This window comes from Agrobacterium sp. a22-2 (assembly GCF_012276985.1).
GTDB lineage: Bacteria > Pseudomonadota > Alphaproteobacteria > Rhizobiales > Rhizobiaceae > Allorhizobium.
In genome coordinates this window covers 111,689-227,031 of sequence record NZ_JAAXMM010000007.1, presented here as the reverse complement: position 1 = coordinate 227,031, position 115,343 = coordinate 111,689, and the positions used below count along the sequence as shown (strand labels likewise).

The 115,343-nt window shown below is 60.9% G+C and carries 99 protein-coding genes and 1 pseudogene (1 of these 100 cut by a window edge); 54 read left to right on the top strand and 46 right to left on the bottom strand.

The annotated features are described in order from the left end of the window. From HFC70_RS13200 to HFC70_RS13180, 5 genes are all read right to left on the bottom strand, one after another. On the bottom strand, positions 1 to 1,694 hold the 5' portion of the coding sequence (locus tag HFC70_RS13200; protein ID WP_168473717.1) for a molybdopterin cofactor-binding domain-containing protein. Its footprint begins 616 nt before the window's first position; only the first 1,694 of its 2,310 coding nucleotides appear in the window; the start codon lies at positions 1,692 to 1,694; its stop codon lies beyond the left edge, outside the window. Between the two features lie 10 nt (positions 1,695 to 1,704). After that, entirely contained in the window at positions 1,705 to 2,169 is a 465-nt protein-coding gene (locus tag HFC70_RS13195; protein WP_168473716.1) for a (2Fe-2S)-binding protein, read from the bottom strand. Between the two features lie 237 nt (positions 2,170 to 2,406). Beyond that, the gene (locus HFC70_RS13190) at positions 2,407 to 3,909 is read right to left on the bottom strand and encodes a class I SAM-dependent methyltransferase (RefSeq protein ID WP_256368924.1); all 1,503 of its coding nucleotides are present in this window, start codon (positions 3,907 to 3,909) and stop codon (positions 2,407 to 2,409) included. Positions 3,910 to 4,170: 261 nt separating this feature from the next. Beyond that, positions 4,171 to 4,641 (bottom strand): DUF2147 domain-containing protein, encoded by a 471-nt coding sequence (locus HFC70_RS13185; RefSeq protein ID WP_168473714.1) that lies wholly within the window; start codon positions 4,639 to 4,641, stop codon positions 4,171 to 4,173. A gap of 288 nt (positions 4,642 to 4,929) precedes the next feature. Further along, positions 4,930 to 5,853 (bottom strand): AraC family transcriptional regulator N-terminal domain-containing protein, encoded by a 924-nt coding sequence (locus HFC70_RS13180; RefSeq protein WP_368669645.1) that lies wholly within the window; start codon positions 5,851 to 5,853, stop codon positions 4,930 to 4,932. A gap of 163 nt (positions 5,854 to 6,016) precedes the next feature. On the opposite strand from HFC70_RS13180, the gene HFC70_RS13175 reads away from it, so the two are divergent. Together HFC70_RS13175 and HFC70_RS13170 are read left to right on the top strand one after the other, a co-directional pair. Further along, entirely contained in the window at positions 6,017 to 7,354 is a 1,338-nt protein-coding gene (locus HFC70_RS13175; RefSeq protein WP_168473713.1) for an MFS transporter, read from the top strand. Positions 7,355 to 7,558: 204 nt separating this feature from the next. After that, positions 7,559 to 8,206: a DedA family protein gene (locus tag HFC70_RS13170; protein ID WP_168473712.1), complete on the top strand. Its 648-nt coding sequence runs from the start codon at positions 7,559 to 7,561 to the stop codon at positions 8,204 to 8,206. A gap of 46 nt (positions 8,207 to 8,252) precedes the next feature. Here the strand turns inward: HFC70_RS13170 and HFC70_RS13165 are convergent, their stop codons facing one another. After that, entirely contained in the window at positions 8,253 to 9,200 is a 948-nt protein-coding gene (locus HFC70_RS13165; protein WP_168473787.1) for a zinc-binding alcohol dehydrogenase family protein, read from the bottom strand. Positions 9,201 to 9,294: 94 nt separating this feature from the next. Here HFC70_RS13165 and HFC70_RS13160 point away from each other — a divergent pair, with 94 nt between their 5' ends. Next, the gene (locus tag HFC70_RS13160; RefSeq protein WP_168473711.1) at positions 9,295 to 10,239 is read left to right on the top strand and encodes an AraC family transcriptional regulator; all 945 of its coding nucleotides are present in this window, start codon (positions 9,295 to 9,297) and stop codon (positions 10,237 to 10,239) included. A gap of 63 nt (positions 10,240 to 10,302) precedes the next feature. On the opposite strand, the gene HFC70_RS13155 is transcribed toward HFC70_RS13160, so the two are convergent. From HFC70_RS13155 to HFC70_RS13120, 8 genes are all read right to left on the bottom strand, one after another. Next, positions 10,303 to 11,217 (bottom strand): SDR family oxidoreductase, encoded by a 915-nt coding sequence (locus tag HFC70_RS13155; RefSeq protein WP_168473710.1) that lies wholly within the window; start codon positions 11,215 to 11,217, stop codon positions 10,303 to 10,305. A 672-nt stretch (positions 11,218 to 11,889) separates the two neighbouring features. Beyond that, positions 11,890 to 13,932, bottom strand: coding sequence for a Fe(3+)-hydroxamate ABC transporter permease FhuB (gene fhuB, locus HFC70_RS13150; RefSeq protein ID WP_256368919.1), 2,043 nt, complete (start codon positions 13,930 to 13,932; stop codon positions 11,890 to 11,892). Then, positions 13,877 to 14,746 (bottom strand): ABC transporter substrate-binding protein, encoded by an 870-nt coding sequence (locus HFC70_RS13145; RefSeq protein ID WP_168473709.1) that lies wholly within the window; start codon positions 14,744 to 14,746, stop codon positions 13,877 to 13,879. The genes fhuB and HFC70_RS13145 overlap by 56 nt, the downstream gene beginning before the upstream one ends. A 44-nt stretch (positions 14,747 to 14,790) precedes the next feature. Next, on the bottom strand, positions 14,791 to 17,295 hold the full coding sequence (locus tag HFC70_RS13140) for a TonB-dependent receptor (protein WP_168473708.1): 2,505 nt from the start codon (positions 17,293 to 17,295) through the stop codon (positions 14,791 to 14,793). A 107-nt stretch (positions 17,296 to 17,402) separates the two neighbouring features. Then, positions 17,403 to 18,425 carry a FecR domain-containing protein gene (locus tag HFC70_RS13135; RefSeq protein ID WP_168473707.1) on the bottom strand — a complete coding sequence of 341 codons (1,023 nt, stop codon included), beginning with the start codon at positions 18,423 to 18,425 and terminating at the stop codon, positions 17,403 to 17,405. Between the two features lie 151 nt (positions 18,426 to 18,576). Then, positions 18,577 to 19,092: a sigma-70 family RNA polymerase sigma factor gene (locus HFC70_RS13130; protein ID WP_037072396.1), complete on the bottom strand. Its 516-nt coding sequence runs from the start codon at positions 19,090 to 19,092 to the stop codon at positions 18,577 to 18,579. Positions 19,093 to 19,692: 600 nt separating this feature from the next. Beyond that, positions 19,693 to 20,070 carry a LysR substrate-binding domain-containing protein gene (locus tag HFC70_RS13125; protein ID WP_246735760.1) on the bottom strand — a complete coding sequence of 126 codons (378 nt, stop codon included), beginning with the start codon at positions 20,068 to 20,070 and terminating at the stop codon, positions 19,693 to 19,695. Between the two features lie 436 nt (positions 20,071 to 20,506). Next, on the bottom strand, positions 20,507 to 20,887 hold the full coding sequence (locus HFC70_RS13120; RefSeq protein ID WP_168473706.1) for a tautomerase family protein: 381 nt from the start codon (positions 20,885 to 20,887) through the stop codon (positions 20,507 to 20,509). A gap of 95 nt (positions 20,888 to 20,982) precedes the next feature. On the opposite strand from HFC70_RS13120, the gene HFC70_RS13115 reads away from it, so the two are divergent. Continuing rightward, positions 20,983 to 21,840: a LysR family transcriptional regulator gene (locus HFC70_RS13115; RefSeq protein WP_168473705.1), complete on the top strand. Its 858-nt coding sequence runs from the start codon at positions 20,983 to 20,985 to the stop codon at positions 21,838 to 21,840. A gap of 131 nt (positions 21,841 to 21,971) precedes the next feature. Here HFC70_RS13115 and HFC70_RS13110 read toward each other — a convergent pair whose 3' ends face one another. Beyond that, positions 21,972 to 23,015 carry an SDR family oxidoreductase gene (locus HFC70_RS13110; RefSeq protein ID WP_168473704.1) on the bottom strand — a complete coding sequence of 348 codons (1,044 nt, stop codon included), beginning with the start codon at positions 23,013 to 23,015 and terminating at the stop codon, positions 21,972 to 21,974. A 77-nt stretch (positions 23,016 to 23,092) separates the two neighbouring features. On the opposite strand from HFC70_RS13110, the gene HFC70_RS13105 reads away from it, so the two are divergent. Beyond that, positions 23,093 to 23,518, top strand: coding sequence for a MerR family transcriptional regulator (locus HFC70_RS13105; protein ID WP_168473703.1), 426 nt, complete (start codon positions 23,093 to 23,095; stop codon positions 23,516 to 23,518). Between the two features lie 146 nt (positions 23,519 to 23,664). Here the strand turns inward: HFC70_RS13105 and HFC70_RS13100 are convergent, their stop codons facing one another. Beyond that, entirely contained in the window at positions 23,665 to 24,201 is a 537-nt protein-coding gene (locus HFC70_RS13100; protein ID WP_368669644.1) for a hypothetical protein, read from the bottom strand. Between the two features lie 40 nt (positions 24,202 to 24,241). On the opposite strand from HFC70_RS13100, the pseudogene HFC70_RS13095 reads away from it, so the two are divergent. Continuing rightward, positions 24,242 to 25,150: pseudogene (locus tag HFC70_RS13095) on the top strand (SidA/IucD/PvdA family monooxygenase); the annotation flags it as partial. Here HFC70_RS13095 and HFC70_RS13090 read toward each other — a convergent pair. The 10 genes from HFC70_RS13090 to HFC70_RS13040 form a co-directional block, all read right to left on the bottom strand. Further along, positions 25,123 to 25,836 (bottom strand): 4'-phosphopantetheinyl transferase superfamily protein, encoded by a 714-nt coding sequence (locus HFC70_RS13090; protein ID WP_168473700.1) that lies wholly within the window; start codon positions 25,834 to 25,836, stop codon positions 25,123 to 25,125. The pseudogene HFC70_RS13095 and the gene HFC70_RS13090 overlap by 28 nt on opposite strands. A 462-nt stretch (positions 25,837 to 26,298) precedes the next feature. Then, the gene (locus HFC70_RS13080) at positions 26,299 to 28,644 is read right to left on the bottom strand and encodes a polysaccharide biosynthesis tyrosine autokinase (protein WP_168473698.1); all 2,346 of its coding nucleotides are present in this window, start codon (positions 28,642 to 28,644) and stop codon (positions 26,299 to 26,301) included. Positions 28,645 to 28,735: 91 nt separating this feature from the next. Then, the gene (locus HFC70_RS13075; protein ID WP_168473697.1) at positions 28,736 to 29,641 is read right to left on the bottom strand and encodes a UTP--glucose-1-phosphate uridylyltransferase; all 906 of its coding nucleotides are present in this window, start codon (positions 29,639 to 29,641) and stop codon (positions 28,736 to 28,738) included. Between the two features lie 20 nt (positions 29,642 to 29,661). Next, on the bottom strand, positions 29,662 to 30,663 hold the full coding sequence (locus tag HFC70_RS13070) for a glycosyltransferase family 2 protein (RefSeq protein ID WP_168473696.1): 1,002 nt from the start codon (positions 30,661 to 30,663) through the stop codon (positions 29,662 to 29,664). Then, positions 30,660 to 31,607 carry a glycosyltransferase family 2 protein gene (locus HFC70_RS13065; RefSeq protein ID WP_168473695.1) on the bottom strand — a complete coding sequence of 316 codons (948 nt, stop codon included), beginning with the start codon at positions 31,605 to 31,607 and terminating at the stop codon, positions 30,660 to 30,662. The genes HFC70_RS13070 and HFC70_RS13065 overlap by 4 nt, the downstream gene beginning before the upstream one ends. Further along, a complete protein-coding gene (locus HFC70_RS13060) occupies positions 31,604 to 32,629 on the bottom strand; it encodes a glycosyltransferase family 2 protein (RefSeq protein WP_168473694.1) in 1,026 nt (341 codons plus the stop codon). The genes HFC70_RS13065 and HFC70_RS13060 overlap by 4 nt, the downstream gene beginning before the upstream one ends. Next, positions 32,619 to 33,833 carry a glycosyltransferase gene (locus HFC70_RS13055; RefSeq protein WP_168473693.1) on the bottom strand — a complete coding sequence of 405 codons (1,215 nt, stop codon included), beginning with the start codon at positions 33,831 to 33,833 and terminating at the stop codon, positions 32,619 to 32,621. The genes HFC70_RS13060 and HFC70_RS13055 overlap by 11 nt, the downstream gene beginning before the upstream one ends. A 35-nt stretch (positions 33,834 to 33,868) precedes the next feature. Continuing rightward, on the bottom strand, positions 33,869 to 34,660 hold the full coding sequence (locus tag HFC70_RS13050; RefSeq protein ID WP_168473692.1) for a glycoside hydrolase family 16 protein: 792 nt from the start codon (positions 34,658 to 34,660) through the stop codon (positions 33,869 to 33,871). Between the two features lie 6 nt (positions 34,661 to 34,666). Further along, positions 34,667 to 35,749, bottom strand: coding sequence for an acyltransferase (locus HFC70_RS13045; protein ID WP_210259255.1), 1,083 nt, complete (start codon positions 35,747 to 35,749; stop codon positions 34,667 to 34,669). A gap of 455 nt (positions 35,750 to 36,204) precedes the next feature. Next, positions 36,205 to 37,674, bottom strand: coding sequence for a lipopolysaccharide biosynthesis protein (locus HFC70_RS13040; RefSeq protein ID WP_168473691.1), 1,470 nt, complete (start codon positions 37,672 to 37,674; stop codon positions 36,205 to 36,207). A gap of 122 nt (positions 37,675 to 37,796) precedes the next feature. Here HFC70_RS13040 and HFC70_RS13035 point away from each other — a divergent pair, with 122 nt between their 5' ends. Further along, positions 37,797 to 38,756, top strand: a complete 960-nt coding sequence (locus HFC70_RS13035; RefSeq protein WP_168473690.1) for a glycosyltransferase — start codon at positions 37,797 to 37,799, stop codon at positions 38,754 to 38,756. Positions 38,757 to 38,853: 97 nt separating this feature from the next. Continuing rightward, positions 38,854 to 39,804 (top strand): polysaccharide pyruvyl transferase family protein, encoded by a 951-nt coding sequence (locus HFC70_RS13030; protein WP_168473689.1) that lies wholly within the window; start codon positions 38,854 to 38,856, stop codon positions 39,802 to 39,804. On the opposite strand, the gene HFC70_RS13025 is transcribed toward HFC70_RS13030, so the two are convergent. Beyond that, complete coding sequence (locus HFC70_RS13025) at positions 39,795 to 40,811, bottom strand: glycosyltransferase family 2 protein (RefSeq protein WP_168473688.1); 1,017 nt, start codon at positions 40,809 to 40,811, stop codon at positions 39,795 to 39,797. The genes HFC70_RS13030 and HFC70_RS13025 overlap by 10 nt on opposite strands. 131 nt (positions 40,812 to 40,942) lie before the next feature. After that, the gene (locus tag HFC70_RS13020) at positions 40,943 to 41,224 is read right to left on the bottom strand and encodes an exopolysaccharide production repressor protein (RefSeq protein WP_168473687.1); all 282 of its coding nucleotides are present in this window, start codon (positions 41,222 to 41,224) and stop codon (positions 40,943 to 40,945) included. An 802-nt stretch (positions 41,225 to 42,026) separates the two neighbouring features. Here HFC70_RS13020 and HFC70_RS13015 point away from each other — a divergent pair. From HFC70_RS13015 to HFC70_RS13000, 4 genes are all read left to right on the top strand, one after another. Beyond that, positions 42,027 to 42,704, top strand: a complete 678-nt coding sequence (locus tag HFC70_RS13015; RefSeq protein WP_168473686.1) for a sugar transferase — start codon at positions 42,027 to 42,029, stop codon at positions 42,702 to 42,704. Between the two features lie 62 nt (positions 42,705 to 42,766). Next, complete coding sequence (locus HFC70_RS13010; protein ID WP_168473685.1) at positions 42,767 to 44,038, top strand: polysaccharide biosynthesis/export family protein; 1,272 nt, start codon at positions 42,767 to 42,769, stop codon at positions 44,036 to 44,038. A gap of 7 nt (positions 44,039 to 44,045) precedes the next feature. Then, complete coding sequence (locus tag HFC70_RS13005; RefSeq protein WP_168473684.1) at positions 44,046 to 45,353, top strand: O-antigen ligase; 1,308 nt, start codon at positions 44,046 to 44,048, stop codon at positions 45,351 to 45,353. Then, entirely contained in the window at positions 45,350 to 46,351 is a 1,002-nt protein-coding gene (locus HFC70_RS13000; RefSeq protein ID WP_168473683.1) for an acyltransferase, read from the top strand. Before HFC70_RS13005 ends, HFC70_RS13000 begins: the two co-directional genes overlap by 4 nt. Before the next feature lie 54 nt (positions 46,352 to 46,405). Here HFC70_RS13000 and iolG read toward each other — a convergent pair whose 3' ends face one another. After that, on the bottom strand, positions 46,406 to 47,401 hold the full coding sequence (gene iolG, locus HFC70_RS12995; RefSeq protein WP_168473682.1) for an inositol 2-dehydrogenase: 996 nt from the start codon (positions 47,399 to 47,401) through the stop codon (positions 46,406 to 46,408). A 229-nt stretch (positions 47,402 to 47,630) separates the two neighbouring features. Here iolG and HFC70_RS12990 point away from each other — a divergent pair, with 229 nt between their 5' ends. The 7 genes from HFC70_RS12990 to HFC70_RS12960 all read left to right on the top strand — a co-directional run bounded on the left by HFC70_RS12990 (position 47,631) and on the right by HFC70_RS12960 (position 55,423). After that, positions 47,631 to 48,449 carry a MurR/RpiR family transcriptional regulator gene (locus tag HFC70_RS12990; RefSeq protein WP_168473681.1) on the top strand — a complete coding sequence of 273 codons (819 nt, stop codon included), beginning with the start codon at positions 47,631 to 47,633 and terminating at the stop codon, positions 48,447 to 48,449. 133 nt (positions 48,450 to 48,582) lie between these two features. Then, complete coding sequence (gene iolC / locus HFC70_RS12985) at positions 48,583 to 50,508, top strand: 5-dehydro-2-deoxygluconokinase (protein WP_168473784.1); 1,926 nt, start codon at positions 48,583 to 48,585, stop codon at positions 50,506 to 50,508. Next, positions 50,505 to 52,328 (top strand): 3D-(3,5/4)-trihydroxycyclohexane-1,2-dione acylhydrolase (decyclizing), encoded by a 1,824-nt coding sequence (gene iolD / locus HFC70_RS12980; protein WP_168473680.1) that lies wholly within the window; start codon positions 50,505 to 50,507, stop codon positions 52,326 to 52,328. The genes iolC and iolD overlap by 4 nt, the downstream gene beginning before the upstream one ends. Position 52,329: 1 nt before the next feature. Then, complete coding sequence (gene iolE, locus HFC70_RS12975) at positions 52,330 to 53,235, top strand: myo-inosose-2 dehydratase (protein WP_168473679.1); 906 nt, start codon at positions 52,330 to 52,332, stop codon at positions 53,233 to 53,235. Beyond that, the gene (locus HFC70_RS12970; RefSeq protein ID WP_168473678.1) at positions 53,232 to 53,444 is read left to right on the top strand and encodes a hypothetical protein; all 213 of its coding nucleotides are present in this window, start codon (positions 53,232 to 53,234) and stop codon (positions 53,442 to 53,444) included. The genes iolE and HFC70_RS12970 overlap by 4 nt, the downstream gene beginning before the upstream one ends. After that, positions 53,441 to 54,250: a 5-deoxy-glucuronate isomerase gene (gene iolB, locus HFC70_RS12965; protein WP_168473677.1), complete on the top strand. Its 810-nt coding sequence runs from the start codon at positions 53,441 to 53,443 to the stop codon at positions 54,248 to 54,250. The genes HFC70_RS12970 and iolB overlap by 4 nt, the downstream gene beginning before the upstream one ends. Before the next feature lie 54 nt (positions 54,251 to 54,304). Beyond that, positions 54,305 to 55,423, top strand: a complete 1,119-nt coding sequence (locus HFC70_RS12960; RefSeq protein ID WP_168473676.1) for a Gfo/Idh/MocA family protein — start codon at positions 54,305 to 54,307, stop codon at positions 55,421 to 55,423. Positions 55,424 to 55,460: 37 nt separating this feature from the next. On the opposite strand, the gene HFC70_RS12955 is transcribed toward HFC70_RS12960, so the two are convergent. Further along, a complete protein-coding gene (locus HFC70_RS12955) occupies positions 55,461 to 56,477 on the bottom strand; it encodes a hypothetical protein (RefSeq protein ID WP_168473675.1) in 1,017 nt (338 codons plus the stop codon). Between the two features lie 160 nt (positions 56,478 to 56,637). Here HFC70_RS12955 and HFC70_RS12950 point away from each other — a divergent pair, with 160 nt between their 5' ends. Beyond that, positions 56,638 to 58,338 (top strand): hypothetical protein, encoded by a 1,701-nt coding sequence (locus HFC70_RS12950; protein ID WP_168473674.1) that lies wholly within the window; start codon positions 56,638 to 56,640, stop codon positions 58,336 to 58,338. Between the two features lie 15 nt (positions 58,339 to 58,353). Here HFC70_RS12950 and HFC70_RS12945 read toward each other — a convergent pair whose 3' ends face one another. Then, positions 58,354 to 58,992, bottom strand: coding sequence for a response regulator transcription factor (locus HFC70_RS12945; RefSeq protein ID WP_168473673.1), 639 nt, complete (start codon positions 58,990 to 58,992; stop codon positions 58,354 to 58,356). Beyond that, complete coding sequence (locus tag HFC70_RS27270) at positions 58,989 to 60,977, bottom strand: PAS domain-containing sensor histidine kinase (RefSeq protein WP_210259253.1); 1,989 nt, start codon at positions 60,975 to 60,977, stop codon at positions 58,989 to 58,991. The genes HFC70_RS12945 and HFC70_RS27270 overlap by 4 nt, the downstream gene beginning before the upstream one ends. A 228-nt stretch (positions 60,978 to 61,205) precedes the next feature. Between HFC70_RS27270 and HFC70_RS12935 the strand changes: the two genes are divergently transcribed. The 3 genes from HFC70_RS12935 (at position 61,206) to HFC70_RS12930 (ending at position 64,360) form a co-directional block, all read left to right on the top strand. Continuing rightward, positions 61,206 to 62,198 carry a TRAP transporter substrate-binding protein gene (locus HFC70_RS12935; protein WP_168473782.1) on the top strand — a complete coding sequence of 331 codons (993 nt, stop codon included), beginning with the start codon at positions 61,206 to 61,208 and terminating at the stop codon, positions 62,196 to 62,198. 194 nt (positions 62,199 to 62,392) lie between these two features. After that, the gene (locus HFC70_RS26955; protein ID WP_246735758.1) at positions 62,393 to 63,034 is read left to right on the top strand and encodes a TRAP transporter small permease; all 642 of its coding nucleotides are present in this window, start codon (positions 62,393 to 62,395) and stop codon (positions 63,032 to 63,034) included. A 3-nt stretch (positions 63,035 to 63,037) separates the two neighbouring features. Continuing rightward, the gene (locus HFC70_RS12930) at positions 63,038 to 64,360 is read left to right on the top strand and encodes a TRAP transporter large permease (RefSeq protein WP_246735757.1); all 1,323 of its coding nucleotides are present in this window, start codon (positions 63,038 to 63,040) and stop codon (positions 64,358 to 64,360) included. Between the two features lie 6 nt (positions 64,361 to 64,366). Here HFC70_RS12930 and atzF read toward each other — a convergent pair whose 3' ends face one another. From atzF to HFC70_RS12890, 8 genes are read right to left on the bottom strand one after another with little or no spacing between them, the layout of a single operon-like run. Then, entirely contained in the window at positions 64,367 to 66,172 is a 1,806-nt protein-coding gene (gene atzF, locus HFC70_RS12925) for an allophanate hydrolase (protein ID WP_168473672.1), read from the bottom strand. A 2-nt stretch (positions 66,173 to 66,174) separates the two neighbouring features. Further along, entirely contained in the window at positions 66,175 to 66,522 is a 348-nt protein-coding gene (locus HFC70_RS12920; RefSeq protein WP_168473671.1) for a cupin domain-containing protein, read from the bottom strand. Further along, the gene (locus HFC70_RS12915; protein ID WP_168473670.1) at positions 66,515 to 67,183 is read right to left on the bottom strand and encodes a cysteine hydrolase family protein; all 669 of its coding nucleotides are present in this window, start codon (positions 67,181 to 67,183) and stop codon (positions 66,515 to 66,517) included. Before HFC70_RS12915 ends, HFC70_RS12920 begins: the two co-directional genes overlap by 8 nt. After that, on the bottom strand, positions 67,183 to 68,730 hold the full coding sequence (locus HFC70_RS12910; RefSeq protein ID WP_168473669.1) for an ABC transporter ATP-binding protein: 1,548 nt from the start codon (positions 68,728 to 68,730) through the stop codon (positions 67,183 to 67,185). Before HFC70_RS12910 ends, HFC70_RS12915 begins: the two co-directional genes overlap by 1 nt. Continuing rightward, positions 68,727 to 69,425 (bottom strand): cysteine hydrolase family protein, encoded by a 699-nt coding sequence (locus HFC70_RS12905; protein ID WP_168473781.1) that lies wholly within the window; start codon positions 69,423 to 69,425, stop codon positions 68,727 to 68,729. Before HFC70_RS12905 ends, HFC70_RS12910 begins: the two co-directional genes overlap by 4 nt. A gap of 30 nt (positions 69,426 to 69,455) precedes the next feature. Then, on the bottom strand, positions 69,456 to 70,382 hold the full coding sequence (locus tag HFC70_RS12900; RefSeq protein WP_168473668.1) for an ABC transporter permease: 927 nt from the start codon (positions 70,380 to 70,382) through the stop codon (positions 69,456 to 69,458). 13 nt (positions 70,383 to 70,395) lie between these two features. After that, positions 70,396 to 71,529: an ABC transporter permease gene (locus HFC70_RS12895; RefSeq protein ID WP_168473667.1), complete on the bottom strand. Its 1,134-nt coding sequence runs from the start codon at positions 71,527 to 71,529 to the stop codon at positions 70,396 to 70,398. 23 nt (positions 71,530 to 71,552) lie between these two features. Then, a complete protein-coding gene (locus HFC70_RS12890) occupies positions 71,553 to 72,692 on the bottom strand; it encodes a BMP family ABC transporter substrate-binding protein (RefSeq protein WP_168473666.1) in 1,140 nt (379 codons plus the stop codon). Between the two features lie 339 nt (positions 72,693 to 73,031). Between HFC70_RS12890 and HFC70_RS12885 the strand changes: the two genes are divergently transcribed. Both HFC70_RS12885 and HFC70_RS12880 read left to right on the top strand, forming a co-directional pair. Beyond that, a complete protein-coding gene (locus HFC70_RS12885; protein WP_168473665.1) occupies positions 73,032 to 73,730 on the top strand; it encodes a GntR family transcriptional regulator in 699 nt (232 codons plus the stop codon). Between the two features lie 422 nt (positions 73,731 to 74,152). Then, entirely contained in the window at positions 74,153 to 74,941 is a 789-nt protein-coding gene (locus HFC70_RS12880; protein WP_168473664.1) for an SDR family oxidoreductase, read from the top strand. A 45-nt stretch (positions 74,942 to 74,986) separates the two neighbouring features. Here the strand turns inward: HFC70_RS12880 and HFC70_RS12875 are convergent, their stop codons facing one another. From HFC70_RS12875 to HFC70_RS12865, 3 genes are read right to left on the bottom strand one after another with little or no spacing between them, the layout of a single operon-like run. Then, positions 74,987 to 76,204 carry a cyclopropane-fatty-acyl-phospholipid synthase family protein gene (locus tag HFC70_RS12875; RefSeq protein WP_168473663.1) on the bottom strand — a complete coding sequence of 406 codons (1,218 nt, stop codon included), beginning with the start codon at positions 76,202 to 76,204 and terminating at the stop codon, positions 74,987 to 74,989. After that, the gene (locus tag HFC70_RS12870) at positions 76,201 to 77,004 is read right to left on the bottom strand and encodes a DUF1365 domain-containing protein (protein ID WP_168473662.1); all 804 of its coding nucleotides are present in this window, start codon (positions 77,002 to 77,004) and stop codon (positions 76,201 to 76,203) included. Before HFC70_RS12870 ends, HFC70_RS12875 begins: the two co-directional genes overlap by 4 nt. Then, positions 77,001 to 78,362: an NAD(P)/FAD-dependent oxidoreductase gene (locus tag HFC70_RS12865; RefSeq protein WP_246735756.1), complete on the bottom strand. Its 1,362-nt coding sequence runs from the start codon at positions 78,360 to 78,362 to the stop codon at positions 77,001 to 77,003. The genes HFC70_RS12870 and HFC70_RS12865 overlap by 4 nt, the downstream gene beginning before the upstream one ends. A 253-nt stretch (positions 78,363 to 78,615) precedes the next feature. Between HFC70_RS12865 and HFC70_RS12860 the strand changes: the two genes are divergently transcribed. The 3 genes from HFC70_RS12860 to HFC70_RS12850 are packed head-to-tail and all read left to right on the top strand — an operon-like array spanning position 78,616 to position 80,295. Further along, on the top strand, positions 78,616 to 79,170 hold the full coding sequence (locus tag HFC70_RS12860; RefSeq protein ID WP_246735755.1) for a sigma-70 family RNA polymerase sigma factor: 555 nt from the start codon (positions 78,616 to 78,618) through the stop codon (positions 79,168 to 79,170). Then, positions 79,167 to 79,856: a ChrR family anti-sigma-E factor gene (locus HFC70_RS12855; protein ID WP_168473659.1), complete on the top strand. Its 690-nt coding sequence runs from the start codon at positions 79,167 to 79,169 to the stop codon at positions 79,854 to 79,856. The genes HFC70_RS12860 and HFC70_RS12855 overlap by 4 nt, the downstream gene beginning before the upstream one ends. Before the next feature lie 34 nt (positions 79,857 to 79,890). After that, on the top strand, positions 79,891 to 80,295 hold the full coding sequence (locus HFC70_RS12850) for a DUF2177 family protein (protein WP_168473658.1): 405 nt from the start codon (positions 79,891 to 79,893) through the stop codon (positions 80,293 to 80,295). 9 nt (positions 80,296 to 80,304) lie between these two features. Here the strand turns inward: HFC70_RS12850 and HFC70_RS12845 are convergent, their stop codons facing one another. Beyond that, entirely contained in the window at positions 80,305 to 81,717 is a 1,413-nt protein-coding gene (locus HFC70_RS12845; protein ID WP_168473657.1) for a short-chain fatty acyl-CoA regulator family protein, read from the bottom strand. Between the two features lie 131 nt (positions 81,718 to 81,848). Here HFC70_RS12845 and HFC70_RS12840 point away from each other — a divergent pair, with 131 nt between their 5' ends. The 14 genes from HFC70_RS12840 (at position 81,849) to HFC70_RS12775 (ending at position 97,949) form a co-directional block, all read left to right on the top strand. Beyond that, positions 81,849 to 83,381, top strand: a complete 1,533-nt coding sequence (locus tag HFC70_RS12840; protein WP_168473656.1) for an acyl-CoA carboxylase subunit beta — start codon at positions 81,849 to 81,851, stop codon at positions 83,379 to 83,381. A 109-nt stretch (positions 83,382 to 83,490) separates the two neighbouring features. Beyond that, positions 83,491 to 84,396, top strand: coding sequence for a glutathione-dependent disulfide-bond oxidoreductase (yghU, locus tag HFC70_RS12835; protein ID WP_168473655.1), 906 nt, complete (start codon positions 83,491 to 83,493; stop codon positions 84,394 to 84,396). Positions 84,397 to 84,406: 10 nt separating this feature from the next. Next, positions 84,407 to 84,784, top strand: coding sequence for a hypothetical protein (locus HFC70_RS12830; RefSeq protein WP_168473654.1), 378 nt, complete (start codon positions 84,407 to 84,409; stop codon positions 84,782 to 84,784). 39 nt (positions 84,785 to 84,823) lie between these two features. Next, positions 84,824 to 85,207 carry a hypothetical protein gene (locus tag HFC70_RS12825; RefSeq protein WP_168473653.1) on the top strand — a complete coding sequence of 128 codons (384 nt, stop codon included), beginning with the start codon at positions 84,824 to 84,826 and terminating at the stop codon, positions 85,205 to 85,207. Continuing rightward, the gene (locus tag HFC70_RS12820; RefSeq protein ID WP_168473652.1) at positions 85,204 to 87,210 is read left to right on the top strand and encodes an acetyl/propionyl/methylcrotonyl-CoA carboxylase subunit alpha; all 2,007 of its coding nucleotides are present in this window, start codon (positions 85,204 to 85,206) and stop codon (positions 87,208 to 87,210) included. The genes HFC70_RS12825 and HFC70_RS12820 overlap by 4 nt, the downstream gene beginning before the upstream one ends. Positions 87,211 to 87,276: 66 nt before the next feature. Continuing rightward, positions 87,277 to 89,415: a methylmalonyl-CoA mutase gene (scpA, locus tag HFC70_RS12815; RefSeq protein ID WP_168473651.1), complete on the top strand. Its 2,139-nt coding sequence runs from the start codon at positions 87,277 to 87,279 to the stop codon at positions 89,413 to 89,415. Between the two features lie 123 nt (positions 89,416 to 89,538). Next, entirely contained in the window at positions 89,539 to 90,321 is a 783-nt protein-coding gene (locus tag HFC70_RS12810; RefSeq protein WP_168473650.1) for a DeoR/GlpR family DNA-binding transcription regulator, read from the top strand. A 107-nt stretch (positions 90,322 to 90,428) separates the two neighbouring features. After that, the gene (locus HFC70_RS12805) at positions 90,429 to 91,940 is read left to right on the top strand and encodes a glycerol-3-phosphate dehydrogenase (protein ID WP_168473649.1); all 1,512 of its coding nucleotides are present in this window, start codon (positions 90,429 to 90,431) and stop codon (positions 91,938 to 91,940) included. A 55-nt stretch (positions 91,941 to 91,995) separates the two neighbouring features. Beyond that, complete coding sequence (locus tag HFC70_RS12800) at positions 91,996 to 93,069, top strand: ABC transporter ATP-binding protein (RefSeq protein ID WP_168473648.1); 1,074 nt, start codon at positions 91,996 to 91,998, stop codon at positions 93,067 to 93,069. 5 nt (positions 93,070 to 93,074) lie between these two features. Beyond that, positions 93,075 to 94,145, top strand: coding sequence for an ABC transporter ATP-binding protein (locus HFC70_RS12795; protein ID WP_168473647.1), 1,071 nt, complete (start codon positions 93,075 to 93,077; stop codon positions 94,143 to 94,145). 4 nt (positions 94,146 to 94,149) lie between these two features. Next, positions 94,150 to 95,037, top strand: coding sequence for a carbohydrate ABC transporter permease (locus tag HFC70_RS12790; protein ID WP_168473646.1), 888 nt, complete (start codon positions 94,150 to 94,152; stop codon positions 95,035 to 95,037). Next, on the top strand, positions 95,037 to 95,855 hold the full coding sequence (locus HFC70_RS12785; RefSeq protein ID WP_168473645.1) for a carbohydrate ABC transporter permease: 819 nt from the start codon (positions 95,037 to 95,039) through the stop codon (positions 95,853 to 95,855). Before HFC70_RS12790 ends, HFC70_RS12785 begins: the two co-directional genes overlap by 1 nt. A 12-nt stretch (positions 95,856 to 95,867) precedes the next feature. Next, on the top strand, positions 95,868 to 96,149 hold the full coding sequence (locus tag HFC70_RS12780; RefSeq protein ID WP_168473644.1) for a DUF2160 domain-containing protein: 282 nt from the start codon (positions 95,868 to 95,870) through the stop codon (positions 96,147 to 96,149). Between the two features lie 81 nt (positions 96,150 to 96,230). Beyond that, positions 96,231 to 97,949 carry an ABC transporter substrate-binding protein gene (locus HFC70_RS12775; RefSeq protein WP_168473643.1) on the top strand — a complete coding sequence of 573 codons (1,719 nt, stop codon included), beginning with the start codon at positions 96,231 to 96,233 and terminating at the stop codon, positions 97,947 to 97,949. A 74-nt stretch (positions 97,950 to 98,023) separates the two neighbouring features. Here HFC70_RS12775 and HFC70_RS12770 read toward each other — a convergent pair whose 3' ends face one another. Then, positions 98,024 to 99,187 carry a dihydrodipicolinate synthase family protein gene (locus tag HFC70_RS12770; protein ID WP_168473642.1) on the bottom strand — a complete coding sequence of 388 codons (1,164 nt, stop codon included), beginning with the start codon at positions 99,185 to 99,187 and terminating at the stop codon, positions 98,024 to 98,026. A gap of 278 nt (positions 99,188 to 99,465) precedes the next feature. Between HFC70_RS12770 and HFC70_RS12765 the strand changes: the two genes are divergently transcribed. Genes HFC70_RS12765 through HFC70_RS12745 form a run of 5 tightly spaced genes read left to right on the top strand, consistent with a single transcriptional unit; the run spans position 99,466 to position 105,498 of the window. Then, positions 99,466 to 100,536 (top strand): LacI family DNA-binding transcriptional regulator, encoded by a 1,071-nt coding sequence (locus HFC70_RS12765; protein ID WP_168473641.1) that lies wholly within the window; start codon positions 99,466 to 99,468, stop codon positions 100,534 to 100,536. Between the two features lie 58 nt (positions 100,537 to 100,594). Then, a complete protein-coding gene (locus HFC70_RS12760; protein ID WP_168473640.1) occupies positions 100,595 to 101,599 on the top strand; it encodes a Gfo/Idh/MocA family protein in 1,005 nt (334 codons plus the stop codon). Positions 101,600 to 101,604: 5 nt separating this feature from the next. After that, positions 101,605 to 103,218: an acyl CoA:acetate/3-ketoacid CoA transferase gene (locus HFC70_RS12755; RefSeq protein WP_168473639.1), complete on the top strand. Its 1,614-nt coding sequence runs from the start codon at positions 101,605 to 101,607 to the stop codon at positions 103,216 to 103,218. Next, positions 103,211 to 103,990, top strand: a complete 780-nt coding sequence (locus HFC70_RS12750; RefSeq protein ID WP_168473638.1) for an enoyl-CoA hydratase/isomerase family protein — start codon at positions 103,211 to 103,213, stop codon at positions 103,988 to 103,990. Before HFC70_RS12755 ends, HFC70_RS12750 begins: the two co-directional genes overlap by 8 nt. Beyond that, complete coding sequence (locus HFC70_RS12745) at positions 103,990 to 105,498, top strand: aldehyde dehydrogenase family protein (protein ID WP_168473637.1); 1,509 nt, start codon at positions 103,990 to 103,992, stop codon at positions 105,496 to 105,498. Before HFC70_RS12750 ends, HFC70_RS12745 begins: the two co-directional genes overlap by 1 nt. Before the next feature lie 78 nt (positions 105,499 to 105,576). Here HFC70_RS12745 and HFC70_RS12740 read toward each other — a convergent pair whose 3' ends face one another. Further along, the gene (locus HFC70_RS12740; RefSeq protein ID WP_368669635.1) at positions 105,577 to 106,686 is read right to left on the bottom strand and encodes a LacI family DNA-binding transcriptional regulator; all 1,110 of its coding nucleotides are present in this window, start codon (positions 106,684 to 106,686) and stop codon (positions 105,577 to 105,579) included. A gap of 329 nt (positions 106,687 to 107,015) precedes the next feature. Here HFC70_RS12740 and HFC70_RS12735 point away from each other — a divergent pair, with 329 nt between their 5' ends. The 7 genes from HFC70_RS12735 to HFC70_RS12705 all read left to right on the top strand — a co-directional run bounded on the left by HFC70_RS12735 (position 107,016) and on the right by HFC70_RS12705 (position 115,340). Next, positions 107,016 to 108,275, top strand: a complete 1,260-nt coding sequence (locus tag HFC70_RS12735; protein WP_168473636.1) for an ABC transporter substrate-binding protein — start codon at positions 107,016 to 107,018, stop codon at positions 108,273 to 108,275. Positions 108,276 to 108,361: 86 nt separating this feature from the next. Further along, positions 108,362 to 109,315 (top strand): carbohydrate ABC transporter permease, encoded by a 954-nt coding sequence (locus HFC70_RS12730; RefSeq protein ID WP_168473635.1) that lies wholly within the window; start codon positions 108,362 to 108,364, stop codon positions 109,313 to 109,315. Next, positions 109,312 to 110,238: a carbohydrate ABC transporter permease gene (locus tag HFC70_RS12725; protein WP_168473634.1), complete on the top strand. Its 927-nt coding sequence runs from the start codon at positions 109,312 to 109,314 to the stop codon at positions 110,236 to 110,238. The genes HFC70_RS12730 and HFC70_RS12725 overlap by 4 nt, the downstream gene beginning before the upstream one ends. A 4-nt stretch (positions 110,239 to 110,242) precedes the next feature. Beyond that, positions 110,243 to 111,358 carry an ABC transporter ATP-binding protein gene (locus tag HFC70_RS12720; protein WP_168473633.1) on the top strand — a complete coding sequence of 372 codons (1,116 nt, stop codon included), beginning with the start codon at positions 110,243 to 110,245 and terminating at the stop codon, positions 111,356 to 111,358. A 7-nt stretch (positions 111,359 to 111,365) separates the two neighbouring features. Further along, a complete protein-coding gene (locus HFC70_RS12715; RefSeq protein WP_168473632.1) occupies positions 111,366 to 112,874 on the top strand; it encodes a GMC oxidoreductase in 1,509 nt (502 codons plus the stop codon). Then, positions 112,871 to 113,638 carry a 3-ketoacyl-ACP reductase gene (locus tag HFC70_RS12710; protein WP_168473631.1) on the top strand — a complete coding sequence of 256 codons (768 nt, stop codon included), beginning with the start codon at positions 112,871 to 112,873 and terminating at the stop codon, positions 113,636 to 113,638. The genes HFC70_RS12715 and HFC70_RS12710 overlap by 4 nt, the downstream gene beginning before the upstream one ends. 46 nt (positions 113,639 to 113,684) lie before the next feature. Further along, on the top strand, positions 113,685 to 115,340 hold the full coding sequence (locus tag HFC70_RS12705; RefSeq protein ID WP_168473630.1) for a GMC family oxidoreductase: 1,656 nt from the start codon (positions 113,685 to 113,687) through the stop codon (positions 115,338 to 115,340). Positions 115,341 to 115,343: the final 3 nt, after the last annotated feature.

The window sequence follows — 115,343 nt, the reverse complement described above, 5'->3', positions numbered from 1 at the left end:
GTGAAAAACGTGTTGAACGAGAACCCGTTCGAGCGCCAGAAGCCAATCGGTATGTGGCTCGGTACGTTCTGGCTTCGCATGCGTCGGTTGGGAATGGTGTAGTGACGCTTGTCCAGTCCCTCGACCGTCAGGGCGTCGCCCTCCGGACCGGGGTTGATGGGCAAATTACGGCCGGCGATCGAATCGATGATGGACTGCGACGCAACCAGTGCATCATAAGCGATGGGCATTCCATCCGGTCCCAGAGCCGCTCTCAGCCGCGCGGCCGCATGGCTGCGGTAAAGCCCGCGTGCCATGTCCTCTTCGCGCGACCACATGACCTTGACCGGCCGACCCCGGTGGCGGGCCGCGAGAAAGCCTGCCTGGGCAACCACATCCTGGTCGCTGCGGCGGCCAAACGCACCGCCGTTCATCGTCACGTTGCAGGTGACAGTTTCGGGTTCCACACCTGCCCACCGGGCACCCTTGAGCACCCCCTGACGTATTGCGAAGGGAGATTGGGACGGCACCCAGGCTTCCGCGGATCCGTCCTGCCGGACGATCACCGTCGCATTCATCGGCTCCATGCAGGCATGGGTGACGAAAGGCACCTCGTAGCTGGCCTCGATCACCGACGCAGAGCCGCTTGCGATGACCGCGTCCACGTCGCCCTCGTTGATATGGTCGTAGGGGTCTTCGGTCTGAAGCGCCGATTGTAGTCGGGCGGCCATCTCCACACTGGTGACGGCGTCTGCTTGCGTCTTCGACCATTCGATCTCGACTAGCCATGCAGCCTGTTCGGCGCGCCACCAGGAATCGGCCACAATGGCAACCTGGCGGTTGTCGATCACCGCGACGTCCACCACGCCATGGGCAGCGCGCACCTTGGCCTCATTGACAACGCGGGCCACCTCAGCGCCAAACACCGGCGCGTGTCGGATGGCGGCGTGGAGCATATCGGGCCGGACGACATCGGCGCCGAATACCGGCTCGCCGCGGACCTTGGCGGGCAGGTCGACACGCGGCTGCGATTTGCCGATCAGCCGCCATTGGCGAGCGGGCTTCAACACGGGTTCATCAGGCGGGGGCAGAACCGCGGCCTTGCGGGCCAGTTCGCCATATGACAGGCTGCGGCCGGATGCTTCGTGCCGGACGAAACCATCCCCGGTGGTCAGTTGCGCCACGGGTACGCCCAGGCGTGACGCCCCTGCGGCAAGCAGCATGTGGCGCGCGGAAGCGCCAGCCACCCGCATCGGATGCCACATTCCCATCGTCGATCCCGACGCTCCGGTGGCGATGAAGCCGAGTTGTCCGATCACCCGCCGCCCGAGCCAGACGACAGGGCCTGACGCCTCTTCCGGCCGGACTTGAAGCATGTTGAACCAAACGGAATAGGCCGGCAACGGTTCAACGGGAAATGCCACGCTGATCCGTTCGTCGAAGGGAATGTCGAGTTCCTCGGCCACCACCATGGCAAGGCCGGTGTGAATTCCCTGTCCCATTTCGGTCTTCGGCACGTTGATGACCATCCTGCCGTCAGCATGGATGACGACGAAGGCATTGAGAACGCCGCTGTCGCCGTCGACATGGCCGCCAAGTCCGTCCACGTCGACGGTTGCGAGGTAACCGACACCGCCGACGGCTGCGACGAGGGCCGTCCCGGAGACGGCTGCGCCGGTCAGAAGAAAGGCACGTCGTGATATAAGACGGGGCATGGGAGGCTCCTCAGTTATGGGAGAGCGCCACTGCAGCGCGATGAATGGCTTTTCGAATACGCTGATAGGTGCCACAGCGACAAATATTCGTGATCGCTTCGTCGATTTGCGTGTCGCTGGGCTGTGGCACCTGTGCCAGCAAAGCGGTTGCAGCAATCAGGAAACCGGGCTGGCAATAGCCGCATTGCGGTACCTGTTCATCGATCCAGGCCTGCTGCAGGATCGACAGCGTGCCGTCCTGATCAGAAAGCCCCTCGACAGTGGTGATCGACGCCCCGTTGACGCTGCCTAGGGAAACAGAACAGGAAGGCGTCGACTCGCCGTCGATCAGCACCCGGCATGCGCCGCACTGGGCGATCCCGCATCCGTATTTGGGTCCAAGCAGCCCGGCATCTTCCCTGAGCGCCCACAAGAGTGGCTTGTCGTCCTCGGCGGCAATGTCCATGCGAAGGCCGTTGACTGTGAGAAGTGTCATGTCGATCTCCTGGCTGGTTTTTTGCAGACGGGCGCGGCTTGCTGAACGAAACCCGATTGCTCGATATGGCCTGATCGTACCTTGCCGGGATGCGTGGTCACCATGCCCATACGCGCAGAAAATCTGCCTGATCCTCCGGGTTTATTTGGGTTTAGGATCCCGCGGATCTTGGCCGCCGGCAACAAGGCGCCGGCCGGACCCTTGAGCTGCTATGTAGCCGCATCTTCCGAGAACAGGTCATGCCCTGCTCGACTGGTCACGATCGATGACCTCTAGGGCTTCGAGCAAGGGGCGTTCGTAGCTAAGAAACCTGTTGGCCGCCGCCAGAACCTCCTTCAGGTTTTCCGACCTGGACTCTATTCTTTTGCCATCCCTGACAACCCGTTCACCAGACGCTTCGAGGAACTGCCACACCCGATCAGCCATGACCTCCGGGTTAGTTTCCCCTTCGCTGCAGGCGATGACGAACAACTGCGCCATGTGAGGCAGGGTAATCCCGCCGCCGGTGACCGGCGACACCATGTATCGCAGATTGGAACTGATACGCGCTCGCTGGAGGATATAGGCGTTCAGAGCCCGGCATTGCTCCATCACCCGCGCGGAAGGCACCTGAGCGGGACTTGCGAAACCGGCACCGGTGAGTACGGTCAACATGCTGATCACGTCCTGCTGGTTGAGTGACCGCATGCTCTTGTGCTCGTAAATCTCCTTGGCAGTTTTCGGCCGGTATCCGTGGTCGGACATCGCCTCGATGATCCGGTCGTACTTCTCCGTCGGCAATTCGACCTCTCCCCTGCCGCAGGCGATTTTCTTCGGAATGTCGATCAGCGACCTTGAGAGGACGAAAAGCTGGGCGTTCCAGGCATCACGATGTTCCACGCTGGAGAGAAGGCGCGCGCCTTTGACGAAAACGTCGGTGCGGAAACGTCTGCTGATCATGTAGTCGCGAACGGTTTCGCGCATGACGGGATGGCCGACCCGCGCGATCAGTTTGATCGCGGCGTCTTCCATCTGGAAATAATCGATGCCATCGAGCAGACGCGCCGAGCCTACATAGGTGAGCTTGGCATCATCAAGGGAATGGACCATGTCGGCAAAGTGCTCGAGGTGCCAGTCGGCATTCAAGTATTCATGGGCAAGATAACTGCGGCCCTGCTGCGCCATGGCCTTCACATGATGACGGACAGCCGGGTTCTCGCGAAAATAGGCGGACCCGGCACCGGCGATCTCTTCAATGCTCTGCAGCGCTCCATCGATCATCTCGTTCGGATTTGCCATCTTCGCTGTCCCGTAATCCCGATAGAGGGACATGAGCTTGCGGATCGGAATGGCCGGGGCCCAGCCGGGCAGGCAATTGTAGCTGATGTAGGCGACGCCGCCGGGGCGCAGCTTGCGCCGGATGATGTCGGTGATGGTCGCGCGGTTTTTCTGGGAAATCCAGCTCCAGATGCCATGCAATGCAATGACGTCGAAGTCCGGCAAATCGTCTCTCGTCGCAAATTCCTCAAAAGAATCGTCGAAAAGATGGATGTTGGCGCCTGAGGCTTCGGCAAATTTGCGGGCTTCCACCGTCTGGGAAGGATTGAAATCCGTGCCCCAATACGCACCTGTCGATGCCGCGGCGTGCATGTTGATCGACACGCCTTGCCCGAAACCAAGTTCCAGATAGGAGGGTTCGTCGGGTATCTGCGCTTCGACGGCGTTGCAGAGGCATGCGAGCCGCAAGGTCGCGGGGCTCATTTCGGTATAGTATCCGTGGGTGTAGTTGAGATCGGTAAAGTAGCCATTGGACCATGTCATTGGCGTGTTTCCCTATGGTTCGCCCGTCGGCAGGATGGAGCCGGTGGATCGCTCCGGGGAGGAGACCACTGCCGCCATGCAATCGTTTTGCCGCCCGGGCACTTGCGCGCAGTGCCGGGCGGCGATCACGGTCCTGCAAGTTGTGTGCGCCGACCGGTACCGTCATTGCGGCGGGCGGTGTTGCGCGGCAGACTGTTGCGATCAGGGCACGCGCCGCAGCATGGTGGCGCGGCCAAGCGCAGGCGTTCCCATATAGGCCCGCAATTCCATCACCCCATCCGTTAAAGTGGCGCGGGCGGATACGGTCCGACCGGTCGCGGCACTGTAGAGGCGACCACCTTCCCAGCGGCCATTGGCGGAATTCCATTGCAGACCGCTGATGAAAACGATGCCCGCAAGGGAACGGTCTCGGAGCGTCGGATCCGGATTAAGGGTGTCCTTCTTGAACGTCCTGCCGTCAGCCTCGAGCAGCGGCTGCGCGAAAATGACCCGCGCCGCATAGGTTTCTCCGGCGTCGAACATCTCGAACTTGAAGGCCCCGTCATCGGATGCCCATATACCGATGATATCGTCGGGCGAAGACGCCTGTGCGAAGACGGAGACGATCGACAGGGTGGTCAGACCGGCAAGAACAGCCAGCGCCAGAACGGCGTCTTTCAGCAATTTCGGCATATTGTTAGTTTCCTTCTGATGGCGACGCTGGGACAAGCCCGTTGATCCATGGTCGCCTGACCGCACCCCACGTCTCGATCAAGTCGACGAGACCACGGAAAGGCCGGCTACCGGATGTCGCTTGGGAAACTATCTCTCGCCCCAGTGTATGCGAATGCCAATTCGCCTGAAAATACTGCCTGATCCTGCGCGGTTTCAAGCCAATGTCTTGGTTTCGGTGAGGATCATGGGACACCGGTCGAAGATTCGCCGCCGGCCAGATGGCCCCGGCGGCGAATATATGGCCTGTCATGCGCTGCGAACCTTGCGGCTCGCGTATTGGCTATACATGCGCTGATGGTTCAAGGCATCGCGCTTAGGCGCGACGCCGAACATCCGAGTATATTCGCGGCTGAATTGCGATGGGCTCTGATAGCCGACCTGATAGGCCGCATCTTCGACACCTGCGGCATCTGCAACCATCAGGCGTCTTGCCTCCAGAAGACGCAGTTGCTTCTGAAACTGAAGCGGCGTCACTGAGGTGAGTGCCTTGAAGTGCTGGTGGAACGACGAGGCGCTCATGCCTGCCACTTCCGCCATCTGGTCGACACGCAACGATTGCGCGTAATTGGCACGGAGAAAATAGATGGCCTTACCGACGCGCATGAAATTGGATTCCGGCAGCGCCAGTTGGCAGAGTTCGCCACCGTTGGGACTGGTCAGGAGCCAGTAGCAGAGCTCCCGCATGATCGACGGAAAGAGGATGGGGATCGCCTTGGGTGTCTGCGACATGCGGATGAGGCGCAGGATGCATTCCGCCAGCGGTTCGTCAACATTGCCGACAAAGGCACAGCCGGCTTGTTCTTGGGACGGGACCGGCGGCGTCTCCAGCTGCTCCAGAACCTCCCGGAGCATGCCGACGTCGAGGTCGATGGTGATGCCGAGATAAGGTGAATCCGGGCTGGCTTCGACGACCCGGCCGCTGGCGGGCATCTCCATGCTGACGACAAGGCATTGCATGGCGCCGTACCGAAGGAGGTCTTCGCCGAACATGATCTCCTTTGCGCCCTTGAGCACCACGCACATCGACGGTTTGTAGAGTTGGCGCATTGGCATGCGCTGCTCGTACGCCCTTATGATGTGCACGGTGCCCATCTGGGTTGGAAACAAGCCCTCTCCGCCACCCTGGGCGTCGAGATATGCATTGACCTCGGCAAGAAGCGCTGACGACACACGACCCTCCAGATGGCTGCCGGGCCAACGCAACAGTTGGCCCCTGACCGGAGTCGTATCGTCCAATGTAGTAATAGGCAAGTTTCTTGGGGTAATGGGCATTTTGTTCATGGTGAACTCCCTCTAGCTTCGACGTGCAAGCAAAACCAGGGGCCGGATCAGCATGACAGAAACGGTTCATCCGTCAACAGATAATGAAAAAGTGATGGAAAATGATGTAAACGTGAATAATCATGAGTTTTCTGACAGTACAGTTGAATGCATCGGCGGATGGCGCGTTCCAGCACTATTGGTTATTCTGTTTCTGGTCAGCGCTGTCTCGCAGATAGACAGAATACTTCCTTTCATCATGGCGGAATCGATCAAGGAAGAGCTATCTCTCAGTGATACGCAGGTAGGTTTGCTAACAGGCGCTGCCTTCGCAGTGTGTTACTCGCTTTTTTCGCTGCCGCTCGCGCGTCTTGCCGATCGTGGTTCTCCCCGTTTCGTGTTGGTTTTGTGCATCCTCGGTTGGAGCACGATGACGGCTCTCGGAGGGATGGCGGCGAGTTTTGTGGCTTTAGCGGGGACGCGGTTCGGCGTCGCCCTTGGGGAAGCCGGTGGCACGCCGGCCGGCCATGCGATCATTGCGCGAAAGATAAGGCTTGAACGCCGCGGTCTTGCGATCGGTCTCTTTGCCATGGGTATTCCGCTTGGCACTATGGTGGGCTTTGCAGCCGGCGGTGCCGTTATCGATACGCTCGGCTGGCGGGTCGCGCTGGTGGGTGCCGGCGCCATCAGCGCGGCGATCGGCCTGCTGGCCTTTGTCGTAGTGGGCGCAACCCCGCCGCTTCGATCCACCGGCACAGCCAGCGAACCATTCTTTCGTGCCAGCCTGAAACTTCTTTCGTCGGCCACCTTTCGATGGCTGTTTATCGGGGCGATCGCCGGAAGTTTTGCAGCAGCGCCGTTTTATGTGTTTACAGCCCCTTTTCTCATTCGCACCCACGGGCTGAGTACCGGTGAGGCCGGACTGGCGTTTGGCCTCCTGCAGGGATTGATGGGCATTGCCGGAACACTCCTTGGTGGACGTATGTTCGACCGCGCCGTGCGCTCAGGTTCCGGGCGCCTGCTCGGCCCGCCGGGCATCATCTTTCTGCTCGCCAGCCTCACCACCACGGCGGCACTGTTTGCGCCGATCGGCTGGATGTCGATCGCGCTGCTGGTGCCAAGCATGTTTTCCTTTGCATTCATGCTGCCATGGGGGTTTGGTACTGCCCATCTCGTCGCTGGCAGGGGCAGGGAGGCTATGGCATCCAGCCTCGTCATGGTGGGGTCCGGTCTGCTCGGTCCTGCACTGGGGCCGCTCCTGGTCGGCTTGATCAGCGACGCGGCGACAATTGCGCAATTCGCCAACCCTCTTTCGGTCGGGCTGCTGGTCGTGCCGGCCGCCAGCATGGTTACCGGCGTGGCCATGCTGATCGGCAATCGCCGCATGGCGCTTGCGCCACGCCCCAACTGAATTGTCCGGCGCAGCTGACCGATGCGCTCACACCCTATCGGATCGGAGACGTTTCCCCACGCTCCTTGCCGATCCGACGGAGGTCGCTTCACCCCTCAAAGAGCGATCTCCAGGCCACCGAGGATGAATGCTCCCCCGGCTCAGCGACCTCGGTGGCCGCCAATACTCAACGAAGGTCCGCCCGGACAGGAAGAGGTACAGACCATGGGACTGGATCCCGTTGCCGAAATCATCGTTTGGGTCAGCGGATTCGGCCTGCTGGGCCTGTTCGTCGCTGCCCTGTCCGAGCGTTTGATCCCCATTCTGCCGTCGCACGGACTTTATCTGGCCATCGGTGTTGGAGCGGCGGAAGGCGCATGGTCACTTGCGGGCGCATGGCTGGTAACCTCCGTCGGCAGCGCAGTCGGACTGGCTGCAACCTTCTGCATCGTCACGTCCCTCGGATACCAACGGATGATGCGCCTTCTGCGGCGCATCAGTCAGCTTTTGAGGATCGCGCCTGCCAGAACCGACAATTGTCTTGCCACATTGAGCCAACACCGCATCGCACTGGCCTTCTCGTTCCAGCTCGTGCCTACCTTACGGCTGGTCGCGCCAGCCTTGGGCGCCCTTATGCGGGATCGACCCTATGGGTTTCTGACGGCATCGATGGCCGGCATAGCAGTTTGGAATGGCCTCTTTCTGGCGATCGGCTATTACGTGTCAGAAGCAGCCGTCGCGACCAACACGACGTTTCTTGCCCTGCTTGTTCTGGGGTTCATGCTGATCGCCGAGGCGGTCATCGTCTGGTTCACCCGGCTTTTGCGTCAACACCGAAAGTTCACCACGGTCATCGGCGCTTCTGGGAGTTAGGAGTGCCTGTGGTGATAGGCAGATGAGCCACTGTCATGCTATCTTGCTATTCCGTCGGGGCCAGCACGTAACGGATGGCAGGATTGCCGTTCCATGCCTCGGCGATCGAAGACAAAGGCATGGTCTCCAACGGCGTATCGAGTCCGGCTGCGGGCGCTGCAGCCAGAAGTTCACCAGCGCCCGCCATGAGGTCCGCGACCGCGACACTACCAATGCCGCTGCCCATCAGTTCCAGGCCGGTGCTTCGCAGCATGTCGCCGCGTATGGAAATCTCGTCGCCGGCCATCGTTCCGAGTTGAACGAAGCGCAGGCGTGGCTCGCCCGATCGCGAACCGCGGTCTCTTGTCGCTGCCTTCAGGACGCGTGCCGCCGGTTCACCCCAGACAAAGTCGAGAACCACATCCACGCCCTGGTCAAACTCTGCGCGAAGCATCGCATCGGCCTGGTCGTCGAGCGTGATTTTCACCTCTGCATCGAGGCCTTGCAGTCTCGCCTTGTCGCGCCCAACAGCTATGATTGTCTTTGCACCGAGAAATCGCGAGGTTTGAACCGCCATGCTACCGGAAGCGCCGGTGGCGCCGAGGACCATCACGGTTTCTCCCCGGACCAGCCGGGCGCGGCGGGACAAGGCGACCCATGACGCCAATCCACCGGTAACGATCGCAGCCGCTTTGTCGCTGGCGAGACCATGCGGCACCGGCACGGTCATGGCCCTCTGGACCAGCGATTGTTCAGCCAGCGAACCGAAGGGTGATTTCGGAAAGAGAAAATAGACCCTCTGCCCCTCCGGAGTGATGCCGACACCGTCTACACCAGGCACGAAACCGGCAGCCATGCTGCTCGAATAATGTCTGCCCGACGCCAGCGCCCTGACAATGGGACTGATCGCCGCCGCCTGGACCGTCACGACCGTTTCGCCGTCTCCAGCCTCGGGCGCTCGAAAGTCTTGAAACAACGGCGTTTCACCAAATGCATTGACGACTGCAGCTTTCATAGTCTGATCCTTTCTCGAACGATGATTTCTTCTAGCGCAGCCCATTTGCACTCACTATACTGCAGAAGGTCATATTCATTCGTGAGCGTATCAAATGACGTTCGATCCACTGTCGGAAGTGCTTTCCGTGCTCGTGCCTCGCAGCTACATCACCGCCGGGTTTGATGCGGGTGGTTCCTGGGCGCTGACCCTCGACGACCTGGCTGGGCGGATCAAATGTTACGTCGTGATGAAGGGCCGCTGCTGGCTTTGGGTTGCCGGCATCGACCGCGCCTTGCAGTTGGGGGAGGGTGACTGCTTCGTGCTTGCAAGCGGGCGAACCGCCGTGATTGCCAGTGATCTGGACACCGAGCCCAGACTGGCCAGCGAGGTGCTGGATCCCAACCGCAGTGGCGAGGTAGTGGTCCACAATGGCGGCGGCGATGTCTTCCTGGTGGGAAGCCGATTTGACCTGGCGGGTCCGCATGCCGGCATGATGTTGCAGGCTTTGCCTCCACTGATCAGGATCGACACTGTTCGCGAAAGTGCAACCATGAAGCTTTTCATCGACATGATGATGGATGAATTGCGGGAGGCGAGGCCGGGTTCGTCACAGATCGCGCAGAACCTGTCGCATATGATGCTGGCACAGGCCTTGCGGCTCTACCTGTCTTCTTCCGCACAGACGGAAATCGGCTGGATTGCCGCGCTTGCAGACCCGCGATTGAACGCTGCCATCGCCGCCATGCATTCGCAGCCTTCTCATGCGTGGACACTCGATGACCTTGCCGCACGCGCTGCAATGTCGCGATCAAGCTTTGCGCGGCATTTCCGGTCCCGGGTCGGCGAGACGCCTCTGGCGCACCTCACCCGTTGGCGCATGATACTGGCCTGCCAGAAACTGGCGACCGGACACGAGACGGTAGGCCAGATTGCCCTGGCGTCCGGCTATACGTCGGAGTATTCGTTCAACACGGCTTTCAGGCGGATCATCGGCCAGTCGCCCGGCCGTTACCGACATACCGAAAAACAAGCTGCCACGAGCGCCTATTCGGCCTGATGTTTGTTCTGCAACCTGGACCATGCGCATGCCACTAAGGTATTTGCGCCGGCCGGATGTGTGTCAGGGAAATGTGACGTCGGTCAGTTGCTCAGAGATGTCCCAGAGACGCGCCGCAGCCTGTTTGTCCAACGCGTTGAGGGGCGGCTTTTCAAGTGTGGGATATCCGCGTGTGCCGCCGAGTCGGTCTGGCCCGTAATACTGGCCACCACCAGCTGACGGATCGGTTGCGGCAAAAAGTGTTGGCAAAGCGCCCTTCCAGACAGGCTGGAAGAGGAACGGAAACCAGCGGCGCATCTTGGCTGCGGTGCTGTTCTGTCCGGCTCCGTTTGCCAGCAGATCGGTACGGGATATCCCGGGATGTGCTGCCATGCTTTCGATGCCCCAGCCTTTGGCCTTGCTGCGACGGTCAAGTTCCAGGGCAAACATGACGCAGGCCAGCTTGGATTGGCTATAAACAGGCATCGCGCGATATTTGTCTTTTGCCTGCAGGTCCCCGAAGTCGATTTTTCCGCCGCGTGCCGCAACGCTTCCCAAGGTCACGACACGCGGGTTACGACCGTTCATCAGCATCGGCAGCAAGCACCCGGTCAGGGCGAAATGACCGAGATAATTGGTACCGAACTGCAGCTCAAAGCCGTCTGCGGTTTCGCGACGCTGAGGCGGTGTCATGACACCCGCATTATTGATCAGGATGTCGAGGCTCTCTTGGTTCTGCTGAAATTCAGCGACGAATTCCGCAATCGACGCGAGGTTGGCGAGATCGACCTTGCCGTAGCGCACTTGCGCTCCTGGAACGCTCTCTCGAATGGCTGCGACCGCTTTATTGCCCTTTTCGGGATTGCGACCGGCCAGAACAACTCTGGCTCCGGCGCGGGCCAGGGCCATTGCGTCTTCATAGCCCAACCCGCCAGTTCCCGTAACGAGCGCAGTGCGGCCATGTTGTGGCGGCATGTTTTTTGAAGTCCATTTGGCCATGGAATTTGTTTTCTCTACTGGTTGGTTGTAATTGCGGGACGTGCGTGTGATCCGCCAAGGGCTTCTTCTCGACCGGCATTACGGGCGAAGGATTGCATTGGCCACAGCAGCGCGCAGCGGTTTTCCTGTTCGCCAGAATTCTCAAGCAACAGCCGATATCGACGGATGCTCAACTACACCGCTTTGTCTCAACCGTGTTTCACATTATAGACGGTGTTTAACGCCGTATCTTTTTCCAAGCGCGGTCCCCTCAAAGCCCGACGTGTCATTTCGAAGCTGGAGACAGATTGAATTTGAAGACGAAGTCCTGTGCAGTGACATCGGCTATTCTCAGTCGTCCACTTCTAACTTTCAAGCATCAGGATGCCCGAACTGTGGCCGAGCTGCTATATCCAAAGCGCTGAAAAACCTGCCTGATCTTCCGATTTGAGCGGAGACTTCGGTGACTTCAAATAGGAACGAGTTGCACAGGACAAATGTGGAGTCGGTTATCACAGGTGTGTCGTGCCCGTCCTGTAACCGGCTATCAGAATATACTCCAATCACATGATTTCCATGATCGAATCTTACGCCGAAAAATGGCTGACGAAGCAGAAGCTTAGCGAGAAAAGCTGGTGGCGCAGAGATTCGATTCCCGTCAAAGCGAGAGCTCATTCGGCGACAGGCCAACGGTCATTGCGATTGGTTCCACATCAGCCAGAAAAAGTAAGGCGTACCGACGAGTGCAGCCAGCGTGCCAGCGGGTATCTCATACGGAAACAGGAGATTTCGGCCGAGCCAGTCAGCTGAAACCATGACGAATGCTCCGAGAATCGCCGACATAGCGAGTTGAGAAAGTACGGTTCTGCCGCCGGTCATCCTAGCGAGATGAGGAGCTATCAAACCGACGAAACTCAAAGGCCCGATGGTCAGTACTGCTGTTCCGGTAAGCAGCGATGCAATGAGCAGCAGCGTCAGGCGGCTTGCACCAACATTGACCCCGATCTGGCGCGCCGTCACGTTTCCCAAAGGCAATATCACAAGCCAGCGTAGGGTAAGAGGGAGGATCGCTGCCACGCCAAGCGCGACGCTTGCCAGGGCGAGGACATCGAATGTCGTGACCGAATAGGTTGAGCCGGCAAGCCATGACAGCAGGCCGGTGACTCTCGGATCGAATCGTACGGTGATGGCTGACAACAGCGCGCCAAATACAGTCCCAAGGGCTACACCAGTCAGCAACATCCGCTCCGGAGACGCCGATGCGTTTCTGGCGAGCGCGAAGCTCAGGGCCAGGGTCAGGAAGGCTCCGCCGCTGGCTGCAGACACTTTCAGCGCATGGCCCGAAGCTGGATCAAACAGAAATAGCAAGGCCACTCCCAAGCCAGCGCCAGAACTTATCCCGAGAATTTCCGGACTGGCCATCGCATTTCCGGTGATCCTCTGGATGATAGCGCCCGCCACGGCGAGCATCGCTCCTGCAATTGCGGAGGTAGCGACACGAGGCCAGCGCCATTCAAAGGCGACATTTCCATCGGAAACGCCCTGCCAGACCCAGCCATCAAGGCTCTGCGCGGATAAAAGCGACGCCCATATTAGAATGACCAGCAGCACGGCCCATAAGGCGAATACAATGCACGGAGTGTTGGTGACGTTGCGCTTTGCAAGGGAGGCGCCAGCGTCGCCAAGGTTTGCGCCACGGAGTCGCGGCAGCATCCAGAGCAGGAGGGCGCCACCGAATATGGCCGTCAAGACACCGGTCGGCAGCTCGTTGCCTAACAGTGGATTGATCTGTGTGATCTGATCGGCGAGCCAGAGAAGAATGCTTCCCAGGAGGGGCGTTGCGACCATCCGTTGCCTGAATGTCCTGACGCCTGCGAGCCGCGCAATCGCCGGCGCCGCTATGCCAACAAACCCGATCACGCCCACCGCAGCGATGGTGACGGAAGCCAGCACGACCGCAATTAGCAATCCGGTTAACCGAACCGCGCCCACCGGCACGCCCAGACTGCGGCCGCCATGCTCTTCCAGTGCAAGCAATTCCAGCGGACGGATCAACAGAACGGCCAGTAAAGCGCATATCAACACCGCAGGTGCCATGTAGGCTGACGCGTCCCAACCGAGATTAAGCAGCGAGCCAGTATTCCAGAGAAAGACGCTCCGTAGTTCTTCGTGGAAGAACAGGGCCAGCAGGGAATTAATCCCGCCACAGAACAGACCGACGACAAGGCCTGCCAGGATCAGCCGCAGCGGTGAGGCGAGGTTGCGCGATGCCAGCGCAAGCGTCAGGCACATAGCCGCAGCCGCGCCTACGCACGCAACCGGCACAGGCGGCAAGGCCAACGAAGGAACGAGCAAGGCCGAGGCTTTCAGGGCGAGTGCCGCACCCGCCGATACGCCGGTTGTCGACGGCTCGGCCAGTGGATTGCGCAGGACCTGTTGGAATATCAGGCCGGAGAGCGACAAGGATGCGCCGGCCAGTAGGCTTGCGGCTATGCGCGGAAGGGTGATGAAATGCACGATCATCTGGCCAGGAATTTCGAAATCCGGCGCTAGTAGCGCTTGCCACCACGCCGACAGAGGGATGTCCAGCCAAATGTGATAGAGGCTCAGAAGGGCGGCCAAGGCTCCGGGAATGCATAACAATACAAGGGAAAGGATAGAACGCCTTTTGCGTCGCGTTTCAGTTTGCGGAGAGATGATGTCGTCCCTCCAATGCCTGCGTGAGGAGCCGGGCAATTCTATCCGCTTCGGGGAGTCCGCCGAACAGCCAGCTGCGGGGTAGGACGACGAGTTGCCGGCGTCGAACGAAGCCGAAACTGTTCCAGAGCGGATTGTTGCTTAACGGCGCAGGCACCGGGCCGAAATGGATGATGATCGTGTCGTCCAGCGCGCCCAGATCTCGCATTGTTACCGGCAGCCAGCCCCAGGTGTCGCCGCTCTCCTGCACGGCATTTCTCAACCCCAGATGCTCTTGGACATTGTGGACGAGGCTGGCAGTACCAAGCGTCCAGAAGTCGCGCGGCGTCGCCGCCCATAGCTCCATTACTCTTTTGCCTTCTAATGGCTTTAGACGGGAGCGGTAGGCATCCATGTGATCTTCGAAGCCGGCCATATAATCTGCTGCGCGTTGCGTGACATCGGCGATCTCCGCGATCTGCAAGAATGATTGCCGCGCACGACCAAGAGGCGCCGGTGTGCCGGTATAGATCGATAGCTCCGTCAACGACGCGATCCGCGCGAGCTGATCGGTATCGGTTGGCCACTCCTGCGAATGAATGATCCGTTGAGGTTGGACCCTGGCCAGAAGCTCAAGGTTTGGTTGGTGCAATGTACCAATGTCGAAGACGGAGGCTGGAAGGCGGGGCTCCTCGACATACTGTTCGTAGCGCCAGCGCTCCGCCATGCCGAACGTCTCGATGCCAAGCGCCAGAAGCGACTGCGCGTGGGCGAAATCCAGCACGACAAGGGGATGGGAGGGCGCTGCTCGCGCAGTGCGCCCTCGAAAGCCGGGCATGAGGCTCAAACCGGTAGCGATACCGGTTTGCAGCACATGTCGACGAGTCGGTCGAAGGACCGTTGGCCCCGCCTTCATACTCAGAAATCCACAGTCGCCGACAGCTTGAACGTGCGGGGCGTGCCCGTCGTTGCCCAGCCACCGTCTACCCCGGCCCAGTAGTTTTTGTCGAACACGTTCTCCACCGACGCGCGCAAGACGAGCGGATTGCCGAATGACTCCGTCTTATACTGAGCGCCGATATCGAACCTGGTCCAACTTGACAGTTTCTGGGTGTTAGCCTGATCGATGAATTGGGAACTGGTCGATATCATTCGGCCGGACAGCGTCAGGCCTTCCGCGAACTGCGGATCCCACTCGATGCCCAGATTGGATTGCCAGCGGGGTACGCCGATAGCGGTATTTCCGTCATAGAGGCCATCATCCGTCTTGGTCAGCGTGCCTTGCGTATAGGCAACGCCGCCCAGCAGGCGCAGATTTTCTGCGGCCTCGCCGAAAACGTTGAGCTCGACGCCGCGGTTCCGTTGCTCTCCATTGACGCTGAACACCGAGTTGCCGAAGGCATCGGTGGTGATGCTGCTGCCCGGCTTGGCAATCTGAAAGACACTGGCGGTCGCGGTGAACGTCCCGAAATCATATTTGAACCCGGCTTCGTATTGCTGCGTCAGGATGGGAGGGAAGATCTGGCCCGCGTTCGATGTCCCGGCCCAGGCCGTCGGTCCCTGCTGGAGACCCTCGATATAGTTGGCATAGATGGACAGGTTGTCTAGCGGCTTCACGACCAAGCCGAAGGCTGGCGTCAGCGCGTGCTTGTCATATGCCTGAGACGTGCTGCCATCCGGATCGAACACATCGACGCCGATCTGTTGGTAGCGCACGCCTGCAGTCAATAGCACATGATCGTCCAGGAATGACATTGTGTCAGCAAGCGTCACAGCCGGAGCTTTGACGTCCCAATATCTCGGCGGATTGTCGCTGAAGCCGGCGGTGGAGGGGCGGGCGACGGTCGGCGCGTCGTATATGTTCGTATCGAAAGATGTGAAGCCGTAATAGTTGCTTTGCTGATCGAGAGCCTGGAAAAGATACGAGGCGTTCAGATTGACGTTATGGCCGATTGGCCCCGTGTCGAATTCTCCTCTGATCCCGACTTGAGTAGAAGCCGAATGGCCTTCGATCGGGCTGAAATATGCCGTCGCCGTCGCATTGCCCAAGGTGTCGTTGACGAAGATGTCGGTGGAAAGAGATTGCTGGGAAAAGTCTCGGTAGCCGGCGCCGCCATAGATGGTCCATGACGAATTCAGGTCATATTCGAATTTTCCAAGCACATAGGCACTCTTGGTGTTGGAATATTCCCAATCCTGATAGATCTGCTTGCTTAGATCAGGTGCAGCAGGATTGCGTATGTCGGAAGAAAATCCGAAGCCGGCAGCGCCGGTCGGTACATCCGTTTGCTGATCGACATAGCCAGCGTCGAGACTGGCCCTGAAGTCATCGCCACGATAGTCCAGTGCGATGGTGCCGACGCCGAGCTGAGCGGATTGCCCGTCGATTGCGGTATTGCCGCCTCGAAAGATGCCGTTGGCCCGGACGCCCCATTCCTCGTTTTCGCCGAACCGTCGGCCGAAATCGAGATGGGTTCCGAACTGGCTGTCCGACGCGTAGCTTGTCGTGACGCGTGTAACGGGCTCATCCGTGGCCCTTTTCGGGACGACGTTTATCGATCCTCCAAGAGAACCATACTGGGTATATCCGTTCAGAAGGGCATTCGGCCCCTTGAGGATTTCGACGCTTTCCATGGTTTCGACTGGAATGATGCGGTCGGGTGCAATGCCGCCGTAGCCGTCGATCAGGACGCTATATGTGCCAACTGAAAAGCCGCGAATGTAGAAACTGTCACCGACACCGGCGGACGATCCCATGCCACTTGTATAGACACGGACGGAGGGATCATTGGCCACCACATCGGCGATGGTAACAGCCTGCTGATCCTGGATCGTCTTCGAGGTGTAGCTGGCCACATTGAAGGGTGCATCCATGATGCTTGTATTGCCCAGCATGCCGAGCTTTGCACCCGATGCGACCTGGCCGCCTGCATAGCTGGGCGGGGCTTCCCAGGAATCGATACCGTCGCCCGCGACGGTAATTGTTTGCAGGACGGTTGAGCCGTCAGTCGTGATCGCGCTGTCGGTGACAGGCGCCGTTACCAGGGCAGCCGTCGATGGGCCGGAGATCCGGGCACCGACGCCGGTGCCGGTCAACAGAACTTGCAGTGCTTGGACTGGCGTCATCGAGCCGTTGACCGACGACGACTGCTTTCCGGCAACCGCTTGTGAGGCAAAGCCGACTTCCCAGCCGCTTGCGCGGATGAATGCGTTGATCGCCGACGAAAGGGGCTGCGCCGGGATATTGAAGCTGACTGCCTGTCCGGTGATCTGCTGCTGCGCTTTCGCGACCGTGGGAAGAATGAGACTTACACCACCAAGAACACTCGATGTGACAAGCAGGGCTGTCAGATGGCGCCTGCCGCAAAGCGGCCCGTTCCTGCCAGTTTCATCCCTTGCTTTAGCCCGCGCAATCAGCCCCATGGTAGTCCCTCTTAATCCTGATCCAAGGGCCGACACGCATTATGCTTTTTCGGCCCATACACACCTGACAATCGGGCTGGGTAAATCTCACAAAAAAAGTTGATTATTTAACGAAGGATTATAATCCCGCCTGGAAGCCGTGTCACAGTCGCGCCCGCAGCGGTGGCCAGCGAGTGGATGACCCGCTCGGGATTATCGAGGCGGTAGCTACCATTGACCCTCATGCTTGAGAGTCTGGCATTCGCCACCAGTATTGACTGGCCGTAGTATCTTTCGACTTCATCCAGAACCTGACCGAACGGTTGGTCCGTGAAGACGAGCCGTCCCTGAAGCCATGCAAGAGAGGTCGAGGTGTCTGACTTCCTGACAATAGACAGATTATTGGAGGAGGCAGTGATGCTTTCCCCCGGTTCGAGCGATGCCACATCTTTGCGGTTCTGAAGAAGCGAAACATCGATATGGCCCCTTTCCAACACCACTGTGTCTTCCGCATTGTCGGTGCGGACTGAAAACGCCGTGCCTTTGACTTCCACTTCCGAGAAACTGGCCGCCACCGTAAACGGCCGGGCCGCGTCATGGACCACATCGAAATATGCTTCGCCCCTAAGAAGGGTCACCGAACGCTTCGCCCCCTGGAAATTCACCGACACCGCCGATGCGGTGTTCAGGATCATCCGTGATCCGTCGGGCAGCGACACCTCTTCATGCGGACCCGTGGGCGTCGCATAGTCAGCCCGCCAGCGCAGCATGACGGCCGGATATTGCTGAATGCCTATGGCCAGAAGCACTGCCGCCGCTGCCGCCGTCGCGATCCGGGGCCACAGTCTCCGCCTTGGTCCGGGATGGCGAAGAACGACAGCCTCGCGCAAAGCAATTGCGTGTTCGGATCGGGCCGCGATCTCGTTGGCCACCATGTCCATTTCGGGAAGTTCCCATGTGCCGACGGCGAGCTCGAAGGCTTGCGAATGTGAAGGATCAGCCCGGAGCCAGTCGTCTAACCTAGCGCGAAGGTTGGCATCGTCAGGCGAGTCTTGCAGCGTGAATAGCCAGTTCAGTGCAGCGTCCATTGCTGGATCCGGATGCACGAATTGCTGCTCTTCATTCTCGCGCCTATGCGTGTCGCGTTCCACTCAGCCCATCCCTATCCGGCAGTCGCCAGATCGGGCCGCCTTATACCTGAGACACTTCACAAACCGGAATCTCCCAAAAATCCTCTTCGCCGGAGGCGATATGGCAGCGCTACCCGTTCCCATTGGTAAGCAGCCGGGTAATGAGACGAATTCAGCCACGGTCGATCTTTTCCAGGGCGTCGAGGCAATGGGCATGGGCGAGCTTCAGATCATTGAAAACCGTATTGGGTGACACGCCGAGGTGTTCGGCGATCCGCGGATACGACCATTTCTCAATGCGGCTCAGCGTCCAGACAGTCTGTGCACGCTGCGGCAGTTTCGCAATCGCTTCAGTGAGGAGTTCCAGCCGTTGGCGATGAATCAAATCGGCTTCCTGAGACGGCAATGGCGAAGCGATATTCTCGACATCGGTGTCGTACAGGTCGTTGCGTTCCACGCTGCCGCGCATGTCCTGGTGCCGCTTGTGGTTGATAGCGAGATTGCGGGCCGTTTGATAGAGGAACGCCTCGATGTGCTCGATCGGGCCGTTTTCGATCGCCTTTCTGGCGCGGACATATGTCTCCTGCGCTACATCCTCTGCCGTTTGTGGATCGCGAACGATCCGCATGACGCTCCAGATGAGCGATCTGCGTTTGCTCAAAAAGATGTCGGTCAGCCTTGCAGTCACTTCACTGGCCCGTGAACACGAGCCAACGGCAGGATGTCCGCAACTGCAACCACGTAGCCCGGAGAACACGTCGGCGCCGATATTTTGGATGTCTTGCGGCGGTCGTTTCCCAAAGAAGCGCGTCCATTCGGTTGCGGATTAACAATGCTGACAAAAGATCGAATTTGTATAACAGACGAGATTTTAGATGAAACTGCAAGAAATTAGAACGAATACGCCGTGCGGACGCCTAATTTTCATGCTGGAACAGATCCTATTCAATCCGGGACATATCCGACAGCCTTGAATGGTTGCGTATCCCGCTGGTGTGAATCAGGGATCAAGTTGCTCACCTCGTCCTACTAGGGGTCGATCCTTTCTGCCGGGCCTCGCGATGTGCCTCGTTGCCATGGATTTCGAGCCAGACTGAAGACGCCGCCTGCGGCCAGATGGCGCCACTCTGCGGTGCGTGATGTGGATTGATGACGCTGATCTCTGCCGATTTCCTTTCAGAATCAAAGTTGTGACTTTGACGATCGCCGCTTTGGATTTTTCTGTCACCGGAAATATGGGATGGGGGTTCGATTCCCATCAAGGCGAGCGTTGAGCAGCACTGCCTATTCATCTGCTGTACGTGCTCATCTGCGACTTAATGTTTTTCGCGAGCCGTGCGGCCGCAGTCTCCAGTACACCTTTCGAGCGGACGACCAGGCGAAGAGATGGGATAGGGAAATAGCGCTCGACGAGCGGCAGCCATATCAACGCTCCGCGCTCTGTCTCCGCACTGATGTCTAAGGGGTTCAGGAAGGTGATGGCGCTGCCACTCATCGCGAACTGTTTGATAACCTCGATCGAATCGGTCTCCACCGTCGGCTGCAAGGGCAATTCGGCAGAGGCGAAGGCATGATCCATGACGCTGCGGATTGCCATCGTGTCGGTCCCCGTCACGATCGGATACTGGATGCAGTCCGACAGGCGAAGAGCGGACTTCCGCGTCAACGGATGGTCCGGTGTTGAGTTTCAGCAGGATTTGACCCATTTTTTCATTTCGCGTTAGCCCACCAGATTCGATGTAGTAAGTTGTCGGCAAACAACTTTATTCGGCCAGAGTGGATCACCGCGAAATGGAAAAATGGTTCAAACTGACACGAAAATTAACAATAAGCGTCTGCTCGACCGTTAAAAGAACTCCAATGGGCTGACCAACGTCGACTCTCTTGAGTTCTGGTTAATCTGCTGAATGGCTTTGAAGGGTCGTACCGTTCCGTCCTTCACCTGCTGGACGCCGATATACCCGAAAGGCCTGGCATAGCTCGTCCCATGCCAGACGGTCTCCGGGGACCAGCCTGACACAGCCCCCAGACATCGATGGCATCGCCGCCGTCACGTTGAACGAGACGGAGCCGTCCAGCACAACCAAAACAGGCCTTTTGCCTCAAGCGTATTGCGCAAGGCCATTGCCGAGCGACCAGTTCTCTTTTGCCACTTCGACGATGTTGACGAACACATCCTGGGGCCGAATGCCGGGATTCTCTCCGAGCAACTCCATAATCCGCCGGAACAACAGCTTCTTCTGCTCTACGGTGCGGGTGTTGTTCGCGGTGATCTGGACGTAGACCAGGTCATCGCTCCGACCGACCCCAAGATAGGACGGGCTGTAGCGGAAATTTCCAGCATCATGCTCCGTAATTATCATGAATTGATCGTCTTCGGGCACCTCGAACGTTTCATGCATAGCGCGATATAGGCCGTCGAAGATTGCCTGGCGGTACGTCTCCGGCTTTCCAGCGCGCAGCGAGATATGAACAAGCGGCATCGTAGTTCCTTTCCATTTTTTCTCCGCTTGACAGTAGCTGGGGAAGAGTCATTTTGGCATGACATGGAATTGGATATCTAAGATCAAGATTGTAAATGATGGACCAGCCTCTTGACCTTGATGCGGTCCGAACCTTCGTGCATATCGCCGAACTCGCGAGCTTCACACGCGCCGCGGAGGCGATGGGGACGACGCAAGGAGCGGTCAGCCTGAAGCTGAAGCGTCTCGAAGAGAGGCTCAAGTGCCGCCTCTTCGAGCGAACGCCGCGTTATGTGCAACTCTCGGCGCGCGGCGCCACCTTTCTCGATCTCGCCCGTGAACTGTTGGAGGCGCACGACCGCGCGCTCGCCTCGCTGACGCCGGGGCGTCAACGCATCGCCATCGGTATCAGCGACCATGTGGCGGGACCTGAGCTTCCTGCCTTGATCGCGCGGATGAACGCACAGGACCCGCAGTTGGCGATCGAAATCCGCATCGGCTCATCGGATGATCTGCTTCAGAGCTTCGATCGACGGGAACTCGACACGGTGATCGTCCGCTTGCACACGAAGCGTGACGACGGCGAGCTCCTCACTGAAGAACAGTTTAGCTGGTTCGCGGCGCCAAGCTGGCAGCAGCGGGCGGATGAACCTTTGCCAATTGCCACCATGGCCGAGCCCTGTGGGGTACGGGCATTGGCCGGGCAGCTTCTCGACGCGGCAGGCGTGCGATGGACGGAGATTTTCGTCGGCGGCGGTGTGACGGCGGTGGCGGCAGCCGTCACGGCCGGATTGGGTGTCGCGGCATTGTCGCCGCGCATGGTGCCGTTTGGCGCTGTCGATGTCGGCCCCAGGCTCGGGCTTCCTGCCTTGCCGCGTCTCCCCGTCCTCCTGCATACCAGGATCAAGGACGGACGACCGCGCGACGCGCTCGCGGCACTTTCGGCCGCCTTCAGGAATGCGGTCCGAGGCTGACGAGCCCATCACAAACTGAAGGGAGTTGGGCACCGACCTCTTCTTTCGAGAACCGGTACACGGACGCGGCCGACGAGGTTGGCTGCGCCTTTCTCCGATATAGAGCGCGTTCATGCTGCATTGTGGCTCTTTCAGCTCAGCAAGAAGCCGTGCGCGCGGAACCAATGAACTTCATCGCGTAGCGTTTCGGTAACCGACCGGAACTCCAGACCTAACTCTCGTTTGCTCTTGGTAGGATTGTACCGAGAACGATCGTTCTCCGCCGCAACCGTGCGCGCCATGGCCCAACTCAACAGCACCGGCTTGCGGGTTATCCGCGCGTAGAGCTCATTGCCGGCGCCGATCAGGTGGAGAAAGATCAGCGGAATGCGGCGAGTTGGTGCCTTGACCCCAGTCGCCAGCGCGATCAGCGGCAACAGTTCGGCCATAGTCATATGTCGGCCGGCGGCCAAGTAGCGTTCGCCGCGCCGTCCCTTATAGTTAGCGAGGATCATCGCCCGTGCGACATCTCGGGCATCGACTACTGAGAAGGAACCTGGCGGAACGCCGGGCAGACGTTTGAGCGCTACATCCAGAACGGTCTGACCCGCTGATGTCGGCCCAATGTCGCCCGGTCCGTGCATCCAGCCGGGAAGTACCATCGTCGCCCAGAAGTCGGGATGAGAATCGAGAAAGCCTAGCACGACGCGGTCCGATAGAATCTTGCTGCGATAATAGTCGTCGGCGTCCCGCTCATCCCGTAACATGGTCTCGTCGATGAGCTGCCCTGGGGCTCCGCGCAGCACTGCGATCGAACTGGTGTGGATGAAGCGTCGCACGCCGGCTTTCCACGCGTGATCCAGCAGGGCGCGGGTGCCCTCGACATTGGCCGCATAGAGCGCGTCCCAATGCCGCCCTCCTTTGTAAGAATCCCGGAAATAGGCCGCTGTATGGAAGACCACGTCGACACCCTGAAGCGCATCCGCGAAACCTGGCACATCGAGCATGTCGCCGGTAACGATCTCCAGATCGAGTCCGGCAAACTGCTGGGCCGCCTTTTCAGGTGAGCGAACCAGCGCCCGCACCCGCCAGCCGTCGGCGATCAGTTCGCGCACCAGATTATTGCCGAGAAGTCCGGTTCCCCCGGTGACGAAGGCAAGGAGCGAAGGGAAAGTGCTATTCGAATCGTTCGTCATGAAACTGCTCCACAGTTGAAGGAGCATGGCCTATAAGGCTGGACCAAGGTCCATGGTCAAGAGCTTTAGGAGCAAAAATGCTGATAGGGGAATTTGCCCAGCGGACTGGGCTCAGCCAAGACACCGTTCGCTTCTATGTGCGCAATGGTCTGCTCACGCCGCAAGTCGGTGCAAAGGGCGGCCGCAATCCTTATCAGATGTTCACCGAACGCGATGCCTCGACGGCTCGGATGATCCGCTTTGCGCAATCTCTAGGCATGTCCCTTAAGGAGATCGCGGAGATTGCCACGGAACTGCAGCGCGAGGGCCTTTCGCAGGCGCGTGAAGTTGAGATCATGGAAGATCAACTCGTCAAACTCGTGCAGAAGGCGGCCGAACTGGCCGAATTGACCGATTATCTGCGTGCAAAGCGTGATTGGGTCGCGCGCGGTAAGCCGGGTGATGAACCGCGGTTTACGGACGAAACACTTTGCCTGGCTTCACCGGTGACGGGCTTGAGATGATATGCCGCAATCTGCGGCGTTTGCGCCGTCACCGCGTAAATATCGCACCATGGCGTAAAATCGGCGGGGCTGGAGGGCCGCGCCCGACGATGATGAGCACTTCGTCTACGCTATAGCACTCTAATGTCGCATGCATTCGCCGCAGATTACCACATGTCCGGGACATCCGCGCGATTTGCAGGATCAGCCCAGTAAAGCGACGGCAGGCAGCGTGAAAGATAGCCAAATTCGCTATGACAATGTTGGAGAAGTCCAAGGCCGATTTCGTCGGCAACACTTCTTCCATCCACCGGAGCAAGCAGGAAACAGCTCCGCAGCACGGCACCGAATGGTGTATCGCGCACGACATGCGCCATAGCCCCTTGTTGCGGATCACCAGCTGAATCGAGTGCGACATGATCGCCAAAACCGATTCTTGCGACAACTGCGAGCGAGGCGTTGCCTGATTGGCGAGCGGCGGTATAGGCGCCAGGCGAGAAAGCCTCCTCCGGATCATGGAAACGGATCACGGCCGCGACGGGAGGAATATTTCCCAACGCTTCTACTGCACGGATGGTCGCTCCGACGTAGCTTTGTCCCTTCTGCCACTGCGGGCTCCAGCCGCAGTGCTCGACATGATCGGTCGGGTGCCACAACAGCAGATGTTGAGTGGTGTCAAATTCCTTGAACCACCAGTCGAGCATCCTGCCCTTGCAGTTTGGAAGCTCGGTGCGAACCTCGACACGCAACATCGTCATCGGAACCGGCACGTCGCCCTTCGTGCCGGCCTGGGCCGAACCCTTTCTCGGCGCCAACTGCTTCCACAATGCCGAGGCCGCGTTCCGGCTTGGCGATCTCAAGGCCCGGCGTATCGTCGTGGTCGGTGGCGGACAGAGTGGCGGCGAGGTCGTGGAAGCGCTGCTCAACGGCCCGCATGCGATCGACGACCTCACTTGGATCAGCCGCCGGCACAATTTCGAGCCAATCAACGACACGCCGTTTTCAAACCAGGTTTTCTCACCCGAATATGTGCGGGCCTATCTGGGACTCAATCAGGAGCAGAAGCAGGAAGCCTTCAAGACCTCAATCCTGACCAGCGACGGGTTGTCGTTGTCGACCATTCATTCGGTCTACCGGCGCCTCTATGCCTTGCGCTATCTCGACGACAGCCCGATCAACGCCAGGCTGATGCCGAGCCGGGATGTCATCCAGATGGAAGCGGATGGCGGCTCGTACCGGCTGATCGTGCGCAACCGCTTCGATGGAGGCATCGAGATGCTGCATGGCGATGCCGTCATCCTGGCGACGGGCTATCGTTTCCGGTTGCCGGATTGCCTCGCCGCACTGACCGACAAGATCCTCGTCGATGCGCAGGGCCTGCCGCTGCTGAACGACGACTATACCCTGAAATGGGCAGGACCGGCCTCGAGCCGCATATTCGCCCAGAATGCCGGCCGCCATTCGCACGGGATCGCCGATTCCCAGCTGAGCCTGATGGCCTGGCGCAGCGCCAGCATCGTCAATAGCCTGTTGGGGCTGCGGCATTTCGACATCGAGCCCGACAATGTACAACTGGAGTGGAGTTCAACGCCGAACCCGTCATCCGACCTGCGCGGGCGGTTTTCCTACCCCGCGAGCGTTTCGGCTTCGTGAAACTCGCAGATCCGGATGACGGGCGTTCCGTGATCCGAATGAGCGGCCAGCGCCAAAAGGTGCTGGTCGATGCCGTCATGAAGGACGTGGATCCAACCCCGATCGCTTTTGCCTTGATGCGTGATGACAGGCCTATTCGCCTGCCAGGTAACCTCCACCTGCCTCGGATCCTCCAGGAGCCCGACGCCGATCGCCTTTAGGTAGCTCTCTTTCAATGTCCAATGGGCCAACAAGACGCGCGCGGCCTCGCCGGGCGGCAATTGGCGGATATGGTTGATCACGCTGTCGGTGCAAAAGGCCTGGGCGGCCTCGGGTTCAAGGTCGCTGTCGATGGCTTCGCAGTCTATTCCGACCAGATCGCAATGCTGACCGATGGCAAGGGCCACCACTCCCGCAACATTGGTGATGTTGAAGGCGAAGGTGTCATGATCGGAAAGATAGGGCTTCCCTTTTTCGCTGATCGAAACCGCAATGGCTTGCGGCGCCAGATTCATGCGCACGGCCAAACTTTGGCGCAGGAGGTATCGTCCCGCCAAAAAGCCGGCGCGGACATGCGTATCAACACAGGCCTCCGCCCGTTCCCGCTCTTCCGGCGAAAGGATCAGGCTCCACCGTTCGCATGCGGCCTTGTCATTACGAGGGAACTGCCACCAGATGATGTCGACGGATATGCATGCGGGCTCCATTGCCGCTTTTGATGTCAGTTCGTCTGTGGACTGTGGAGATATGGGCTGCCTCGCTGGGTGTGAGGGCGGATCGTCACTGCCGTTTTGGACCCGGCCGGCTCCAGGGTCAACCTGACAAAGGTCCGCTATTGCAGCGCTTAAGTCCGCTTCGCATATCGATGGCTGTTCTTGTCAGCGCCCTCTATTCTCTTGCTACTCACCACTCAAGGAGCGGCTTGAGGAACGGGTCTGACAGCAAGGCTTCCTTATCGATGCCGTGATGAGCGATAGCCCCCTTTGCTCACGGCGTGCTTCCTATTCCCGTCATCCTCAACGAGACACCGTATTTCAGCAAGGAGCCCCGCACCGGCGAATGGCAGGGTTTTGTGCTCGACATGGCGAACGATGACGAGGCTGGCATGTCTTTGGTTCTAATAACCACGTTTTGATGCGCTGCAGTTTTTCCGCCAGCGTCACCTGTTCTCATGGGGCGACGGCAGTCTGTTCGACATAATATTTGGCATAGTTGTGCCGCATGGTCTCCGAGCCGCCGAAGTCGCCGTAGCGCCCAAGCTCCGTCATGTCGGTCTTGTTGAGAATGACACCCAGGATCTTGGAGCTGATCTGCGTTTCCGCATCGAGAATGTCGGAGACCAGCCGGGTCGGCGTCTTGCCCCATTCCACCACGAAGATGAAACCGTCGGCATGGGGCGAGAAGGCCTTGGCATCGACGACCGGGCCAAGCGGCGCCAGATCGACGATGACATAGTCGAAGGACTGGCGGACGTTGTCGATCAGCGTGGTCATGCCGGGCGAGGCTAGAAGCTCGTTGGTGTGATGCAGGTGCTTGGAAGACGCCCGCGCTGCGACCGGCAGGATATGCAGCTTGGTTTCCTGGTCGATCTTCACGGCATTGGTCCAGGGAACCTCGCCCAGCACGACTTCGACCAGACCGATCTTTGGGCTCGGCTTGAGCAAGCGGCTAAGGCTCGGATTGCGCAGGTCGCCGTCGATCAGCAGCGTCCTCTTGCCGCTTGCGGCGAGAAGCACGGCGAAATTGGCGGCCACCGTCGATTTGCCTTCGCCAGGAATCGACGAAACGACGCCAATGACCCGGCTGGTGCGGCCCTGCAGAATGATGTCGGTGGCAAGCTTGGTGTTGCGCAATGTCTCGGTAAAGGCCGAGCGTGGCGCATCGAGCACCGTCCGCATCACTCGGTTGAGCGCATCGCGATCGGGTTTGGGCTCAAGCGCCGCCCGGTTCTTGAGGAAGGGCAGTGGAGGAAGCGAATAGACTTTCTTCGGTTTGGTGCCGATCAGCGGCAGATATCCGAGCGATTTCTGGCCGAGAACGTTGCGGACATCGCTTTCCAGCCGGAAAAATCGTTCCTGCATCTCCTGAAAGAAGCCCAGAACCCCGCCGAGCATCAGGCCCAGCACGGCAGAAAGCGCCAGAACCATGGTTCTCTTCGGTGCGGACGGTGAAACGGGTACCCCTGCTTCCGAGATGACACGCGCCTTGGCGATCGGGAAGGATTGTTGCTGGGTCGCCAGTTCGTAGCGGCTAAGATAGGATTCATAGAGCGTTTTCAACGCTGTGGCCTTCTGCTCCAGCTCGCTCAACCGTACCAGCGAACGGTTCGCCTCGGAATTGCGGCCGGCAACGCCGTCAATGCTGTCGCGCAAGGACTGTTCGCGCGACCGCGCCACCTCGAATTCATTGCTGTAGCTGGCCGTCAACTGTTCCAGTTCGCGAAAGATCCGGCCGGCGACATCGGTCTTTTCGGCCCGCAGCGCAACCGCCTGCGGGTGGTCGGCGCCGAAATTCTGGGTGATCTCCTGCTCGCGCTTCTCGATGGTGAGATAGCGGCCGCGCAACTCCTGGATGACGGAATTATCCGTTTGCTGCGAAGAGACGACGGCGTTCTTGACCGCGCCCTCTGGCCCCTGGTCGGTGATCGACTTGAATTGGCGGTAGCGGGCGCCGGCCGTTGCGGCATCGGCCTGGGCGATGATCAGCTGGCTATTGAGATCGGCCAATTGCTGCTCGGACATCAACTGGCCGCGCGCCGAAGTGAGGCCGTTTTCGGTCTTGAAGCGCTCGACGTCGAGGGAGGCGGCCTGGGCACGCTGGCCGAGATCCGAAAGCCGTTCCTGCAACCAGACCGAGGCCTTTTCGGTCGCATCGAAATTGGCGTTCAACTCATCGGTAAGAAAGGCTTCGGCATAGGCATTGGTGACTTTCGCCGCCAATTGCGGGTCGGGCGATCGGTAGGAGAGCGCTACGACCGCGCTGCGCGACACACGCTCGACCGTGATCGATTGCTGGATAAGTGCCGCCGCCTTCTGGCGCTTGCCGCTCAGGATGGCCGCTTCCGAGGCAGGCGTCGACATGTCGAACAGCCCGACCATCGACTTCAGCCAGGATTTTGCCGTGGCGACCGGCGATTGCGGCGGATTGAGGATCATATCGTTTTCGGCAAGGTCTGCTTCGTCCACCACCCGCAGCGCCATCTTGCCGGATTTCAGGATTTCCACGGCGCTCGATATCTGCGTGTCGGCCTGTTGCCGGCTCTGGGCCGAAGCCTGTTCCTCCTCGGCATAGCGCGACAGGTTCTCGTCGAGCAGGATCTGGGTCTGCGAGGTGTAGATCGGCGTGGCAAAGACCAGATAGGCGATGCCCAGCATGATGAAAAGGGCGACCGAAAGCATGACGATACGGGCGCGCCGCAGCACGGCGGCGGCCAACCGGTCCAGATCGATGAAGGAATCGGAATTGTCCTTCTCTCGCTGCAACAGACTGTTCAATGGCAGACTTCTTTCGTTCATGATTGCCGCTCTATCTCTATAATGTGTTCCTGTCCGGGCATGGTTGCCCGGACAGGTCTTGCCGCCGATCGCTAAGGCTGGTCGACGCGCCTCAGGCGGCCCGGATCCTGCCCTCGTGCGACAGGACGAGTTCCTTCACCGAAGCGAGAACCGTGCCGCCGATGTCGTCGCGGGCGAGCGCGAAGGCGACATTGGCTTCGATGAAGCCCTGCTTGGAGCCGCAATCGAAGGTGCGCCCGTCATAGGGGTGGGCATAGAACGGCTGCTGCGACGACAGGGTCAGCATCGCATCGGTCAGCTGGATTTCATTGCCAGCGCCCCTCTGCTGGCGGGCAAGGATCGAGAAGATATCCGGCTGGAGGATATAACGTCCGTTCAGGTAGAAATTGGACGGCGCCTCTCCAGCCGGCGGCTTCTCGACCATATGGGTGACGGAAAAGCCATGCGGTACGGCCGACCCCTTGCCGACAATGCCGTATTTTGAGGTTTCCTCGGGTGCGCATTGCTCGACGCCGAGCACATTGCCGCCGACCGTGCCGTAGAGATCCATCAGACCGGCCATGCAGCCGCGGGCGCCGAACGAGATCATGTCGGGCAGCAGAAGGGCGAATGGTTCGTCGCCGATCAGGTCGCGGGCGCACCAGACCGCATGGCCAAGACCGAGCGGCGCCTGCTGGCGGGTGAAGCTCACCGAACCGGCCGTCGGCAGCATGGCCTCCAGTTCCGAAATCTGTGCCGTCTTACCGGACCGGGACAGCGAGGAAATCAGTTCGGGGGCATCGTCGAAATGATCTTCGATGGAGTGCTTGTTGCGGCTGGTCACGAAGATGATCTGCTCGATGCCGGCCTGGCGTGCTTCGTCGACGGCATATTGCACGACCGGCCGATCGACGATGGTCAACATTTCTTTCGGCATGGCCTTGGTGGCGGGAAGAAAACGGGTCCCGTTTCCTGCCACGGGAATGACGGCTTTCCTGACGGTCCTGTTAGGGTCCATGGCACTGTCCTTTGCGAGTGTTAGGGCCTTTGCCCGGGAGTGGAGGAGGGCGCCGCCTTGGCGGAGCGGTTGGCGCCGAGGAGCGGCGCAATCATGCGCTGCAACCGGACGGTGATCGGCATGCGAAGATGCCAGAGGGCGGAAGGGTGGGCGATGGCGACGCCAACGGCGCCGGCAAAAGAGCGTTGTTTGAGAAAGTCGATAAGAGCCACGAAGGCGCTCGCCGTCTTTAGGCTGCGCGTGCGCCGGCGCTGGGCCGCCATAGCCGGCCCGTCGAGCCGGTATGTCTCAAGAAAAATCTTATCCGAAGCGAGCATCGCCTCGACATGGTGCTGTTTCAGCACGCGCGAGATCGAACCTTCACGGATGTGATAGGTATAACCGGCAACCGGCTCGATGGCACAGATGCCGCCAACGGCAAGCGCCGAGGCAAGCAGAAGATAGTCCTCGCCGATCCGCAGGCTCTCGTCGAACCTGAGATCGTGTGCCTCCAGAAACGACCGCTCGAAGACCGGCTTCATATAGCCGAAATTGTGCCCCGATCGAAAGAGGATGTTCGATTCGATGAAGGCCGGAAGGCGAAGGATTGGTTGGTCAACGAGCTGCCGCTCGTCGAACATCCGTCGGCAGTGCCCATCGCCCGAAACCACGTCGAGATTGTCGACGACGATCTGCGCGCCTGTCGTCTTGGCACGGGCGAGCATGCGGGCGAGACGGTCTGACTTGATGGTGTCGTCCGCATCCAGCACGGCAATCCAGCGGCCCCGCGCCTGCGACAGGCCGGCATTGCGGGCGCCGCCCGGGCCCCGATTGTTCTCGAGAGCGACAAGGCGAATGCGCGGATCCGCCTCGGCCATCGAGAGAACGGTTGCGGTCGTGTCGTCCGACGAGCAGTCGTCGATGACGATCACCTCAAGCGTCACGCCCTCCTGCCGCAAGGCGCTTTCGACAGCGCGTACGATGGTGTCGGCGGAATTATAGGCGGCAATGACGAAGGTGACGTCTGGAACCGTTTCGGTCATGGCGTCGTCGCTCCGAGCACGCCATATTGCGGAATTTCGCGAAAGCCGAGAATACCGGCCACAGCACCGATATGCAGCGCGGCGCGAAGCGCATAGCGGGTTCGCTGCACCGGCAGAGCGATGCTGGCGAGGCTGGCGAGCGCGCAGACCGCGCATTTCGAAGCGGCGATCGCCGCGTGGCGCAGCCGCGCCATCATGCCGGCATTCTCGGATAGCAGCCGCCCATGGGTCTGCCCCATGCGGTAACGGCGCTTGGCAAGCCAGGAAAGCGTCGCCCGGTTTGCCGGCACAGGTTCGTGCACCAACGCCTCAGGCGCATAGGCGATCATGCCGCCCGAGCGATGCACATGGGTGAAGAATTCCGTATCCTCGCCACCGCTCTTGCCAAGCGCCAGATTGAACCTTCGCCCCCGCAGAGCCGGCGCGGACAGGTCGAGAAGCGTATTGCAAGTATAGCCGGTCCGGATTTCGCCACCGACCCAGACGGGCAGGGTGGAATGAAAGTCGCCGCGGCGCATCCAGCCGGGCGCACTTGTCTGGTAACCAGCCCTGACCGGTCCGAGAACGGCCGCGGCACCGGTCGATCGGGCACATGTCAGCAGGTTCGACAGCCAATATTCGGAGGCCGTTTCGTCATCGTCGATGAAGGCGAGATAATCGGCCGTGCTGGCATCGAGACAGGCGTTGCGCGCCACGGAAATATTGCCGGCCGGGCAATGCACATAGGCAATCTCGAACGGCACCGTCGGCCGCAGCGTGTTGACCAGCGGCTCGGCTGTCGGTGTGACATCATTGTCGGCGACAATGATGCGAACCGTGGCCCCGTCGGGAACGGATATCATCGCCAGCGACAGAATGGTCTGTTCAAGCTCGGCACGTCGGAAAGTGCAGACGCCGATATCGATGCGCAAGGCGGAAGCGGGGGAGGAGTCGTTCTCGCTCATGGCATCAACTCCTGGCTCTGCGGATAGGCAGCGACCCGGCGTCCGCGAACATCCAGAAGCTCGCGCCAGAACCCGGCCGACCAGGCAAAATGCATGACCATGGCCGACACCGCCGCAAGCGGCCCATAAGGGTCGCCCTTTCCAAGCGCCAGCCAGACGCCATAGGACAGGCAAGCCACAGCCCACAATCCGACCGGAACGATGGCCAGCCAGCTGAAAACGGCAAGGAGCGCACCGACGGCCACCGGCGCGACGGCCAGCGGGATCATCTGGCGAATGCTCGGCAGGGCGCGGTGCTTGAGAAAATTGCGCGCCCGCCCGCGGCCATAGCCGAAATATTGCCGGAACAGGGGCAAAACGCTGGAGCGCGGATAGTAGATCATGCTTGTTTTGTCCGTCATCCAGATGCGATAACCGGCCTTGTTGAGGCGATAATCGCATTCTGCATCTTCGTTGTGATTGAAATTCTCGTCATAACCGCCGATGGCGCGGAAGGCAGCAATGCGCATCAGGGCGTGGTGACCGTGGTCGGTCCAATGGCTGGGAGCTCCGGTACGATGCTTGGAGCCGCCATTGCCGAGCTTCGAATTCTGCGCCAGCGCCGTGGCCTTCTGAAATGTGCCAAGGCCGATCGTCCGCATGCCGACCACCACCGAATCCGCGTCGGTCTCAAGCGCTTCGCGCACCAGGTTCTGGCAATAGTCGTCGGGATAGTCGCCATGCGCGTCGATCCTGATCAGATAGTCGCAATCGGTGCCGAAGGTCGCGACAGCGAGATTGACCGCCGCGCTCTGGATTCGTTTGGGGTTATCGAGCAGCGTGACCTTGTCGTTGGCCTCGGCAATCCGGCCGACGATCTGGCGGGTGGCGTCTCGGCTTCCGCCATCGGCCACCACGATGCGGGCATCGAGATCGTTAAGCGCCCCGCTCAGCCGGTCGATCACACCCTCGATATGCTTTTCCTCGTTGAGGCAGGGAATGACGATCAGGCAGCGCACGGATTTCAAGCTATCATCCTTCATGAACATCCACCTTCTGGGCAACGGGTTGGGAAAGAACGGGCACCGGCTGAACGGTACGCGGCAAAGCGGCAATCTGGGCAATGTCGCGAACCAGGGCCTGGCAATCGGCGCGGTCGCAGATCCAGACTTTCGGATCCTGCGCCACAATGGCGTTGAAAGCCGTGAGATAACGGTCCGCCGTCATGGTCTGGAACAGATCAGCAAGATGCTCGAGATTGGCCTCTGCAAGACGAAAACCGATCATCTTGCGCTCGACGAAGCGGGCAGTCTCTGTGCCGGAAAGCGCAATCGGCACGGCGCCATAGCGGCAGCCTTCATAGAGCCGGTTTGGCAGAAGCCAGCTCGAATTGAGCCCTTCCTCGAAGAAGTCGATGGCCCAGGAAAACTGAACCGCGCCATAGATACGTGCCAGGTCCTCAGGGTTCTTGTAGGGTCCGTGGTAGGTCATGAAAGGCTCATTGCGCACGAAGCCGTCGAAATCGTCGAATTCCGAATAGGCCGGCCGGCCCCGGAGCTCGATTTCCACTTGGCCCGCCATGGCACGGGAAAAATCCGAGAGGAGCTTGAGGGATTTCGAGCAGCGCAGAGCGCCGAACCAGCCGATCCGCCAGGGCTCCCCATCCTGCGGCAAACGTGCCACGGGCGAAATCGGCGCGTCGTGGTCCGAGAGTTCGAGAACCTTGTTCTCAAGCAGCATGATCGGCGCGGTGAGGCCGGAGAGCGGCTTGAAGTAGTTGTCCACGAAGGCAGGTGAACTGGTGATCAGGGCGCGGACATCGCGGCCCAGATAGGCTTCCGCACCTCGAATAGCCTTGCCGGCCATGTCCTTGCGCAACAGCAGGCGATGGATGTCGAGGCATTCATAGACAACAGGCACTTTCGCCCCGAACAATGTTGCGGCGCGATTGGCGACCGCCAGCATTTCCAGATTGCGGGCAATAATCACATCAGGTCGACGAAGGCCGCCAAGCCGACCGCCAAGACCAAAGCAGGCCTTGGCAACGGCCGCTATCCGTTGTCCGAACTGTCCGTCCGCCGTCGTGCCAAGCTCGATCGGGGCGATTCCCTCGACGGACGCCAGCACGTTATCGTCCCGGCGGAACCCGGCCAGCGATACGTCCGCACCGCCTTCGCGCAGCATCAGCACGCGGCGCCGGACGGCCGGGTCTGCCAGATCGTGGGCCAGATAGAGGATATGAAGCATCAAAATATCCGTGTCCGTGGGGTGTCGGTCAAACGTCAGTTCAACGTGCAGGCTATGGATTCGGGAAACTGGCAGGAGTCGCCGGCGGCGGTGAAGGCAACGCGGTCGACTTGCATCGTGGTTGGGCCGGTTACCGAAAATTTGCCCATCCAGTCGCTCAGCGTATCCGTGCCCCAGAGGCTCAGGAATATCTTCTGCGCATTGACGGGGAGCTTGGTGGCATCCGTCACCTCGTGAACCATCCGGCCGTTGAGATAGTAGCGCAACCGGTCCTTTTCCCAGATGAAGGCATAGTCGTTGAAGGCGCTGTTGGCGCCGCCAGGAACATCGACCAGCTTCTCGTTGCCGCCCTTGGCCGAGATATACTGGTTGAGCTGGACCTTGCCTGGATCCTTGCCGAGCACTTCAAAATCGATCTCGTCATGCGGTTTTTTGTCGGTCGGGCCGATAAAGGTGAAGAAAGCCGAATTGAGCCCGGACCCGTCCGCCGTCTTCATCCGCACTTCGTAAGTGCCGTAACCGTAACGTTTGCGGGTCTGGATTTCGCCGCAGGTGAACTCGCGTTCGCCCGACTGCCGTTTTTCGAAGGTCAGGTTGAGGATGCCATCCTCCACCTTCACCTGCCGTTTCGACCAGGTGCAATTCTGGTGGGCGCCATTGTTCCAGCCGTCGGAGACATACCAGGATTTGGTGTCGAGCCTGTCGAACGTCTCGACGAAGGACGTGCCGGTTACGTCCTCCTGGGCAAGGGCCATGGTGGCGGTCCCGGCTGCGCAGATGCTGAGGATAGCGAGGCGGCGGAGTCGTTTTGTGAAATTCGATCGCATCGTCTGTTACCTTTCCTGTGGCGTGTAGTTTGCCTGTTTGCCTGGGGCTTCGCGGCGAGGCGGGACTTTTCCCGATTTCGACCGGCTGCCGGTCAGGAGGCCATAAAGCTGGGGCATGGTGCGCTTCACGACAGCGTTGGAGAGAACGGTGGCGATCAGCACAAGGACCGGAGCCGTAATGTAGAACAGTGGATAGAAGTCGAGACCAGAACGGTTCCACACCATCCACGCCACCACCAGCAGGGGATAATGGGCGCAGAAGATCCAGAAGCTCAGGCCGCCGCCCTTGGACAAAGCCTTTGCAAAGCGCGAGCCGGTCAGCAGGGCCGACAGGCACCAGGCGCCGAGAATCCCGGTCAGGGCAGCGAGGCTTCGTGCGGTTTCCAGCCAGACTGGAAATTCCGGGCCGTATTGGTAGAGCGCCGTGGCAAGGGCCACGGATATGGCCAGAACGATCGTGAATACCAGACCTGCTTGACTGTCGAAGCGCTTGATATCCACCTTGTGAAGGGCGGCGTAAATCCCGATGCTGAAGCCGAAAAGAATGGACTTCTTGAGGAAAATTCCATTCGGGACAGGTAGCACGGCGTAGGCCAGAAGCACGGCGAGCGTCAGACCCGGAAAGCGCATGACCAGGAACCCGAGCGCCGGCGAGAGCAACAGGCAAAGGAGGAGATCGCGTAGGAAGTAGAGCGGCACGTTGATCGGCCAGGCTTCCAGCGCAAAGGCGTGGCTGGCGAGATCTCGCCACGAGGCGCCGACAACGTCAGGGACATAGCCGAAACCTATTCCGTTGCGCTGGCCAAGATAGACAAGCAGCAGGAAGGACAGGTTCCAGATCAGGAATGGCACCAGCACGGTCATCGCCTTGCTTCGCGTTGTCCTTGCATAGTCGAAGCCATCAAGGCCGCGACGAAACAGCAAAAAGCCCGAGATTGCGCTGAGGCATGGCACGCCGACCCGGAACAGGCTGTCGCCAAGAAAGATCCGCAGCCAATCGAACATGCCATAGGTGCCCAGGAAAGGGCTGGTCTGCGGATCGTAGGGAACGTGCACGAACACAATCCCCGAGATGAGCAGGAGGCGCATCAAATTGATCCGCGAAGAAACGTCCGCGTCCACATTCACGATGTCAGTCACCCCTATCGGGCCGTTCCCCCCGGACGGCCGTTTCAACCAGAGCAGACTTGAGCCCGCATCAATAAGCTAGGGCATTGAACGTCAGAAAATATGGCAGTGCAGCAAAAAACTTCACCCCGTTTGGTTGCGGTGCACCCAAATGGTGTCGAAAACCAGAGCTGCGATGAAGTGTTCGTTTGTCGGCGAAAGGCTTGAAAACGACGCCGTGACAAGCCGTTGCGGAGATTTCGTATGTGCTTAAATACGCGGCAGGAGGCAATTGGGATCTGCGCAAACTCGTTTCGAAATTCCCTAGGACTAAGTGTCCGAAGATGGGCTGAATGTGCCGTTTCAGGCAAAAAGTGTGCAGGATTGAGGCAGGCGGGCCGGTTGCGGCGCGTCTAAATCGATTTGCACGAACCGCGTCAGACCGGGGAAGCGGACCTCCGGTTGCGCACCATTTCCTTCAGTTTTTTGAGAAGCGGCCGTTCGGTCAGGACGACCAGAACAGCATAGAGGGTGCCGCCAGCCAAGGCGCCGGCGATCAGCTGCAGGACCGGATTGGGCACCAGATGTCCATAGTGATCCAGAGCCAGACGGACTGCGACCGCCATCGCAAGCGCCGTGAACATCGGCCGGGTGGTAATGAAAAATCCTTTGAAAAAGGCGGTCCCGTCGGCCCGGAATACCACCCAGCTATAGCCGCACAGCACCAAGGCATTGATGACGCAGAGTGCGATCATCGCATCCACCAGCGTGCCGGTTGCCGCTGCATAGGCCACGGCCGCGGTCGTCACAACGGCCCGGATGACGGCCCACCAGAACAGCGTTCCGCCATGACCTACCCCCTTGAGGTAGGGAATATAGGTGCTGCATGGCGTCAATATCCCCTTCGATAGCGCCAGGAGGCTGAGCACCGGCCACGCATAGGCCCATTGCTTGCCGAATAGCACCAGCATGGCCGGCTCGGCGATCGCCCAGAGGCCGAACATCATCGGTGCCAGCAGCACGGTGGTCACCTGGGTGCTCAGCATCAAGGCCTGCGATCGACGGTCCCGGTCATGCATCATGGTGCTGAAGGCCGGGAACAGGACACCCATCACCGCGGACAGCACGACCTGGTTCGGAATGCTGGAGAACCGGTTTGCCGCGGAATAGGCACCGGCGTCGGCCAGCCCGAGATAGCGCGATATGACGACCATCGGTGACTGGAAGGTGATGAAATTGGCGATCTCCGAGCCCATCATGCCGAGGCTGAACCGGCCGAGCGCCAGCACTCGGCGCGGATGGAAGACGAAGCGGGGCGCATATCGCGATACGGCGTAAAGCCCGAAAAGCCGGATGAGGGCGGAGGAAAAGAGCTGCGCCAGAAGAGCATAGACGCCGAAGCCGAAGATCGCCAGCAGCACGGCGAGGATGGCCCCGAGCGTTTCGGAAATCATGCTCCACAAGGCATCCTTGCTGAACTGCATGCGGCGGGCGAGTAGCGCATAGGCCACATCGCCGCAAAGCTGTAGCGGAATGAGGAAACTCATGATTTCAAGAAGATAAGCTGCCTCCTTGGCCCCGAGCAGGGTGGCGATTGGATCAGAATAGACATAGAGGCCGGCCGCCATCAGGCAGGAGATCACCAGATTTGCCCAGAAAACCGAATGTATGGTTTCCATTTCCTCCTCGTGCTGGATGATCAGCGCCGAGGCAAAGCCGGCCCCGCCGATCATGGCCAGAAACTGCACAACAGCCAGTGCCACGGCGACCGCCCCGAACTCGTCCGGCGACAGGATGCGCGCCAAAATCGGCACCGTGACAAATTTAAGCCCGAATGTGCCTGTCTTGGATAAGACACTCCAGCCGACATTGCGCGTGACCGATTTGGCGTTGACGACTGGGGGCATGGCAACATCCTATGGGGAGTGGGAGAGGGAAGACAACGAAAAGACTTGAGCCGGATAAAGGCCGCAGCCTGATGGGAGGAAGACCACTAGACCTCTTTTAGAAAAACCGCAGGGGCGAAAAGATGGCGAAGCTGACAGTTATCATTCCTTACTACCAGAAGGAGGCGGGCATTCTCCGGCGTGCGCTGGGATCCGTCTTCGCACAGACCTTCACTGATTTTAATGTCATCATTGTCGATGACCAGTCGCCGTATCCGATCTCTGACGAATTGGCGCCGCTTTCTCCGGAGCAAAGAACGCGCATAAAAGTCATCAGTCAACCGAATGCCGGACCGGGCGGGGCTCGCAACACCGGCCTTGATCACGTCCCGGCGGACACGGAATTCGTGGCCTTCCTGGATTCCGACGATCTGTGGACCGCCGATCACTTGAAAAATGCCTATGAAAGCATGAGCCAGTTCGGTGCCGATTGCTATTGGGCCTCCATCACCGGTGGAGACGCCTTCTACTACCATTTCGGCATCGCCCACCTGGAAAAGACCGAACGGGTGGTGCGTCTCGCCGAGAGCCCGCTTGTCGTCGAGCTGCCGGAACTCTCAAGCGTCATGCTGAAGAACTGGAGCTTCCTGCACCTGTCCTGCATGGTGATCGGCCCCAGCCTTTTCCGGACTATCCGGTTTGAGGCTGAACTTCGTCTGGCGGCCGAGGACGTGCTGTTCTTCTGCGATTGTGTACTCGGAGCCAAGCGGGTCATCCTGTGCGATGCGGCCGGTGCCGAACGCGGCGAGGGGATCAACATTTTCCACAGCATCGATTCCGACTCGCCGCAATTCCTCAGGCAGCAATTCAACACGTGGGTGGCGCTCGACACGATCGAGGGACGCTTCTCGCGCCGGCCGGCTGAAATCGCCTCCATCCGGGGCTACAAGCAGACGGCAAGGCGCCAGGCGCTATGGAGCCAGGCGCGGCTGCTCAAGCGGCGCAAGCTGCCACAGTTCGATCTTCTCGCCCGCTGGTTCTGGCGCGACCCGCGCATCCTGCAAAGCGCCATGGCACTGGCCGTGGGCAAACTGTCGAGATGAATTCGGCTATGCCGGCACGCGCGTCCTGGGGCCGTGGTCGGGCATCGCTTCGCACTCCTGTCAGCCTCTTCTCTTTCGTCTTCCAAAGGAGACAGTCATGAAACCCTATTACTGGGAATCCGAGCACGGAAACTTCGGCGACGATCTCAATCTCTGGCTTTGGGATTTTCTTCTGCCCGGTTTTCGCGACGCCAGCCCCGATACCCTGCTGGTCGGTGTTGGCACGGTGCTCAACCGTGCCCTTCTGCCGAAGGGCGGCCACAAGCTGGTTCTGGGCAGCGGTTTCGGCTACGGCGCCTTGCCCGATATGAGCGATCCATCCGAATGGGACATTCGCTCCGTGCGCGGGCCGCTGACAGCCGAAAAGGTGGGCATTCCCCCCGAGAAAGGCATCATCGATCCCGCCGTCATGGTCGCCGATATGCCGGAATTCAAAGACCTGCCGAAGAAGTACAAGAAGAGCTTCGTGCCTCACTGGGAGTCGGCGATTGCCGGCATGTGGCCGGCGGTCTGCAGCCTGGTCGGCCTGAACTACATCGATCCGCGCGGCGAGGCCAAGGACGTGATCCGCGCCATTGCCCAGTCCGAGCTGATCGTCGCCGAATCCATGCATGGCGCCATTCTCGCCGACGCTTTCCGCGTACCGTGGGTAGCGGTCACCACGTCGCACAGCATCAACAGCTTCAAATGGAGCGATTGGGCACAGACCGTCGGTGTCAGCTACAAGCCTCGTCAGGTTCCCATTTCAAGCCGCGCCGAAGCGGTCGTGAAGGGAGCGCGGTTCTGGGGCGTGGATTTCGAGACCGGTGCGCCACCGCCGGAGGATCCGAACAGCAAGAAGATCGACGGTGATGTTCTGGTGCAGTCGCACAAGCCCCGCCAGACGCCTTTGCGCATGGTTGCAAAGCAGGCGCTGGCAGCGCCATCCGCCCTTGCCCTCTGGCAGGCAAGCCGCGCCGCGCCGCAGTTGAGCACTGACACGGTGTTGCAGGCGCGCAAGGATCGCTTCCTGGAGGTCATCGAAGGCGTGCGCCGGGACTATTGCTGATCCGGTTCCGGGATCGCCGGCAAAAGATAGCGAAAGGCAGGGGTGCCGGCATCGGCCGGTGCCGTTGCCTGTCGTGGCCGGAAACGCTCCGTCTTGTCGGCGAGAATGCCGCCGACGATAGCCGGAATCGCTCCTGGCCGGGCCATCATGTAGCCCAGTGCGGCGCCAGGTCCGCGCGCCTTCTTCAGATCGAGAAAATGGCGTAGCTCGTACCGCCCGCGAATATGCCGCTCGTGTCGATGGATCAGCGCGGCCGCGTCTGCGGGAAAGGTCGGATCCGCAAGCATCGCCCTGTCGGCCTCGAACAGCCGTTTCAGATCGTCGGTCCGGTGGCTGCCGCTCAAGGAATCGTGTCGCACCACTGCGCCATATCCGCAACCGTGAACGATCTTGTAGCGTGCGCCGCGTGCCAGCGCCCGCGCATAGAGATCGTAGTCCTCGCCGAGCCGGAGACTGTCCTGGTAGCGCAGGCCGTGGGCATCGAGAAAGCTGCGCCGCATGACCGGCTTTAGAAAGCCGATTTCTCCCCGCTGCTTGCCGCGCTGCGAAATATTGCCTTCGATGAAACCTTTGAGATCGAGAAGCCGTGCCTGCGACTGAAAGCGCGGGACTGCCCTAGACGCCTGGGCGGCGCCGGCCTCGTCGACGAAGACGATATTGTCGGCGATGAAATCCCAGTCGGTTTCACGAAAAAGCCGCTGGAAGCGGCCGGGCAGGAAAAAGTCGTCTGCATCGAGCACCGCCAGCAGGGACGCTCGGGAATGAGCGATGGCATGGTTGCGGGCTGCCGCAGGGCCTTGGTTTTCGGAAAATCGGATAATCTTGAGCCGCCCGCTGCCGTCATCTGCCGCCTCGGCTGCCGCCGCCGTTGTATCCGTCGATCCGTCGTCTAGAACGACGATCTCTGTCGTTTCCGGCTCTGCCAGCGCCGATGCGACGGCGCGGCCGATGGTGGCCGAGGCGTTCTTGGCGGCGATGATCACGCATACGTCCGAAGTTGCCGGCATTCCCTGCTCCTCTGTCCACTTGCGTCAGGCACCCATGACAGCATGGGCCTTTGCTTTCAGCAAGGATGGGAGCCGATCATGTCGCAAAAGCGGCGAGTGACAAGAAAGCCCGGGCACGCAACCGTGCGAGTTTAGAGGTTGGAATGACCTGTCTTGTTGAGGCTCGACACAGTCGGATTTGCTAACTGCTTGTCATCGTTCAGGCTTTTGGATGCGCCTGGGATCGGCTTGCGGTCTCGCGCCGCCCGCCAGACAAGGTAGAGCGTGGCCGCGAAATATCCGACTTGGAGCAAAATGGCGCATATAATGGTTTGTATGAATGTGCCAAATAGAGAACCACTCAAAGCATAAGTGGCCAACGCGAAGACAATCAACGCGCCGATCATGCTGGCAAAAACACGAGGTGCATACATAGCGCTACCTCTTGCCCAAATATTTGGTGAATTTCCTCATCTTGAACACTGCCTCTCCTCTAGGCCACAAGAGATATATTGAATTGGGCCCTGGATTTCAATGATTAAGCGAGGGCACAAGCGGCTGTGGCATATTTCTTTTTGCCAATAGCATGCCGCTTCTTTCGGTTCGGTTACATCGAAGGCTCAAATTGCCGCTCGTTGAGAGCAAAATATTAACCATAAGAGAAAGGTCGAATCGGAGCGTTGTGGGAATCACGTTTCACGGGCCTGCCTGTTTTGGCCTCAATTCGGACCACAACCGGGTGAAATGAGGCAGAATACTGCGCGGCGCCACGGCGAAGGGTTTCCGAAGAGCCTTCTCAGCCCGTCCTATTATCACGAATTGTTACAAGATTAGAGATTTAGAATGGAAAAATGTGCAGTGCAATATAATGATGCGGCGCAAAAATTTTCCCGCGGCAGTCGCCGTCGCCCCTATAGATTGCGATCGGTCAAGAAACTAAACGATTAGATTTATAAATAACCATACCGATTTCAGCAAATTTGCCTAGCAATGTTTCGTGATGTCAGAAAATTTGGGTAATTCATTGCTAATATGAGAATGAAATTCATTTTAGATTGGGCCGAGAGGAAAAATATTCTTAATATTCATACATTCAAAACGGACTATTTTTTAACCGCTGCAGACGGGCCTTTAAAAGACTGTTGCGAAGGACAAATTCTTACCACAGGCTTGCTCTTGGATAGGGCTCCGTCCTCCGGGACCCGACCAATCGCCAACGTAAATGGAGTCATCTCTATGAAGTCCGCGACTCGATCGGCAAGCACGCCGTTGTTTAGCACGCTTAATGCCGGCTCCCCGCCGGTGGGAGGGATATCCAAAAGGGGTTTCGACATTCTGGCTGCCAGTCTGGCACTGGTTTTTTTTAGCCCCTTGTTTCTGCTTCTCATGGCCCTCGTCAAATTCTCCGACGGCGGCAAGGTCTTCTATGGTCATCGCCGTATCGGGCATAACGGGCAGAGTTTCCATTGCCTGAAATTCCGCACGATGCGACAGGATGGTGATCGCCTTCTGCAGGACTATTTCCAGCAGAATCCTGCCGCCTACGAGGAGTGGCGGCAGACACGCAAGCTTCAGGACGATCCCCGCATCACCCTGGTGGGTGGCGTCTTGCGCAAGCTCAGCCTTGATGAGCTGCCACAGCTCATCAATATCATCCGGGGAGAGATGAGCGTCGTCGGGCCTCGCCCGGTGGTGGAAGATGAGCTCGAAATGTACGAGGCGGCCGCCGTCTTCTACCTGCAGACCAGACCCGGCTTGACCGGCCTCTGGCAGGTGAGCGGCCGCAACGATGTGTCCTATGCGTCCCGCGTGGCCATGGACACCCATTACGTGAAGAACTGGTCCCTGGTCAGCGATTTTCTCATCGTCGCCCGGACCGTTCCAGCTGTCTGCCTGTCTCGCGGCAGCTACTGAAAACGAATCCCATCCGCATATCCATGCGGTTGGGACCCTCGAACAGAACACGAGGCATTCCTATGCAGAAATCCGCATTGACCGGGGCAAACCCGGCCTTCAGTCGTTTCCCATGGTCCAGAGGGACGCTACTCGGGCTGTCTTTGCTTGTCTGCCTGGTGTCTCCGGTGACGGCGGAAGACTATCATCTGGGTGTTATGGACAAGGTCCGGGTGCGTGTGTCCGAATGGCAGACCGCCGAGGGCACGGTTCGCGACTGGACAGCGGTCAGCGGCGATTATGCGGTGGGCGCTTCCGGCACTCTGTCCCTGCCCTTCATCGGCGAGCTTTCAGCCTCCGGCAAGACCACGGCGGAAATGGCCGCCGACATCGGCGAGAAAATGCAGCAGCTTTTCGGCCTGCGCGACCGGCCGTCCGCCTCCGTGGAGGTTGCCGAATATCGGCCGGTCTATATTGCCGGCGAGGTGCAGACCCCCGGTGAATATCCCTATGCCCCCGGCATGACGGTCCTGAAGGCCATCAGTCTCGGCGGTGGATTGCGGCGCGCCGAGATGGGCCAGCGCTTCGCCCGCGATATGATCCAGTCGGAAGGCGATTCGTCCTTGCTGATCGCCGATCGAAACCGCTTGCTCGTGCGCCGCGCCCGCCTGATGGCGGAGATGTCCGGCAAGGGTACTATCGAACTGCCGGCAGCCCTCAAAGATGTGCCAGAGGCTGAAGAAATTCTGGAAAGCGAGCGGGCCCTCATGGTGTCGCGCGACAAGAAGCTCAAGCTGCAACTGACGGCGCTGAGCGATCTGAAAACGCTGCTGCAGAACGAGATCGTGTCACTCAATAAAAAATCCGAAACCCAGAACCGGCAACTTGGTCTGGTCGAAGTGGATCGGCAGAAGATCTATAACCTGACGGAAAAGGGCCTGACCGTCAGCTCCCGGAAACTGGAAATCGAGAGGCAGGTCACCGACCTGCAGGCAACCCTGCTCGATATAGACACCTCCAAGTTGCGAGCCCGGCAGGATGTCAGCGAAGCGGATCAAGATGAGATCACGCTTCGAAACGACTGGGATGCACAATTGGCGCAGGAGTTGCAGAATACCGAGAGCGAACTCGACAAGATCGCCCTGAAGCTCGGCACCAGCCGCGACCTGATGGCCGAAGCCCTGATGCAGTCCACGGAAGCGGCCGCCTTGAAGGCCGATGCGTCGGCCGCCGCCATCACCTACACGATCGTGCGGGACAAGGACGGCAAGATTTCCGAAATACCGGCCGACGAAAACACCAGGATCGTACCCGGCGACGTGATCAAGGTGAATGCCGCCATCGCTATGCGATGAGGTCTTGATGCGGATCGCCAAATCCAGCCTGATCGAACCGGGTGAAAACCAGCTCTATGGCACGATCGCCATCGCGCTGTCGGTGTTCATCTTCGCCTATTCGACCCGCTTCGGTCAGGTATCGATCCTGGCTTATTACGGCCTGTGGTTCCCCTTGGCCCTCGTCAATTATCGCGCCGTTCTGGGCAACTATACCCGATATGTCTGGATTCTCGGCTTTGCGATCTTTTGCGGACTGTCGATCTTTTGGTCGGCCGCCCCCTCCGTCACCACGCGCACGGCCATCCAGTACATGACCCATGTGGTATGCGCGCTGATCGCCATGCGCACCATCGACATCCGCACCCTGACCCGCGGTGCGATTGCCGGCATAGGCCTTGTGCTCACCTACTCGCTGTTGTTCGGGGTCTATCACTTCGATCCGATCGACGGCGGTTTCAGCTTCGTCGGTGCCTTCGCCTCGAAAAACCAGCTCGGCTTCTATGCCTCGCTTGGCATCTATTTCGCCTTTGCGGCGGCTTTCGTTCTTGGCGAGCGGCCCCTCTGGCTGGCACCTTGCGGAGTGGTCGGTCTTCTCGCTGCCTATTGTCTCTTTGCATCGCAATCGGCGACATCCGTTCTGACCGTCGCGGTCGTCATCGCCATATCCCTCGGGCTGCGTGTGCTACAGATGCTGTCGCCCGACAAGCGCAAGATCCTCTTTCTGGCCGGCACGGTGTTTGCCATCGTGGCGGGTGTGGGCCTCATCTATGGCGGTGGCATCGATCTGGTGCTCGGCGCCTTCGGCAAGGATTCGACGCTGACCGGGCGCACCTATCTCTGGCAACAGGGCATCGAGGCGGCCGGCGCCAATCCGTATTTCGGCGTCGGTTACCAGGCCTACTGGGTCCAGGGCTTTTCGGAACCTGAGCGGCTATGGGAAGAGTTTTTCATCGGCTCGCGCTCCGGTTTCCATTTTCACAACACCTTCATCGAGGCTGCGGTCGAGACCGGGCTGATCGGGCTTTTCCTGCTGTGCCTGGTCCTCGTCGTTGCCTTGCTCGGCCATCTTGGTCGTCTGTTGAGTCATGCGCGCGATCCCGACGCCGCAGTTCTGTTCGGTGTCGCCATGCTTCTGGTGATCCGGGCCTTTGTCGAAATCGACACGATGACGCCCTATCATGTCGGCTCGTTCCTTCTCTATTTCACCGCCGGCAAACTGACGCTCCGCCAGCCGATCAAGACGACGGAATACATCCCCGTCTTGCCGATAGCCGGTCCCCCGCAGGATTTCGCAGCCTATGACTCACTGGCTCGGATGAAGGGCACGTCATGAGAACCCTCTACGGTATCCAATATCTGCGTGCCGCAGCCGCCTTTGCCGTGGTGCTGTTCCACGCCGCGGAAAAGTCCGGCTATCATTTTGCGATCGGTGCGGCCGGCGTCGATATCTTCTTCGTCATCAGCGGCTTCATCATGTGGGTGATCTGCGATCGCAGGCCGGTTACGCCGGTTCAGTTTCTGGCCGAGCGCGCCCGCCGTATTGTGCCGATCTACTGGCTGGCCACCGCGGCCATGGTCGCCGGCGCGATCGTCGGGCTGTTTCCAAACCTGAAATTGACCGCGACCCATGTGCTGGGGTCGCTGTTTTTCCTGCCGGTCCGCTCGCCCAGCAATGGCGAGATCTGGCCGGTTCTGGTGCAGGGCTGGACGCTCAATTACGAGATGTTCTTCTACCTCGTCTTTGCCTTGGGGCTTCTGCTGCCGAAGGCCCCGCGGCTGGCCGCCATTGCGGTTCTTTTTGTGAGCCTTACCGTATTCGGCATGGCCGCGTCGCCGGACAATGCCTTTGTCTTCACCTATACAAGGCCGATCATCCTGGAATTCGTTGCCGGCATGATTCTGGGGCAAGCCTGGCTAAGCGGCAGGGTACCGGGCGTGCTCGGTGGAGCGGCATTGATCGCGGCAGGCCTGGCCGGCTTTGCGATCATCCAGATCGGCGGGTTTGGCTTCGATGCCTGGACCTGCGGTCCGCTGGCCGTGGCCATGGTGCTGGGCATCCTGGCGCTGGAGGCGAAAGATCTCATCGTCAAATGGCCGGTGCCGGCCTTCCTCGGCAATGCCTCCTATTCCATCTATCTCTGGCACACCTTTGCCATATCCGTCGTCGCCAAGCTTGGCCTGGCATTGGGGCTCCCTGGTCCGCTCATTCTCGTGTCGTCGGTTCTGGCCGGGATCGCGATCGGCTCTCTGGCCTATCTCATGATCGAGCGCCCGCTGGTGCAATGGTTTCAGGGCCCGCGAAAACACCCGGTGTCCGAGAAAATCGCATGAAAAAAAGGCGGCGCACCGGCAAGCGCGCCGCTTTGATGGAGAAAGCGGTCCGGCCTACGCCTTGACGGAAACCGCGATATTCTCGCGGGCGGCTTTCAGCGCCGCATCGGCCAGCGTCAGGGCGATCAGCCCGTCTTCGGCAGAGGGCGAAGGTGCCGAGCCGGTCTCGACGCAGTCGATGAAGGCCGAGATTTCGGCAGCATAGGCGGCGGTATAACGGGTCATGAAGAAATCATGCAGCGGCGGGCGTGTATAACCGTCCTTGTTGGCGATCTCGATCGACACCGGCCGCTGGTTTTCCGCCGAAACAGAGCCGAGCGATCCGTGCACTTCGATGCGCTGGTCGTAGCCATAGGTGGCGCGACGGGAGTTGGAGATCACGCATTGCCGGCCGCTGGCGGTGGTCAACATCAGGCTGGCGCTGTCGTAGTCGCCGAGTTCGCCGATCTTCGGATCGACCAGCACGGCGCCGACCGCCATCACCGTGACGATCTCCTCGCCGAGCAGGAAGCGTGCCATGTCGAAATCATGAATGGTCATGTCGCGGAAAATGCCGCCCGAGACCTTGATATACTCCGGCGGCGGCGCGCCGGGATCGCGGCTGGTGATCGTCACCATCTCGACCTTGCCGATCTTGCCATCGTCGATCGCCTTGCGGACCGCCCGGAAATGTGGATCGAAGCGACGGTTGAAGCCGAGCATCACCCTGGCGCCGGTCTTGCGAACCGTTTCCAGGCAGGCTCTGGCACGGGCAACATCGAGGTCGATCGGCTTCTCGCAGAAGATCGCCTTGCCCGCCCTGGCAAAACGCTCGATCAGGTCGGCATGGGTATTGGTCGGCGTGCAGATGATGACGGCATCGATCTCGGGGTCTGCCTCGATCTCGTCGATCGTCTTCACCGCGCAGCCCGTGGCGGCCGCGATGGCATTGGCAGCCTCCGCAAAGGCATCCGCCACGGCCACAAGCCTGGCCCGCTTGTCTTCGGCAATCGCCTTTGCATGGACCTTGCCGATGCGGCCGGCTCCCAGAAGCGCCAGTTTCGTTACCATGTCATTCTCCTCCCTGGCCGCCCTCCATCCGGATTGACGGCGCTTGAAAACCACGCACACATGCGCTCCATTCCGATGCGCCGTCCTTCGCCTTCGAAGGCCAGGCAGCACACCAGAAAATCGCAGCGGCTGCTCCTCGCGCCGCCGAAATCTTCGTTTGGAATATACGTTCCATTTTGCTAGATTGCGATATTGTTTATGTCAAGTGCCCAGGGCCAGAAGGACAGATATGGCAGAGACCGACAGCCCCGCCACCCTCAAGGCATTCGAAGAACGGCTTCTGGAAGTGTCGGAAAACCTGCCGAAACGGCTGCGGCAATGTGCCGATTACGTTGCCGCCAATAAGGATCGCATTGCCGTATCGACGGTGGCGGAGATGGCCGACGGGGCCGGCGTGCAGCCTTCCGCTTTCATGCGCTTCTGCCAGATCCTCGGCTTTTCCGGCTTTTCGGAGATGCAGCGCCTGTTCCGCGAATCCTATGTCGGTGGCTGGCCGGACTATACGACGCGCCTGCATCACCTGCGGGAAAAGGCGGAAGGCAGTCCGTCCGCGCTGCTCGCCGAATTCGTCGAGGCCGGCCGCACTTCCCTGGAAGGCCTGCTCAAGACTATCGATCCGCCGGTGCTGGAACAGGCGGTGCAAATGCTGTCCGGGGCCCAGATGATCCATATCATCGGCCTGCGGCGCTCTTTCCCGGTCGCCAGCTACATGGCCTATGCCTTTGAAAAGATGAATGTCCCGGCCATGTTGCACAGCGCGGTCGGCAAACTCGAAAACCATCATGCGATCCGGCCGGGGGACGTGCTTCTGGCCATCACCTTCTCGCCCTATTCGAGCGAGACGATCGATCTGGTGGAAACCGTATCGGCGCGTGGCATTCCCGTGGTCGCCGTCACCGATACGATCGTCAGCCCGATGCGCAAGTTCGGCGCGATCACGCTGTCTGTGTCCGAGGTCGATTTCGGCGCCTTCCGGTCGCTGTCGGCCACCCTCTGTCTGGCGATTGCCCTGTCGGTGGCGGTGGGAACGGCCCGTCAAGAAGATTGAATATTTGTATTGAAAGAGGGAAAAATAGAATTTATAGTCCATATTCAGAACGTGTAGAACGGCCAGCGGGAGAGGTGGGCCGTTTATGACAAGGTGATTGCGCGCCAAGAACGCCGTCGCCGCCAGGGAGGACATCTTGACGCAACTCGATCTGATCACGATCGGCCGATCATCCGTGGACCTGTACGGGGCCCAGGTAGGCGGGCGTCTGGAGGACATGGCCTCCTTCAACAAATACATTGGCGGTTCCCCGACGAATATCGCGGCCGGCACGGCGCGACTGGGCCTCAAATCGGCGCTCATCACCCGGGTCGGCAACGAGCACATGGGTCGCTTCATCCGCGAACAGCTGATGCGCGAAGGTGTCGACGTGCGCGGCGTGGTCACCGACAACGAGCGTTTGACCGCCCTGGTGCTGCTCGGCATCCGCGACCAGAGCCAGTTTCCGCTGATCTTCTATCGGGAAAACTGCGCCGACATGGCGCTGTGTGAAGACGACATCGATCCGGATTTCGTGGCGGAGGCCCGCTGCATCTGCGTCACCGGCACCCATCTGTCCCATCCGCGCACCGAAGCCGCCGTCCTGAAGGCCCTCAGGCTGGCCCGGGCCAACGGTGCCCGCACGGCGCTCGACATCGACTACCGTCCCAACCTCTGGGGCCTGGCCGGCCATGGCGATGGCGAAAGCCGCTTCATCGAATCGCAGCAGGTGACGGCAAAGCTGCAATCGACCCTGCACTGGTTCGATCTGATCGTCGGCACGGAAGAGGAATTCCATATTGCCGGCGGTTCGACCAACACCATCGAGGCGCTGAAAGCGGTGCGCGGCGTGTCGGCCGCAACGCTGGTCTGCAAACGCGGCCCCATGGGCGCCGTGGTGTTCGAAGGCGATATTCCGGCGAGCCTCGACGACGGCCAGACCGGTCAGGGTTTCCCCATCGAGGTTTTCAACGTGCTCGGTGCCGGCGACGGCTTCATGTCCGGCTTGCTCAAGGGCTGGCTGACGGGAGAGGACTGGCCGACCAGTCTGAAATTTGCCAATGCCTGCGGCGCCTTTGCCGTCTCCCGCCACGGCTGCACGCCCGCTTATCCGAGCTGGGAGGAGCTGCAATATTTCTTCCGCACCGGCATTCGCGACAAGGCGCTCCGCAAGGACAAGGCGCTCGAACAGGTGCACTGGTCGACCAACCGCACCGGTGAATGGCCCGAAATGCGCGTCTTTGCCTTCGATCATCGCATGCAGCTGGAAGCCATGGCCGAGGAGGCCGGAGCCGATCTCAGCCGTATTGATGAGTTCAAGGGGCTTTGCCTGAAGGCTGCCCTTCAGGTCTCAGCCAATCGCCCCGGCTACGGTATCCTCTGTGATGGCCGGCTGGGACGCGATACGTTGTACAAGGCGACCGGCACCGGTTTGTGGATCGGCCGTCCCGTCGAATGGCCAGGCTCGCGGCCGCTGGTGCTGGAGCCGGAGATCGGCCCTGATTTCGGCGGCCTGAGCGAATGGCCGGTCGACAATGTCGTCAAGGTGCTCTGTTTCTATCATCCGGACGATGACGCAGCGATGCGGGCCGATCAGGAGGCGACGGTGAGCCGGCTCTATGCCGCGGCCCGGCGCAACCGGCTGGAAATGCTGCTGGAAGTCATCCCCTCCAAGGTTGGACCGACCGACGACGATACGGTGGCAAAAATCATCGAGCGTTTCTACGAGATCGGCATCTATCCCGATTGGTGGAAACTCGAGCCGATGAAGACCGAGGCCTCCTGGGCCAATGCCTGTGCGGCGATTTCCAGGAACGATCCCTATACGCGCGGCATCGTTGTCCTGGGCCTCGATGCGCCGGCGGTCGAGCTGGAAGAGAGCTTTGCAACGGCGGCCCGCTTCGATCTGGTCAAGGGGTTCGCGGTGGGCCGCACCATTTTCGGCGAGGCCGCCCGGCGCTGGCTGTCCGGGGACATCTCCGACGATCAGGCAATCGCCGACATGGCCCGAAAATATCAGGATCTGTGCACCGTCTGGGATCGTGCCCGCAATGGTGCCGCACAAGGAACAGACGCATGAAAACGGTGCGATTGACGGCCGCGCAGGCCATGATGCGCTATCTGATGAACCAGTTCAACGAAGAGGGCGAAACCTTCATCGCCGGCATGTGGGCCATCTTCGGCCACGGCAATGTCGCCGGCATCGGCGAAGCGCTGCATGGCGTGCGGGGCGAGTTCCAGACCTATCGTGGCCAGAACGAACAGTCGATGGCCCATGCGGCGATCGCCTATACCAAGCAGCTCGGCCGCAAGCGCGCCATGGCGGTGACCTCGTCCATCGGCCCCGGTGCTGCCAACATGATCACCGCGGCGGCCCTTGCCCATGTCAACCGCTTGCCCGTGCTGCTTGTGCCGGGCGACGTCTTTGCCGATCGCGGCCCGGACCCGGTCCTGCAGCAGATCGAGGATTTTAACGACGGCGTGATGACGGTCAACGACTGCTTCCGCCCGGTCAGCCGCTATTTCGATCGCATCATGCGGCCGGAACATCTGTTGACCGCACTGCCGCGGGCCTTCCGTGTGATGACCGATCCGGCCGATTGCGGTCCGGTGACGCTGGCCTTCTGCCAGGACGTCCAGGCAGAGGCCTATGACTACCCGGAGAGCTTCTTTGCCCGAAAGATCTGGTACCGCCGCCAGCCTCGCCCGGATGAGCGCGAACTGGCCGCGGCCGTCGAGGCGCTGAAGGCTGCCAGAAATCCGGTGATCGTCGCCGGCGGCGGCGTGCATTTCGCCGGCGCCTGCGACACGCTGAAGGCCTTCGTCGAAAAACACGATATTCCGGTGGTCGAAACCCAGGCCGGCAAATCGGCGCTTGCCTGGGATCACCAGGCCAATTTCGGCCCGGTCGGGGTGACGGGTGCGTCGAGCGCCAATGCCGTCTGCGAAAACGCCGATCTGGTGATCGGCGTCGGCACGCGGTTCCAGGATTTCACCACCGGCTCCTGGTCGCTGTTCCGTAACCCCGAGCGCCGCATCCTGGCGCTCAACGTTCAATCCTATGACAGTGCCAAGCATGAGGCGATCCCGCTTGTCTGCGATGCCAAGGTGGGCCTTGAGCTCATGAGTGCGGCGCTCGGGGAGCATCGATTCACCCCGGCGGATGCCAGCCTCAAGGCGGGCTGGTTCGAAAAGGCCGATGCCGTCACCGCCCCACCGAAGGACGGCAACAGCCTGCCGACCGACATGCAGGTCATCGGCGCGGTGCAACGCGCCTCGCGCGACAACACCGTCGTCATGTGTGCGGCCGGCACCATGCCCGGCGAATTGCACCAGCTCTGGAAGGCCAAGCTGCCGCTGTCCTATCACATGGAATACGGCTTTTCCTGCATGGGTTACGAGGTCGCCGGCGGTCTCGGCATCAAGATGGCGGAACCGCATCGCGACGTCATCGTCATGGTCGGCGACGGCTCCTATATGATGATGAACTCGGAACTGGCGACCGCAGTCGCCATGGGTCTCAAGATCACCGTCGTCATCACCGACAACCGCGGCTACGGCTGCATCAACCGGCTGCAGATGGAAACGGGCGGCGCCGAGTTCAACAATCTCTACGCCCATACCAATCTCGATGGCCCGCCGCCGATCGATTTTGCCGCGCACGCCGCGTCGATGGGCGCCAGCACCACGAAGGTCGGCTCGATCGCCGAGCTCGAAAAGGCACTTGAGGCCGCCCGCGAGGCCATCGTCACCACCGTTGTCGTCATCGATACCGATCCCTATCCGGTTCCCGATGCCGGCGGCTACTGGTGGGATGTGGTGGTGCCGCAGGTTTCGGCACGCAGCCAAGTCAACGAAGCCCGTACGCGATACGAGGCGGCACGCAAGGAAAGACGCTAGCATGATCCTCTACGGTACGAACCCCATCGCCTGGTCCAATGACGACGACCGCACGCTCGGCGCCCATATCAGCCTTGAGCAATGCCTGGACGAGACCGCCAGGATCGGTTTCGACGGCATCGAGAAGGGCCATAAGTTTCCGACAGATCCCGCCGGCCTCAAGGCCGTGCTCGAGCCGCGCGGCTTGCGGTTCGTCTCCGGCTGGCATTCGCTCAACCTGCTGACCCAGTCGATCGAGGACGAAAAGGCCGCCATGCAGCCGGCGCTGGACCTTCTGAAGGCCATGGGCTGCAAGGTCATCATCGTCTGCGAAACCTCCAATGCCATCCACGGCAATGACGACATGGCCGTCAACGACCGGCCGCGCCTTGCCGATGACCAATGGGCAAGCTTCGGCGCCGGCGTCGAGGCCCTTGCCGAATTCTCGGCGTCCCAGGGCATCTCGCTGGTCTATCACCACCACATGGGCACGGTCGTCGAGAGCGAAGATGAGATCGACAAGTTGATGGCCCATACCGGACCGCATGCCAAGCTGCTGCTCGACACCGGCCATTGCCTGTTCGGTGGCGGCAATCCGGAGCGCGCCGCGCGCAACCACATGGGCCGCGTCGGCCATATCCATGCCAAGAACATCCGCCCGGCGATTGCCGCTGAAGTTCGCGGCGAGGGCCTGTCCTTCCTCGAAGGCGTGCGCCGCGGTGTCTTTACCGTGCCCGGCGACACCGAGGGTGGCGTCGATTTTCCGTCCGTGCTTAAAGTTGCCGCCGAACACGGTTATCAGGGTTGGCTGGTGATCGAGGCCGAGCAGGATCCGGATGTGCGCAATCCGTTCGACTATCAGAGTCTCGGCCTGAAATCCCTCAAGGCGATGGCGCGCGCCGCAGGACTGGACAAGACAGGGCCATGAAATTCTTCGATCCGGACCACCCCTTCCTGCGGCCACTCTGGCGCCGCATCGTCATCGTCGTGGCGACGTTGGCCTGGGCAGGGGTCGAGTTCATGAATGGCGCGATCGGCTGGGGCTTCGTGTTCCTGGCCGCCGCCCTTTACTGCGGCCTGCACTTCTTCGTGGTGTCCCGGCCGAAGCAGGACGATACGGGAGGCCCAGACGAATGACGGAACTGTTGAGAAAGCCGACGGCCACAAGCGGCAAGGTGCACGACATCACGCCGCAGAGTGCCGGCTGGGGTTATGTCGGCTTCGGTCTTTACCGGCTGAAGGCCGGCGAAACGGCGGCGGAAGCGACCGGCGAGACCGAAGTCATTCTCGTGCTTGTCGAGGGTAAGGCCGAGATATCAGGTGGGGACAAGAGTTTCGGCGAACTCGGCGACCGCATGAACGTCTTCGAGCGCAAGCCGCCGCATTGCGTCTATATCCCCGCCGGTGCCGACTGGGCGGCAACCGCCACTACCGACTGTACGCTCGCCGTCTGCACCGCACCCGCCATGCCCGGTCGTGAAGCCGCGATCATCGGGCCGGTCGGCATTGCACTCACCGAACGTGGCAAGGGCGCCAATACGCGTTACATCTTCCCGATCGCCATGGAAGAGCGCGACGTCGCCGACAGCCTGCTGGTGACCGAAGTGTTCACGCCCTCGGGCAATTGGTCGTCCTATCCGCCCCATCGCCATGACGAGGATAACTTCCCCGACATGACTTATCTCGAGGAAAGCTATTATCACCGGCTCAATCCCGACCAGGGTTTCGGCTTCCAGCGCGTCTTTACCGAAGACGGATCGCTGGACGAGACCATGGCGGTGTCGAGCGGCGATGTCGTGCTGGTGCCCAAGGGTCATCATCCCTGCGGCGCGCCTTATGGCTATGACATGTATTACCTGAACGTCATGGCGGGACCCTTGCGCAAATGGCGGTTCCAGAACCATCCGGATCACGACTGGATTTTCAAACGCGACAATCCCTAAGGCCGATGGCGGTCCGGGACGGGATTTAAGGATAGAAAGCTCTGGGAGGGGTTTATGGCAGGTTTGGGCATCGGGCTGATCGGCACCGGTTATATGGGCAAGTGCCATGCGCTGGCATGGAATTCGGTCGCCAGCGTCTTTGGTGATGTGGAGCGGCCGCGGTTGATCACGCTGGCCGAGGTCAATGCCGATCTGGCGGCGACGAAAGCGCAGGAGCTTGGTTTCTCGACCTCGACGGGCCACTGGCAGGACCTGCTGGAGAATCCGGCTATCGACGTGATCTCCGTGACCACGCCCAATGCTTTTCATGCCGAGATGGCCATTGCCGCCCTTGAGGCCGGCAAGCATGTCTGGTGCGAAAAGCCGATGGCACCGGCGCTCGCCGACGCGGTCCGCATGCGCGATGCTACCGCGGGCACCGGCAAGGTGGCGGCCATGGGCTACAACTATATCCAGAACCCGATGATCCGCCGCATCAAGCAGCTGATCGATGACGGCGCGATTGGCGCGGTCAATCATGTCCGCGTCGAGATGGACGAGGATTTCATGGCTGATCCTTCGCAGCTCTTCTACTGGAAGAGCGAGGCATCTTCCGGCTATGGCGCACTCGACGATTTCGCCGTACATCCTCTGTCGCTGCTGTTCACGCTGTTCGGACATGTCGACGCGGTGGTGGCCGACATGGGAAAACCGTATGCGACCCGCCCTTCGAAGGATGGCGGCACGCGCGAGGTCGAGAACCACGATATCGCCAGCGTCCTGATGCGGCTGGAAGGCAACATATCGGCCGTGCTGATGGCCAATCGGTCCGCCTGGGGCCGCAAGGGTCGCATCGCCCTGCAGATCTTCGGCTCCGCCGGCTCCATCCTGTTCGACCAGGAGCGCATGAATGAATTCGAGATCTATCGCACAGGCGAGGCCGGCAGCGAGCAGGGCTTTGCCAGAGTGCTGGCAGCACCGGCGCACAGGCCCTATGACCACTTCATCCCGGCCCCCGGCCATGGCTTGGGCTTCAACGACCTGAAGATCATCGAGTGCCGCGAGCTGATCAGCGCGATCAACGGTGACAAAGCCCATCTGATCGATTTCGAGCAGGGCCTGCGCATCGAACGCAGCGTCCATGCCATGGCCCGCTCCTTCGCCGAACAGCGCTGGGTCGAAGTTTCCGTCTGACGATCTTTGCGGGTGGGAAGCGCGCCACCCTCATAGCTTAGTTCGAAGCGGCCTGGCGGAACCGGACATATCGGTCGCCAAGCCCCGGCGACAGTCGCTCGACCAACGCAAGGCATTGTTCGAAGACAGCCGAAAGATCTGCCGTTCGACCGATGGCCTCGGCAATCCCCGGAACGTCAGCATCATATGCCTGGGGTTCCGCCTTGACCTTGCGCAGGAATGTGGCGAGGGCAATTCGGGCATTCATGGCCTTGGCATTGTGGCGCATCGGCATCGTGAGCGGCAGGAATTGTGCTTCCAGGAAACAATCGACATCAAGGAAGCGCAGCAGGGCGGTGTAGTGTTCGGCCTCGTCGCGAAGGCCGACCTGACGATACAGCAGGGCTTTGGTATCCGCCAACCTCTGTGTCGTCGCCCAGCGACCCAGATCGTATCGGTAGACCGTGGCGGGATCGTACAGGACCCGACCGCCGGCGATCAGGGAAAAGCTGAGGGACCAGTCGCAGTATCCGCCCCGCGTCGGATGATGGTCCACGAAAAGCCGAAAAAGTTCGCGAAACGGCTCGGTCCGGTAAAGGCTGTAATAGATCGAATTGTTGCCTTTGGTCTTTTCGTTATACTCCAGCAGCCGCTCCCCGGCATCCACCGACGAGATGGCGAACCGCTCCGTCTGGATGACGCCTTTTTCAATCGTCCAGATATGCGTCCGTGGGCGCAACGCGATGACGTCTGCAGGAAGCTCGGAAAGGTCGGTTCGCGGCTCTCCGTCGAGCAGGTAGATCTCGTCATCGTCTCCCATCGGCATCAGAAACGGTGTCTCCACCTGCGCCAGGGCCGTCATGTGATTGAGCAGGGCATCGTCGTTCGGCGGAACCACATAGGTCATCCGCGCCGAGCAATGTTCGAAATGCCGGCGCTTTTCCGGATCGCCGGAATTGTCTGAGAGGATGAACCGGCAATCCGCCTTTTCCGCATAGCGAAGCGCACTTTCTATGGCGCTGCGCGACGCTTTGAAATTGCGGTTGCTGGGCATGAAAATGGACAGTTGCGTCATGGAATTCCGTTCTGCCGAGAGGGCCTTGTCGCATCCGATAGCGCGGCGCGATTGACCCGAGCTTGCGTGTTTGCGTTAATCTATCCAGCCCTGAACCAGTCTCTCCGTCTAACGACGAAGAAATGGCCTTCAATTCATGTGTCTCAGGACGACAATCCGCATGGCAAGACCCATCGACAAAGTGCTTCTGAGCTACAGGGCCGAGCGATATGACGACGCCTTGGCCGCCTTGCTGCCGCTGCTCAGAACATCGAAACCCGTGCTGGAGATGATGCTGCTGGCGGCGCAATGCTACAGCAAGACCAAGCAGAATGCCGAGGCCGCGAAGTGGTATCTCAAGGCGGCCGAAGTGCCGGGGCCCAAGCAGGCTATGCTGCGAGCGCTTGCCGCCGAACTGCTGCAGCAGCTGGACGAATCGCTGGCGGCGCTCACCGCGGCAAGACAGGCGGCAAAGTCGGTCGAATTCGATCGTGAAGCCGAAGCATCCTTCCGGCGCTGCCTGCACAAGTCCCTGAGCCTCGACGAGACGCTCATGGAGAATCAGCGGTTCCTCGATCTGCTGCGAGCCGGCGACGAGCGTTATTTTTCGGTCGAGCAACCCTTCAACAACATTTCCTGGTGTGCGGACGAAAGCCTGAACGCGCGCATGACCTATGTGCACAATGCCAGCGCCTTCACCGCAGACACCAAGCAGGCACGGCGGACATATCCCCACGCTTTCGCCAATAAGATCCGCATCGGCTATCTCTCGTCGGATTTCAGCGATCAGCACGCGACCATGCGCCTGTTCCAGAGCGTGATCCTTGGCCATGATCGGCAGAGGTTCGAGGTGACCCTGTTCTGCAATACCAACGAAGAGATGATCAGGAACGATCGCGGCCTGCGGCAAACCTATCCCAATCTCGTGCAGATCGGTCATCTCGAGGACCAGGAGGCGGCAAAGCTGATCCGCAGCCATGGGGTTGATATCCTGGTCGACCTGAAGGGCCACACGAAAGGCGCACGCATCGGCGTGATCAATATCGGCGGCGCGCCGATCCAGGTCGCCTATCTCGGCTATCCCGGTTCCGGCACCGGCATCGACTGCGATTATGTCATCGGCGACCGGATCGTCCTGCCGGCCGAAAGCAGGCCGTTCTATCACGAAAAATTCTGCCTTCTGCCGGACAGCTACCAGGCCAACGACAATATTCATCGGTCGCGCCCACAAGCAGCCAGCCGCGCGTCACTCGGCCTTCCCCAGGATCGCCCGATCCTCGCCGCCTTCAACGTGACGCGCAAGATCACGCCGCAGACGGCCACGCTTTGGGCCGAAATCCTGCGTAGGGCGCCGAGAAGCCTGCTGTGGATCCTGTGCTCGGATCGTTTTGCCCGGGACAATTTCCTGAAATGGATATCCGAAGAGGGCATTGCCCGCGAACGGGTGATCTTTGCCGACCGCGCCGACTATGCCGAGCACATTGCCCGTCTCCCGGCGGCCGATATCGGCCTGGACACCTTTCCCTATAACGGCCATACGACGACCTCGGACCAGCTTTGGGCCGGCCTGCCGGTGCCGACCTACAAGGGCAGCCATTTCGCATCGCGTGTGACCGAGAGCCTTCTCACCGCTGCCGGCATTACGGAACTGGTTGCGGAGGATGCAAGGTCCTATGTCGATCTGTGCGTGTCCCTCATAGAGGACCGGCCGCGTCTTCAAGCCGTCCGGGAGAAATTGGGCGCCCAGCGTGCCACCTGCCCGCTGTTCGACACGATGCGCTTCACACGCCACCTGGAAACGGCATTCCAGATCATGGTCGAGCGTGAGCGCGCCGGTCTTGCCCCCGACCATTTTGCGGTGCCGCCCTTGCCGGACAGCTGATCGCGAAGCGCTCGCTCAGCCCGGCAGTTCGATACCGTGCGAGGCAAGAGTCGCCGCCAGTTCCACCGCGTTGCGCGCCTGCATCTTCGACAGCACGCGGGCGCGATGCACCTCGACCGTGCGCATCGAGATCGAAAGCGCATCGGCAATCTGCTTGTTGAGAAGCCCTGCCATCAAAAGCCGCAGCACGTCCACTTCGCGGGCCGACAGCAATTGCAGCCGGCTTTCAAAGACCGCTCGTTCACGATCTTCCGACATTAGCCCGAAATGGCTCTTCAGGCAGTCGACCACCGTATCGACCAGCAGGTTGTCGTTGAACGGTTTTTCTATGAAGTCGGCAGCACCCGTCTTCAGCGCCTCCACCGCAACCGGCACATCGCCGTGTCCGGTGAGAAAAATAACCGGTGCCTTGCTGCCGACAGCTTTGAGCCGGCTAAAGGTTTCCAGGCCTGACAAGCCTCCCATGCGCATGTCGAGAATGATGCAGCCGAAGCTTTCCAAGGGAAGGGCGGCGAGCAGGTCTTCTCCGCTCTCAAAGGACACGGCCCGCATCTGTCGGGACATGAATAGGAAGGACAGCGAATCGCGGATGGCCGGATCGTCATCGACCAGGTAGACGACGGCATCCTTCAGGAAGGGCAGGGTGTTGATCATTGCGCGGCCACCTCCTGTTCCACCGGCACGGGCAGCAGGATGGAGAAAATGGTGCCGCCGCCGGGATTGGGTCGGTGGGTCAGCCGACCGTGATGCAGTTCGATGATGGTGCGGCAGATATTGAGCCCCATGCCCATGCCGTCGGCCTTGCTGGTGACGAAGGGCTCGAACAGCCGGCCGGCCACCGTCGGTGCAATGCCGGGTCCGCGGTCGCGGATTTCGATCACCTGGTTGGCCCCGCTTTCGCTCAGCTCCACCTCGAGCTTGATGCGTCGCGTCGAAAGGCCGGCCATGGCCTCCATGCCATTGCGCATCAGGTTGATCATCACCTGTTCCATGAGAATGCGGTCGGCGCGAACCGGCGAGAGGCCCTTCTGCGCGACGATGGTGATGACGGCATTGTGGTTGCGGGCATCCGCCTGCAGGAAGGAGGCGGTATCGTCGATGACCGAGGCCAGGCAGATATCCTCGAAATTCGGATCGCGCTTGCGCACGAAGTCCTGGATGCGCCGGATGATCTGCCCGGCCCGCGCCGTCTGCAGGGACAGCTTCTCGATGGCAGGGATCACCGCCTCCTTGGTCGTATCGGGCGCGCGCAGCAGATTGAGCGATCCCGCCGCATAGCTGGCAACGGCTGCCAGCGGCTGGTTCAGCTCATGGGCCAGGGAAGAGGCCATTTCGCCCAGCGTCACCAGCCGGCCGGTGCGCTGCAGGTTTTCGGCCTGCACCCTTGCCAGTTCGGCCGCCTTCTTCTGGTCCGATATGTCGATGATCGACCCCATCCAGCCGCGATGCTGGCCATTCGCGTCGATCAGCGGCGCCTCGAAGACCTGCACTTCCAGTTCCTGCCCGTCCTTACGGCGGAAGCAGGTCTCGAAACTCTGGATCCGGAGGCCGCCGCGTTTCAGTGCGTCGTGCCGGGCCAGCGTCTCGTTGATCCGGTCCTCCCGCCAATACGGCATCGGGGGTCGGTGTCCGGTCAATTCTTCCGAGGTAAACCCGGTCATCTGGCAAAAGGCATTGTTGACATAGAGGATCGTGCCGTCGTGATCGCGCGCCCTGAGGCCGACGGTCAGGCTTTCTTCCATCGCCCGCCGAAATGCCATTTCGGAGCGCAGGCGCATTTCCGCCGATCGGCGTTTCCGCGTGTTGCCATAGAGCACGATGAGCGAGAACACGGCGAACAGCGCGAGGCCAAGGATGGCCGAGATCAGCAGGTTGTTGGAGAAATTGCCGCTGATGCGATAGGGCGAGATCGCCAGCCAGGCCCCTGCCAGGGGTGGGTCGAAGCTGATCTTGTGGGTGAGGTCAGCACCGGCAGGTTCGACGCGCGCCTTTTCGGTCAGGACCTTGTTGTCGAGATCGACAAGCTGAACGGCATATTTTTCGGTGATCCACCAGGGGATCTGCCGGGCGATCAGGGATTTGATCGAGACGGTGGCCGAAATTCGTCCGCCGCCATCGTCTATTGCCATGGAAATGTCGGCGCGAAGGTCGCCGCCGGCCTCGTAGAGCGGACCATAGATCGGCCGGGCCGTGGCTGTCTGGGGCCGTGCTCCGGTCGCGGGTTGAGGAGCGGACGACATCGCCTCGACGCTTTCCGGCACGGAAAACACAGCATTTCCTCCGGCATCAAACACGGCGATCCGCAGCACTTCCGGATTGTTCTGCAGATGGATTCGAGCCCGGTCCTTCAACTGCTGCAGGCTGATCTGGTGATGGCCGTGGTCGAGCGCCAGCCGGGCAACCGCATCCTCGTCGATCGACAGCTGGAAGCGCAAGGTCTGCTCGACCCACAGCGCGTCGGAAATCAGCGTGGTGCGGATGCGCTCGCCCTCATTTCGGTCGAGCACCCAGAGCAGCACGGTAATCATGGCCGTCAGCACGACAATCGCTACCAGCGGAATGACCTGGAGAAGGTCATATCGGCGCGCGCCGCTGGTGAGCGGCTCCGAATTATCTGGCCCTTGAGCATCAATGTTCACGACTGAATCTTGCGCCTCCTTCGCAAATTCAAAGAGACCACCCTTGTGTCTCGCACGAAACGCAACTCCCGACACCTATGGCAGGAATGTGGAAATCCACAATAGCGCCATATTTTACGAAAGCCTATGACGCTTGCCAGTCCCGGGTGGTGGAGAAGCGGAGCTTATCGTCCGTTGTGGCCCGGTCGACAACTGGAGGAGAAAACCATGTTCACTCGTCGCACACTCATGCGCACGGCAGCAGCCCTCGCCGTTTCGACGTCATTCCTGGCCTCGGCCGCAAGCGCTGCCGATCCGATCATCATCAAGTTCAGCCATGTCGTGGCGCCTGATACGCCGAAGGGCAAGGGCGCCGACAAGTTCAAGGAACTTGCGGAGAAATACACAAGCGGCGCCGTCAAGATCGAAGTCTACCCGAATTCGCAGCTCTACAAGGACAAGGAAGAACTGGAAGCCCTGCAGCTCGGCGCCGTGCAGATGCTGGCCCCGTCGCTGGCCAAGTTCGGCCCGCTGGGCTTGAAGGATTTCGAAGTCTTCGACCTTCCCTATATTTTCCCTGACTACGATGGCCTGCACAAGATCACCTATGGGCCGATCGGCAAGGAACTGCTCGACAAGCTCGGTGAAAAGGGCATCCAGGGGCTGGCCTTCTGGGACAATGGCTTCAAGATCATGAGCGCCAACAGCCCGTTGCATACCTCGGATGATTTCCTGGGCCTGAAAATGCGCATCCAGTCGTCCAAGGTTCTCGAGGCAGAAATGAACGCACTCGGCGCCGTGCCGCAGGTCCTGGCCTTCTCCGAAGTTTACCAGGCCCTGCAGACCGGCGTTGTCGACGGCACGGAAAACCCGCCGTCCAACATGTATACCCAGAAAATGCATGAGGTGCAGAAGCACGCCACGATCTCCAACCACGGCTATCTTGGCTATGCGGTCATCGTGAACAAGAAATTCTGGGACGAACTGCCGGCCGATGTACGCGGCAATCTCGAAAAGGCGATGACCGAAGCGACTGAATACGCCAACGGCATTGCCAAGCAAGAAAACGAGAAGGCGCTCGAGGCCATGAAGGCAGCCGGCAAGACCGAGTTCCACGAGATGACCGCTGACGAGCGGGAGTCCTGGCGCAAGGCCCTGTTGCCCGTCCATGACGAAATGGGCGAACGCATCGGTGCCGAACTCGTCAAGCGCGTTCAGCAGGAAACCGGTGCCGTCAACTAAGGCGCTCTGATCCGGGTGCTGCGTCCAAAGGGGTGCAGCACACCCATCGGATGTCTGGCGTTTTCGCTGTGCGGAGACGCATCGCCGACCCGAATGCCGGGCCTGGAGCCCCCGCCTTTTCAAAACAGCACCGTGCCGTCGTTCGCCTCCATGCGTGGCGACGCCCAACCGTCACAATTAAGGGATTGTCTCCCATGCTTCGAATTCTAGACAGGCTCGAAGAGGTCCTGATCGCCTCGCTGATCGCAGCGGCAACCTTGATCATCTTTGCCGCCGTTGCCCACCGCTATACGCTTGGCATCTTCGCCGACATGGTGAACTTCTCGCGTGCCCACGAACTGACCTGGCTGATGGGATTTTCGCGGACGCTCTATTTCGGATTGCGATCGGTCAATCTGGTCTGGGCGCAGGAACTCTGCATCATCCTCTTCGTGTGGATGGCGAAATTCGGCGCGGCCTATGGCGTTCGCACCGGCATCCATGTCGGCATCGACGTGATCATCAACATGCTGGAGCCCAAAAGCCGGGCCAGAATGGTTCTGTTCGGCCTGCTGGCCGGCGCGCTGTTTACCGGCATCATCGCTTCGCTCGGCGGCAATTTCGTCTTCCACATGTACCATACCTCGGCCATTTCGCCGGATCTCGAACTGCCGATGTGGCTCGTATACCTGGCCATTCCGCTCGGTTCGGGTCTGATGTGCTTCCGCTTCCTGCAGGTCGCCTGGAGTTTCTGGCACACTGGCGAATTGCCTCATCACGATCACGGCCATGTCGATGGCGTGGATGAAGAGGCCGAGGCCATTATCGCCAGCCCGCTGACTGCGAAGGATCACTGAGCCATGACCGCGACCCTTATCTTTGGCGGGTTGATCGCCCTGATGCTCACCGGCATGCCGATCTCGATCGCACTCGGCCTGACCGTTTTGACCTTTTTGTTCACCATGACCGCGGTGCCGATCGATACCGTGGCGTTGAAACTCTTCACCGGCATCGAGAAATTCGAGATCATGGCGATCCCGTTCTTCATTCTGGCCGGCAACTTCCTGACCCATGGCGGCGTCGCCCGACGGATGATCAATTTTGCCACGTCCATGGTCGGCCATTGGCATGGTGGCCTCGGTCTGGCCGGCGTTATCGCCTGCGCCCTGTTCGCCGCCGTTTCCGGCTCCTCTCCGGCAACCGTCGTTGCCATCGGTGCCGTCATCCTGCCGGCCATGCAGCGCCAGGGTTTCCCCAAGCAGTTCGGTGCGGGCGTCATCACCACGTCGGGAGCGCTCGGCATCCTGATCCCGCCGTCGATCGTCATGGTCATGTATTCGGTCGCCACGTCAGGCATGCAGGCAACCGGGCCCGACGGCCAGATCGTATCCTCCGCCTCGGTTGGCGAACTGTTCATGGCCGGCGTTATCCCCGGGCTGATCCTCGCCTCGCTGCTGGCGGCCACCACCTGGTGGCGCGCCTACAAGTTCGGCTATCCGCGCCTTGCCCGGGCCAACTGGGTCCAGCGCTGGCAGGCCTTCCGCAAGGCGGCCTGGGGCCTGCTGCTGATCATCATCGTCATCGGCGGCATTTATTCGGGCCTCTTCACGCCGACCGAAGCGGCCGCCATGAGCGCGGTCTATGCCTTCATCATCGCCGTCTTTGTCTACAAGGACCTGAAGTTCTCGGATCTGCCGCGCGTGCTGCTGCAATCGGCCAATATGTCGGCCATGCTGCTCTACATCATCACCAATGCCGTGCTGTTCTCGTTCCTGATGACCCATGAGAACATTCCGCAGGCATTAGGCGAATGGATGGTCAGTTCCGGCCTGAACTGGTGGATGTTCCTGATTGCCGTCAACATCCTGCTGCTGGCCGCCGGCAATTTCATGGAACCCTCCTCGATCGTGCTGATCATGGCGCCGATCCTCTTTCCCGTGGCTGTCCGTCTCGGTATCGATCCGGTCCACTTCGGCATCATGATCGTCGTCAATATGGAGGTCGGCATGTGCCATCCGCCCGTCGGCCTCAATCTCTATGTGGCCTCGGGCATTACCAAGATGGGTATCACAGAGCTGACGGTGGCCGTCATGCCCTGGCTATTGACCATGCTCGCCTTCCTGGTAGCCGTCACCTACATCCCGGAAATCTCGCTCTTCCTGCCGCGAATGCTGGGCATGTAATGGCCATCAGGCGGCAAGACTCTGCATATAGGCCCGCCAGCCGCCATAGTCGGTAATATCCTTCGCGCCGTCGAGCGCGAAGGGCTCGACCAGAAACCCCTTGGCGCTGGTTCCGTCACAAAGCAGGACGGTGCCGATGCCAAGCGGTGATGGAATGGCGGCGACGAAGCGGCCAAAAGCTTCCGCCGTCAATTGCCAGATTTCGACATCGATTGCCTCTCCACCCTTGTCGGACCGCACTAGGCCCGGCTTGGGCGGCACCTGTCCGGCCAGCGCAAAAAGCCGATAGGCCTCGGCCGTCTTGGTGGCCCGCCGGAACCGGGCATCAAGGTCGCGCAACTGGACATTCAGCGGCATGCCGGAGAGATGGGCGCCGACAACCACGAGATCGACAAGCGCTTCGCCGGCAGGGGCCGCAACGGGACCGCGGACCGGCGGCTGTGGCCAGCCGGTAGCGCCCAGCGATAGTCGGCTTACGGCATGCAGATCGTCGGCCAGCGAGGCGACCAGTCCGTCCTTGCCGGAGGGTGCCAGTAGCGTGACGCTTGCCGGCAACCCGTCGATGCGCGTTCCGGTCGGCACAGCCATGCCGCACATATCAAGCAGATTGACGAAATTGGTATAGGTGCCGAGCCGGGAATTCTCGCGGATCGGTTCGGCATCGAGATCGGATAGCGTGTAGTGGCGCGGCGCGGTGGGCACGCAGATCAGATCGACCGAGGCAATTAGCGGTGCCAGCTTCGATTTCAGGGCCTGCAGCGCATAAAGGCCGGAAAAGGCGTCGGCCGCGGTCAGTGATTTCGCCCCGCCATAGATCTTGCGCGTCACGGGATGGAAGCTGGCCTCGTGCGCGTCGAAGAAGTCCTTCACCGCGACGTAACGCTCGGCCACCCAGGCACCTTCGTAGAGAAGATTTGCCGTGGCGTAGAAATCGGCAAACGGCAGTTCGACGAGCCGATGTCCCATCGCCTTTAAGGTGTTGAGCGCATCGTCATAAGCCTGCTCCATGGCCGCATCGCCAAAGAACTGCCGGTCGGCTTTTTCAGGCACGCCGATGGTCATCACCGGCGGCGCGGCGCCGTAGCCGACAGGCGGAATGGCTTTTGAATAGGCGTCCTGCGGGTCCGGCCTTGCCACGATCTCGAACACCCGCCAGGCATCGTCCACCGTCAGTGCAAAGATCGAGACGCAATCGAGCGTGCGGCAGGCCGGGATGACGCCGGTGGTCGACAGGGCGCCGACGCTTGGTTTCAACCCGACGATATTGTTGAGGCCGGCCGGAACGCGCCCCGATCCGGCCGTATCCGTGCCGAGCGCAAAGCTGACGATCCCTTGTGCCGTGGCGACCGCCGAGCCGGAACTCGAGCCGCCGGGCACCAGCGAGGCGTCGATGGCGTTGCGGGGTACCGCATGCGGCGTGCGCACGCCGACAAGGCCCGTGGCGAACTGGTCGAGATTGGTCTTGCCGATGACAAGCGCTCCCGCGGCCTTCAGGAGCGCGACGACGGTCGCATCCGCGGATGGCAGATAGCCGTAGTCCGGGCAGGCCGCGGTGGTGGGCATGCCGGCGACGTCGATATTGTCCTTGACGGCAAAGGGTATGCCCCAGAGCGGTTGCGCCACGGGATCGAAGGCGCCAAGCGCTGCGGCCTGGACCAGCAGATCGGACTTTTCCGCCAGATGCAGGAAAATGCCGGGATCGTTCACCGCGGCGATGCGGGCAAAGACCGTCTCGATCATCGTCTTGACTGTCCATCCCGTTTCATAGGCCGCATGCAGCGAAGCGATGTCGAAAGCCTGTCCGTCAGTCATCATCAGTGTCCCTCGAGAATTGTCACCGGCCGGTCCCACTGGATCAGCACGACGCAGCCGGTGTCGCTCCAGACGGAGTGTTCGGTGCCGATCGCATTGACCACCAGCGAGCCGACCCCATAGTCGCCCGTCTCGTCCGACTGGGTGCCGTGCAGCACGACGATGGTCTCCAGCCCTTCGTGGCGATGGCGCGGAACGCCAGCGCCGGCCTCGTATTTCAAAAGCGCCACGCCCGGCTGGTCGTCGATAAACGGCTTGATCCAGTGGATCGTCACGCCGTCGCGAAAGGGGCCGAAGTCCAGATCCTTCCAGCCGCCGCCGGTGAGGTTTTCGCGGGTCGTCTCAGGCATGCGGCAATCCTTCCAGCAGGTCGTCGAGATGGGCGGTCCAGCCGACAATGCCGCCCTGCGCCCGGATCATCGCGATGGCCGCGGTCTTGAACTCGGGAAAATAGCTCTCCGTCGCCTCTTCGATCAGCAGGCATTCATAGCCTCGATCATTGGCCTCGCGCATCGTCGTCTGCACGCAGACCTCGGTGGTCACGCCGGCAAACACCAGTTGGCTGATGCCGCGCTCTTTCAGAATCTCACCAAGCGGCGTGGCATAGAAGGCGCCCTTGCCGGGTTTCTCGATGACGATCTCGCCTTCGATAGGCGCCAGTTCGGCCAGAATGGCGGTGCCGGGCTCCCCGGCAATGAGGATGCGCCCCATTGGCCCCTGGTCGCCGATCCTGAGGCTCGGATTGCCGCGATCGCGTTTGGCCGGCGGCAGATCGGAGAGATCCGGCCGATGGCATTCCATCGTGTGGATCACCGGTAGTCCGGCCTTGCGAAAGCCGTCGATCAGCCTCTTCACGTCAGGCACGATCTTGGTCACCCGGCTCACGTCATTGCCAAGGCTGGCGCCAAAACCGCCCTCCTCGGCAAAATCGCGTTGCATGTCGATGACGACGAGCGCCACCGCATCCGGTTTCAGGGGGAAAGCAAAGGGGAGTGCTGCAATCTCCACCATCAGTGATGCCCCGCCATATGGGCACCGATCACAGCGATATCGGCTTCGCGCGCCGGTGTGTCGTAAACCAGTTTGCCGTCCGACATCACCATGATCCTGTCCGACATTTCCATCAACTCGTCGAGGTCCTCCGAGATCAGCAGCACCGCCGTGCCGGCATTGCGCGCCTTCATGATCCGGGCGCGGATTTCCGCAACAGCGGAGAAATCCAATCCGAAGCAGGGATTGGAGACGATCAGCAGATCGACATCACCGGTCAGTTCACGGGCCAGCACGGCGCGCTGCACATTGCCGCCCGAGAGAGCTGCGATCGGCGAGGCCGGCGAGGCGGTCTTCACCTTGAAATCGGCAATCAGCGCCTGGCCCCGTTTGCGCATGCTGCGCCCGTCGAGCCACAGGGCATCGCTTCCCGAGGGCTTGATGTCGAAGGTGCGAAAGGCAAGGTTCTCGGTCACCGTCATTTTCGGCGCGCAGGCATTGGCAAGCGGCTCTTCGGGAATGAAGCGTACATTGTTGTCGCGCGTCTCGGCCCGCGTCGCGCCATAGCGTTTGCCCTTGACGATGACTTCGCCGGCTTCCAGCGGCCGCTGTCCGGCCAGCATTTCCGCCAGTTCCTTCTGGCCATTGCCGGAAATGCCGGCAATGCCAACGATTTCGCCGGAATGTACCACCAGTCCGTCGACATCGATCGATTTCAGGCCCGATCGGTCGGCAGCTCTCGCATTCTCGACCGCAAGCACGCGGGCAGCCCCCTCGGAAACCGGTAGCCGGGTATCGAGTTCGGCCAGCTTGACGTCGCCGATCATCATCGCCGCCATCTCCTTTGTGGTCAGATCCGCCACCTTGCCGCCGCCCATGTATTTGCCGCGTCGCAACACCGAGACGGCATCAGCAAACTTGGTGACCTCATGGAACTTGTGGCTGATCATCAGGACGGTGAGTTCGCCGCTCTGCGTCAGGCCGCGCACCAGGCCCAGCATGTCGTCGGCTTCGGCCGGCGTCAGTACGGATGTCGGCTCATCAAGGACCAGAAAGCGTCGCCCGAGATAGAGCTGCTTGATGATTTCCAGCTTCTGCTTTTCGCCGGCCGCCAAGTCGTTGACCGGTCGATCGAGCGGAATGTCGAAGGGCATGGTCTCCATGAAGGCAGCAAGCGCCTTTCGCTCCCTGGCCCAGTTGATGACGGCGGGCACGTCGGTGCGGCTGATCACCAGGTTCTCCGCCCCCGTCAGCGACGGCACCAGCGTGAAATGCTGATAGACCATGCCGAGCCCATGGGTGGCCGCGTCGCGCGGCGAGGCGATCGCCACTTCGCGGTCGTCCACCTGCAATTGGCCGGATGTCTGACGGTAGAAGCCCATGATGCATTTGACCAGTGTTGACTTGCCAGCGCCGTTTTCGCCGAGCAGGGCATGGAACGACCCGGCCGGCACCTTGATCGAGACATTGTCGAGCGCGGTGAACGAGCCGAAGCGCATGGTCATGCCGACCGTCTCGATGCCGACGGCGGGAATGGTCTTTGCCTGAGGAATATCGCCGATGATCATGGCAGCTGCCTCACGAGCGTCGCGGAATTGGAGACCGAGCCGAACACGCCGCCCTGCATCTTGACCATCTTGATTGCCGCCAGGTGATTGCCGTAGTCGGTCGCGCCGCAGCAGTCTTCGAGCAGCAGGCATTCGAAGCCACGGTCATTGGCCTCGCGCATGGTCGTCGACACGCAGACATCGGTGGTGATGCCGGTCAGGATGATGTTCTCGATGCGCTTCTGGTTGAGGATCAGCTCAAGATCTGTGGCGCAGAACGACCCCTTCCCCGGTTTGTCGATGATCGTTTCGCCGGCAATCGGATAGAGATCCTCGATGATGTCCCAGCCCGGCTCGCCACGCACGAGAATGCGGCCGCAGGGTCCGGCATCGCCGATACCGGCACCGATACGCTGCGAGCGCCAGCGCTTGTTGGCCGGCAGGTCGGCCAGATCAGGCCTGTGTCCCTCGCGGGTGTGGATGATGTGATAGCCCTTAGCGCGCATCGCCGTGAGCACCGCCTTGATCGGTTCGATAGGCGCCTGCACCAGCGACAGGTCGTAACCCATATGGTCGACATAACCGCCCTTACCGCAGAAATCGGTCTGCATGTCGATGATGATCAGCGCCGTATTGTCCGGCCGCAGCTTGCCGTTATAGGGCCAGTTGTATGGATCGGCGTCGATGGTGTGGAGCGTCTGTCCGCTCTCGGCCATGGGTGCGAGACTGTTCATCGGGCAAGGCTCCTATTTCGTCAGGGACAGAGCGCCGGGGGCACCGGCAAGCGAACGGGTGGGCGACGAGGTGGCGATCATGATGACCAGCGTCATCACGTAAGGGGCTGCGTAGAAGAGGTAATAACCTTCCGAGACGCCGACTGATTGCAGGGCCGGCCCCAGCGCGCCGGCGCCGCCGAACAGCAGGGCGGCCAGAAAACAGCCGATCGGGTTCCAGCGGGCAAAGATCACCAGCGCCACGGCCATCAGGCCCTGGCCCGACGAGATGCCTTCGTTCCAGGAGCCGGGATAAAACAGCGAGAGATAGGCGCCGCCGACCGCCGCAAGCGCCCCGCCGACCGCCGTGGCGATCAGACGTATGGTGTCCGGGTTGAGGCCCATGGCGCGGGCAGCATCCGAACTATCGCCGACCACCCGCAGGATGAGGCCGATGCGCGTGTTCTTCAGCGCCCACCAGAGGAAGACCGCCAGCAGTCCGCCGATGATGAACAGGACGTTGATGTTGAGGGCTGCTTGCACCTGCGGCAGCGACGACCAGCCGCCGAACGACAGCGACGGCAGTTTCGGTGCCGAGGGCTGGATGAACGGCTTGCCGAGGAAGAAGGCAAGGCCGAGCCCGAATTGCATCATGGCAATGCCGATGGCGATATCGTTGACCTTGGGGAACTTGCAGATGAAACCGTGGATCAGGCCGAACACGGCGCCGGCCGCCATGGCCGCCAGAACGCCGAGCCAGGGGGACTGGGTCATCACCGCCACCCCATAGGCCGCCATCGCCCCGAATACCAGCGTACCTTCCAGGCCAAGATTGATGCGGCCCGAACGCTCGGTGATCGCCTCGCCGAGACTGACGAAGATGAAGGGCGTGGACACCCGGATGGCGCCGGCAAACACTGCCAGCGGTACGCCCCAGAAACCGATGCTCGTGTCTTCCATCGTGGTCTCCCTTTCAGAGATTGGGTCTTTTCCAGAGGTCGGGATTGAATATCTTGAACCGCCCGAACAGCGTTTCGCAGGTGAGGATCACGACGAAGAGCGTGCCTTGCAGAACGAGGACCGTGGCGTCAGGCAGGCCCATGCGCCGCTGGATCAGCCCGCCCGATGCATCGATGCCGCCGAGCAGAATAGCGACCGGAATGATGGCGAGCGGATTGTGACGGGCCAGAAAGGCAACCAGGATGCCGGTATAGCCGTAACCCGCGGCAAGCGAGGCATTGGCGGAGCCCTGCACGGCAGCCACCTCGATCATGCCGGCAAGGCCTGCAAAACCACCGGCCAGTGCGGTGAAGCCGACGATCAGCCGGCCGACCGGCAGGCCCTGGATTTGCGCGGCGCGTACATTGCCGCCGGCAATGCGCGCCGCAAAACCAAAACTGGTGGCCTCGATCAGCACCCAGGAGAGAATGCAGGCCACCACGCCGATCGCCAGCCCCCAGTTGACGTCCATGCCGGGAATATTGCCGAGCATGTAGTCCGGCGGCAATGGGGCGGTTGAAGGCTTGTTGAGGCTGGCCGGGTCGCGAAGCGGGCCTTCGATCAGATGGTTCATCAGCGCGATGGCGATATAGGCAAGCAGCAGCGAGGCGATGGTCTCGTTGACGCCGCGATAGTGGCGCAGCAGACCGGAAAGTCCGATCCATATCCCGCCGACGATCATTCCGGCCATGCCCATCGCCAGCCAGACGAGGGCAGCCGGCAAGGTTCCGACCAGGGGCAGGGCGACGGCGGCTCCCGTCAGACCGCCCAGCACCACCGCCCCCTCTGCGCCGATCACCACCAGGCCAAGCCGGGCCGGCAGGGCAACGCAAAGGGCGGTAAGCAACAGCGGCGCGGCACGGCTCAACGTGTTCTGGATGGAAAACCAGCTGCCGAAGCCACCGGCATACATCAGCTGGAACAGCTGCAGCGGCGATTTGCCGACCGCGGCGATGAACACCGAGAACAGCGCCAGGCCGATGACGATCGCAAACAGCGCGATCGCCACCGGTTCGGCCCGCCGCGCCAGCCATTCCAGAAGGGGCCGGATGGCTCCGGCCCGATCCGCCATCGGAGGCAGTATGGGCATGTTTGCTTCGATGGTCATAGTCCCGCCGCTCCCTTAAAGGTTCAAGAGGTTGATCCGACAACGCCCTCGACGAGATAGCCCATGCTTTCGAGTTCGATTGCGTCCTCGACCAGGTCGGCCGTCACCACGACTGCGCCCTTGTTGTCCTTCATGCCGCTCTTGAAGACCGAGAAGCCGCCCTTCATCATCTCGGCTTGCGTCGCCTCGAACTTGGTACGGGCCTCGGTCGAGACGGCCGGACCGAGCGGGCTCATCTTGACGAAGCCGTCCTTCAGTCCGCCGCGCACGAAATTCCCGAGCGCTTCGCCGGCCTGCGCCTTCTTGACGAAATCGCTGTAGACGTTGCCCCAGGCCCATTCGGCGCCGGTCAGATATTTCTCTGGGGCGAGCGGGCTCTGGTTGGCGTGATAGCCGCAGATGAAGGCGCCGCGCCCGGCGGCGGTCTCCACCACGACCTTCGGGCTGTCGACATGGCAGGTGATGACATCGGCACCCTGGTCGATCAGCGCATTGGTGGCTTCGGCCTCCTTGACGGCCAGCGACCATTCGCCGGTGAAGATCACCTGGCAGGTGATGGCTGGATCGACGGAGCGGGCGCCGAGCAGGAAGGAATTGATGTTCTGCAGCACCTGCGGGATCGGCTTGGCGGCCACGAAGCCAATTTTCTTGCTCTTGCTGGCATAGCCGGCAGCAATGCCGTTCAGGAACTGGCCCTGGCCGATATAGCCGAAATAGGAGCCGGTATTGGCCGGGTGCGTGCCTTCCTTCCACATGCCGCCGCAGTGGCGGAACTGCACGTCGGGATACTTCTTGGCCATATCCAGCATATGGGGGTCGAAATAGCCGAACGAGGTCGGGAAGATCAGCGATGCGCCATCGAGATTGATCATTGATTCCATGGTCTTCTGCACATCGACCGTCTCCGGCACGTTCTCTTCCTCGACGACCGTCACGCCCTCGAGAGTTTTCAGAACCGCCGCGCCTTCGGCATGCGCCTGGTTGTAGCCGTAGTCGTCCTTTGGTCCGACATAGATGAAGCCGACGGTAAGCGCTGCCTGCGCTGCGGCCGGAGAAACGAGGAGGCCCGGCGCCAGGCCGGCAATCGCAGCGCCTGCCGCCGTGGAGGCAAGAAAGCAGCGGCGGGAAAGGTTTTGGTTGGACAGGGAAAGGAGTTTGGTCATCGGAATGCTCCTTGGCGGCGGCACCGGGCCGGTTTCAACTGGGTACAGAAAAAAGTGTATGCAATACGCATGCCACTCTTTAATCAACTGAAAAATATGAGTTAAATGAATTCTCGTTCTCTGCTGTGAGAAAGTGCATGCAGTTTTATAAGCCATTTGATGAAAATAAATGCAAAGAGCAGTTTTTAGGCCTTAGAGAGTACCAAGCGCGGTCTTCCTCCGAAGAATCGATGTTCCCAGCTGTAAATCTGTGAATCTTTTCAGCTCATTGTCAGGCCGATTTGACTTGTGGTGATGGGAAATGCATCTGTATGCAAGTTGCAAACCCATGAGTCGCGTGTGAAGCAGGTAAGAAAAAGAGAGATCGTCCGGGCCGGCACGACAGTCGAGCAGATGGTCCGTGCCATTGCCGATATGATCGTCACCGGCGCCATGCAGCCCGGCGACAGGCTGGACGAAATCTCGCTGGCCGGCCGTTTCGAAGTGTCGCGCACGCCGGTACGCGAAGCCCTGCGCCAGCTCTGCACAATGGGCCTGGTCGACCGCGAACCCAATCGCAGCGCCGTCGTTACCAATGTCACGGGGCGTTATCTCTCCTCGATGTTCGAGGCGATGGCCGAGCTTGAAGGCATCTGCGCACGGCTTTCGGCGGAGCGGATGACCGTGGATGAGCGCCATGCGCTGGAGCGCATGCATCGCGAGTCCATGCGCCTCGTCCATGCGGGGTCCGAGGAAGACTACGCCGCCCATAATATGGAATTCCACACCCGGCTCTATCGCGGCGCCCATAATGACCATATCTTCGAGCTGGTGACGCAGACGAGGTCAAGGCTGGCGCCGTTCCGCCGCGCTCAGTTTCGCATCGCCGGCCGTTTGGCGAAATCCTATGCCGAGCATGACGGCATCGTCATCGCCATCCTGCGCGGCGATATCCAGGCGGCCGGTCAGGCGGCTTACGCCCATGTCTCGATCGTCAGTGAGGCAAGCGCCACCTTCGTGCGCCCAGACGTGCCGGCTCCAAGCACAAAGGCCGGCTGAAGCCCTCCGGCAATCTTGATGCGTTTCAGCGCTTGCCTGCCGTTGGTCCGCGCACCAGCGGCAAGACAGATCCGGCGACCGATGATGCCTAGCCGGACGTCGTCCGCGTTATAGCGTTACGCAGCCGAAGCGCCTTTGGCCGCGGCAATGCCACGAGGGCGATACAAAATGTCGGGAGACGATATGTCGTCATTCTGGCTCCTCTGATGATCCGGTGACGGGTATTGATGCGTATTGCTGAAACGATACGCATGCCGTGCCATTCCGGATGCCGCAGCGATATCGTCTTGGGTATTCTCACCAACAAGGGAGCAGGCCGTGCAAGCATCTCAAGACATGACGTCACTGGGCGATAGCTATGGCACCCTTGTCATCGGCGCCTCCGGCGGCACGGCGCAGAACACCGCGGTGGTGACTAGATCATGAATGCCGAGCACGAAACGAAATCCCCGCTGGATAGGACCGGCAAGCTTGCCTGGATCACCGGTGCCAGCTCTGGTATCGGCCGGGCGCTGGCTCTAAGGCTGGTTCGCGACGGCTGGCGGGTCGCCGCCAGCGCCCGTAACGTCGAGGCGCTTGACGATCTGGTGCGCGAAGCGCCCGACAGGATTGCAAGCTATCCGCTTGATATCACCGACCCGGAGGCCGTGAAGGCTTTAACACAGGCCATCACTACTGTGATGGGGCCGATCGATCTGGCGGTCTTGTGTGCGGGCACCTATGCGCGCGACAGCGCCAGCCATTTCGATAGCCGGCAATTGGCCGGCATGGTCGAGCTCAATATCATGGGCACTGCCTATTGCCTGGAAGCGATGATCGGCAACATGGTGGGTCGCGGTTCCGGTCATATTGCCGTGGTCTCGTCGGTGTCGGGCTATGTCGGCCTGCCGGGTGCCGCGCACTATGGCGCGACCAAGGCGGCGCTGATCAACATGTGCGAGGCGCTCTATCCGGAACTGGAGGCCAAGGGCGTTCGCCTCAGCCTGGTCAATCCCGGCTTTGTGGAAACGCCGCTGACGGCCAGGAACGATTTTCCGATGCCGTTCCTGATCACCGCGGACGAGGCTGCCGATCACATTGCCCGTGGCCTTGCCTCCGGGCGGTTCGAAATCGCCTTCCCCTGGAAAATGGTGCTGTCGCTGAAGATCCTGCGGCTCCTGCCGCATCGCCTGCGTTTTGCGCTGACCCGGCGCATGCTGCGCAAGGACTGATGGTCCTAAAAGAGAGGCGGGACATATTGCCCGCCCCTTGAACCCCTATGCCTTGGCAAGTTCGAACTGCACCACATCCAGCCGCCCGCTGCGGAAGCCGGCCGCGCAATAGTGCAGGTAATAGCGCCACATACGGAAGAAGCGTTCGTCAAAGCCGAGCGGTGCGATCTTTGCCCAGTTGGCGATGAAGGCGCGGTCCCAGGCAAGCAGCGTGCGCTCGTAGTCCAGCCCGAAGCGGAAGGCCGATGTCACGCCGACGCCGCCGGCCGCAGCCGCCTTCTCGAACCCCGAGACAGACGGCAGCATGCCGCCGGGGAAGATATAGGTCTGGATGAAATCGGCATTGCGACGATAATGGTCGAACCGGTTGTCATCGATGGTGATGACCTGAACCATCGCCCGGCCCTTCGGCTCAAGCAGCCTATGAACCCGATCGAAATAGACCGGCCAGTTTTCCTCGCCCACCGCCTCGAACATCTCGATCGACACGATCTTGGAAAAATGCCCCTGGCAGTCGCGATAGTCCTCCAGCCTTATATCTGCCTTGTCGGCGAGCCCAGCCTTCTGCAGCCGGTCGCGGGCATAAGTCGCCTGCTCCCTGGAGAGCGTCAGCCCGGTGACGCGGCAGCCGGTGGTGCGGATCGCATAATCGGCAAACCCACCCCAGCCGCAGCCGATTTCCAGCACATGGTCGTTCGGGCCGATATTCAGAGCCTCGACGATCCGGGCATATTTGGCATTCTGTGCATCGGCCAGCGGCTGGCCGTCATGGGCATAGATGGCCGATGAATAGGTCATCGTCTCGTCCAGCCAATGCCAATAGAACTGGTTGCCGAGGTCGTAGTGAAAGGCAATGTTGCGCCGGCTGCCCGCCTTGGAATTGCGCCGCAGCTTGTGGCGTAGCAGTGCAAAGCGGCCCAGCAGCGCCGACGGCGCCATCAGCGAGCGCCAATGGGTTTCATTGGTGAGGACCAGTTGCAGGAAAGCACTGACATCGGGACTGTCCCAATCGCCGTCCATATAGGAACGCGCGAAACCAAGGCTGCCGCCCGTCACCATGCGGCGCACCGGTCGGGCATTGTTGAGCCGCAGCACGGCCGTCGGCCCGGCATGTCTGCCCTGGACCGTGTGCTCGCGGCCACCGGGAAAGACGATGGTCAACCGGCCATGGCAGAGGCGCTCCGCCCAGCGGCACATCAGCCTTTGCCAGAGCGGTGCGGCGCCCGCGATCAACGGCGAGGTCTGTTGTTCGGCATGGCTCATGTCGGCGTACTCCCGCTTTCAGTTCTCGGGGCAATGATGGAACTGGCAATGCGCTGGCTTGCTGCCTTGTGCCGGTAGAGCGGCACGCCCTTGAGCCAGAGGCGCAGGGCTTCCCAGTGAATGGCGCCCATGACCTTGAGGGTCATCAGCGGATAGGTGACAAGCGCTTTGAGCAACTGGCGGTCGGTCAGTTCACGTCTTTTGCCGGCAAAGGACGCATAGAGCAGCGGCCCTTCGCCATCGGCCTCGTTGATGCTGACCTGCACATGCTCGCCCGGCGGCGCGATCTTGAACTGGTAGCTGCAGTCCATCGGGATGAAGGGTGAGACATACATTTGCTTGGCGCAGCCGTGCTTGATGCTGCCATCGGCTTCGGCCGTGGCCGGGATGACATAGGTGTGCCGCTCGCCAAATGTATTGCAGACCTCATAGAGGATCGCTCGCAAGGCTCTGTCCGGCCCGTGGCAGAAATAGACCGTCAGCGGATTGAACACATAGCCGAAGATGCGTGGATAGCAGAGCACCTCGACCTGCAGTCCCTCGACACTGAGTCCGGCTTCCTGCAGGTGTCCGGCCACCCAGTCTTTCAGGTGTCCCGTCTCGCCCAGCCCGTGGTCGCTGTCGCGAAAGCCGAAAATCCCCCAGCGGTTATGGGAAAGCAGGCGCAGCGAGCCGTCGAGCGCCGGCAATTCATCGAGGTCGAGCAGCAGGCAGAAGACGCTATAGCGCAGCGTGTGCTGCCGCGGCTTGTGCCGGGCATGCACGACCTCTCCCATGTAAAGTGCCGAGTTCCGGGTCATTCTGCTGCCATCAGGTTGGGAAAGCGCGGCCCGAGATGAATACGTGCGGACTCATCCTTGACGGACCACGGCCGGCGAATGCCCGCCAGGCCTTCAGCCGCCGCAAGACCCGATTGCAGCCCGTCCTCGTGGAAGCCGGCGCCGAAATGCGCGCCGCAGAACCAGGTATTGTGCCGGCCCTGCAATTGCCAGAGCTGCTTCTGCGCTGCCATGGCCTTCTGGTCGAACAACGGATGGGCATAGTGAAACGTCCGGTGGATTTTGGTCGGATTGATGTCCCGCGACGGGTTGAGGGTGACGAACAGCGACATAGAGGAATCGATATTCTGAAGCTGGTTCATCCAGTAGGTGACGCAGAGCGGGCTCTGGCCGGACTGCTGATGCGCAGCGATATAGTTCCAACTGGCCCAGACCTGCCTGCGCTTCGGCATCAGGCGGATGTCGGAATGCAGCACGGCCGTATTGGGCGTGTAATCGAAGGCGCCCAAAAGCGCGCGTTCGCGCTGGTCCGCATCGCTCAGTAGTGCGAGAGCCTGATTGGCGTGGGTGGCGATGACGACGTCGCTATACAGATCGCTATGGCCATGGGTGTCGGTCACGGTCACGCGACCGCCGATGCGCGTGACGCTGGCAATCGGCGTGTTCCTGCGGACCGTGCCTTTGAAATCGGCCAGCAGCCGGCTGACATATTCGCGGCTCCCACCCCTGACGGTGCGCCATTGCGGGCGGTCTTTCAACACCACAAGACCGTGGTTGACGAAGAAGCGGATGAAGGCATGCAGCGGATAGCCGCGCATGTCGTCAGCCGAGGACGACCAGATCGCCGCCCCCATCGGCATCAGGTGGTCCTCGACAAAGGCCCGGCTGTAGCGGTTGGTCTCGAGATAATCGCCGATCGTTGCGGTTTCCAGATCTTTGCGCTCCAGAAGCCCAGGTGCTTGCTTGTAGAAGCGCAGGATATCCGACACCATGCGCCAGAAACGTGGGCGAAAGGCATTGCTGCGCTGGCCGAGCAGTCCGGACAGGCCGCAGCCCGAATATTCGAACCTTCCGTCATCAAGAGAGGCCGCGAAAGACATATTCGAGTCGTCGGTCGGCACGCCAAGATGTTTAAACAGCGCCACCAGATTGGGATAGTTGCGATCGTTGTAGACGATGAAACCCGTATCCACCGATATCACATCCAAACCAAAGCGAATGTCGACTGTATTGGCATGGCCACCCAGTCGGTCATCGGCCTCATAGAGCGTGACGTCGCAATGCCTGGACAGCAGCCAGGCGGCTGACAGGCCGGAAATCCCGGAGCCGATCACGGCCACTTTCCGTGCGCCTCTCGGGGCGAAGATGTCGTTGTCCAAGCCTGTTCTCCCCACGCACTTTTCGCTGTTGCTGGAGCTGAATACGCATCTTCCGGAGAAGCGGATTACTGGGTTGTTCATTTTTGATTGGGCCATGATCCAGCTTGCGCCGCGCCGCGTAATAGCCAGCATGACAATGACCATTTCCCTCCCGGCAGTTGAATGCCACAATGTATACAAAGCGATGGCCCAGGCTTCGACCCGGTCGCCAGGCAAGAATGCGGGCTGTCGAACCCGTTCGAACGGAATGGTCATGGATTTGGAAACAGAGGATATGTCCGCGCTGCTGGCCGCGGTCGGTCGCGACAGGAGCGTCGAGGCGTTTGAGAAATTGTTCCGCCATTACGGCCCGAGGGTGCGCTCCTATATGGCGCGGCAATCGCGCGACGGGCAGGCGGCAGAGGAATTGATGCAGGAAACCATGATGATGGTGTGGAACAAGGCCGCCTTGTTCGATCCGCAGCGCGGCAATGTCTCGGCCTGGATCTTCACGATTGCGCGAAACCTCAGGGTATCCGCCTATCGCAAGGATCGCCGGCCCGATTTCGATCCGAACGATCCGGCTTTCGTGCCGGATGACGAGCCGGCTGCCGACGTGCAGCTCGAAGACCGTCAGGAGGCCGAGCGCCTGCACCGCGCCATGCTGAGCCTGCCGCAGGAACAGCTTGATCTGTTGAAGCGCGCCTTTTTCAACGATGCCTCCCATAGCGCCATCGCCAAGGAACTCGACATTCCGCTCGGAACGGTGAAGTCGCGCATCCGCATGGCCTTTGCCAAGCTTCGTTCGGCTCTGGAGGATCACTCATGACGATCAACCATCACGTCAGCGACGAACTGCTGCTCGATTATGCCGCCGGCTCTTTGGCGGAAGGCTGGAGCCTTGCGGTTGCCACCCATCTGGCGCTTTGCCCGGCCTGCCGCCGGCGTTTGAAGGGCATGGAGGCGGCAGCCGGCATGCTGCTGGAAACCCTGCCCGCCGAAGTGGATACGGTTGCCGGCACCGATGCCGCATCCTGGGAGCAGATGAAGATCCGGATGCAGGGCGACGATAGGGATGTTGCAATTTCTGCGACCACCGCCAAGCCGAATCCGGCTACCGCCCCGCAAGCGCCGATGCTGCCGGAACCGCTGCGGTCCTATCTCGGCGGCGATGGGGCGAACTTGAAATGGCGACCCCTCGGCCGTGGCGCGTACCATATCCCGATCCGCACCCGGGATGGCGAGACCAGCGTGCGTCTGCTGCGCATTCCGGCCGGCAAGCCGGTGCCCGAGCATAGCCATGGCGGGCGCGAATTGACGCTGGTTCTGGCCGGCAGTTTCCGCGACGAAGAGGGCGAATTCCATCGCGGCGATATCGAGGAGGCCGATGAAACCCTGATGCACCAGCCGGTCGCCAACGAGGGCGAGGATTGCATCTGCCTGGCAGTCACCGATGCGCCGTTGAAATTCCGCAGCTGGCTGCTGCGGCTCGTGCAGCCCGTTCTCGGGATATGAGATCCGGCCGGCCTCAACAGCAGGAGCGACATCCGTGACGACCTATATCCTCGCCTATATCTCGACGGCTATCGTCTTCTTCGGGCTCGATTTCATCTGGCTGTCGCGGGTTGCCACAGGTTTCTACAAGTCGCGGATCGGCGATCTGATGCTGGCCCAGCCGAATCTTGTGGCGGCCGGGCTGTTCTATTTCTTCTACATTGCCGGCATCGTCTATTTCGCGGTGGCGCCGGCGTTGAGCGGCGGAAACTGGGTGAGTGCGCTGGTTTCCGGTGCCATTCTCGGCTTCATCGCCTATGGCACCTATGACATGACCAACCTATCGACCTTGAAGAACTGGTCGCTGTCGGTGAGCGTGGTCGATATGGCCTGGGGAACGGTGCTGACCGGTCTTGCCGCGACCGCCGGCTATCTCGTGACGTCGCGGCTGATGGCGTGACCTCAAGGGTCAGCCGAGGCGATAAGGCGTCGTCTCGCGCAGATCCTGGTTGATCAGCAGCCGGCGCTTGAACGGTGGCACGGCGCGGCTGGCACAATCCTCCCGCTCGCAGATGCGACAGGAAATGCCGATTGGATCGAAAGCCGGCTTGCTGGTGATATCGAGGTCGTCGGCATAGACGAAGTTTTCCGCATAGGTGATCTCGCAGCCGAACGACAGCGCGAAGCGCGGCTGCGCCGCCTTGAAGCCGCCCCAGCCCTTGCTCACCAGCGTCGCCAGACAGAGATAGCGCACACCATCGGGCGTTTCGGCCAATTGCCGGATGATGCGGCCCGGTGCCTCGAAAGCCTCGTGGGCATTCCACAGCGGACAGGCCGCCCCGAAACGGGCAAACTGCAGCTTGGCGGCGCTGTGCCGCTTGGTGATGTTGCCGGCCCGGTCGAGCCGCGCGAAGAAGATCGGTATGCCCTTCATCCCTGGTCGCTGCAAAGTGCTCAGGCGATGACAGATCTGCTCGAGCGAGGTTCCGAAGCGCACGGCGAGAAGCTCGATATCGTGGCGCAATTCGCGCGCTGCCGTCAGGAAACGGCGATAGGGCAGAAGCAGCGCGCCGGCGAAATAGTTCTGCAGCCCGATCCGACAGATATCGGCGGCTTCCTCGCTGCGCAGATTGGCGCTGCGCAAAACGGTTTCGATGACATCGGCCGCATGCAGTTGGGCGATCTGCACGGCGATCTGGAAGTTGCGGGTGGCCGGCGGCGCATAAGGGTTCAGCCGCAGGATGCGCGCCTTGGCATCGAAACGGCGGATCACGCCATCGCCGATCTCGGCGCGAGCGCAGCGCACCCCGTGCCGGTCTTCCAGATACCGCACCAGCAGCCCATGACTGTCGTCGTCGCCAAGCCCGAGGCTGGTTGCCAGGGCTTCGGCGGACAGGTCCAGCTCATGGATGTAATTATCGACGAAGTGGAAAAAATCCCGCACCTCTTCATAGGGCGTGACCTCGACCGGGCCGACCGGATTGCCGATCCGATCGTCATAGCTCGCCAATTGCTCGCTATTGCGCCGATAGGCCTGGTGGCAGGTGATCAGCGCATGGGCAAACCCCGGCGCATTCTGGGTCACCAGCTTCAACTCCTGCAGATTGGGCGAATAGGTCTCGAACAGCGGATCCGAAAGCGCTTCGGTCAGCGCCGACAGTAGCCGATCGTTCTGCCCTGACGACAGTGCTCCTATGTCGATCTGGAATTTTTCCGCCAGCGCCAGCAACACGGCGGCCGAAACCGGCCGCTGGTTATTCTCGATCTGGTTCAGGTAGCTGGTCGAAATGCCGATCTTCTCGGCAAACTGCGCCTGCGTCGCAAGGCTTGCCACCCGCAACTCGCGCACTTTTCGTCCGATGAAGAGTTTTCCGATTGCCATTCGCAAGTTCGCAATTTTCTATTTGCAAATTCATAATTCCACAAACGCACCCGTTCAATCATTTTCTTTGCAAGCAGCCCGGTTTAAAGGCAACGTCGGTCCCCAAAAGGACAAGACAGGCGGGAGGTTCCATGCGGACGATTCTAGATCAGCTCGAGACACGTCGGGCCGAAGCGCATCTGGGCGGCGGCGAAAAGCGCATCGCGGCCCAGCACGCCAAGGGCAAGCTGACGGCGCGCGAACGCATCGACGTGCTGCTGGATGAAGGCTCGTTTGAAGAATACGACATGTATGTCACCCATCGTGCCGTCGATTTCGGTATGGCCGAGCAGAAGATCGCCGGCGATGGCGTCGTCACTGGCTGGGGCACCATCAATGGCCGCCAGGTCTATGTCTTTTCTCAGGATTTCACCGTTCTCGGCGGCTCGCTGTCGGAAACCCACGCCCAGAAGATCTGCAAGATCATGGACATGGCGATGAAGAACGGTGCTCCGGTCATTGGCCTCAACGATTCGGGCGGCGCGCGCATCCAGGAAGGCGTCGCTTCGCTCGCCGGCTATGCCGACGTCTTCAAGCGCAATGTCGATGCCTCCGGCGTCGTGCCGCAGATCTCCGTGATCATGGGCCCTTGCGCTGGCGGCGCCGTCTATTCGCCCGCCATGACCGACTTCATCTTCATGGTGCGCGATTCATCCTATATGTTCGTGACCGGTCCCGACGTGGTGAAGACCGTCACCAACGAGATCGTCACGGCCGAAGAGCTTGGCGGTGCCGGAACCCATACGAAAAAGTCGTCCGTGGCCGATGGCGCCTATGAAAACGACGTGGAAACCCTGGAACAGGTCCGCCTGCTGTTCGATTTCCTGCCCCTGAACAACCGCGAAAAGCCGCCGGTGCGCCCGTTCCACGACGATCCGGCCCGCGTCGAGGCCCGTCTTGACACGCTGATCCCCGACAGTTCCAACAAGCCCTATGATATGAAGGAACTGATCCTGGCGCTGGCCGACGAGGGCGATTTCTTCGAGATACAGGAGGCCTTTGCCCGCAACATCATCACCGGTTTTATTCGCATGGAAGGCCAGACGGTCGGTGTCGTCGCCAACCAGCCCATGGTGCTGGCCGGCTGCCTCGACATCGACAGTTCACGTAAAGCTGCCCGTTTCGTGCGCTTCTGCGATGCCTTCAACATCCCCATCCTGACGCTGGTCGACGTGCCGGGCTTCCTGCCGGGCACCGCTCAGGAATATGGCGGCGTCATCAAGCATGGCGCGAAACTGCTGTTTGCCTACAGCCAGGCCACCGTGCCCATGGTCACGCTGATCACGCGGAAAGCCTATGGCGGCGCCTATGACGTCATGGCGTCGAAACATATCGGCGCCGATATCAACTATGCCTGGCCGACCGCCGAAATCGCCGTGATGGGGGCCAAGGGCGCCACCGAAATCCTCTATCGCTCGGAACTGGGCGACCCGGACAAGATCGCGGCGCGGACGAAAGAATACGAGGTCAACTTCGCCAACCCGTTTAAGGCCGCCGAACGCGGCTTCATCGACGAGGTGATCATGCCGCACTCGTCGCGGCGACGCATCGCGCGGGCCTTTGCGTCGCTCCGCAACAAGCAGGTGGCAACGCACTGGAAGAAGCACGACACGATCCCGTTGTGATCATAAACACGTGATGGTGAGGGGCGGAAATGCGGACGATGTCTTCCTATATCCTGGTGGCTGTGCTTGATCACTCAGGCACGTTTACCGAACAAAGGACAAGAATTTCATGACCGACAAATCCCCCGAGAATAATTTCCCGGCCGGCTATGTGCCGCCTGAGGTCTGGACATGGGAACAGGGCAATGGTGGCCAATTCGCCAGCATCAACCGTCCCACGGCAGGCGCTCAGACGACCAAGGAACTGCCTGTCGGCAAGCACCCGTTGCAGCTCTATTCGCTGGCAACGCCGAATGGCCAGAAGGTCACGATCATGCTGGAGGAATTGTTGGCCGCGGGTCACACCGGCGCCGAATACGACGCCTGGCTGATCAAGATCGGCGATGGCGACCAGTTCGGCTCCGGATTCGTCGAGGTCAATCCGAATTCCAAGATCCCGGCGCTGATGGACCATTCCACGCCCGAACCGACCCGCGTCTTCGAATCGGGGTCGATCCTTGTCTATCTGGCCGAAAAATTCGACGCCTTCCTGCCGAAAGACCTGAAAGCTCGCACGGAAACCATGAACTGGCTGTTTTGGCAGATGGGCTCGGCCCCCTTCGTCGGCGGTGGCTTTGGCCATTTCTACGCCTATGCGCCGATCCATATCAAATACGCGATCGACCGCTACGCCATGGAAGCCAAGCGCCAGATGGATGTGCTGGACCGGCATCTGGCCGACAACCAGTTCATGGCCGGCAAGGATTATACGATCGCCGATATGGCGATCTGGCCCTGGTACGGCAAGCTGGCCCTGAACCAGTCCTATCCCAATGCCGGTATTTTTCTGGATACCAAGACCTACAAGAACGTCGTGCGCTGGGCGAACGAGCTGGCGGAACGGCCAGCCCTCATTCGCGGCTGCATAGTCAACCGCACATCCGGCGAGTTGTCCGGCCAGTTGCACGAGCGTCACGACGCCTCCGACTTCGATACGAAGACGCAGGACAAGATTGCCCAGCAAGCCAAGGCTTGAGGAGACTATGATGGCCAAATATCCCGAGATGACGAAACACAGGGGCTTTCCCTCCGGCCTGCCGGGCCATGGCCATCATTTCACCATCCGCCGGGCAAACGAAAAAGGGGCGACGCCGCTGAAAGCCCTGCAGCGGCTCGCCCGTCCCAACACCATCGAGCAGAAGGTCGACGCCGCCTTCCTGCATGCGCTCTGGCACCATTTCGGCGCGGAGCCTTTTGAGCGCGGCAATCTCGATGCCGGGCGGCTGAACCTGCTGTTCGGCCGCGAGGTGGTGCCGGCCGAAAACCCGTTCGATCCGACCTCCTATGAAGCTCTGCTGAAGATCGACGAGCGGGTCGGGCGCAAGAACTTTCCCGAAGCCTTCGAAGACGTGATGGAAATCTGACATGAGGCTCGACAAGAACCGCAAGCGGGGTCGCAGCTGATGGCCAAGGAACCGCTGATGCCCAAGCACCAGGGCTTCCCGGCAGGATTGCTCGGAACCCAGTGGCAATTCACCATTCGCCGGGCCAATTCCAAGGTCACGCCTTTGACCGCCTGGCCGCGCCAGCGGACCATGGACAAAACGGTGGCCCTTGCCGACATCGAGTTCGTGCAGGCCCTTTGGCGCCATTTCGGGACGGAGCCGTTCCAGCGCGGCAATCTGGACGGCGAACGCCTGTGCCGGCTGTTCGGCCGGGAAGTGCTGCCGGCCGAACGGGCCTTCGATCCGACCTCGTATTTTGCCCTGCTGAAACTCAATGCCAGCCTGGCGCGCAAGAATTTCCCGCAAGCCTTCGAAGACACAACGGAAGTCAAAAGACCATGATCTCCAAAATCCTCATCGCCAACCGTGGCGAAATTGCCTGCCGCGTCATCAAAACGGCGAAGAAGATGGGCATCAAGACGGTCGCCGTCTATTCCGATGCGGATGCGCAGGCGCTGCATGTGAAAATGGCGGATGAGGCCGTGCATATCGGTCCGGCGCCGTCGAATCAGTCCTATATCGTCATCGACAGGATCATGGACGCGATCAGGCAGACCGGCGCCGATGCTGTGCATCCGGGTTACGGCTTCCTGTCGGAAAATGCCGCGTTCGCCGAGGCGCTCGAAAAGGCCGGCGTCATTTTCATCGGCCCGCCGGTCGGCGCCATCAAGGCCATGGGAGACAAGATCACCTCGAAGAAGCTGGCGGCAGAGGCCGGCGTCTCCACCGTGCCGGGCCATATGGGCCTGATTGCGGATGCCGACGAGGCGGTCAAGATTTCCAATGGCATCGGCTATCCCGTGATGATCAAGGCCTCGGCCGGCGGCGGCGGCAAGGGCATGCGCATTGCCTGGAACGAGGCTCAAGCGCGCGAAGGTTTCCAGTCCTCCAAGAACGAAGCGAAGAACTCGTTCGGCGACGACCGCATCTTTATCGAGAAGTTCGTGACAGAGCCGCGCCATATCGAGATCCAGGTGCTGGGCGACAAGCACGGCACCGTGCTCTATCTCGGCGAACGCGAATGCTCGATCCAGCGCCGCAACCAGAAGGTCATCGAGGAAGCGCCGTCGCCTTTCCTCGATGAAGCGACGCGCCGCGCCATGGGCGAGCAGGCCGTGGCCCTGTCCAAGGCGGTTGGCTATCATTCGGCCGGCACGGTCGAATTCATCGTCGACGGCAACCGCAATTTCTACTTCCTGGAAATGAACACCCGCCTGCAGGTCGAACATCCCGTCACCGAACTGATTACCGGTCTCGATCTCGTCGAGCAGATGATCCGGGTGGCCGGCGGCGAGAAACTGTCCTTTGGTCAGGAGGACGTGAAGCTCAATGGCTGGGCGATGGAAAGCCGGCTTTATGCCGAGGACCCCTTCCGCAACTTCCTGCCGTCGATCGGCCGGCTGACGCGCTACCATCCGCCGCTTGAAGGCAAGCAGGACGACGGCACGATCGTGCGCAACGATACCGGCGTCTTCGAGGGCGGCGAGATCTCGATGTATTACGACCCGATGATCGCCAAGCTTTGCACCTGGGGTAAGGATCGCCTGACCGCCATCGACGCCATGAGCGCGGCACTCGACAATTTCGAGGTCGAGGGCATCGGCCACAACCTGCCCTTCCTCTCGGCCGTCATGCAGCATCCGCGCTTCCGCTCCGGCAAGATCACCACCGCCTTCATCGCCGAGGAATTTGCCGGCGGCTTTACCGGCGTGGCGCCGAGCGAGACCGATGCACGCAAGCTTGCAGCCATTGCCGCCGTCGTCAATCAGACGCTGCAGGATCGCGCCGTACTGATCTCCGGCACGATCGACAATCACCGCCGCAAGGTCGGCCATGACTGGTCGGTGGCGCTCGGTGGCTTCGAGTTTCCCGTAACGGTCTCGACCGGGATCGACGGCGTTTCTATCGGCTTTGCAGATGGCAAAAAGCTCTCCGTGACCGGCGGTTGGGCGCCGGGACAGTTGCACACGATTTTCCATGTCGGCGGCGAGGCGATGGGCGTCAAGATCAACCAGATCGGCGCGGCCGTCCGCCTGCGCTGGCGCGGCATGGAGGTGGTAGCCCGCATCCGCTCCAAGCGCGTTGCCGAACTGGCGCGGCTGATGCCGGAGAAACTGCCCCCCGACACGTCGAAAATGCTGCTCTGCCCGATGCCGGGGGTCATCACTTCGGTGGCGGTCACGCAAGGCGAGCAGGTTGAAGCCGGCCAGGCGTTGGCAACCGTCGAGGCCATGAAGATGGAGAATATCCTGAAGGCAGAAAAGCGCGGCGTGGTGAAGAGGGTGGCGGTAAAGGCCGGACAGTCGCTCGCGGTGGACGAGCTGATCATGGAATTCGAAGGCTAGTTTTTGGGGTGAAACATCCCTGTCGCCGGGGGTGTCGCACGGACACGGATAGGGGGAGGTCATCGAATGACCAAGAAGACGATTTCGGACTGGGAATCCCTGGCAACAAAAGAAATCAAGGCCGCGCCGGAGACGCTGACCTGGCACACGCCGGAAGGCATCGATGTCAAGCCGCTCTATACGGCCGAGGACCTAGCCGGTATCGATCACCTCGATTCGCTGCCCGGATTTGCGCCTTATGTGCGTGGCCCGCGCGCCACCATGTATGCCGGCCGGCCCTGGACGATCCGCCAATATGCGGGCTTCTCGACGGCAGAAGAGAGCAACGCCTTCTACCGGCGCAATCTGGCGGCCGGTCAGAAGGGCCTGTCGGTCGCCTTCGATCTGGCCACCCATCGCGGCTATGACAGCGATCACCCGCGCGTCGTCGGCGATGTCGGCAAGGCGGGCGTGGCGATCGACAGCGTCGAGGACATGAAGATCCTGTTCGACAGCATTCCGCTGAAGGACATGTCGGTGTCGATGACCATGAACGGCGCGGTCATTCCGATCCTGGCCAGCTTCATCGTCGCCGGCGAGGAGCAAGGCTGTTCGCGCGCGGAACTCTCCGGCACCATCCAGAACGACATCCTCAAGGAGTTCATGGTCCGCAATACCTATATCTATCCGCCGGAACCCTCGATGCGCATCATTGCCGATATCATCGAGTATACGGCTCGTGAGATGCCGAAGTTCAATTCCATCTCGATTTCCGGCTACCACATGCAGGAAGCGGGCTCGACTTTGGTGCAGGAACTGGCCTTCACCCTGGCCGATGGCCGCGAATATGTGCGGGCAGCACTCGCCAAGGGGCTCAATGTCGACGAGTTCGCCGGTCGGCTGTCGTTCTTCTTCGCCATCGGCATGAATTTCTTCATGGAAGCCGCCAAGCTGCGCGCCGCGCGCCTGCTCTGGTCGCGCATCATGGCGGAGTTCGAGCCGAAAAAGGCCTCGTCCTTGATGCTACGCACCCATTGCCAGACCTCGGGCGTGTCGCTGCAGGAGCAGGATCCCTATAACAACGTCATCCGCACGGCCTACGAGGCCCTGTCGGCCGCACTCGGCGGCACCCAGTCGCTGCACACCAATGCTCTGGACGAGGCGATCGCGCTGCCCACCGAATTCTCGGCCCGCATCGCCCGCAACACCCAGCTGATCCTGCAGCACGAGACCGGCGTCACCAAGGTCGTCGATCCCTTGGCAGGCTCCTACTATGTCGAAAGCCTGACCAGTGAACTCGCCGAAAAGGCCTGGGCCCTGATCGAGGAAGTCGAGGCCATGGGCGGCATGACCAAGGCGGTGGCGACAGGCCTGCCGAAGCGCATGATCGAGGAGGCGGCGACCCGCCGCCAGGCCGCCGTCGACCGTGGCGAGGAGGTCATCGTCGGCGTCAACAAGTATCGGCTGGAAAACGAAGAGCCGATCGACATCCTGCAGATCGATAATACGGCGGTGCGCCTGGCGCAGGTCAAGCGCATTGAGCAGACCAAGCGGCAGCGGGATGCGAAAAAGGTCGAGGAAACCCTGGCAAGGCTCGCTGACATCGCCCGGTCCGGTGCCGGAAACCTGCTGGAAGCAGCCGTCGAGGCGGCCCGCGCCCGCGCCACCGTGGGCGAGATTTCCGATGCCATGCGCGCCGTCTTCGGCGATCATGCGGCGGTCCCGGAAGTGGTCAGCGATGTCTATGGCGCGGCTTACGAGGGCGATCCGGAATATCGCACGATCGTCACCCGGCTCGCCGATTTCGCCAAGGTGCTTGGTGCAAAGCCGAAGATCATGGTCGCCAAACTCGGTCAGGATGGCCACGACCGCGGTGCCAAGATCATTGCCTCGGCCTTCGGCGATATCGGCTTTGAAGTGCTGGCCGGCCCGCTGTTCCAGACGCCGGAAGAGGCGGCCGATCTGGCTATCAAGAGCAAGGTGCATGTGGTCGGCATGTCGTCGCTGGCCGCCGGCCATCGCACGCTGGCGCCGCAACTGGTTGCCGCCCTGAAAGAAAGGGGTGCGGAAGACATCATCGTCGTGGTCGGCGGAGTCATCCCGCGCCAGGATTACCAGTATCTGATCGACAACGGTGTCGCCGCAGTGTTCGGGCCTGGCACCAATGTGCTGGAAGCGGCCCGCGCCGTCACCGATTTGATGCAGGGCCGCCTGCGCAACGCCTGATTTTTTCGAGGTCGGGAGGCAGGGCGGCGCGTTTCACCGCGTCGATTGCTGCTACTTCATCGGCCGTTGCGCCGCTTTCGTTTTTCTCTATGATGAAGAAAAAACGAAAGCGGGGAGGTGCGAATGTTTTTGACAGGCCGCCAGACGGAAATACTCGACATTGCAAAAGCGGAAGGCCGGGTGCTCGTCGAGGAACTGGCGATCCGCTTTGCGGTCACGCCGCAGACCATCCGCAAGGACTTGAACGACCTTTGCGAATCCCATGCGCTGACCCGCATCCATGGCGGGGCGATCTTCCCCAGCGGCGCCGAAAACGTCCGTTACGAGGCGCGGCGCTCGATCGCCGCCCCCGAAAAGCAGGCGATCGGCAAAGCGGCGGCCGATCTCATCCCCAACAATGCCTCGCTCTTCATCAATATCGGCACGACGACGGAAGCTGTCGGCGAGGCTCTGCTCGATCATCGCGAACTGATGGTCATCACTAACAATATCAATGTTGCCAATCGCTTGCGCGTCTTTCCCTCGATGGAAGTGGTCATCGCCGGCGGCGTGGTGCGCGGCTCGGACGGCGGTGTCGTCGGCGAGGCGGCGGTCGATTTCATCCGCCAGTTCAAGGTCGACTATGCAGTGATCGGTGTTTCGGCGATCGATCAGGATGGCGCACTTCTGGACTACGACTATCGCGAAGTGAAGGTCGCCCAAGCCATCATGGCCAATGCCCGCCATGTCATCCTGGTGGCTGATTCCAGCAAATTCGAACGCGCCGCACCGGTGCGAATCGGTCACCTTTCGCAGGTTCACACCTTCATCACCGACCGCTGCGACAGTGCGGCCATCCGCGCCATCTGTCGGGACAATGATGTCCGGCTGCTGGAAACGGCACCGAAATCCGGCGATATCGAATAAAGAAGGATTGATTTACGCTTTCGTTTGACATTCGTTTAAATTTCGTTTTAGCTATCATGGGTTTCGCAAATGCAATAAAATGCTGCAATGCGAAAAGGGAGAGACGGGTGTCCGATCAGCAGGTCTACGATATCTTTGTGATTGGCGGCGGCATCAACGGCTGCGGCATCGCTCGTGACGCCGTTGGCCGCGGCTATTCCGTGGCGCTAGCCGAGATGAACGATTTCGCGTCGGGTACCTCTTCAGGCGCCACCAAGCTGATCCACGGAGGCCTGCGTTATCTCGAGTATTTTGAATTCCGGCTGGTGCGCGAAGCTCTGATGGAGCGCGAAGTGCTGTGGGCCATGGCGCCGCACATTATCTGGCCGATGCGTTTCGTGCTGCCATTTCAAAAGGGCGGTGTGCGTCCGGCCTGGCTGATCCGGCTCGGCCTGTTCCTTTATGATCACCTGGGCGGCCGCAAGCTGCTGCCGGCGACCAAGACGCTTGATCTGCGCCATGATCCGGCAGGCAAGCCGTTGAAGCCGCTCTTCGCCAAGGCCTTTGAGTATTCGGATGGCTGGGTGGACGATGCGCGCATGGTCGTCCTCAACGCCCGCGATGCGGCTGACCGTGGTGCCCAGATCATGAGCCGCGCCAAGGTCGTGTCCGCCAAGCGCGATGCCGATCTCTGGACGATAGAGGTCGACGATCGCCGCAGCGGCGCGCGCCGTACCGTCAAGGCCCGGATGATCGTCAACGCCGGCGGTCCCTGGGTGGATAAGGTACTGGCCAATGCGGTTGGCAAGAACGACGTTCACAATGTCCGCCTGGTACAGGGCAGCCATATCGTCATTCGCAAGAAGTTCGAGGGACCTCGCGCCTTCTTCTTCCAGAATCCGGACAACCGCATCATCTTCGCCATTCCTTACGAGACGGATTTTACCCTGATCGGCACCACCGACCAGGACTATCAGGGCGATCCGAAGGACGTGAAGATCAGCGACCGGGAGATCGACTATCTCTGCAGCGCGGCCAGCGAATATTTTGCCGAGCCGGTTCTACCGTCCGACATTGCCTGGACCTACTCGGCCGTTCGCCCGCTCTACGATGACGGCGCCTCCATGGCCCAGGAGGCAACGCGCGATTATGTGCTGAAGCTGGAGGCGCCGGAGGGCGCCGCACCTCTGCTCAACGTGTTCGGCGGCAAGCTGACCACCTATCGCCGGCTCGCCGAATCGGCGCTGGAAAAGATCGGCGAGGCAATCGGTGAAAAAGGCAAGCGCTGGACAGGCGCCAGCCATCTGCCGGGCGGCGATTTTGCCGTGACCGGTTACGAGGACGAAGTCGCAAGATTGAAAGCCCGCTATGTTTTCCTGACCGATCGCCATGCCCGCCGGCTGGTACGCAACTACGGCACCTGCGCCTTCGACATGCTGGGCGGGGCTGCCCGGACCGAGGATCTCGGCCGCCATTTCGGCGGAACATTGTATGATATCGAAATTCGCTGGCTGATGTCGCGCGAATGGGCGCTGAGTGCAGAGGATGTACTCTGGCGCCGGACCAAACAAGGCCTGTTCCTGTCGCTTGATGAAGCGGCAGCACTGGAGAGCTACATGCTGGAAGCCGCAGCCGCTTAACAAGCAGGCTGCCGCTGGCAAGATTAGACCCGAGGGTGGGAGGCCCGAGGACTCGATGCTGGAATTGCGTAACATATCGAAGATGGCGGGCGGGGAAACCCACATTCACCCGACCGATCTCGTGCTTGAGCGAGGCACGCTGAATGTCCTGCTGGGCCCGACACTGTCTGGCAAGACCTCGCTGATGCGGCTGATGGCCGGGCTCGACAAGCCCGCCAGCGGCTCGATCCATTTCGACGGCAAGGATGTGACCGGCCTGCGCGTGCAGGATCGCAGCATCGCCATGGTCTACCAGCAGTTCATCAATTATCCCGGACTGACGGTCTACGAGAATATCGCCTCGCCGATGCGCCTCAAGAAAGCAGACAAGGCCACCATCGACCGCGAGGTGCGCAAGGCGGCCGAACTTCTCAAGCTGACGCCCTATCTCGACCGCACGCCGCTCAATCTCTCCGGCGGCCAGCAGCAGCGCACGGCGCTGGCGCGTGCCATCGTCAAGAATGCCAGCCTCGTGCTGCTCGACGAGCCGCTGGCCAATCTCGATTACAAGCTGCGCGAAGAACTGCGCCTGGAACTGCCGAAGATCTTTGCCGAATCCGGCGCGATCTTCGTCTATGCGACCACCGAGCCTTCGGAAGCGCTGCTGCTGGGCGGCAATACCGCCACCCTCAGCGAAGGGCGCATCACGCAGTTCGGACCGACCATCGAGGTCTATCGCAAGCCCGCACATCTGGTCACGGCCCGCACCTTTGCCGATCCGCCGCTGAATACGATCGACGTCACCAAGGCGGGATCGCAATTCCTGGTGGCCGGCGAGCCGTCGCTTGTCGTGCCGGCCCATTTGCAAGCCGTTGCCGACGGACCGTTGACCGTCGCCTTCCATCCGCACCATCTGTCACTGGCGTCCGAGCATGCGACGGCCCAGCGCCTGTCGGCCCGCTCGCTGATCTCGGAGATTTCCGGATCGGAAAGTTATGTGCATCTCGATTATGCCGGTGCCCGCTGGGTGATGCTCGCTCATGGTATTCACGATATCGAGCCCGACCGCATGGTCGATGTCTATCTCGATACCCGCCATCTCATGGCATTCGATCCGTCCGGCCGGGCGCTGACCGGGGCAGGGGAGTAAAGATCATGGCGCGCATTTCTCTCGATCATATCCGCCATGCCTATAGTCCGAAGGCCGCTGCCGCCGGCAGCTATGCGCTCAAGGAAGTGCATCACGAATGGGCCGATGGCGGCGCCTATGCGCTGCTAGGACCGTCCGGCTGCGGCAAGACCACGCTGCTCAACATCATTTCCGGTCTCATCCATCCGTCCGAAGGACGGATCCTGTTCGATGGCGCCGATGTCACGCAGCTGTCGACCGAAGCGCGCAACATCGCCCAGGTTTTCCAGTTCCCGGTCGTCTACGACACCATGTCGGTCTATGACAACCTGGCCTTTCCCTTGCGCAATCGCCGCGTTCCGGAGGCCGATGTCGATCGCCGCGTCCGCGAAATCCTTAAGATGATCGATCTCGAAGCCTGGGCCAAGCGCAAGGCGCAGGGGCTGACGGCCGATCAGAAGCAGAAGATTTCGCTTGGCCGCGGGCTGGTGCGCTCCGACGTCAACGCCATCCTGTTCGACGAGCCGTTGACGGTCATCGATCCCCACATGAAATGGGTGCTGCGCACGCAGCTCAAGCAATTGCACCGCCAGTTCGGCTTCACCATGGTCTATGTCACCCATGACCAGACGGAAGCCCTGACCTTCGCCGACAAGGTCGTGGTGATGTATGACGGCCAGATCGTGCAGATCGGCACGCCGGCCGAGCTGTTCGAGCGGCCCAAGCACACATTCGTCGGCTATTTCATCGGCTCGCCGGGCATGAACCTCATGCCGGTCGCAATCAGCGGCACTGTGGCCCGGATCGGCGACCAGCAGATTACGCTGTCCGGTGCGCCGGTCGTTGCCGCTGGCGCCAAGACAGAATTCGGCATTCGCCCGGAATTCGTACGGCTCGGCCGCGAGGGTATGCCGGTAACGATCGACAAGGTTGAGGATATCGGCCGGCAGAAGATCATCCGTGCCTCGTTTGCCGGTTACCCGATGGCGATCGTTGCCCGCGAGGATGACGAGATCCCGGCCGATCCGCGCCTGAGTTTCGATCCGTCAGCCGTCAGCATCTATGCCGACAGCTGGCGCGTGGACATGGGGAGCTGAACCGATGGAGAAGACCTGGAACAACAAGGCCTGGTTTCTGGTGCTGCCCGTGCTGGTGCTGGTCGCCTTCTCTGCTGTCATTCCGCTGATGACGGTGGTGAACTATTCGGTGCAGGACACCTTCGGCAACAACGAATTCTTCTGGGCCGGCACCGACTGGTATGTCGAAATGCTGTCCTCCGACCGGTTCTGGAACGCGCTGACCCGCAACCTGATCTTCTCGCTGGTTATCCTGGCAATCGAGATCCCGCTTGGCATCTTCATTGCGCTCAACATGCCAAAAACCGGGCTCGGCGTGCCGGTCTGCCTGGTGCTGATGGCCCTGCCGCTGCTGATCCCCTGGAACGTCGTCGGCACCATCTGGCAGGTCTTCGGCCGCGTCGACATCGGCTTTCTCGGCCATTACCTCACAGTTCTTGGCATCGACTACAACTATACGCAGGATCCGGTCGATGCCTGGGTCACGGTCATCGTCATGGATGTCTGGCACTGGACCAGCCTTGTCGTGCTGCTCTGCTATGCCGGCCTCGTGTCGATCCCGGATGCCTATTACCAGGCCGCCAAGATCGACGGCGCCTCGCGGTTCTCCGTGTTCCGCTATATCCAGCTGCCGAAGATGAAGCGCGTGCTGCTGATCGCCGTGCTGCTGCGCTTTATGGACAGTTTTATGATCTATACCGAGCCCTTCGTCGTCACCGGCGGCGGCCCGGGCAATTCCACCACCTTCCTGTCGATCGACCTGGTCAAGATGGCGGTCGGACAGTTCGATCTGGGTCCGGCGGCCGCCATGTCGATCATCTACTTCCTGATCATCCTGGCCCTGTCATGGATCTTCTACACCGTCATGACCAGCAGCGACGCTGCCGATAGCAATGCAGCGAGGAAAGACTGATGAACACCCGTTCCCAAGGCTTTTCTTATGCCTTTCTGATCCCGACAATCTACATCGCCCTGCTGCTGCTGCCGATCTACTGGCTGGTCAACATGAGCTTCAAGGAGAATGCCGAAATCCTCGGCGCCTTCTCGCTCTGGCCGCAGAACCCGACGCTGCGGAATTACGCGGTGATCTTCTCCGATCCGTCCTGGTACAACGGCTATATCAACTCGATCATCTATGTCGTGATGAACATGGTGATCTCGGTTTCGGCGGCGCTGCCGGCGGCTTACGCTTTCTCGCGCTACCGCTTTCTTGGCGACAAGCACCTGTTCTTCTGGCTGCTGACCAACCGCATGGCACCGCCGGCCGTCTTTGCGCTGCCGTTCTTCCAGCTCTATTCGGCCTTCGGGCTGATCGATACCCATATCGCGGTCGCCATCGCCCATTGCCTGTTCAATGTGCCGCTGGCGGTGTGGATCCTCGAAGGTTTCATGTCGGGCGTGCCGAAGGAGATCGACGAGACAGCCTATATCGATGGCTATTCGTTCCCGCGCTTCTTCGTGAAGATCTTCATTCCGCTGATCGCCAGTGGCATCGGGGTCGCCGCCTTCTTCTGCTTCATGTTTTCCTGGGTGGAACTGCTGATCGCCCGCACGCTGACGACCACGGATGCCAAGCCGATCGCCGCCACCATGACCCGCACGGTTTCGGCCTCCGGCATGGATTGGGGCGTGCTGGCCGCTGCCGGTGTGTTGACCATCATTCCAGGCGCCCTCGTCATCTATTTCGTCCGCAATTACATCGCCAAGGGCTTTGCCCTGGGCCGCGTCTAAGGGAGGACCGTCATGAATTTTTCCTGGATGGCCTGGACACTACCGACGGCCCTGTTCTTCGTCACCATCCTCGCTCTGCTGATCGGCATGGCGGTTTGGGAATATATGTCGCCCGGCGGAAATCCGCGGGTTGGCATCCTGCGCTTTGAGACGACCCGCGGCGACCGGCTCTTCGTGTCGCTGCTCGGCTCGGCCTTCATTCATCTCGCATGGTTGGGCCTGGGAGGCCCCAGCCTGTGGTGGGCTCTGGCCCTGTCGGTGGTCTACGCGATCGGCGTTTTCCGCTTCGTCTAGGGCAAGCCAAGACGGGTGGCCGGAAATCAGCGGCCGTCCGGACTGTTTGAAATGCAATCGCAAACCTTTGGGAGGATTATCATGCGAAGGCAACTTCTGACGACAACAGCAGGCATTCTGCTGGCATTCACCGGTGTAGCCTATGCCGGCATGGATGAAGCCAAGACTTTCCTCGACACGGAAATCGGCGATCTTTCGTCGCTGTCGCGTGCCGAGCAGGAAAAGGAAATGCAGTGGTTCATCGATGCGGCCAAGCCTTTTGCCGGCATGGACATCAAGGTGGTCTCGGAAACCATCACCACGCACGAATATGAGTCGAAGACGCTTGCCAAGGCCTTCACCGACATCACCGGCATCAAGATCACCCATGACCTGATCGGCGAAGGCGATGTGGTCGAAAAGCTGCAGACGCAGATGCAGTCCGGCGAGAACATCTACGATGCCTTCGTCAACGACAGCGACCTGATCGGCACCCATTGGCGCTACCAGCAGGTGCGCAACCTGACCGACTGGATGGCCAACGAAGGCAAGGACGTCACCAATCCCGGCCTGGACCTTGCCGATTTCGTCGGTACCAAGTTCACCACGGCACCGGACGGCAAGCTCTATCAGCTTCCCGACCAGCAGTTCGCCAACCTCTACTGGTTCCGGTATGACTGGTTCAACGACGAGAAGAACAAGGCGGACTTCAAGGCAAAATACGGCTACGACCTCGGCGTTCCGGTCAACTGGTCGGCCTATGAGGATATCGCGGAGTTCTTCACTGGCCGCGAGATCGACGGCAAGAAAGTCTATGGTCACATGGACTACGGCAAGAAGGACCCCTCGCTTGGCTGGCGCTTCACTGATGCCTGGCTGTCGATGGCCGGCAATGGCGACAAGGGCCTGCCGAACGGTCTGCCGGTCGACGAATGGGGCATCAAGGTCAACGAAAAGTCGCAGCCGGTCGGCTCCTGCGTCGCCCGCGGCGGCGACACCAATGGCCCGGCCTCGGTCTATGCCATCCAGAAATATCTCGATTGGCTGAAGGCTTACGCTCCGCCGGAAGCGCAGGGCATGACCTTCTCCGAAAGCGGCCCCGTGCCGGCGCAGGGACAGATCGCCCAGCAGATGTTCTGGTACACCGCCTTTACCGCTGACGCGGTCAAGAAGGGTCTGCCTGTCGTCAACGAGGATGGCACGCCGAAATGGCGCATGGCGCCAAGCCCGCATGGCGTCTACTGGAAGGACGGCATGAAGCTCGGCTATCAGGACGTCGGGTCCTGGACGCTGATGAAGTCGACACCGGACGATCGCGCCAAGGCCGCCTGGCTTTACGCGCAGTTCGTCACCTCGAAGACCGTGGACGTGAAGAAGAGCCATGTCGGCCTGACGCTCATCCGGGAATCCTCGATCCGGCACGAAAGCTTCACCAAGCGGGCGCCGGAACTGGGCGGTCTGATCGAGTTCTACCGCTCGCCGGCCCGCGTGCAATGGTCGCCGACCGGCACCAACGTTCCTGACTATCCGAAGCTGGCTCAGCTGTGGTGGCAGGCGATCGGCGATGCATCCTCCGGGGCAAAATCAGCCCAGGAAGCCATGGATTCGCTGTGCGCCGAACAGGAAAAGGTGCTGCAGCGCCTGGAACGCGCTGGCGTGCAGGGCGATATCGGCCCGAAACTCGCCGAAGAACACGATCTGGCCTACTGGAATGCCGAAGCCGTCAAGGCCGGCAATCTGGCGCCGCAGTTGAAGGTCGAGAACGAGAAGGAAAAGCCGGTCACGATCAATTACGACGAGCTCGTCAAGAGCTGGCAGTAATAGGTCCTGCCGGATAAAAAGAAGGCGCCCGGGCAATCCCGGGCGCCTTTTCAATAGGGAGCGAAAGGCTGAGTTCAGCCGGTATAGACCGAAGTCAGGCCGCGCATGCGACCGATCGCCAGGTCTGGATTGTCCAGCACATTGGCCTGGTCGGCCAGCCGGAACACATCGGCATAATGCAGGATGCCGCGCGCCGATTGCACGCCGGCCGGCATGGTGAAATGGTCCTGATGGCCGTTCAACCAGGCCAGGAACACCACCCCCGCCTTGTAATATTGTGTCGGCGCCTCGAAGATCTTGCGCGACAGCGGCACGGTCGGGGCAATCACCGAACGGAACAGATCGCTATTGCCCTCGGCAAGAGCGGCCAGCGCTTTTGATGCCTGCGGTCCCACTGCATCGAATATGCCGAGCAGGGCGTGGCTGTAGCCGTCGCCGTGATCTTCGATCAGCTCCGCATAGTTGAAATCGTCGCCGGTATAGCAGGCAACGCCGTCCGGCAGGCGCTTGCGCAGCGCCAGTTCCTTGGCATTGTCGAGCAGCGATATCTTGATGCCCTCCACCTTGTCGGCATTGTCCGTGATGATCGCCAGAACGGAGTCAAGCGCCGGCTCGAACGTCCCGGCACCCCAATAGCCCGCCAGCTGCGAATCGAACATGTCGCCCAGCCAGTGCAGGATCACCTTGTCCTTGGCCTGGGACAGGATGCGCTTGTAGACGGTGAAATAGTCCTTCGGCGAGGTGGCGACGCGGGCCAGCGCCCGACTTGCCATCATGATGGCGCGGCCGCCGTGTTTCTCGACGAATTCAAGCTGCGTCTCATAGGCGCGGATCACGTCGTCGAGCGAGCGGACGTCGCCTAACACCAGATGGTCTGTGCCGGCCCCGCAGGCAAGGTCCGCTCCGGGCACGTCGCGGGCATCGGCCAGCGACCGGCGGATCAGCTCCTGGGCACCCGCCCAGTCCAGCCCCATGCCGCGCTGCGCCGTGTCCATCGCCTCGGCGATGCGGAAACCCAGGCTCCAGAGATGATGCCGGAAGGCGATTGTGCGTTCCCAGTCGATGGCCGGTCGGTTCCACGGATCGCTGTCGCGCAAGGGATCGGACACCACATGGGCGGCCGCATAGGCGATGCGGTTGAAGGTTGGCGGCGACGACGGTCGCGCCGTGGGCGTGCCCACGAGCTTATAATCCTCGATCGTTCCATCCGCTTTCGGCAAGGTGATGCTGGCACTCATTCTGATATCCTCCTCCCAGATGGAGGAATGGCATAATTTAGATCGTTCCAAATTTCAAGAGGCGAGCACGGGGATGAACCGCAGGGCGCGGTCCTGATGACAGAATTCGTATGGTTCGCGAAATTGACGCAGAATAATGCAAAATATCAAGCTATTGTGCGGCGCACATGAGATCGTTCAGTTCGCTTCGACGGAGTTTCTCAAAAACACAACCATCTCTCGCTTGACAAATTTGGATCGATCCAATTAAAACGATCGCAATAACAAACCGGGAGGCGATGATGGGAGAGAGGGTAACGGTCGTCGATATCGCGCATGCCGCCGGCGTGTCGAAGTCGACCGTGTCGCTCGTCCTGCAGGGCAGTCCGCTCGTCAATGAGGTCACCCGCGCCAAGGTGGCCGCCGTCATTCGCGATCTCGGCTATGTCTACAATCGAGGCGCCGCCAATCTGCGCCAGGCCAATGCCAAGTCGAAGATTATCGGCGTTGTCGTCAACGACCTGACCAACAGCTTCTTCGCCGAATTGGCTGTCGGCATCGACATGACCGTCCAGGCCGCCGGCTATGTGCAGTTCCTGGCCAATTCCGCCGAGAGTGTCGAGCGCCAGCGCGAGGTCATCGCCTCGATGCGCGAGCATGGCATATCCGGCCTGATCATCTCGCCGGCTCGCGGCACGGATGCTGCCGATCTGAAGCCGTTGGTCGCATCCGGCATTCCGGTGGTCGCCGTGGTGCGCAATGTGCCGGGCGCCAAGGTCTCGTCGCTGCTCTCCGACAATCATGCCGGCGCGCGGGCGGCGGTCGAGCATCTGATCGGCCTTGGCCACAAGCGCATCGCCTTTCTCGGGGGCTTTCCCGATACCACGGTGTTCGGGGAACGGCTGGGCGGCTACCGCGAAGCGCTGGTGGCGGCAGGAGCCGATACGGGCGACGACCTGGTGATTGCCTCGGCGCCATCGCGGGCCGGCGGCGTGGCGGCCATCGGCCGTTGCACCCAGCTCGCCAATCGCCCGACCGCGGCACTCTGCTTCAACGACGCGGTGGCCTTCGGCGTGTGCGACGGCCTGCGCGCGGCCGGCCTGGAGCCCGGCCGGGATTTCGGCGTGATCGGCTTCGACGACGTGATCGAGGCGAAGACGGCGGTGCCGGCATTGACCACGGTGTCGATCGATCCGCAGGGCATGGGCCGTCGGGCGGCGCAGTTGCTGTTGAAGCAGATCAGTGCCGGCAAGGCCGAGGCGGAAGCCGTGGTTTCCTCGGCCCATCTGGTGGTGCGGCGCAGCTGCGGAGCCGGCCGGAGTGGTGCCGACGACACGGCAATGCAGGGACGTTTTGCCATCGCCGAATAGGCGCTGGAGGACTGAACAGACGATCTGCCGAATGGCAGCTTCTTTGGGAGGAGAAGGCATGACACGCTGGGGCCTGATCGGCGCAAGCACCATTGCGAAGGAATGGGTGATCGGAGCGATCCGCGCCACGGGCGGCGAGGTCGTATCGGTGATGAGCACCAGCGCCGAGCGTGGCGCGGCCTATGCCCGTGAAAACCGCATTGCCCGGTCCTTTACCTCCGGTGCCGAACTGCTTGCCGATCCCGACATCGACGCCGTCTATATCTCGACCACCAACGAACTGCATTGCGAGCAGGCCATTGCCGCGGCCCGGGCTGGCAAGCACGTCTTGTGCGAAAAGCCTCTGGCGCTGACGCTTTCCGACGCTCATGCCATGATCAAGGCTGCACAGGACGCCGGTGTGGTCTTGGGCACAAACCATCATCTGCGCAATGCCGCCAGTCACCGCGCCATGCGCGATGTGATTGCCGAAGGCAAAATTGGCAAGCCGCTGGCGGCCCGCGTTTTCCACGCGGTCTCTCTTCCACCCCATCTGCAGGGCTGGCGGCTCGAACGGCCGGATGCCGGCGGCGGCGTCATTCTCGACATCACCGTCCACGATGCCGATACGCTGCGCTTCGTGCTGGGTGACAATCCGGTCGAGGTCACCGCCTTTTCTCAGTCGGCTGGCATGGGCCGATCGGGTCTGGAAGATGGCGTAATGGGTGTCATCCGTTTTCAGTCGGGCCTGATCGCCCAGTTCCACGATGCCTTTACGGTGAAATACGCCGAAACCGGTTTCGAGGTGCATGGCAGCGAAGGATCACTGATCGCCCGCAATGTCATGACCCAGAAGCCGATCGGCAGCGTCACGCTGCGCAATGGCGAGGGCGAACGAGACGTGCCGCTGCAGGCAACCAACCTTTACGAGACGGCATTGAAGAATTTTCATGCGGCCATCGCCGGAACGGGCCACGTCTCGGCCAGCGGCGAGGACGGCGTCTGGTCGCTGGCGACCGGCCTGGCCGCCGCGCAGTCCGCAGCCACCGGCAGGGCCGTCACCATAGAAACGGGATTGCGGTGATACCCATGAGCAAGCACATCTCCTTTTCCGAAGCGGCAGGCCTGATCCCCGACGGGGCGATCGTCTCGGTATCCTCGTCGAGCGGCCTTGGCTGCCCGGACCTGATGCTGAAATCGCTCGGCGAGCATTTCGAGGCGACCGGTCATCCGTGCGACCTGACGACGCTGCACCCGATTGCCGCCGGCGACATGAGCGGCATCAAGGGCATCGACCATATTGCCCGCAAGGGCCTGCTCAAGAAGATCCTCGGCGGCTCCTATCCGTCGGGCCCTTCGACATCCGAGCCACCGCTGATCTGGCAGATGATCGGTAATGAGGAAATCCCGGCCTACAACATTCCCTCGGGCATCCTGTTCGACATGCATCGCGAAGCGGCGGCCAAGCGTCCGGGCGTCATCACCAAGGTCGGCCTCGACACCTTCGTCGATCCGGACCGTGAGGGCTGCGCGATGAATGAGGCAGCGCGCCGTGAGCGGGTTGTCGAAAAGATCCGCTTCCGTGGCGAAGACTGGCTGTTCTTCCCCGCCATCGTGCCAGATGTCGCGATCATCCGCGCCACCACCGCCGACGAGCGCGGCAATCTCACCTATGAGCACGAAGGCGCTTATCTTGGTGGCCTCGACCAAGCGCTCGCCGCCCGCAACAATGGCGGCATCGTCATTGCGCAGGTCAAGCGCATCACCAAGGATGGCTCGCTGAAGCCCCACGACGTGCGGGTTCCTGGCATGCTGGTCGATTACATCGTCGTCGACCCGGATCAGAAGCAGACCACTCAGACGCTTTACGATCCGGCGATTTCCGGCGAGATTTTTCGGCCGCTCGACAGTTTCACCCTGCCGGACTTCAACATCCAGAAGGTCATTGCGCGGCGCGTGGCGCAAGAGCTGGAGGCGGGAAGCTGCGTCAATCTCGGCTTCGGCATTTCGGCCAATGTGCCGCGGATCTTGCTGGAGGAGGGCCTGCACGGCGCCGTCACCTGGGTCATCGAACAGGGCGCCGTCGGCGGCGTGCCGCTGCTCGACTTTGCCTTCGGCTGCGCGTCGAATGCCGATGCCTATATGCCGTCGCCCTATCAGTTCACCTATTTTCAGGGCGGCGGTTTCGATGCCTCGCTGCTGTCCTTCCTGGAAATCGACCGCGAGGGCTCTGTCAATGTCTCCAAACTCTCCTTCCGCCCGCATGTGACGGCCGGCGCTGGTGGTTTCGTCGATATCACTGCGCGCGCCAGGAAAATCGTCTTTTCCGGCATGTTCAATGCCGGCGCGAAACTTTCCGTCGAAGGTGGACGGCTGGTCATCGACAAGGAGGGCAAGCTGAAGAAGCTGGTCAAATCAGTCGAACATGTCACCTTCTCCGGCAAGCGCGCCGTCGCCCAGGGCCAGGATATCACCTATGTCACCGAACGCTGCGTGATGAAGCTGACGCCGGACGGCATCGTGCTCACCGAAATCGCGCCGGGCGTCGATCTGCAGGCCCATATCCTCGACCAGTCCGAGTTTCCGCTGATCGTGTCGCCCGACCTGAAAACCATGGATGCCGCGCTGTTTGCCGAGCCGCCGATCGGTCTGATCCTGCCGGAGAGGCCGCGCCGCGTGCTGAAAGGGGCTTCCAATGGCTGAGCCCCGGATCCGCATCTCGATCGACGGCCCGGTCGCCACCCTCGCGATCGCCCGGCCGGACAAGCTGAATGCGCTCGATATCGACATGCTGAAGGAACTGGCCGCGGCCTGCGACACCGTCGAGACCACTGTCGGCGTACGCGTCATGATCCTGACCGGCGAGGGCAAGGCCTTTTCCGCCGGCGGCGATATCAGGGCCTGGGGCGGCATGGACGCGCCGGAGTTCGGCCATCAATGGGTGCGGTTCGGCCATCGGGTCTTCGAGCGGCTGGCATCCCTGCGTATGTCGGTGATCGCCGCCGTCAACGGCCATGCGCTGGGCGGGGGCCTGGAACTGGCCGCCTGCGCCGATATCCGTATTGCCGAGGCGCATGTGAAGATCGGCCTGCCGGAAACCTCGCTGGGCATGGTGCCGGGCTGGTCCGGCACGCAGCGCCTTGTCAAGCGCTTCGGCGCGCAGATCGTGCGGCGCATGGTGCTGGGAGGCGAGATGTTCACGGCCGAAGAGGCGCGTCTGCAGGGTTTGGTCGATCATGTGGTCGAGACCGGATCCTCGATGGCGGCGGCGCGCGCCTATGCCGACCGGATCTCCCTTCGTGGCCCGGCGGCAATCGAAATTTCAAAACTCATGCTGGCGGTGTCCAGCGGCGAAGACAATGGCACGGCGGTCGAGGCTCTGGGCTCGATCCTGGTTGCCAAGACCGGGGACCTGAAGGAAGGCGTCGCTGCCTTTTCCGCCAAGCGCCCGGCAGATTTCAAGGGAGAATGGTAATGGCTGTGCTGGTGGCGCCGAAAGCGCTTGAGAATCTTGGCGTCCGCGACTTCCACATGCTGATCGATGGTGCCTGGGTGTCCGGCGAAGGCGGCCGCACCCTGGAGCGTGTCGCCCCGAGCCACGGCATCACCGTCAGCCGTTATGCCCAGGCCAGCGCTGCCGATGCCGAGCGCGCTATCACGGCGGCCCGGCATGCCTTCGATGAAGGTCACTGGCCACGCATGACGGCGTCCGAGCGCTCCCATATCCTCCTGAAAGCCGCCAGCCTCATCGAAACGCGGCTGGAGGAGATCGCCTATCTCGACGCCATCGAGGCCGGCAAGCCGCTCAGCCAGGTGCGCGGCGAAATTGCCGGCGCCGTGGATATCTGGCGCTATGCCGCAGCCCTTGCCCGCGACCTGCATGGCGAGAGTTACAACACGCTCGGCGATGGTACTCTGGGCGTCGTGCTGCGCGAGGCGATAGGCGTGGTATCGATCATCACGCCCTGGAATTTCCCGTTTCTGATCGTCGCCCAGAAACTGCCGTTTGCGCTGGCCGCCGGCTGCACTTGCGTCGTCAAACCCTCGGAGCTGACCTCCGGCTCGACCCTGCTGCTCGGCGAAATCCTGATGGAGGCCGGCGTCCCGGCCGGTGTCGTCAATATCATCGTCGGCACCGGTCCCGAAGTCGGCAGTGTCATGACCACCCATCGCGACGTCGACATGGTGTCCTTTACCGGCTCGACGGGCGTTGGCCGGCTGACCATGGCCAATGCTGCTCAGACTTTGAAGAAGGTATCGCTCGAGCTTGGCGGCAAGAACCCGCAGATCGTCTTTCCGGATGCCAATCTGGACGAATTCGTCGATGCTGCCGTATTCGGTGCTTATTTCAATGCCGGCGAGTGCTGCAATGCAGGGTCGCGCCTGATCCTGCACAGAAGCATAGCCGACGATGTGGTGCGCCGCATCGCCGATCTGTCGCGCGGCGTGAAGGTCGGCGACCCGCTTGATCCTTTGACCCAGGTCGGCGCGATCATCACGCCGCAGCACCTGGAAAAGATCGAAGGCTATGTATCGGGCGCGGCCAATGCGGGCGCCAGCGTCGCCTTCGGTGGCGAGGCGATCAGGTTTGGCGCCGGGCAGTTCATGGCGCCGACCATCCTGTCCGGCGTCACGCCTGAAATGGCGGTGGCCCGCGAGGAAGTGTTCGGCCCAGTTCTCTCCGTCCTGACCTTCGAGACGCGGGAGGAGGCGATCCGTATTGTCAATGATATCGATTATGGCCTGTCGGCCGGTGTCTGGAGCCGCGATTTTGACACTTGCCTGACGGTGGGGCGAAAGGTGCGGGCCGGGACCATCTGGATGAACACCTTCATGGATGGAGCATCCGAGCTTCCCTTTGGCGGCTACAAGCAATCCGGCCAGGGACGCGAACTCGGCCGGCATGCCGTGGAGGACTATACCGAAACCAAGACCCTCAACATGCATATCGGCGCACGCACCGGCTGGTGGATGCCGCGCTGAGACGACACGCAACGCAAAGGAAAATTGAGGACGATGATAGCGATAGCGAAGCGGGCATGGGCGAGCAAGCGGGGCGTTTCAGCGCGCCTTACCGCTCGTGTGCTTTTGTCCATTCCGCGCTGCCGGTCCGGGATCGGTGTTGACGATCGGCGGACCCGGGAACAGCAGCAATTGCAGCTGTGCGATGTCGGTCTCGCCGCCGATTGCGTGCAGCAGGATGCGGCCCATCTGCTCGCCGGTCTCCGTCAGGTCCTCGTAGATCGTCTCGACCCGTGGCTGGATGGCGGAGAGCAGGTGCGAGGTCTGCTTGGCGACGATGTCGTATTCGACACCAAGCGACAGCCCGCAGTCGCTCATGCCGGTGATCGTCGCCAGCGAACAGACCTCGCCGCCGCACATGAAGCCGTCCGGTGGATCGTCTTCCGTCTGCCGCTCGCGCACCCGGTCGCGGATAGCGCCGGCCGGACTGTCGAGATCGATGCCGGAAAGGATCTCATAGGCACATCCCGCCTCCCGCACCGCCGTCATGAAGCCGTGCAGCAGGTGGCCGGAAAAGGTGAAGCCCGCCGGGCCGCTGATCAGCGCCGGCTTACGCCGGCCCTTGGCGATCAGCCGGCGCGTCGCCTCATAGGCGAAGGTGAAGTTGTCGTAGTCGACGAAGGGATGCGCCACCGACAGTTCGGTACGGCCGTGGGTGACGAAGGGAAAACCCTTCTCCAGAAGCAGGCTGACACGCGGATCGAAGGGCTCGGTACGCGACAGGATCAACCCGTCGGCCATGCCGTTGCGGATGATGTAGTTGACCGCATCGACGCTACCGCCGTCGAAGAAATTCGGCATGACGATCAGATGGTAGGCGGTGCCCTGCATGGCGCGCGCAAGGCCGGCCATCACCGAGGTGCCGTAGCCGAGGATTTCCTCATGCGGTTCCAGCAACACGGCGATGACATTGGTGCGGCCGGTCTTCAGCCGCTGGGCGGCGCGATCCGGCGAATAGCCGATCTCGGCGGCAACCTCCTGCACGCGCTTGCGGGTCTCGGCGGATATCTGCGGCGCGTTGCCCAGCGCCCGCGACACGGTGGTCACTGCCAGCCCCGTCAGCTCGGCGATCGTGCGCAGCGTCGGCTTGCCGGACTTTGGCCGGCCGGACTTGTCGCCGGTTTTCGGGGAGGGGGGAATTTTCGGCACGCGTCTGTTCTTCCTATTGCGGCATGGAGGTCGCACATTACCGTTGCTTCCACCAGCAGGCAATCTTGCGCTGCAAACGATATAAATACGGTGTTTTGCAGCGCGATGAAACAGTGAAAGTCTAGAATAGTCATATAATACAATATCTTATGTATCTGTTGCGACCGCGAAATTCAGTTCAAATGCACCGCTTGACGCGGGCATTTATAACGTTTTAAATCCACGCAACGGCAGATGCCGTTGTCTATCGCCGGCCGGGAGGGCTGGCGGACAGGACGGACGGGCGGGAGGAGCTTCCGCTTCGACAACTTGCAAACGGGAGGAAGACTATGCGCAAGTTTTTGACGACGACAGCAGTGGCTGCCTTGATGGCGGCAGGGTGCGGTGGTGCTTTTGCCGCCGACGTTAAAGAAGTCCAGATGCTCCATTGGTGGACATCCGGTGGTGAGGCCGCCGCTCTCAACGTGCTGAAGGGTGACCTGGCCAAGGAAGGCTTTGCCTGGAAGGACGTGCCGGTTGCCGGCGGTGGCGGCGATGCGGCCATGACGGCCCTCAAGGCAATGGTGGCAGCCGGAACCTATCCGACCGCCTCACAAATGCTCGGCTACACCGTGCTCGACTATGCGGCTGCCGGCGTGATGGGCGACCTGACCGAGACTGCCGTCAAGGAAGGCTGGGACAAGTCGGTTCCCGCCGCCCTTCAGAAATTCTCGGTCTATGACGGCAAGTGGGTCGCAGCCCCGGTCAACGTCCACTCGGTCAACTGGCTGTGGATCAACAAGGCCGTGATGGACAAGATCGGCGGCACCGAGCCGAAGTCCTTCGAAGACCTGATCGCGCTTCTCGACAAGGCCAAGGCGGCCGGCGTGATCCCGCTGGCACTCGGTGGACAGAACTGGCAGGAAGCCACCATGTTCGACTCCATCGTGCTGTCGACCGGCGGGCCTGAATTCTACAAGAAGGCCATGAACGACCTCGACGAGGAATCGCTGAAGTCCGATACCATGAAGAAGTCCTTCGACAACCTTGGCCAGATCATCAAGTATGTCGATCCCAATTTCTCCGGTCGCGACTGGAACCTCGCTACCGCCATGGTGATCAAGGGCGATGCCCTGGTGCAGGTCATGGGTGACTGGGCCAAGGGCGAATTCGTCGCCGCCAAGAAGACCCCGGACACCGATTTCCTGTGCTACCGCTTCCCCGGCACTGATGGCAGCGTGATCTACAACTCCGACATGTTCGGCATGTTCAACGTACCGGACGATCAGAAGGCAGCACAGGTCGCATTGGCCACCGCAACCCTTTCCAAGAGCTTCCAGTCGGCGTTCAACGTCGTCAAGGGCTCGGTTCCGGCCCGCACCGACGTTCCCGACACCGACTTCGACGCTTGCGGCAAGAAGGGAATTGCCGACCTTAAGGCCGCCAATGACGGCGGCACGCTGTTCGGCTCGCTGGCCCAGGGTTACGGTGCGCCTCCGGCTGTTGCCAATGCTTACAAGGACGTCGTCTCCAAGTTCGTGCATGGCCAGATCACCTCGTCCGAGCAGGCCGTGGAAGAGCTCGTCAAGGCGATCGACGACGCCAAGTAAGCATCTCTTATGAGCAATCCTTCCCCGCGAAAGCGGGGGAGGCCCTTGCGTGCACGATGACGGCCCTTGGGAGGGGGATGAGTTTCATGACCACTGGTGCGACCCCTAAAATCAGCAGGACGCCGGACCGCGCCACGCGCATCTCCGTGCGGTCGCGCCTGCAGGATGCCCTGCCGAAGATCGTCCTGGCGCCGAGCTTCGTCATCACGCTGGTTTTCGTCTATGGCTTCATCATCTGGACCGGCTACCTGTCCTTCACCAATTCCAAGACCTTTCCGTCCTATACGCTGACGGGTCCGCGTGCCTATCAGCGGCTGTGGCGCTGGACGTTCGAGAGCGATCCGCCGTCGAGTTGGTATACCTCGATCACCAATATGGGGACTTTCGGCTTTCTCTATATCGGCATCTGCCTGGTACTCGGTCTTGGCCTGGCGATCCTGCTCGACCAGAAGATCCGCGGCGAGGGCCTGCTTCGGCCGATCTATCTCTACCCCATGGCGCTCTCCTTCATCGTCACCGGCGTCGCTTGGAAATGGTTTCTCGATCCGGGCCTCGGCCTGGAGCAGACCCTGCATCAATGGGGCTGGACCAGCTTCCACTTCGACTGGATCAAGAACAAGGATTTCGTCATCTACACGGTGGTGATCGCCGGCGTCTGGCAGGCATCCGGCTTCGTCATGGCGATGTTCCTGGCCGGCCTGCGCGGCATCGACGGCGAGATCATGAAGGCCGCCCAGATCGACGGCGCCAGTGCCTGGCAGCTCTACCGCCGCATCATCATCCCGTTGCTCCGTCCGGTCTTCCTGTCGGCCTTCATCGTGCTCGCCCATATGGCGATCAAGTCCTACGACCTCGTCGTAGCGCTGACATCGGGAGGGCCTGGCGGCTCCGCCTGGCTGCCATCCAATTTCATGTATGAATACACCTTCAAGCGCAACGAGATGGCAGTCGGCTCGGCAAGCGCCATCATCATGCTGATGACCATCTCGGCGATCATCGTGCCCTATCTCTATTCCGAACTTAAGGAGAAGTCGCGATGAGCACGGCACTCTCCTCCCGCGCCCAGGCGCGGATGATCAACCGCATCGTGATCTACGGCCTGCTGGTGTTTTTCGCGATCCTCTACCTGATGCCGCTATTCGTCATGCTGGTCACCTCCTTCAAGACCATGGACGAGATCCAGAACGGCAATATGCTGGCGCTGCCGAGCGCGCCGACCTTTGAGCCCTGGCTGAAAGCCTGGGGCGAGACCTGCGTCGGGCTCACCTGCGAAGGCATCAAGGGCTATTTCTGGAATTCCATCAAGATGGTCGTACCGGCCGTGGCGATCTCCACCATTCTCGGTGCGCTGAACGGCTACGTTCTGACCAAATGGCGGTTCCCCGGCCACACCCTGGTGTTCGGGCTGATGCTGTTTGCCTGCTTCATCCCGTTTCAGTCGGTGCTGCTGCCCATGGCGACGATCCTCGGCAGCCTCGGACGCTTCGGCATGAGCCTGCGCAACGCCACCGGGTTTTCCTTCGGCTTCGGCAATCCGACCGTCAATCTGGTCTTTGTCCACGTCGTCTACGGTCTCGGCTTCACCACGCTGTTCTTCCGTAATTTCTACGAGGCTTTCCCGACCGAACTGGTCAAGGCTGCCCAGGTCGATGGTGCCGGCTTCTTCCAGATCTTCCGGCGCATCATGCTGCCCAATTCGCTGCCGATCATCGTCGTCACCGTCATCTATCAGTTCACCAATATCTGGAACGACTTCCTGTTTGCCTCGGCCTATGCCGGTACGGGGGAATCGATGCCGATGACGGTGGCCTTGAACAACGTCGTCAACACCTCGACCGGCGTCGTCGAATACAACGTCAACATGGCGGCGGCGATGATCGCCGCGATGCCCACGCTCCTCGTTTACATTCTCGCCGGCCGCTATTTCGTACGCGGGCTGATGGCGGGCGCCGTCAAAGGATGATCCCATGGCTTTCCTCGAAATCTCCGGTCTCAGAAAGCGTTTCGGCGCCGTCGAAATCCTGAAAGGCATCGACCTTGAGCTCGAAAAGGGCGGCTTCCTTGTGCTGGTCGGCCCATCGGGCTGCGGCAAGTCCACGCTGCTCAATACGATTGCCGGCCTGGAGGCGATCAGCTCGGGCGAGATCCTGGTCGATGGCCGCGCCATCGGCGATCTGCATCCCTCCAAGCGCGACATCGCTATGGTGTTCCAGTCCTACGCGCTCTATCCGAACATGACGGTGGCCGGCAACATGTCGTTCGGCATGGAAATGCGCGGCGTACCGGCCGATGAACGCAAAGAGGCGATCGACAAGGTCGCCAAGGTGCTGCAGATCAGCCATCTGCTTGACCGCAAGCCGAGCCAGCTGTCCGGCGGTCAGCGCCAGCGCGTCGCCATGGGCCGGGCGCTGGTGCGCGATCCGAAACTCTTCCTGTTCGACGAGCCGCTCTCCAACCTCGATGCCAAGCTGCGTGTCGACATGCGCGTCGAGATCAAGCGGCTGCACCAGGCAACCGGTACAACCATCGTCTACGTCACCCACGACCAGATCGAGGCCATGACGCTTGCCACCAAGATCGCCGTGATGCGCGACGGGGAGGTGCAGCAGTTTGGCTCGCCAGCCGAAATCTATAACAATCCGACCAATATGTTCGTGGCCGATTTCATGGGCTCGCCGGCCATGAACCTGCTTTCAGCCATGGTTCAACAGAATGATACCGGCCTGCAGGTCGTCCTGGATCGGCCGGGAATGCAGCCCCTGAGATTGCCGGTGGCCCCGGGCAAGGAGGCGCTTGGCCAGCATGTCGGCCGTGAGGTGGTGTTCGGAATCCGTCCGGAAGCCTTGACCGATCCCGACGGCTCGGACCGCAATGCCCGCACGCTGGTGGAGGGAGAATGCCTGATCGACGTGGTGGAGCCGGCCGGCTCCGATACCTTCGCCGTCACCAAGCTCGGCACCAAGCATGCTGTGGCGCGTCTGCGCGCCGACGCCCGTATCCATGCCGGGCAGACGGCACGGCTTGCCTTCAACCTGGACAAGGCCGTGTTCTTCGATCCGGCCAGCCAATTACGGATTGCGTGAGGCCGGGATGCGGCCAGGCCCCGATATCGTCATCATCGGTTCCGGCATCGGCGGCGCGACGATTGCCGCCGGTCTCGCCGGCTCAGGCGCCGAAATCCTGATCCTCGAGGCGGGGGACCATGTGACGGATGCCCCGGAAAACCGCGACCAGCGGGCGATCTTCCAGCGCGGCCATTTTCGCCCCAAGGAGATGTGGTACGAGCACGAGGGGGCCGCCTTCAACCCCGGCAATTACTACAATGTCGGCGGCAATTCGAAATTCTACGGTGCGGTTCTGGTGCGCTATCGCCGCGAGGATTTCGAGGAGATGCAGCACGCCGAGGGCGTTTCGCCCGCCTGGCCCTTTGCCTATGAGGAACTGGAGCCCTGGTATTCCTCAGCCGAGCAGATGTATCAGGTGCGCGGCAGCCTCGGCCAGGACCCCACCGAGCCGTTCCATTCGAAGCCCTATCCGTTTCCGCCGGTGCTGGACGAGCCTGCTATCGCCAAGGTGCGCGCCCGCCTGGTGGCAGCCGGCATGCATCCTTACAGCCTGCCGCTCGGCATCGATATCGACCGCTGGCTCGCCAGGGGCAAGACGCCTTGGGATGCCCATCCCCATAGGTCCGACGGCAAGATGGATGCGGAAACCGTGGCACTGGCGCAGGCCCTCGGCCATGCCAACGTGACCCTTCAGACCGGCTCGCCGGTCGTGCGGCTGGAAACGACAGCCGACGGTCGTCGGATCGAAACGGTCGTCTATCGCACGGACGGCGTGGAGCATCGGCTCTCGCCGAAACTGGTCATCCTGTCGGCCGGCGCCGTGCAGTCGGCCGTGCTGTTGCTGCGCTCGGCCAATGAACGGCATCCACGAGGCCTGGCCAATACATCCGATCAGGTCGGCCGCAATTTCATGAACCACAATTCCAGTGCGGTGCTGGCCATCTCGCCCTTGTATCGCAATGATTCGGTCTATCAGAAGAGTTTCGGCTTCAACGATTTCTACCTGTCGGATGGGCAAGGCGGTCCGCCGCTCGGCAATGTGCAATTGCTGGGCCGCGTCTCCGGCAAGATCCTGAAAGCCAACCTGCCACAGGTGCCGGAATGGCTGCTGGAGCGTGTCTCACAGCACGCCGTCGATTTCTATGCCATGAGCGAGGATATTCCCCATCCCGAAAGCCGCGTCATGGTCGATGGCGATCGCATCGTGCTCCAATGGCACCGCACCAACTGGCAGGCGCACCTGGATCTCGTGGCCCGGCTCAAAGCCGTTCTGAAAAAGGCCGGTTTCCAGTTTGTTCTGTCGCGCCCCTTCGACAAGAAAACACCGTCCCATCAGTGCGGAACGGTGCGCATGGGCAACGATCCGGCCGCAGCACCGCTGGATACCTGGTGCCGCAGCCATGATCACGAAAATCTGTTCGTGGTCGATGCGAGCTTCCTGCCCACCTCTGCGGCCGTCAATCCGGCGCTGACCATTGCCGCCCAGGCGCTACGCGTCGCAGACCATATCGCTTCCACGGATCTGCGGTCATGACCCGGCGCGCCGTGGCCATCGTGACCGGAGGCCGCCGCGGCATTGGCCTTGGCATTGCCCGGGCGCTTGCTGCGGATGGCTTCGATATCGCCCTCACCGGTGTGGACGAGGCGATGGCCGACGATCTTGTTCTTCGGGAGCTAGAAAACCTTGGATCGCAGGCGATCTATCTTCCGTCCGATCTGAGCAACCTGGCCGGGCATCAAGCGGTCGTGGATCAGGTCATGACGCGCTTCGGCAGCATAGACTGCCTGGTCAACAATGCCGGCATCGCTTCCGTGGTTCGGGGCGATTTCCTTGACCTGTTGCCGGAGAATTTCGACCGGATCGTCGCCACCAACCTGCGCGGCACCGTGTTTTTCACGCAGGCCGTGGTGAAGGCCATGCTGGGATGCGAGCCTCGCGCAGCACGGTCGATCGTGACGGTCACCTCCGTTTCGGCTGAAATGAGTTCGCCGGAACGGCTGGACTACTGCATGACAAAATCGGGCCTGTCGAGCTTCTGCCAGGGATTGGCCTTGCGCCTTGCCGAATGCGGCATCGCTGTTTTCGAGCTGCGTCCGGGCATCATCCGCACGGAAATGACGGCGGCCGTCTCGGCCAAATACGACGGGTTGATCGAGAGTGGCCTGGTGCCGATGAAACGCTGGGGTGAACCGGCCGATCTCGGCGCCATCGTTTCGGCATTGGTGTCGGGAAAATTCAGCTTTGCTACCGGCTCGATCATCGATGCCGATGGCGGGTTGTCGATCGCGCGGCTTTAGCGGATGTGCGTGCGGTGCGCCCCAAAGAAGACTTGAGGACACGACCATGACCTATGATTACATCATCACCGGCGCAGGCCCGGCCGGTTGCGTGCTCGCCAACCGGCTGTCGGAGGATCCCGATACCAATGTGCTGCTGCTGGAAGCCGGCGGCGGCGATTGGAATCCGCTGTTCCACATGCCGGCCGGCTTTGCCAAGATGACCAAGGGCGTCGCCAGCTGGGGCTGGGAGACCGTGCCGCAGAAGCACATGAAGGGCCGCGTGCTGCGCTATACCCAGGCCAAGGTGCTGGGCGGCGGCTCGTCGATCAATGCGCAGCTCTATACGCGCGGCAACCGCGCGGACTATGATCTCTGGGCGTCGGAAGATGGCTGCTCTGGCTGGGACTATCGCTCCGTCCTGCCCTATTTCAAGCGTGCCGAGGACAACCAGCGCTTCGCCGACGACTATCACGCCTATGGCGGGCCGCTCGGCGTTTCCATGCCGGTCTCTGCCCTGCCGATCTGCGATGCCTATATCCGCGCCGGCCAGGAACTGGGCATCCCCTACAATCCCGATTTCAACGGGCGCCAACAGGCGGGCGTCGGTTTCTACCAGCTGACACAGCGCAATCGCCGCCGCTCGTCGGCATCGCTCGCCTATCTCTCGCCGATCAAGGGCCGCCCCAACCTGACGATTCGCACCGGTGCCCCGGTGTCGCGCATCGTGCTGGATGGCCGTCGGGCTGTCGGTGTCGAGATTATAGCCTCCGGCAGGCCCGAATTGCTCGTGGCCGAGAGCGAGGTCATCGTCACATCGGGCGCGATCGGCTCCCCCAAACTGCTGCTGCAATCGGGCATAGGTCCAGCCGATCATCTAAAGTCCGTTGGCGTCAAGGTGCTGCACGATCTGCCGGGCGTTGGTGCCAATCTGCAGGACCATCTCGACCTCTTCGTAATATCCGAATGCACCGGCGATCATACCTATGACGGCGTGGCCAAATTGCATCGCACCCTATGGGCAGGCCTTGAATATTTGCTGTTCCGGTCCGGTCCGGTCGCCTCGTCCCTCTTCGAGACCGGCGGCTTCTGGTATGCGGAGGATGAAGCACGCTCACCCGACATCCAGTTCCACCTGGGTCTCGGCTCCGGCATCGAGGCGGGCGTCAAAAAGCTGAAGAATGCCGGCGTGACGCTCAATTCCGCCTATCTGCATCCCCGCTCACGTGGCACGGTCCGGCTGTCGGCCGCCGATCCGGGTGCAGCCCCTCTGATCGATCCGAATTACTGGGCCGATCCCCATGACCGGCAGATGTCGCTGGAAGGTCTGAAGATCGCGCGTGAAATCTTCCAGCAGGCGGCCTTGAAACCCTTCATCATGGCCGAACGCCTGCCGGGACCGAAGGTGATGTCTGACGAGCAGCTGTTCGACTATGGCTGCGCCAATGCCAAGACCGATCACCACCCGGTCGGTACCTGCAAGATGGGCGTCGATGACATGGCGGTCGTCGATCTGTCCCTGAAGGTCCGCGGTATCGAAGGTCTGCGGGTCTGCGACAGTTCGGTCATGCCGCGTGTGCCGTCCTGCAACACCAATGCGCCGACCATCATGGTGGGGGAAAAGGCCGCCGATCTCATTCGCGATCTGCAGCCCCTGCCGCCGGCAATCTTTGCCGACGAGCGTAACGACATACGGCCGAGAGCCAGGCAGCACGTCCAGTAATCG

Excerpts from the sequence above, each read along its gene's own strand:
- HFC70_RS13195 (WP_168473716.1), bottom strand. The coding sequence starts at position 2,169 with ATGACACTTCTCACAGTCAACGGCCTTCGCATGGACATTGCCGCCGAG.
- HFC70_RS13190 (WP_256368924.1), bottom strand. The coding sequence starts at position 3,909 with ATGAGCCCCGCGACCTTGCGGCTCGCATGCCTCTGCAACGCCGTCGAA.
- HFC70_RS13185 (WP_168473714.1), bottom strand. The coding sequence starts at position 4,641 with ATGCCGAAATTGCTGAAAGACGCCGTTCTGGCGCTGGCTGTTCTTGCC.
- HFC70_RS13175 (WP_168473713.1), top strand. The coding sequence starts at position 6,017 with ATGACAGAAACGGTTCATCCGTCAACAGATAATGAAAAAGTGATGGAA.
- HFC70_RS13170 (WP_168473712.1), top strand. The coding sequence starts at position 7,559 with ATGGGACTGGATCCCGTTGCCGAAATCATCGTTTGGGTCAGCGGATTC.
- HFC70_RS13165 (WP_168473787.1), bottom strand. The coding sequence starts at position 9,200 with ATGAAAGCTGCAGTCGTCAATGCATTTGGTGAAACGCCGTTGTTTCAA.
- HFC70_RS13160 (WP_168473711.1), top strand. The coding sequence starts at position 9,295 with ATGACGTTCGATCCACTGTCGGAAGTGCTTTCCGTGCTCGTGCCTCGC.
- HFC70_RS13155 (WP_168473710.1), bottom strand. The coding sequence starts at position 11,217 with ATGGCCAAATGGACTTCAAAAAACATGCCGCCACAACATGGCCGCACT.
- HFC70_RS13140 (WP_168473708.1), bottom strand. The coding sequence starts at position 17,295 with ATGGGGCTGATTGCGCGGGCTAAAGCAAGGGATGAAACTGGCAGGAAC.
- HFC70_RS13120 (WP_168473706.1), bottom strand. The coding sequence starts at position 20,887 with ATGCCGCTTGTTCATATCTCGCTGCGCGCTGGAAAGCCGGAGACGTAC.
- HFC70_RS13115 (WP_168473705.1), top strand. The coding sequence starts at position 20,983 with ATGATGGACCAGCCTCTTGACCTTGATGCGGTCCGAACCTTCGTGCAT.
- HFC70_RS13110 (WP_168473704.1), bottom strand. The coding sequence starts at position 23,015 with ATGACGAACGATTCGAATAGCACTTTCCCTTCGCTCCTTGCCTTCGTC.
- HFC70_RS13105 (WP_168473703.1), top strand. The coding sequence starts at position 23,093 with ATGCTGATAGGGGAATTTGCCCAGCGGACTGGGCTCAGCCAAGACACC.
- HFC70_RS13100 (WP_368669644.1), bottom strand. The coding sequence starts at position 24,201 with ATGCTCGACTGGTGGTTCAAGGAATTTGACACCACTCAACATCTGCTG.
- HFC70_RS13090 (WP_168473700.1), bottom strand. The coding sequence starts at position 25,836 with ATGGAGCCCGCATGCATATCCGTCGACATCATCTGGTGGCAGTTCCCT.
- HFC70_RS13080 (WP_168473698.1), bottom strand. The coding sequence starts at position 28,644 with ATGAACGAAAGAAGTCTGCCATTGAACAGTCTGTTGCAGCGAGAGAAG.
- HFC70_RS13075 (WP_168473697.1), bottom strand. The coding sequence starts at position 29,641 with ATGGACCCTAACAGGACCGTCAGGAAAGCCGTCATTCCCGTGGCAGGA.
- HFC70_RS13070 (WP_168473696.1), bottom strand. The coding sequence starts at position 30,663 with ATGACCGAAACGGTTCCAGACGTCACCTTCGTCATTGCCGCCTATAAT.
- HFC70_RS13065 (WP_168473695.1), bottom strand. The coding sequence starts at position 31,607 with ATGAGCGAGAACGACTCCTCCCCCGCTTCCGCCTTGCGCATCGATATC.
- HFC70_RS13060 (WP_168473694.1), bottom strand. The coding sequence starts at position 32,629 with ATGAAGGATGATAGCTTGAAATCCGTGCGCTGCCTGATCGTCATTCCC.
- HFC70_RS13055 (WP_168473693.1), bottom strand. The coding sequence starts at position 33,833 with ATGCTTCATATCCTCTATCTGGCCCACGATCTGGCAGACCCGGCCGTC.
- HFC70_RS13050 (WP_168473692.1), bottom strand. The coding sequence starts at position 34,660 with ATGCGATCGAATTTCACAAAACGACTCCGCCGCCTCGCTATCCTCAGC.
- HFC70_RS13045 (WP_210259255.1), bottom strand. The coding sequence starts at position 35,749 with ATGCGCCTCCTGCTCATCTCGGGGATTGTGTTCGTGCACGTTCCCTAC.
- HFC70_RS13040 (WP_168473691.1), bottom strand. The coding sequence starts at position 37,674 with ATGCCCCCAGTCGTCAACGCCAAATCGGTCACGCGCAATGTCGGCTGG.
- HFC70_RS13035 (WP_168473690.1), top strand. The coding sequence starts at position 37,797 with ATGGCGAAGCTGACAGTTATCATTCCTTACTACCAGAAGGAGGCGGGC.
- HFC70_RS13030 (WP_168473689.1), top strand. The coding sequence starts at position 38,854 with ATGAAACCCTATTACTGGGAATCCGAGCACGGAAACTTCGGCGACGAT.
- HFC70_RS13025 (WP_168473688.1), bottom strand. The coding sequence starts at position 40,811 with ATGCCGGCAACTTCGGACGTATGCGTGATCATCGCCGCCAAGAACGCC.
- HFC70_RS13020 (WP_168473687.1), bottom strand. The coding sequence starts at position 41,224 with ATGTATGCACCTCGTGTTTTTGCCAGCATGATCGGCGCGTTGATTGTC.
- HFC70_RS13015 (WP_168473686.1), top strand. The coding sequence starts at position 42,027 with ATGAAGTCCGCGACTCGATCGGCAAGCACGCCGTTGTTTAGCACGCTT.
- HFC70_RS13010 (WP_168473685.1), top strand. The coding sequence starts at position 42,767 with ATGCAGAAATCCGCATTGACCGGGGCAAACCCGGCCTTCAGTCGTTTC.
- HFC70_RS13005 (WP_168473684.1), top strand. The coding sequence starts at position 44,046 with ATGCGGATCGCCAAATCCAGCCTGATCGAACCGGGTGAAAACCAGCTC.
- HFC70_RS13000 (WP_168473683.1), top strand. The coding sequence starts at position 45,350 with ATGAGAACCCTCTACGGTATCCAATATCTGCGTGCCGCAGCCGCCTTT.
- iolG (WP_168473682.1), bottom strand. The coding sequence starts at position 47,401 with ATGGTAACGAAACTGGCGCTTCTGGGAGCCGGCCGCATCGGCAAGGTC.
- HFC70_RS12990 (WP_168473681.1), top strand. The coding sequence starts at position 47,631 with ATGGCAGAGACCGACAGCCCCGCCACCCTCAAGGCATTCGAAGAACGG.
- iolD (WP_168473680.1), top strand. The coding sequence starts at position 50,505 with ATGAAAACGGTGCGATTGACGGCCGCGCAGGCCATGATGCGCTATCTG.
- iolE (WP_168473679.1), top strand. The coding sequence starts at position 52,330 with ATGATCCTCTACGGTACGAACCCCATCGCCTGGTCCAATGACGACGAC.
- HFC70_RS12970 (WP_168473678.1), top strand. The coding sequence starts at position 53,232 with ATGAAATTCTTCGATCCGGACCACCCCTTCCTGCGGCCACTCTGGCGC.
- iolB (WP_168473677.1), top strand. The coding sequence starts at position 53,441 with ATGACGGAACTGTTGAGAAAGCCGACGGCCACAAGCGGCAAGGTGCAC.
- HFC70_RS12960 (WP_168473676.1), top strand. The coding sequence starts at position 54,305 with ATGGCAGGTTTGGGCATCGGGCTGATCGGCACCGGTTATATGGGCAAG.
- HFC70_RS12955 (WP_168473675.1), bottom strand. The coding sequence starts at position 56,477 with ATGACGCAACTGTCCATTTTCATGCCCAGCAACCGCAATTTCAAAGCG.
- HFC70_RS12950 (WP_168473674.1), top strand. The coding sequence starts at position 56,638 with ATGGCAAGACCCATCGACAAAGTGCTTCTGAGCTACAGGGCCGAGCGA.
- HFC70_RS12945 (WP_168473673.1), bottom strand. The coding sequence starts at position 58,992 with ATGATCAACACCCTGCCCTTCCTGAAGGATGCCGTCGTCTACCTGGTC.
- HFC70_RS12935 (WP_168473782.1), top strand. The coding sequence starts at position 61,206 with ATGCGCACGGCAGCAGCCCTCGCCGTTTCGACGTCATTCCTGGCCTCG.
- HFC70_RS26955 (WP_246735758.1), top strand. The coding sequence starts at position 62,393 with ATGCTTCGAATTCTAGACAGGCTCGAAGAGGTCCTGATCGCCTCGCTG.
- HFC70_RS12930 (WP_246735757.1), top strand. The coding sequence starts at position 63,038 with ATGACCGCGACCCTTATCTTTGGCGGGTTGATCGCCCTGATGCTCACC.
- atzF (WP_168473672.1), bottom strand. The coding sequence starts at position 66,172 with ATGACTGACGGACAGGCTTTCGACATCGCTTCGCTGCATGCGGCCTAT.
- HFC70_RS12920 (WP_168473671.1), bottom strand. The coding sequence starts at position 66,522 with ATGCCTGAGACGACCCGCGAAAACCTCACCGGCGGCGGCTGGAAGGAT.
- HFC70_RS12915 (WP_168473670.1), bottom strand. The coding sequence starts at position 67,183 with ATGGTGGAGATTGCAGCACTCCCCTTTGCTTTCCCCCTGAAACCGGAT.
- HFC70_RS12910 (WP_168473669.1), bottom strand. The coding sequence starts at position 68,730 with ATGATCATCGGCGATATTCCTCAGGCAAAGACCATTCCCGCCGTCGGC.
- HFC70_RS12905 (WP_168473781.1), bottom strand. The coding sequence starts at position 69,425 with ATGGCCGAGAGCGGACAGACGCTCCACACCATCGACGCCGATCCATAC.
- HFC70_RS12900 (WP_168473668.1), bottom strand. The coding sequence starts at position 70,382 with ATGGAAGACACGAGCATCGGTTTCTGGGGCGTACCGCTGGCAGTGTTT.
- HFC70_RS12895 (WP_168473667.1), bottom strand. The coding sequence starts at position 71,529 with ATGACCATCGAAGCAAACATGCCCATACTGCCTCCGATGGCGGATCGG.
- HFC70_RS12890 (WP_168473666.1), bottom strand. The coding sequence starts at position 72,692 with ATGACCAAACTCCTTTCCCTGTCCAACCAAAACCTTTCCCGCCGCTGC.
- HFC70_RS12880 (WP_168473664.1), top strand. The coding sequence starts at position 74,153 with ATGAATGCCGAGCACGAAACGAAATCCCCGCTGGATAGGACCGGCAAG.
- HFC70_RS12875 (WP_168473663.1), bottom strand. The coding sequence starts at position 76,204 with ATGAGCCATGCCGAACAACAGACCTCGCCGTTGATCGCGGGCGCCGCA.
- HFC70_RS12870 (WP_168473662.1), bottom strand. The coding sequence starts at position 77,004 with ATGACCCGGAACTCGGCACTTTACATGGGAGAGGTCGTGCATGCCCGG.
- HFC70_RS12860 (WP_246735755.1), top strand. The coding sequence starts at position 78,616 with ATGGATTTGGAAACAGAGGATATGTCCGCGCTGCTGGCCGCGGTCGGT.
- HFC70_RS12855 (WP_168473659.1), top strand. The coding sequence starts at position 79,167 with ATGACGATCAACCATCACGTCAGCGACGAACTGCTGCTCGATTATGCC.
- HFC70_RS12845 (WP_168473657.1), bottom strand. The coding sequence starts at position 81,717 with ATGGCAATCGGAAAACTCTTCATCGGACGAAAAGTGCGCGAGTTGCGG.
- HFC70_RS12840 (WP_168473656.1), top strand. The coding sequence starts at position 81,849 with ATGCGGACGATTCTAGATCAGCTCGAGACACGTCGGGCCGAAGCGCAT.
- yghU (WP_168473655.1), top strand. The coding sequence starts at position 83,491 with ATGACCGACAAATCCCCCGAGAATAATTTCCCGGCCGGCTATGTGCCG.
- HFC70_RS12830 (WP_168473654.1), top strand. The coding sequence starts at position 84,407 with ATGGCCAAATATCCCGAGATGACGAAACACAGGGGCTTTCCCTCCGGC.
- HFC70_RS12825 (WP_168473653.1), top strand. The coding sequence starts at position 84,824 with ATGGCCAAGGAACCGCTGATGCCCAAGCACCAGGGCTTCCCGGCAGGA.
- HFC70_RS12820 (WP_168473652.1), top strand. The coding sequence starts at position 85,204 with ATGATCTCCAAAATCCTCATCGCCAACCGTGGCGAAATTGCCTGCCGC.
- scpA (WP_168473651.1), top strand. The coding sequence starts at position 87,277 with ATGACCAAGAAGACGATTTCGGACTGGGAATCCCTGGCAACAAAAGAA.
- HFC70_RS12810 (WP_168473650.1), top strand. The coding sequence starts at position 89,539 with ATGTTTTTGACAGGCCGCCAGACGGAAATACTCGACATTGCAAAAGCG.
- HFC70_RS12800 (WP_168473648.1), top strand. The coding sequence starts at position 91,996 with ATGCTGGAATTGCGTAACATATCGAAGATGGCGGGCGGGGAAACCCAC.
- HFC70_RS12795 (WP_168473647.1), top strand. The coding sequence starts at position 93,075 with ATGGCGCGCATTTCTCTCGATCATATCCGCCATGCCTATAGTCCGAAG.
- HFC70_RS12790 (WP_168473646.1), top strand. The coding sequence starts at position 94,150 with ATGGAGAAGACCTGGAACAACAAGGCCTGGTTTCTGGTGCTGCCCGTG.
- HFC70_RS12785 (WP_168473645.1), top strand. The coding sequence starts at position 95,037 with ATGAACACCCGTTCCCAAGGCTTTTCTTATGCCTTTCTGATCCCGACA.
- HFC70_RS12780 (WP_168473644.1), top strand. The coding sequence starts at position 95,868 with ATGAATTTTTCCTGGATGGCCTGGACACTACCGACGGCCCTGTTCTTC.
- HFC70_RS12775 (WP_168473643.1), top strand. The coding sequence starts at position 96,231 with ATGCGAAGGCAACTTCTGACGACAACAGCAGGCATTCTGCTGGCATTC.
- HFC70_RS12770 (WP_168473642.1), bottom strand. The coding sequence starts at position 99,187 with ATGAGTGCCAGCATCACCTTGCCGAAAGCGGATGGAACGATCGAGGAT.
- HFC70_RS12765 (WP_168473641.1), top strand. The coding sequence starts at position 99,466 with ATGATGGGAGAGAGGGTAACGGTCGTCGATATCGCGCATGCCGCCGGC.
- HFC70_RS12760 (WP_168473640.1), top strand. The coding sequence starts at position 100,595 with ATGACACGCTGGGGCCTGATCGGCGCAAGCACCATTGCGAAGGAATGG.
- HFC70_RS12755 (WP_168473639.1), top strand. The coding sequence starts at position 101,605 with ATGAGCAAGCACATCTCCTTTTCCGAAGCGGCAGGCCTGATCCCCGAC.
- HFC70_RS12750 (WP_168473638.1), top strand. The coding sequence starts at position 103,211 with ATGGCTGAGCCCCGGATCCGCATCTCGATCGACGGCCCGGTCGCCACC.
- HFC70_RS12745 (WP_168473637.1), top strand. The coding sequence starts at position 103,990 with ATGGCTGTGCTGGTGGCGCCGAAAGCGCTTGAGAATCTTGGCGTCCGC.
- HFC70_RS12735 (WP_168473636.1), top strand. The coding sequence starts at position 107,016 with ATGCGCAAGTTTTTGACGACGACAGCAGTGGCTGCCTTGATGGCGGCA.
- HFC70_RS12730 (WP_168473635.1), top strand. The coding sequence starts at position 108,362 with ATGACCACTGGTGCGACCCCTAAAATCAGCAGGACGCCGGACCGCGCC.
- HFC70_RS12725 (WP_168473634.1), top strand. The coding sequence starts at position 109,312 with ATGAGCACGGCACTCTCCTCCCGCGCCCAGGCGCGGATGATCAACCGC.
- HFC70_RS12720 (WP_168473633.1), top strand. The coding sequence starts at position 110,243 with ATGGCTTTCCTCGAAATCTCCGGTCTCAGAAAGCGTTTCGGCGCCGTC.
- HFC70_RS12715 (WP_168473632.1), top strand. The coding sequence starts at position 111,366 with ATGCGGCCAGGCCCCGATATCGTCATCATCGGTTCCGGCATCGGCGGC.
- HFC70_RS12710 (WP_168473631.1), top strand. The coding sequence starts at position 112,871 with ATGACCCGGCGCGCCGTGGCCATCGTGACCGGAGGCCGCCGCGGCATT.
- HFC70_RS12705 (WP_168473630.1), top strand. The coding sequence starts at position 113,685 with ATGACCTATGATTACATCATCACCGGCGCAGGCCCGGCCGGTTGCGTG.